This is a genomic window from Allobosea sp. RIT-PG3_2 (assembly GCF_057321085.1).
Genome location: NZ_JBXWCA010000009.1, coordinates 1 through 115343, shown reverse-complemented (window position 1 = coordinate 115343; position 115343 = coordinate 1). Strand labels below are relative to the sequence as shown.

At 64.2% G+C, this 115343-nt stretch carries 89 protein-coding genes and 6 pseudogenes (1 of these 95 running past the window's edge); 63 read left to right on the top strand and 32 right to left on the bottom strand.

What is annotated here, in order from left to right:
* A protein-coding gene (locus tag AC2FAN_RS22135) for a thermonuclease family protein (protein WP_485176349.1) crosses the window boundary here: on the bottom strand, positions 1 to 693 show its 5' portion. Its footprint begins 15 nt before the window's first position; 693 of the gene's 708 nt are visible here — the first part of the coding sequence; it begins with the start codon at positions 691 to 693; its stop codon lies beyond the left edge, outside the window.
* A gap of 216 nt (positions 694 to 909) precedes the next feature.
* On the opposite strand from AC2FAN_RS22135, the gene AC2FAN_RS22130 reads away from it, so the two are divergent.
* Complete coding sequence (locus AC2FAN_RS22130; RefSeq protein ID WP_265054491.1) at positions 910 to 2256, top strand: UDP-glucose dehydrogenase family protein; 1347 nt, start codon at positions 910 to 912, stop codon at positions 2254 to 2256.
* A 74-nt stretch (positions 2257 to 2330) separates the two neighbouring features.
* Positions 2331 to 3512: an endo-1,4-beta-xylanase gene (locus AC2FAN_RS22125; RefSeq protein WP_485176348.1), complete on the top strand. Its 1182-nt coding sequence runs from the start codon at positions 2331 to 2333 to the stop codon at positions 3510 to 3512.
* On the opposite strand, the gene AC2FAN_RS22120 is transcribed toward AC2FAN_RS22125, so the two are convergent.
* From AC2FAN_RS22120 to AC2FAN_RS22110, 3 genes are all read right to left on the bottom strand, one after another.
* The gene (locus AC2FAN_RS22120; protein WP_485176347.1) at positions 3487 to 4065 is read right to left on the bottom strand and encodes a hypothetical protein; all 579 of its coding nucleotides are present in this window, start codon (positions 4063 to 4065) and stop codon (positions 3487 to 3489) included. The genes AC2FAN_RS22125 and AC2FAN_RS22120 overlap by 26 nt on opposite strands.
* A gap of 15 nt (positions 4066 to 4080) precedes the next feature.
* A complete protein-coding gene (locus AC2FAN_RS22115; RefSeq protein WP_485176346.1) occupies positions 4081 to 5523 on the bottom strand; it encodes an undecaprenyl-phosphate glucose phosphotransferase in 1443 nt (480 codons plus the stop codon).
* Between the two features lie 350 nt (positions 5524 to 5873).
* Positions 5874 to 7292 carry a mannose-1-phosphate guanylyltransferase/mannose-6-phosphate isomerase gene (locus AC2FAN_RS22110; protein ID WP_476807351.1) on the bottom strand — a complete coding sequence of 473 codons (1419 nt, stop codon included), beginning with the start codon at positions 7290 to 7292 and terminating at the stop codon, positions 5874 to 5876.
* Here AC2FAN_RS22110 and AC2FAN_RS22105 point away from each other — a divergent pair.
* On the top strand, positions 7207 to 7449 hold the full coding sequence (locus AC2FAN_RS22105; RefSeq protein ID WP_485176431.1) for a hypothetical protein: 243 nt from the start codon (positions 7207 to 7209) through the stop codon (positions 7447 to 7449). The genes AC2FAN_RS22110 and AC2FAN_RS22105 overlap by 86 nt on opposite strands.
* Before the next feature lie 224 nt (positions 7450 to 7673).
* Here AC2FAN_RS22105 and AC2FAN_RS22100 read toward each other — a convergent pair whose 3' ends face one another.
* Complete coding sequence (locus AC2FAN_RS22100; protein ID WP_485176345.1) at positions 7674 to 8015, bottom strand: hypothetical protein; 342 nt, start codon at positions 8013 to 8015, stop codon at positions 7674 to 7676.
* 38 nt (positions 8016 to 8053) lie between these two features.
* On the opposite strand from AC2FAN_RS22100, the gene AC2FAN_RS22095 reads away from it, so the two are divergent.
* Positions 8054 to 9475, top strand: coding sequence for a phosphomannomutase (locus AC2FAN_RS22095; protein WP_485176344.1), 1422 nt, complete (start codon positions 8054 to 8056; stop codon positions 9473 to 9475).
* Positions 9476 to 9618: 143 nt separating this feature from the next.
* On the opposite strand, the gene AC2FAN_RS22090 is transcribed toward AC2FAN_RS22095, so the two are convergent.
* Positions 9619 to 10815 carry a porin gene (locus AC2FAN_RS22090; RefSeq protein WP_485176343.1) on the bottom strand — a complete coding sequence of 399 codons (1197 nt, stop codon included), beginning with the start codon at positions 10813 to 10815 and terminating at the stop codon, positions 9619 to 9621.
* Between AC2FAN_RS22090 and AC2FAN_RS22085 the strand changes: the two genes are divergently transcribed.
* From AC2FAN_RS22085 to AC2FAN_RS22050, 8 genes are all read left to right on the top strand, one after another.
* Complete coding sequence (locus AC2FAN_RS22085; RefSeq protein ID WP_485176342.1) at positions 10796 to 10993, top strand: hypothetical protein; 198 nt, start codon at positions 10796 to 10798, stop codon at positions 10991 to 10993. The two genes, AC2FAN_RS22090 and AC2FAN_RS22085, sit on opposite strands and share 20 nt — an antisense overlap.
* Before the next feature lie 412 nt (positions 10994 to 11405).
* Positions 11406 to 11774, top strand: coding sequence for a hypothetical protein (locus AC2FAN_RS22080; protein ID WP_265054499.1), 369 nt, complete (start codon positions 11406 to 11408; stop codon positions 11772 to 11774).
* A 105-nt stretch (positions 11775 to 11879) separates the two neighbouring features.
* On the top strand, positions 11880 to 14114 hold the full coding sequence (locus tag AC2FAN_RS22075) for a hypothetical protein (RefSeq protein ID WP_485176341.1): 2235 nt from the start codon (positions 11880 to 11882) through the stop codon (positions 14112 to 14114).
* Positions 14115 to 14568: 454 nt separating this feature from the next.
* A complete protein-coding gene (locus AC2FAN_RS22070) occupies positions 14569 to 15129 on the top strand; it encodes an RNA polymerase sigma factor (RefSeq protein ID WP_485176340.1) in 561 nt (186 codons plus the stop codon).
* A 137-nt stretch (positions 15130 to 15266) separates the two neighbouring features.
* Positions 15267 to 16271 carry a FecR family protein gene (locus tag AC2FAN_RS22065; RefSeq protein ID WP_485176339.1) on the top strand — a complete coding sequence of 335 codons (1005 nt, stop codon included), beginning with the start codon at positions 15267 to 15269 and terminating at the stop codon, positions 16269 to 16271.
* A gap of 119 nt (positions 16272 to 16390) precedes the next feature.
* Positions 16391 to 18859: a TonB-dependent siderophore receptor gene (locus tag AC2FAN_RS22060; RefSeq protein WP_485176338.1), complete on the top strand. Its 2469-nt coding sequence runs from the start codon at positions 16391 to 16393 to the stop codon at positions 18857 to 18859.
* A gap of 65 nt (positions 18860 to 18924) precedes the next feature.
* A complete protein-coding gene (locus AC2FAN_RS22055; RefSeq protein WP_485176337.1) occupies positions 18925 to 20163 on the top strand; it encodes a DUF418 domain-containing protein in 1239 nt (412 codons plus the stop codon).
* A 58-nt stretch (positions 20164 to 20221) separates the two neighbouring features.
* On the top strand, positions 20222 to 20917 hold the full coding sequence (locus AC2FAN_RS22050) for a sigma-70 family RNA polymerase sigma factor (protein ID WP_485176336.1): 696 nt from the start codon (positions 20222 to 20224) through the stop codon (positions 20915 to 20917).
* Here AC2FAN_RS22050 and AC2FAN_RS22045 read toward each other — a convergent pair.
* From AC2FAN_RS22045 to AC2FAN_RS22030, 4 genes are read right to left on the bottom strand one after another with little or no spacing between them, the layout of a single operon-like run.
* Entirely contained in the window at positions 20812 to 21546 is a 735-nt protein-coding gene (locus AC2FAN_RS22045) for a 4'-phosphopantetheinyl transferase family protein (RefSeq protein WP_485176335.1), read from the bottom strand. The genes AC2FAN_RS22050 and AC2FAN_RS22045 overlap by 106 nt on opposite strands.
* Positions 21547 to 21598: 52 nt before the next feature.
* On the bottom strand, positions 21599 to 22780 hold the full coding sequence (locus AC2FAN_RS22040) for a PLP-dependent transferase (RefSeq protein ID WP_485176334.1): 1182 nt from the start codon (positions 22778 to 22780) through the stop codon (positions 21599 to 21601).
* Complete coding sequence (locus AC2FAN_RS22035) at positions 22777 to 24228, bottom strand: MATE family efflux transporter (RefSeq protein ID WP_485176333.1); 1452 nt, start codon at positions 24226 to 24228, stop codon at positions 22777 to 22779. Before AC2FAN_RS22035 ends, AC2FAN_RS22040 begins: the two co-directional genes overlap by 4 nt.
* Positions 24225 to 25352 carry a GNAT family N-acetyltransferase gene (locus AC2FAN_RS22030; RefSeq protein ID WP_485176332.1) on the bottom strand — a complete coding sequence of 376 codons (1128 nt, stop codon included), beginning with the start codon at positions 25350 to 25352 and terminating at the stop codon, positions 24225 to 24227. Before AC2FAN_RS22030 ends, AC2FAN_RS22035 begins: the two co-directional genes overlap by 4 nt.
* Before the next feature lie 182 nt (positions 25353 to 25534).
* Between AC2FAN_RS22030 and AC2FAN_RS22025 the strand changes: the two genes are divergently transcribed.
* The 6 genes from AC2FAN_RS22025 to AC2FAN_RS22000 all read left to right on the top strand — a co-directional run bounded on the left by AC2FAN_RS22025 (position 25535) and on the right by AC2FAN_RS22000 (position 34891).
* The gene (locus tag AC2FAN_RS22025) at positions 25535 to 25738 is read left to right on the top strand and encodes an MbtH family protein (protein WP_485176331.1); all 204 of its coding nucleotides are present in this window, start codon (positions 25535 to 25537) and stop codon (positions 25736 to 25738) included.
* Positions 25725 to 29714, top strand: coding sequence for a non-ribosomal peptide synthetase (locus AC2FAN_RS22020; RefSeq protein WP_485176330.1), 3990 nt, complete (start codon positions 25725 to 25727; stop codon positions 29712 to 29714). Before AC2FAN_RS22025 ends, AC2FAN_RS22020 begins: the two co-directional genes overlap by 14 nt.
* Positions 29715 to 29778: 64 nt before the next feature.
* Positions 29779 to 31098 carry a lysine N(6)-hydroxylase/L-ornithine N(5)-oxygenase family protein gene (locus tag AC2FAN_RS22015; RefSeq protein ID WP_485176329.1) on the top strand — a complete coding sequence of 440 codons (1320 nt, stop codon included), beginning with the start codon at positions 29779 to 29781 and terminating at the stop codon, positions 31096 to 31098.
* A complete protein-coding gene (locus AC2FAN_RS22010) occupies positions 31091 to 31999 on the top strand; it encodes an ABC transporter substrate-binding protein (protein WP_485176328.1) in 909 nt (302 codons plus the stop codon). Before AC2FAN_RS22015 ends, AC2FAN_RS22010 begins: the two co-directional genes overlap by 8 nt.
* Positions 31992 to 34001, top strand: coding sequence for a Fe(3+)-hydroxamate ABC transporter permease FhuB (gene fhuB / locus AC2FAN_RS22005; RefSeq protein WP_485176327.1), 2010 nt, complete (start codon positions 31992 to 31994; stop codon positions 33999 to 34001). The genes AC2FAN_RS22010 and fhuB overlap by 8 nt, the downstream gene beginning before the upstream one ends.
* Positions 33998 to 34891: an alpha/beta hydrolase gene (locus AC2FAN_RS22000; RefSeq protein WP_485176326.1), complete on the top strand. Its 894-nt coding sequence runs from the start codon at positions 33998 to 34000 to the stop codon at positions 34889 to 34891. Before fhuB ends, AC2FAN_RS22000 begins: the two co-directional genes overlap by 4 nt.
* Positions 34892 to 35187: 296 nt before the next feature.
* Here the strand turns inward: AC2FAN_RS22000 and AC2FAN_RS21995 are convergent, their stop codons facing one another.
* Positions 35188 to 35934 carry an SDR family NAD(P)-dependent oxidoreductase gene (locus AC2FAN_RS21995; protein WP_485176325.1) on the bottom strand — a complete coding sequence of 249 codons (747 nt, stop codon included), beginning with the start codon at positions 35932 to 35934 and terminating at the stop codon, positions 35188 to 35190.
* A gap of 158 nt (positions 35935 to 36092) precedes the next feature.
* On the opposite strand from AC2FAN_RS21995, the gene AC2FAN_RS21990 reads away from it, so the two are divergent.
* The 5 genes from AC2FAN_RS21990 to AC2FAN_RS21970 all read left to right on the top strand — a co-directional run bounded on the left by AC2FAN_RS21990 (position 36093) and on the right by AC2FAN_RS21970 (position 41069).
* A complete protein-coding gene (locus tag AC2FAN_RS21990) occupies positions 36093 to 36821 on the top strand; it encodes a FadR/GntR family transcriptional regulator (RefSeq protein ID WP_485176324.1) in 729 nt (242 codons plus the stop codon).
* Positions 36822 to 36983: 162 nt separating this feature from the next.
* Complete coding sequence (locus AC2FAN_RS21985) at positions 36984 to 38549, top strand: ABC transporter substrate-binding protein (RefSeq protein ID WP_485176323.1); 1566 nt, start codon at positions 36984 to 36986, stop codon at positions 38547 to 38549.
* A gap of 11 nt (positions 38550 to 38560) precedes the next feature.
* A complete protein-coding gene (locus AC2FAN_RS21980; RefSeq protein WP_485176322.1) occupies positions 38561 to 39514 on the top strand; it encodes an ABC transporter permease in 954 nt (317 codons plus the stop codon).
* Complete coding sequence (locus tag AC2FAN_RS21975; RefSeq protein WP_485176321.1) at positions 39514 to 40392, top strand: ABC transporter permease; 879 nt, start codon at positions 39514 to 39516, stop codon at positions 40390 to 40392. Before AC2FAN_RS21980 ends, AC2FAN_RS21975 begins: the two co-directional genes overlap by 1 nt.
* A 26-nt stretch (positions 40393 to 40418) precedes the next feature.
* Entirely contained in the window at positions 40419 to 41069 is a 651-nt protein-coding gene (locus AC2FAN_RS21970; RefSeq protein WP_485176320.1) for a bifunctional 4-hydroxy-2-oxoglutarate aldolase/2-dehydro-3-deoxy-phosphogluconate aldolase, read from the top strand.
* Positions 41070 to 41217: 148 nt separating this feature from the next.
* Here AC2FAN_RS21970 and AC2FAN_RS21965 read toward each other — a convergent pair.
* Together AC2FAN_RS21965 and AC2FAN_RS21960 are read right to left on the bottom strand one after the other, a co-directional pair.
* Positions 41218 to 41436 (bottom strand): annotated as a pseudogene (locus tag AC2FAN_RS21965) (integrase core domain-containing protein); the annotation flags it as partial.
* 253 nt (positions 41437 to 41689) lie between these two features.
* Positions 41690 to 42456, bottom strand: a protein-coding gene (locus tag AC2FAN_RS21960) for an IS5 family transposase (RefSeq protein WP_485176318.1) whose coding sequence is annotated in 2 segments (ribosomal slippage) — positions 41690 to 42144 and positions 42144 to 42456 — 768 coding nt in all. Because the reading frame shifts where the segments join, the coding sequence is not laid out codon by codon here.
* A gap of 22 nt (positions 42457 to 42478) precedes the next feature.
* Here AC2FAN_RS21960 and AC2FAN_RS21955 point away from each other — a divergent pair.
* Positions 42479 to 42847, top strand: a complete 369-nt coding sequence (locus AC2FAN_RS21955) for a DUF1254 domain-containing protein (protein ID WP_485176317.1) — start codon at positions 42479 to 42481, stop codon at positions 42845 to 42847.
* A 15-nt stretch (positions 42848 to 42862) separates the two neighbouring features.
* Here AC2FAN_RS21955 and AC2FAN_RS21950 read toward each other — a convergent pair whose 3' ends face one another.
* Entirely contained in the window at positions 42863 to 43423 is a 561-nt protein-coding gene (locus AC2FAN_RS21950) for a hypothetical protein (protein WP_485176316.1), read from the bottom strand.
* On the bottom strand, positions 43420 to 43821 hold the full coding sequence (locus AC2FAN_RS21945) for a Rap1a/Tai family immunity protein (protein ID WP_485176315.1): 402 nt from the start codon (positions 43819 to 43821) through the stop codon (positions 43420 to 43422). Before AC2FAN_RS21945 ends, AC2FAN_RS21950 begins: the two co-directional genes overlap by 4 nt.
* A gap of 616 nt (positions 43822 to 44437) precedes the next feature.
* Between AC2FAN_RS21945 and AC2FAN_RS21940 the strand changes: the two genes are divergently transcribed.
* From AC2FAN_RS21940 to AC2FAN_RS21925, 4 genes are all read left to right on the top strand, one after another.
* A complete protein-coding gene (locus AC2FAN_RS21940; RefSeq protein ID WP_485176314.1) occupies positions 44438 to 44848 on the top strand; it encodes a universal stress protein in 411 nt (136 codons plus the stop codon).
* Positions 44849 to 45531: 683 nt separating this feature from the next.
* On the top strand, positions 45532 to 45741 hold the full coding sequence (locus AC2FAN_RS21935; protein ID WP_038358045.1) for a cold-shock protein: 210 nt from the start codon (positions 45532 to 45534) through the stop codon (positions 45739 to 45741).
* A gap of 117 nt (positions 45742 to 45858) precedes the next feature.
* Complete coding sequence (locus AC2FAN_RS21930) at positions 45859 to 46092, top strand: hypothetical protein (protein WP_485176313.1); 234 nt, start codon at positions 45859 to 45861, stop codon at positions 46090 to 46092.
* A 479-nt stretch (positions 46093 to 46571) separates the two neighbouring features.
* Positions 46572 to 46766: an ATP dependent DNA ligase gene (locus tag AC2FAN_RS21925; RefSeq protein ID WP_485176312.1), complete on the top strand. Its 195-nt coding sequence runs from the start codon at positions 46572 to 46574 to the stop codon at positions 46764 to 46766.
* 642 nt (positions 46767 to 47408) lie between these two features.
* Here the strand turns inward: AC2FAN_RS21925 and AC2FAN_RS21920 are convergent.
* Positions 47409 to 47864: pseudogene (locus AC2FAN_RS21920) on the bottom strand (site-specific integrase); the annotation flags it as partial.
* A gap of 253 nt (positions 47865 to 48117) precedes the next feature.
* Between AC2FAN_RS21920 and AC2FAN_RS21915 the strand changes: the two are divergent.
* The 6 genes from AC2FAN_RS21915 to AC2FAN_RS21890 all read left to right on the top strand — a co-directional run bounded on the left by AC2FAN_RS21915 (position 48118) and on the right by AC2FAN_RS21890 (position 56957).
* Positions 48118 to 49098 carry a substrate-binding domain-containing protein gene (locus AC2FAN_RS21915; RefSeq protein ID WP_485176311.1) on the top strand — a complete coding sequence of 327 codons (981 nt, stop codon included), beginning with the start codon at positions 48118 to 48120 and terminating at the stop codon, positions 49096 to 49098.
* Between the two features lie 1171 nt (positions 49099 to 50269).
* Positions 50270 to 50809, top strand: a complete 540-nt coding sequence (locus AC2FAN_RS21910; RefSeq protein WP_485176310.1) for a hypothetical protein — start codon at positions 50270 to 50272, stop codon at positions 50807 to 50809.
* Positions 50810 to 52427: 1618 nt separating this feature from the next.
* Positions 52428 to 54182 (top strand): adenylate cyclase, encoded by a 1755-nt coding sequence (locus AC2FAN_RS21905; RefSeq protein ID WP_485176309.1) that lies wholly within the window; start codon positions 52428 to 52430, stop codon positions 54180 to 54182.
* A 248-nt stretch (positions 54183 to 54430) separates the two neighbouring features.
* Positions 54431 to 54787 carry an HdeA/HdeB family chaperone gene (locus AC2FAN_RS21900; protein ID WP_265054503.1) on the top strand — a complete coding sequence of 119 codons (357 nt, stop codon included), beginning with the start codon at positions 54431 to 54433 and terminating at the stop codon, positions 54785 to 54787.
* Positions 54788 to 55261: 474 nt separating this feature from the next.
* On the top strand, positions 55262 to 55960 hold the full coding sequence (locus tag AC2FAN_RS21895; protein ID WP_485176308.1) for a recombinase family protein: 699 nt from the start codon (positions 55262 to 55264) through the stop codon (positions 55958 to 55960).
* A gap of 718 nt (positions 55961 to 56678) precedes the next feature.
* Positions 56679 to 56957: a hypothetical protein gene (locus AC2FAN_RS21890; protein ID WP_265054505.1), complete on the top strand. Its 279-nt coding sequence runs from the start codon at positions 56679 to 56681 to the stop codon at positions 56955 to 56957.
* 251 nt (positions 56958 to 57208) lie between these two features.
* Here the strand turns inward: AC2FAN_RS21890 and AC2FAN_RS21885 are convergent, their stop codons facing one another.
* Positions 57209 to 58189: a hypothetical protein gene (locus AC2FAN_RS21885; RefSeq protein WP_476807873.1), complete on the bottom strand. Its 981-nt coding sequence runs from the start codon at positions 58187 to 58189 to the stop codon at positions 57209 to 57211.
* Between the two features lie 299 nt (positions 58190 to 58488).
* On the opposite strand from AC2FAN_RS21885, the pseudogene AC2FAN_RS21880 reads away from it, so the two are divergent.
* The 3 genes and pseudogenes from AC2FAN_RS21880 to AC2FAN_RS21870 form a co-directional block, all read left to right on the top strand.
* A pseudogene (locus AC2FAN_RS21880) lies at positions 58489 to 58976 on the top strand (transposase); the annotation flags it as partial.
* A 77-nt stretch (positions 58977 to 59053) separates the two neighbouring features.
* Positions 59054 to 59464, top strand: coding sequence for a M15 family metallopeptidase (locus AC2FAN_RS21875; protein WP_485176429.1), 411 nt, complete (start codon positions 59054 to 59056; stop codon positions 59462 to 59464).
* Positions 59465 to 59608: 144 nt separating this feature from the next.
* Positions 59609 to 60037: pseudogene (locus AC2FAN_RS21870) on the top strand (IS5 family transposase); the annotation flags it as partial.
* Between the two features lie 15 nt (positions 60038 to 60052).
* On the opposite strand, the gene AC2FAN_RS21865 reads toward AC2FAN_RS21870, so the two are convergent.
* The 6 genes from AC2FAN_RS21865 to AC2FAN_RS21840 all read right to left on the bottom strand — a co-directional run bounded on the left by AC2FAN_RS21865 (position 60053) and on the right by AC2FAN_RS21840 (position 67420).
* Positions 60053 to 61144: an ABC transporter ATP-binding protein gene (locus AC2FAN_RS21865; protein WP_485176307.1), complete on the bottom strand. Its 1092-nt coding sequence runs from the start codon at positions 61142 to 61144 to the stop codon at positions 60053 to 60055.
* A complete protein-coding gene (locus AC2FAN_RS21860; RefSeq protein ID WP_485176306.1) occupies positions 61141 to 63081 on the bottom strand; it encodes a glycoside hydrolase family 127 protein in 1941 nt (646 codons plus the stop codon). The genes AC2FAN_RS21865 and AC2FAN_RS21860 overlap by 4 nt, the downstream gene beginning before the upstream one ends.
* 35 nt (positions 63082 to 63116) lie before the next feature.
* A complete protein-coding gene (locus AC2FAN_RS21855) occupies positions 63117 to 63980 on the bottom strand; it encodes a carbohydrate ABC transporter permease (protein ID WP_265054509.1) in 864 nt (287 codons plus the stop codon).
* The gene (locus AC2FAN_RS21850; protein ID WP_485176305.1) at positions 63980 to 64903 is read right to left on the bottom strand and encodes a carbohydrate ABC transporter permease; all 924 of its coding nucleotides are present in this window, start codon (positions 64901 to 64903) and stop codon (positions 63980 to 63982) included. The genes AC2FAN_RS21855 and AC2FAN_RS21850 overlap by 1 nt, the downstream gene beginning before the upstream one ends.
* A 204-nt stretch (positions 64904 to 65107) precedes the next feature.
* Positions 65108 to 66352 carry an ABC transporter substrate-binding protein gene (locus AC2FAN_RS21845; protein WP_485176304.1) on the bottom strand — a complete coding sequence of 415 codons (1245 nt, stop codon included), beginning with the start codon at positions 66350 to 66352 and terminating at the stop codon, positions 65108 to 65110.
* A 60-nt stretch (positions 66353 to 66412) separates the two neighbouring features.
* Positions 66413 to 67420 (bottom strand): LacI family DNA-binding transcriptional regulator, encoded by a 1008-nt coding sequence (locus AC2FAN_RS21840; RefSeq protein ID WP_265054511.1) that lies wholly within the window; start codon positions 67418 to 67420, stop codon positions 66413 to 66415.
* 168 nt (positions 67421 to 67588) lie between these two features.
* Here AC2FAN_RS21840 and AC2FAN_RS21835 point away from each other — a divergent pair, with 168 nt between their 5' ends.
* Both AC2FAN_RS21835 and AC2FAN_RS21830 read left to right on the top strand, forming a co-directional pair.
* Positions 67589 to 68515 carry a Gfo/Idh/MocA family protein gene (locus AC2FAN_RS21835; RefSeq protein WP_485176303.1) on the top strand — a complete coding sequence of 309 codons (927 nt, stop codon included), beginning with the start codon at positions 67589 to 67591 and terminating at the stop codon, positions 68513 to 68515.
* A 17-nt stretch (positions 68516 to 68532) separates the two neighbouring features.
* Positions 68533 to 69603 carry an aldose epimerase family protein gene (locus tag AC2FAN_RS21830; RefSeq protein ID WP_485176428.1) on the top strand — a complete coding sequence of 357 codons (1071 nt, stop codon included), beginning with the start codon at positions 68533 to 68535 and terminating at the stop codon, positions 69601 to 69603.
* A 262-nt stretch (positions 69604 to 69865) separates the two neighbouring features.
* On the opposite strand, the gene AC2FAN_RS21825 is transcribed toward AC2FAN_RS21830, so the two are convergent.
* The gene (locus tag AC2FAN_RS21825) at positions 69866 to 70723 is read right to left on the bottom strand and encodes a MurR/RpiR family transcriptional regulator (RefSeq protein ID WP_485176301.1); all 858 of its coding nucleotides are present in this window, start codon (positions 70721 to 70723) and stop codon (positions 69866 to 69868) included.
* 156 nt (positions 70724 to 70879) lie between these two features.
* Between AC2FAN_RS21825 and AC2FAN_RS21820 the strand changes: the two genes are divergently transcribed.
* The 16 genes from AC2FAN_RS21820 to terL all read left to right on the top strand — a co-directional run bounded on the left by AC2FAN_RS21820 (position 70880) and on the right by terL (position 88061).
* Entirely contained in the window at positions 70880 to 72169 is a 1290-nt protein-coding gene (locus tag AC2FAN_RS21820; RefSeq protein WP_485176300.1) for an ABC transporter substrate-binding protein, read from the top strand.
* A gap of 72 nt (positions 72170 to 72241) precedes the next feature.
* Positions 72242 to 73162, top strand: a complete 921-nt coding sequence (locus AC2FAN_RS21815; protein WP_485176299.1) for a branched-chain amino acid ABC transporter permease — start codon at positions 72242 to 72244, stop codon at positions 73160 to 73162.
* Positions 73163 to 73166: 4 nt separating this feature from the next.
* Positions 73167 to 74195, top strand: coding sequence for a branched-chain amino acid ABC transporter permease (locus tag AC2FAN_RS21810; RefSeq protein WP_485176298.1), 1029 nt, complete (start codon positions 73167 to 73169; stop codon positions 74193 to 74195).
* Entirely contained in the window at positions 74195 to 74944 is a 750-nt protein-coding gene (locus AC2FAN_RS21805; protein ID WP_485176296.1) for an ABC transporter ATP-binding protein, read from the top strand. The genes AC2FAN_RS21810 and AC2FAN_RS21805 overlap by 1 nt, the downstream gene beginning before the upstream one ends.
* Entirely contained in the window at positions 74937 to 75632 is a 696-nt protein-coding gene (locus tag AC2FAN_RS21800) for an ABC transporter ATP-binding protein (RefSeq protein WP_485176295.1), read from the top strand. The genes AC2FAN_RS21805 and AC2FAN_RS21800 overlap by 8 nt, the downstream gene beginning before the upstream one ends.
* 2 nt (positions 75633 to 75634) lie before the next feature.
* On the top strand, positions 75635 to 76258 hold the full coding sequence (locus AC2FAN_RS21795) for an ATP-binding cassette domain-containing protein (protein ID WP_485176294.1): 624 nt from the start codon (positions 75635 to 75637) through the stop codon (positions 76256 to 76258).
* Complete coding sequence (locus AC2FAN_RS21790) at positions 76255 to 77280, top strand: Gfo/Idh/MocA family protein (RefSeq protein WP_485176292.1); 1026 nt, start codon at positions 76255 to 76257, stop codon at positions 77278 to 77280. The genes AC2FAN_RS21795 and AC2FAN_RS21790 overlap by 4 nt, the downstream gene beginning before the upstream one ends.
* Positions 77277 to 78098 carry an SDR family NAD(P)-dependent oxidoreductase gene (locus AC2FAN_RS21785; protein WP_485176290.1) on the top strand — a complete coding sequence of 274 codons (822 nt, stop codon included), beginning with the start codon at positions 77277 to 77279 and terminating at the stop codon, positions 78096 to 78098. The genes AC2FAN_RS21790 and AC2FAN_RS21785 overlap by 4 nt, the downstream gene beginning before the upstream one ends.
* A complete protein-coding gene (gene araD / locus AC2FAN_RS21780) occupies positions 78095 to 79819 on the top strand; it encodes an L-arabinonate dehydratase (protein ID WP_485176288.1) in 1725 nt (574 codons plus the stop codon). Before AC2FAN_RS21785 ends, araD begins: the two co-directional genes overlap by 4 nt.
* A 17-nt stretch (positions 79820 to 79836) precedes the next feature.
* Positions 79837 to 81276, top strand: coding sequence for an NAD-dependent succinate-semialdehyde dehydrogenase (locus AC2FAN_RS21775; protein ID WP_485176287.1), 1440 nt, complete (start codon positions 79837 to 79839; stop codon positions 81274 to 81276).
* Between the two features lie 362 nt (positions 81277 to 81638).
* Positions 81639 to 81968 (top strand): DUF3489 domain-containing protein, encoded by a 330-nt coding sequence (locus AC2FAN_RS21770; protein WP_485176286.1) that lies wholly within the window; start codon positions 81639 to 81641, stop codon positions 81966 to 81968.
* A 20-nt stretch (positions 81969 to 81988) separates the two neighbouring features.
* Complete coding sequence (locus tag AC2FAN_RS21765) at positions 81989 to 82429, top strand: DUF2924 domain-containing protein (protein ID WP_485176285.1); 441 nt, start codon at positions 81989 to 81991, stop codon at positions 82427 to 82429.
* The gene (locus AC2FAN_RS21760) at positions 82426 to 83916 is read left to right on the top strand and encodes a recombinase family protein (protein WP_485176284.1); all 1491 of its coding nucleotides are present in this window, start codon (positions 82426 to 82428) and stop codon (positions 83914 to 83916) included. Before AC2FAN_RS21765 ends, AC2FAN_RS21760 begins: the two co-directional genes overlap by 4 nt.
* 710 nt (positions 83917 to 84626) lie before the next feature.
* Positions 84627 to 86117, top strand: coding sequence for a site-specific DNA-methyltransferase (locus AC2FAN_RS21755; protein ID WP_485176282.1), 1491 nt, complete (start codon positions 84627 to 84629; stop codon positions 86115 to 86117).
* An 11-nt stretch (positions 86118 to 86128) separates the two neighbouring features.
* Positions 86129 to 86584, top strand: a complete 456-nt coding sequence (locus tag AC2FAN_RS21750; RefSeq protein ID WP_485176281.1) for a DUF5681 domain-containing protein — start codon at positions 86129 to 86131, stop codon at positions 86582 to 86584.
* Entirely contained in the window at positions 86577 to 88061 is a 1485-nt protein-coding gene (gene terL / locus AC2FAN_RS21745; RefSeq protein WP_485176280.1) for a phage terminase large subunit, read from the top strand. Before AC2FAN_RS21750 ends, terL begins: the two co-directional genes overlap by 8 nt.
* Before the next feature lie 265 nt (positions 88062 to 88326).
* Here the strand turns inward: terL and AC2FAN_RS21740 are convergent, their stop codons facing one another.
* From AC2FAN_RS21740 to AC2FAN_RS21720, 5 genes and pseudogenes are all read right to left on the bottom strand, one after another.
* Complete coding sequence (locus AC2FAN_RS21740; protein WP_485176279.1) at positions 88327 to 89526, bottom strand: hypothetical protein; 1200 nt, start codon at positions 89524 to 89526, stop codon at positions 88327 to 88329.
* A 277-nt stretch (positions 89527 to 89803) separates the two neighbouring features.
* The gene (locus tag AC2FAN_RS21735; protein WP_485176278.1) at positions 89804 to 91024 is read right to left on the bottom strand and encodes an alpha/beta hydrolase family protein; all 1221 of its coding nucleotides are present in this window, start codon (positions 91022 to 91024) and stop codon (positions 89804 to 89806) included.
* A gap of 432 nt (positions 91025 to 91456) precedes the next feature.
* Positions 91457 to 92161 (bottom strand): annotated as a pseudogene (locus tag AC2FAN_RS21730) (IS6 family transposase).
* A gap of 141 nt (positions 92162 to 92302) precedes the next feature.
* A complete protein-coding gene (locus AC2FAN_RS21725; RefSeq protein ID WP_485176277.1) occupies positions 92303 to 92953 on the bottom strand; it encodes a response regulator in 651 nt (216 codons plus the stop codon).
* The gene (locus tag AC2FAN_RS21720; RefSeq protein WP_485176276.1) at positions 92946 to 94268 is read right to left on the bottom strand and encodes a sensor histidine kinase; all 1323 of its coding nucleotides are present in this window, start codon (positions 94266 to 94268) and stop codon (positions 92946 to 92948) included. Before AC2FAN_RS21720 ends, AC2FAN_RS21725 begins: the two co-directional genes overlap by 8 nt.
* Positions 94269 to 94886: 618 nt before the next feature.
* Here AC2FAN_RS21720 and AC2FAN_RS21715 point away from each other — a divergent pair.
* From AC2FAN_RS21715 to AC2FAN_RS21695, 5 genes are all read left to right on the top strand, one after another.
* The gene (locus AC2FAN_RS21715) at positions 94887 to 103721 is read left to right on the top strand and encodes a peroxidase family protein (RefSeq protein ID WP_485176275.1); all 8835 of its coding nucleotides are present in this window, start codon (positions 94887 to 94889) and stop codon (positions 103719 to 103721) included.
* An 82-nt stretch (positions 103722 to 103803) separates the two neighbouring features.
* On the top strand, positions 103804 to 105615 hold the full coding sequence (locus AC2FAN_RS21710) for a type I secretion system permease/ATPase (protein ID WP_485176274.1): 1812 nt from the start codon (positions 103804 to 103806) through the stop codon (positions 105613 to 105615).
* A complete protein-coding gene (locus tag AC2FAN_RS21705; RefSeq protein ID WP_485176273.1) occupies positions 105612 to 108374 on the top strand; it encodes a calcium-binding protein in 2763 nt (920 codons plus the stop codon). Before AC2FAN_RS21710 ends, AC2FAN_RS21705 begins: the two co-directional genes overlap by 4 nt.
* 50 nt (positions 108375 to 108424) lie before the next feature.
* Positions 108425 to 109774, top strand: coding sequence for an HlyD family type I secretion periplasmic adaptor subunit (locus AC2FAN_RS21700; RefSeq protein WP_485176272.1), 1350 nt, complete (start codon positions 108425 to 108427; stop codon positions 109772 to 109774).
* 37 nt (positions 109775 to 109811) lie between these two features.
* Positions 109812 to 110276 carry a response regulator gene (locus AC2FAN_RS21695; protein ID WP_485176271.1) on the top strand — a complete coding sequence of 155 codons (465 nt, stop codon included), beginning with the start codon at positions 109812 to 109814 and terminating at the stop codon, positions 110274 to 110276.
* On the opposite strand, the gene AC2FAN_RS21690 is transcribed toward AC2FAN_RS21695, so the two are convergent.
* Positions 110202 to 110558: a hypothetical protein gene (locus AC2FAN_RS21690; protein WP_485176270.1), complete on the bottom strand. Its 357-nt coding sequence runs from the start codon at positions 110556 to 110558 to the stop codon at positions 110202 to 110204. The genes AC2FAN_RS21695 and AC2FAN_RS21690 overlap by 75 nt on opposite strands.
* 579 nt (positions 110559 to 111137) lie before the next feature.
* Between AC2FAN_RS21690 and AC2FAN_RS21685 the strand changes: the two genes are divergently transcribed.
* Positions 111138 to 111596, top strand: a complete 459-nt coding sequence (locus AC2FAN_RS21685; RefSeq protein ID WP_485176269.1) for an ATP dependent DNA ligase — start codon at positions 111138 to 111140, stop codon at positions 111594 to 111596.
* Between the two features lie 741 nt (positions 111597 to 112337).
* On the opposite strand, the gene AC2FAN_RS21680 is transcribed toward AC2FAN_RS21685, so the two are convergent.
* Positions 112338 to 112586: a hypothetical protein gene (locus AC2FAN_RS21680; protein WP_485176268.1), complete on the bottom strand. Its 249-nt coding sequence runs from the start codon at positions 112584 to 112586 to the stop codon at positions 112338 to 112340.
* Between the two features lie 188 nt (positions 112587 to 112774).
* Here AC2FAN_RS21680 and AC2FAN_RS21675 point away from each other — a divergent pair, with 188 nt between their 5' ends.
* Complete coding sequence (locus AC2FAN_RS21675) at positions 112775 to 113809, top strand: AraC family transcriptional regulator (protein WP_485176267.1); 1035 nt, start codon at positions 112775 to 112777, stop codon at positions 113807 to 113809.
* Positions 113810 to 114275: 466 nt separating this feature from the next.
* Here the strand turns inward: AC2FAN_RS21675 and AC2FAN_RS21670 are convergent.
* Positions 114276 to 114431, bottom strand: a pseudogene (locus tag AC2FAN_RS21670) (IS6 family transposase); the annotation flags it as partial.
* Positions 114432 to 114848: 417 nt separating this feature from the next.
* Here AC2FAN_RS21670 and AC2FAN_RS21665 point away from each other — a divergent pair.
* A complete protein-coding gene (locus tag AC2FAN_RS21665) occupies positions 114849 to 115256 on the top strand; it encodes a hypothetical protein (protein WP_485176266.1) in 408 nt (135 codons plus the stop codon).
* The last annotated feature ends 87 nt before the right edge of the window (positions 115257 to 115343 follow it).

Below are 115343 nucleotides of genomic sequence, written 5' to 3'. Positions count from 1 at the left end.
CGTCCATCCACCCCGCCAGAGGCCGGCGCGCTTGGCTTGGGCTTCTCTGAGCTCGTCCGCGAAGCTTGCTTCGCCATCCGGCAATGGCCGCGCCCAGCCCTGCAGAACCAGCAAATGCGCGATGTCGCCTCCCGGCGCGCCGGCACTCGCCTCGATACGGCAATCGGCGGCGATGGTTCCGTCCGCGAGGGCGCGGCGGGGTTGGCAGAACAAGCTGCGCCCGGCGACCAGATTGTGCAGCGCGGCACGAGCCTGCAATCCGCAGGACCAGCGCGTCTCCCCGTCCAGGCAGACATCGCCAGCACGAGGACCGTCGATGCGCGCGAAGCGGATGACCTCCTCCTTGAATCTGAAGCTCGTGCCGTCAACCGAACGCAATGGGGCGGCGACCTCGATGATAGGCAGGTCGCTCAGGTCGTCAGGGTGCTTGCGCCGCGTGACCTCGACGGCCGCGGCTTCCATGCGGGCCGCGAGCTTTTCCTGCAAGGGCGGCGATCCCAAGGATTCGGGCATCCCCGGCGCCACGGCAGCGCCCGCTTGCGGATCGGTGAGCCTGCTCGGCTCTCGTGTCGGAATCAGCATGAGGGCTGCGCACGCAACGACGGCTCCGACGGTCAGAAACAAGGAAGGCAGCGCGCCGCCCGCTCGTCTGAAGCGCTTGCGCAGGCGGAACACGAATACAGGTGTCTTCACATCGAATTCCCGTCTCGCGCCTCTACGGGCCGTTGCGTCACGCTATCGCCAAGCATCTCCGGCAATGTCGTGCGCAAGTGCGAAGAAACGTCAACCGGCGCGACATGCCCGGGCGCAAATTTGCGCCCGCTCGCGCGACAGACGGTTCATGCTCGCACTTGCGTCAAAGGCAGGCTATTATTCGCAGTCGCAAGATGTTTCCTTCTGGAGTTGACGATGAAGATCGTGATGGTCGGATCGGGTTATGTCGGACTGGTGTCCGGAGCCTGTTTCGCTGATTTCGGCCACGAGGTGGTCTGCGTCGACAAGCAGGAAAGCAAGATCGCGGCGTTGAAGAGCGGTGATATCCCGATCTTCGAACCCGGCCTCGCCGATCTCGTTCGCAGCAATGCCGCCGCCGGACGGCTGTCCTTCACGACCGACCTTGCCGGCCCGGTCGGCAGCGCCGATGCGGTTTTCATCGCGGTCGGCACCCCCTCTCGCCGCGGCGATGGCTTCGCCGACCTGTCCTATGTCTACGCGGCCTCCCGCGAGATCGCGCAGGCGCTCGGCAGCTATACCGTGATCGTCACCAAATCGACCGTGCCCGTCGGCACCGGCGACGAGGTCGAGCGAATCGTGCGCGAGCTCCGGCCGGATGCCGAGTTCGCGGTGGTGTCCAATCCGGAATTCCTGCGCGAAGGTGCGGCGATCGAGGATTTCAAGCGGCCCGACCGCATCGTCATCGGCACCGAGGACGAGCGCGCCCGCACCGTGATGGCCGACATCTACCGGCCGCTCTACCTCAACAGCGCGCCGATACTGAACACCAGCCGCCGCACCGCGGAGCTGACGAAATACGCCGCCAACGCCTTCCTGGCGACCAAGGTCACCTTCATCAACGAGATGGCGGATCTCTGCGAACAGGTCGGCGCCAACGTCCAGGACGTGGCGCGCGGCATGGGCCTCGACAACCGGATCGGCTCCAAGTTCCTCCATGCCGGGCCGGGCTATGGCGGCTCCTGCTTCCCGAAGGATACGCTGGCTCTGATCAAGACCGCGCAGGACTACGGCACGCCCTCGCGCATCGTCGAGGCGGTGGCGGCCGTGAACGACCAGCGCAAGCGCGCCATGGGCCGCAAGGTCGTCACCGCCTGCGGCGGCTCGGTGCGGGGCAAGACGGTCGCGGTCCTCGGCCTGACCTTCAAGCCGAACACCGACGACATGCGCGACTCGCCCGCAATCTCCATCATCACGGCGCTGCAGGACGGCGGAGCGACGATCCGCGCCTTCGATCCGGAAGGCATGGAGCCGGCCAAGGCCGTCCTGCCGGGCGGCGTCACCTATTGCGGCAACGCCTATGAATGCGTCGAAGGCGCCGACGCGACGGTCATCGTCACCGAATGGAATATTTTCCGTGCGCTCGATCTCGATCGGGTCAGGACGCTGATGAAGACCCCCGTGCTGGTCGATCTCCGAAACATCTATCGCGGCGAACAAGTCCGCGAAAAGGGTTTCGTCTATGCCGACATCGGGCGCGGCGTGCTGGAAGCCACCTCCATCGACAATGAAGACGCGGCCTGAGGCCTGTATCCGGGGGCGAGGTCATGGTCTCATTTCCTCTCCCCGGCTCGGGGAGATCCACTACGGCTGGGCCATTGCTGACGCGGCGTGCTGCCTGCGCCGGCTTGCTGGCGGCCGCCAGCCCCCTCAAGGCCGCCGCGGCGGAGGGCGACAGCCTCGCACAGATCGCCGCGCGCAAGGGCATCCGCTTCGGCTCGATGGTGAATGCCAAGCATCTCGATGACGCCGCGCTGAAGGCCTTGATCGCGCGCGAATGCGTGATCGTCGTGCCCGAGAACGAGATGAAGTGGCGCTTCGTGCAGCCTACCAAGGGGCATCTCGATTTCGGCCCGGCGGATGCGATCGTCGATTTCGCCGCCGGCAACGGCATGGCGCTGCGTGGCCATACGGCCGCCTGGCACAATGCGGTTCCCAAATGGGCAGCCGAGGAGATGACTGCCTCCGGCCGCTTCGCACCGGCGCTCGCCTATCTCGAAGCGGCGATGACACGCTATCGCGGCCGAATCCTGGAATGGGATGTCGTCAACGAGGCCATCGACCCCCGCAGCGGACGGGCCGATGGCCTGCGCGATTCTGTGCTCCTGCGCGCCGGCGGGCCGGGCTTCACCGCCGATTGCTTCAGGGCAGCGCACGCGGCGGACGGAACGGCGCAGCTTTTCTACAACGACTTCGGCATCGAGTATCACTGGCCCGATATCCTCGCGCGCCGCACGAGCCTCCTCAAGCTGCTAGAAGGCTTGAAGAAGGAAGGCGCCCCGATCCATGGCCTGGGCATTCAGGCGCATCTCAAGGTCGGAAACCGCTTCGTCGAATCGAGCTGGCGCTCCTTCCTGAAGGAGGTCGCGGCGCTGGGGCTGCGCCTCTCGATCACCGAGCTCGACGTCGACGATACCCGTCTCCCGAGCGATCCCAGCAAGCGCGACTCCGCCGTATCCGATCATCTCCGGCAGTTTCTCGACGTCACGCTCGACGAGGGGCCGACAGCGCCGACCGCCCAGTCGGACGTCGCGCCTGGCTGCGCCACCACGACGACCGAAACCGGCTGTTGCAGACACCTCCGGAGCACCTGCCCAAGGCTCTCCGGCCAGCCGTCTCTCGCGGTCAGGCTCGTTCCAAAAGCCACGACGGTGAAATCCCCGGCGCTTGCGAGCTGGATCGGCAGGGCGCAAAGCACGGCGATCGGCAAGGCCAGTCGAGCGAAAATGAAACGCGCTCCCGGCATGCGAGACGTTATTTCGTCTGCGCGATCGGCTTGATCGGCTTCAGCTCGCCGTTCAGGGGGAGCAGCATCGAGCGGCCCAGAGCCCCAGGCGCTCCACCCTTCGCAGGCGAAGAGCTGATCTGCTGGCGCAAGTTCGCAGAGCGAACGGCGTCATCCAGCTCGGCCTGAAAATCCTCCCGCGACTTGTAGTACTTGTCGAATTCCCGAAGGAAGGCGACGTCGGCATAGGACTTGGCCGTCTTCTCGATCAGCCGTGCGGCAAAGGGCTGGGTTTTGTCGCAGAGCCTTGCAGCGAGCGCCATGCCGCCGCCAGCTGCCTGACGCTGCTCGAGATTGCCCGTGCGGACGAGCCGCAGGATCTGCGGCATCGCCGCCTTGCTGGAAGCGACGATGACGCTCACCCGGTAGCGCATGCCCGGGCCGCCGCGCGGATAATCCCGCAGCAGCGAACCCTGCTCGAACATGAAGCTCTCCACGAGAGTCCGCGTCTTCTCGAACGATGCGATGGAACAATCGGCGCGCGCCTGGCTGGCCGCGGCAATGGCCGCAGCGCAAATCAGGACAGAAAGCAGATGGCGCACGGACATATGTTGCTCGAAAGCTCAGTAGGTCTGCTTCACATTGAGCAACGTCGCGAATGTGCGAGCGATGATGCGGATATCGAGCCAGATGCTCGCATTCTCGACATACCACAGATCCAGCCTGACGCGTTCCGCCATGCTCTCGGTCGTCGGCGTTTCGCCGCGGCTGCCGTTGATCTGCGCCCAGCCCGTCAATCCCGGCTTGACATGCTGCCGATAAGGATAGTCGCCGATCAGCTTCTCATAGTGCTCGTCGTGGGCGAGCGCATGCGGGCGCGGGCCGACGATCGACATCTCGCCGCGCAGCACATTCCAGAGCTGCGGCAATTCATCGATGCTCAGCTTGCGTATCCAGCGGCCGACCTTCGTCACCCTGTCGTCTCGACGCGATGCCTGACGAATGGCCTGCCCATCCTCCATGACGCGCATGCTGCGGAACTTCAGGATCTTGAACGGGCGGTTGTTGAAGCCGTTGCGGGTCTGCCTGAACAGGACGGGGCCGGGGCTGTCGAGATGTATGATCAGAGCCGTCAAAGCCAGCATGGGCGAGATCAGCAGCAAGGTCGTACCGGCGACGCTGATATCCAGCGCGCGCTTGGCGAAGCGCTCCGCCGCGCTCATCGGCGCCCGATGCACTTCAAGCGCAACGATATCAGTGCCCCAGCGCTGCACGGGGCGCGCCAGCAAGTCGCTCAGCTTCACGTCCAGCATCAGCTTGATCGGGAGCGGGAGGATTCGCAGCTCCTCGACGAGGCTGTGCGCGACCATGAAACGCTCGCGATCGAGCGCAACGACGATCTCCTCGATCTGTGAACCTCTCAGCCTGGCGATGATATCGCCGAGGGCCGCGGAGAAAGCGGCATCGCCCGATCCGCAGCCGAAAGGCAGATTGAAGCGGGCTGCGATCGATAATCCGTAAGGTGCGAGCTTCTGGACGAGCTTTGCATGCTCGACGCCTCGTTCATCGCCGATGATTGCAATTCGCCGCGTCGCGAACTTTCCCTTGTCGAGCGCGCGCCTCATGAAACCGTGCCAGAAGACGCGCAATCCGCAGACGAGCAGAAGTCCCAGGACCATGAACGATATGCTCGCGCCGCGCGAAATCATCTGGCCGGCCTTCAGCGCAAAGCCGACGGACGTCAGAAAAGCGGTCACCACGAGCCAGATGGCGATGACGTTGGATAACTGCCGGAGCGGCCGGAGCAGCTCGATAGGCCGGTAAAGCCCCCTGAGCTGGACGAGCATGACGAAAAGGACGGCGAACAGCGACCCGAGTGCAAACGTATCGACCGGGCCGGCAGCGCCCTCGCCCTTGTAGACCTCATAGGCAACGGCGCTGAACAGGCTTCCCGCGATGATCGCGGCGAGATCGCCTAGCAGGACGATATGACCGGCGAGGTCGTATCGGAACCAGTTACTCTGCACGCGGCGCAAACTGCCCGCGGCGATTGGTTCGATAGACATCAGTCGGCCCCAGCCTTCGAAATATCCCGGCACACGCGATGTGCCGGTAAAATACGTATTCCAAGCACGATGCTCAGCTTCGCTAAAATTTGAGACACTTCATTAACACTACCCGCCAACCTCGCAATATCCGCGCCATGTGATGTTTTGGCTTCCGCTACGGCGGAGACTGCATTTCTTTGAAGGTAAATGCTGCGTCGCTGCGGCAGGTATCCGAAAAAGCCGGTTTGACGATCGATTCACCGGATTTTGCACTGCAAAATGAAGTGGTTTCCGAAGGGGCATGCTCAGGAGGAATACGTCCGCGCGACCGGCGCATTCCCCTGCGTCATGACGCCGCGGAGGACGGCTCAACCACGTGCATAGATGTCCTCGATCCGGACGATATCGTCCTCACCGGTATAGCTGCCGACCTGCACCTCGATGAGATCCAGATCGATGCGACCGGGATTGGCGAGCCTGTGGACGCATCCGATCGGCAGATAGATCGATTCGTTCTCGTGAACGATGCGCACCTGGCTGTCGACCGTCACCTCGGCACTGCCGCGCACGACCACCCAGTGCTCCGAACGGTGAAAATGCTTCTGGAGGCTGAGCTTGCCGCCGGGCTTCACCCGGATGCGCTTCACCTGGAAGCGATCGCCGATATCGATGCGCTGATACCATCCCCAGGGGCGGTAGCCCCGCAGATGCTCGCTCGCCTCGCGGATGCCGTCCTTTTTCATCTGCTCGACCAGCGTCTTGACCTTGCCCGCCTGCGCCTTGTCGGCGACCAGCACCGCATCGCGCGTGGCGATCACCACCATATCCTTCAGCCCGATCGTGGTGAGCAGCATGTCGTCGCTGCGCAGCAGCGATCCTTCGGTTTCCATCGCCACGACCGGCCCTTGCGCGATGTTGCCCCGCTCGTCCTTGACCATCACATCGTGCAGGGCATCCCAACTGCCAATGTCGGACCAGTCGAACCGGGCGGCCAGAACACCGGCATTCGCCGTCTTTTCCATGACCGCGTAGTCGATCGAGATCTTGCGGACGGTGCCGAAGGCGGCCGCATCCAAGCGCAGGAAATCAAGGTCGCGCTGCGCCGCATCGACGGCGGCCCGCGCGCCCTCGATCACCTCCGGCGCGAAACGGGCGAGCTCTTCGAGCATCAGCGCCGCAGGGAAGACGAAGTTGCCGCTGTTCCAGAGCAGCCCGGCTTCCACATATTCGCGCGCCTTCGCGGCATCGGGCTTCTCGACGAAGCGCTTGAGCCGCCATGCATTGGAAGCCGGCAACGGATCGGCCGGCTCGATATAGCCATAGGCGGTGGACGGCGACGTCGGCACGATACCCAACGTCATGATCAGCCCCGTCGCGGACAATTGTCCCGCCACGGCGCAATCGGCACGGAAGCCCTCGGCATCGACGACGACGTGATCGGCCGCGAGCACGAGCGCCAATGCGTCGGGATCGCGGCGCTGCGCGAGCAGTGCACCCACCGCGACCGCAGCGGCCGAATCCCGCCTCTCGGGCTCCAGCACGATCTCGCCTTGAACGCCGACGGCTTGCATCTGCTCCGCCGCCACGAAGCGAAACTCATGATTGGTCACGACGATCGGTGCCGAGAATCCCTCGGAGCGGACGCGCAGCAATGTGGCCTGGAAGGTGGAGAGGCCGTCATCGAGAAGCGAGATGAACTGCTTGGGCATCGTGTCGCGCGAAAGGGGCCAGAGCCGCGTGCCCGATCCTCCAGCGATGATGATGGGGCAGATCTGCGATGACGGCATTTCACGCTTCTCCAGCGGCACGGGGAATGTCGACAAAGCATTAGGCCCGCAGATTGCCCAGCACAAACCATGCCGTACTGCCGGCACAGGATTTGCTCATGGTTATTACGATCAGCTGACGGTCCGGCCGGAGGAGGAAGCCGGTCAAAAGGCGTAGTGACGACGCTTGTGGCTTCTTCACTCATGCACAAGGTGACGCACGTTTACCCAGTGTCAGAATTCCTCGCGGCGACAGGCCCATTTGAGGAGACGGCCAGCATGGTGGCAAGCATTGCCGTCAAGTCGGGGGTCGTCGGCTGCGCCCACCTGCGAATCGCGGGACACTGTAGCTTCCACGAGACTTAACGGCTAAGCGGAACCGGGGGTGGGATCATGCGTCAGCTAGCAGTCGCGCTTGCGCTCCTTGCCGGAACCGGCGAGGTCGCGGCGGAGCCGGCCTTGGCTTTCATGCACGGCACCTGGCGCGATGGGCAGCACGTCCTGCTGATCGATACGGATCGCATGCAGGCAAACACCGATCCGGCAAAACCGTTTCAGCGCGACGCGCTGACCTTTCGCAATCTCGCCGGCCGAATGGTCGTGTTCGATATCGGCTCTCGCCGGTATATAGGTTTGTTCGAGGGCAATGAAATGCAGCTCAGCGGCGGCGAGCTCGAAGGCGTCGTCAAGCTGCGGCGCGTCATGGGACCCCGATTGAAAGGCCCTTTTTAACAGATCGACCATCACATCCAGTGAGAGACGGTCACCGGGACGAGGTACGCATGTCTTCCCTGAAATTCGGCACTTCCGGCCTGCGCGGCCTCGTCAGCGAACTGGTCGGACTGCCGGCTTACAGCCATGTCCGCGCCTTCTGCGCCATGCTGCGCGACGATGATGCGGCAGGTCCCGCCGGCGAGGTGCTGATCGGGCAGGATCTGCGCTCGTCGAGCCCTCTCATCGCCGCCCAATGCGCGCAGGCGGTTGCCGATGGCGGCCTCGTTCCAGTCGATTGCGGCGCCTTGCCGACGCCGGCTCTGGCTCTGGCCGCGATGAAGCGCGGCGCGCCCGCCATCATGGTGACTGGCAGCCACATTCCCGACGACCGCAACGGGCTGAAATTCTATCGGGCACAAGGCGAGATCGACAAGACCGACGAGGCGCGCATCCTGGCCTGGCATGCCAAGCTTGCTCTGACAGCCGCTCCCGATGTCTCGATCGAGCCCGCGCGGAGCGAGGCCATCGCCGACTACCGCGCGCGCTATGTCAGCTTCTTCGGCAGCGATGCCCTCGCCGGCCTGAGTGTCGGCGTCTATCAGCATTCCTCGGTCGGGCGCGACGTGATCTGCGATGTGCTCACCGCGCTCGGCGCGGCACCCGTCGCGCTCGGCCGCAGCGATCGCTTCATTCCCGTCGACACCGAGGCGCTGCGGCCGGAGGATGAGGAGCTGGCGCGGCAATGGGCCCTGCAAAACCGGCTCGACGCGATCGTCTCGACCGACGGAGACGCCGACCGGCCGCTCGTCGCCGATGAGGCCGGCCGCTTTCTGCGTGGCGATCTCGTCGGGGCGCTCACTGCGAAATTCCTGGACGCAGACGCAATCGTGACTCCGGTCACCTCGAATTCCGCCCTCGACCGGCCCGGCCTGTTCGAAAAGGTGCTGCGGACCCGCGTGGGTTCCCCCTATGTCATCGCCGGCATGGAAGAGGCGAAGGTTGACGGCGCACGGGCCGTGGTCGGTTTCGAGGCCAATGGTGGCGTGCTGCTCGGCTCCGACATCAGACGCAACGGCCGGTTGCTGGCCGCCCTGCCGACGCGCGACGCGATGCTGCCCATCCTCGCGACGCTCGCCACGGTCAGGTCATCAGGCAAGAAACTGAGCGCTATCGCCGCCGAAGCGAATTTCGCGGTGGCCCTGTCGAACAGGCTTCAGGAGGTTCCGCAGGACAAGACTGCGGCCCTGATCGCCAGGCTGGATGCGGAGGATTCCGGCTTCCGTGATGCCGCCTTCGGGATGCGCGGCGGCGTCGCCGCGCGCGATCGGCGCGACGGCTTGCGCCTGACGCTCGCGGACGGCTCGACAGTGCACTTCCGCGCCTCGGGCAACGCGCCCGAACTGCGCGTCTATGTCGAGGCGGCCGCGCAGGCGAGTGCCGAAGAACTGCTGGCCGAAAGCCTGGCCTTCGCCGCGCAGCAGACGCGCTGAACGGGATTCCCGGGACGAGAGCAGCGCAAATCCCGCTGCGTGGCCAGGTCGCGCCTCGATCGACGGCCGGGACCGCAGAAGTGCTTGCCCGCAGCCCGGGCTTGGCTTGCCCGGACTGATTCCAGCGGATTGCAGCCAGCGGATCAGAAAACCCGTTCGATGAAGAGCTGCGCCGAGCTTTGCCTGCCGGAAAGCCCTGCGGCGAGCGCCAGCCCTGTGATGTCTATCCGTTGCCAGGCAACCGACCCCTCGAGGCCGAGGCGCAGGCCTTTCACCGGTTTCCAGATGACGTTGGCCGCCAGCCGGTCGATCCGCACCTGGCCGGTTGCATCGCCGACACGCGGCAATGTCAGCATGTACCGGCTGATATAGGCATTGCTCGACCATTCATCGGTCCACTCCCAGCCGAGCGAGACGACGCCGGACCAGCCGCGCGAGGTCTGATCCCCCGACAGGAATGGAAGGGCCGTGCGCCGGTCGAGCTGAGAGCCGATATAGGGCGCCGCGTTGACCGCTCCGGCGATCTGGCCGGAGAGCGTGAATGACTTGTCCAGCAAATCGCCTTCCCAGGTCGCGCCGATGATCGCAGCGCGGCCGGAGAGGCTCGCAGCACCAATGCGCGGAACCTCGCGCAAGGCCACGGCACCGTGCACTGTCAGCTCATCGCCCTCATAGACGAGACGAGCCACGCCATCGGGCACACGGCGCCCCGCGCTCGCCTGCGGAATGCGCTGGTCGGCGGCGACATCCTCGGCGGACAAGGAGAGACTGATCGTGTCCGTGAGCGGCCGCTCGTAACCGATGAGCGCGACGGTGCGGCTGGGAATTCGCGCGATGAAGGCGAATTCGTCGCCGGCCCAGAAATCGAAGCGCGAGCTTGCCAGCCCGGCGCTGAACGCTCCCAGCGTGACGCTCGCCTCACCGATGGTGATGTCGTTGCCACCTTCGCTGTTCGTGTCGAACGAGAATTCGAAAGCGGCCGCCAGATACTGGCCGTTCGCGAGCGACTGGCCGCTCTCGATCCGGAACGTCGTGCTCAATGGAAAGCTCGTCGCGTTCTGCGGCACCAGCCCTGTCGCGCGCGCCGAGGCATTCGCCCGATAGTCATCGCGTTGCAGCCCCGCATTCACCGTGCCGGAGATGGCGATGCAACTGCCCAGGCCGGGCGAGACGAAGCCGGAGGGCGGGCGATCCTCCTCGTCCTCCTCCTCCGCGTCGTCTTCCTCGTCGTCGTCATCATCCGCAGCCTGCGCATCCGCGGCTTTGAGAGAGACGGCCGGAGGCTTCGGAAAGACCGGGGCGAGGTCGGGAGCTTCGATCTTGCAGCTTCGCAGCAGCATCGGAGGTCTGCTGGCGGCCCGTGCCTCTCCGGCAAACGTTCCAAAGCAGATCAAGATGCACAATCCCGCCGAACACGAGGCCGGGGCCCATAGGTCCCTGGTGCCCGGCTTGGCAATCATGCGCATCTGGCTCGAGCACCGGACCCGCTTGCTGGCGGCACTTGGTTTCAATCTCTGATCGCTTCCAGGGCTCGGGCTGTTTTGGATCTTCCGCCAAAGGATGGAATGGCGCGACAGGCCTTTCTCAACGACAGGGCAACCATGCTCTGCTCCCCGCGATTGACACCAATGTTGCTGTACACCTTGATCTCAAAACACGCCGAAGGCGACAATAGACTTGCCCGCATCCTCCATAGGGCATCGATCAGAACGAACAGTATTTTTCGATTTGGACGTAGTGCCCCGCGTCGGAGCGCATCCGTGACCGGCGACTTCGGCAAGGATGATGATGGCTGCGACGCGGCAGTGTTTCCAACGGCGTGGTGCCGACTTGCCCCTCCGCCCGGCCCGCCGCTGTTTTCCGTTTTTGGACACGTGGGAGATGACAGATGCAGAGAGGCAAAAGACTGGCCGGCCTGGGAGCTCTCCTTATGGCCCTGCCGTTGCTGAGCAGTGCGGCGCAAGCAATCGATCGGCTGGAGGGAGCCTGGGCGACGAGCGCAGCGAGCTGCGACGAGGCCTTCGTCAAGCGCAAGGGCAAGCTCGCGCTCAAGCGTTCGGCTGAAGGCTGGAGTGCCTTTATCGTGCGCGGGAACCGCATTGATGGCGCGAATGCCACCTGCCGGGTGGTGTCCGCCAAGCAGAATGGCGACGTGACGACCGCACTCCTCAGCTGCGCGGACAAGATCATCTTCGACACCATGAAGGTCTCGCTCCGCTTCAAGGACGACGGCACCTTTGTGCGCTTCGATCCCGAGTTCCCGGAGGTGGAAACCAGCTATCACCGCTGCGACCGCTGACAGCGTTCGCTCGACCCAAGGACTAATGGCTAAAGGAGAACGCGGATGCGGAACGCTTTCAGGTTGCATCTCCGGAACACGGTCGCTCTTCTGTCGATCACGTGCATGCTCGTGCCGCCGGCAACGCCGGTTCTGGCCCAGGCCGGGCAGCCCGCGGCCTCACAGACTGCCGGCGCGGCACAGGCCGGGATCGCCTGGCCCCGCGTCATCGACGATGCAACGCGCAGCATCACCGTCTATCAGCCGCAGATCGAGCGCTGGCAGGACGATATGCTGGAGGCCCGTGCCGCCGTCGCGGTCGACAAGCCCGGCACCGACGCGCAGACGCTCGGCGTCGTCTGGCTCAAGGCACATACGGCGATCGATCGTGAGAACGACCTCGTGACGCTCGACAATATCGAGGTCGTGAAGGCGAGTTTTCCTTCCGATCCGGCCAATGCCGATGCCTATGCCGCCGCGCTGCGGCAGCATGCGGGCGGCGGATTGCGCACAATTTCGTTGTCGCGGCTGCAGGCGAGCCTGCAGGTCGCCGAGGCCGAGACGGCGACCAAGGCCCTGCCCGTCAGGAACGACCCGCCGAAGATCATCTTCAGCGAAACGCCCGCAATGCTCGTCCTGGTCGACGGCAAGCCGCAACTGCGCCAGGTCACAGGCAGCAAGCTGCTGCGCATCATCAATACCCCGGCCTTGATGCTCTTCGATGAGGGCAGCGCCACTTACTACCTGCGTGCGCTCAGGAAGTGGTGGTCGGCCAAGGCGCCCGATGGAAGCTGGGCCGTTGCGGCAAGCCCGCCGGCAACCCTGGCCGCCGCTCTGAAGGCTGCCGGCCCTCGCGCCAACCTGATGGACGAGGCCCCGCCCGAGATCGCGGATGCCATTGCGAGCGGCAGCTTGCCAAAGCTGGACGTCAGCCTCGAGCCCGCCGAACTGATTCAGGCGACCGGCCAGCCCGAATATGCGCCGATCCCCGATACGCAGCTGCTCTACGTCAAGAACACGGCTAGCCAGATCATCGTCGATGTCGGCAACCAGGATCATTACGTCCTGATTTCAGGTCGCTGGTTCCGCTCTCCGTCGCTGGAGAAGGGCCCCTGGAATTTCGTGGCGAGCGACAAGCTGCCGGCCGATTTCGCCAAGATCCCGGAGAGCCACCCCAAGGGTGACGTGCTCGCCTCGGTCAGCGGGACGGCGCAGGCGCAGGAATCGCTGATCGACAACCAGATTCCGCAGACGGCCACCGTCGACCGCCGCAAGGCCAAGCCGACGGTGCAATATGACGGCAAGCCGCAGCTGAAGCCGATCCCCGGCACGAGCCTCGAATATGTCGTCAATGCCTCGGTTCCGGTTATCAAGGTCGCCAGCGCCTATTACGCGATCGAGAACGGCGTCTGGTTTTCCGCCGCGAGCTTGACCGGCCCGTGGCGGCCCGCCGCCGAGGTGCCGCCGGCGATCTACACCATCCCGCCGGAATCCCCCTTGCACTACGTCACCTACGCCAAGGTCTATCGCGCCACCGCGGATACGATCTATGTCGGCTACACGCCGGGCTATTACGGCACGGTCGCCGCCCCGGGCGGCGTCGTGGTCTACGGCACCGGGTATTATTATCCCGCCTGGGTGGGGGATTACTGGTACCCGGCGCCTCTGACCTATGGTTACGGCGCAGCTTTCGCCTGGGGAGCCGCCACCGGCTTCGCGATCGGCGCCATCACAGGCGCGGCCTGGAGCGGCGGCGCCTGGGGCTGGGGCGGATGGGACTGGCACGGCGGCGGCAACGTCGTGATCAACAACTTCAACAATGCGAACATCTACAACCGCTGGGGCAACAACACGGTTCGCACGCACATCGACAACCGCATCGGCAACCGCGTCGATGCCGGGATCGGAAACCGGATCGACAACAGGGTTGGCGATCGCCTCGAGAATCGCGCGGGCGACAGGCTGGAGAACCGGACCGGCAACCGGTTGGAGAACCGCGCGGGCGATGACCGCGCCCGCAACGCCGCCAACAACATCCGCCAGAACCACCCGCGCGCGAACGACCTCTATGCCGGGCGCAACGGGGAGGTCATGCGGCGCGGCCCGCAGAGCTGGCAGCAGCATGAGAACGGACGCTGGGCCAATGCGGGCGGGGGGGATTTCCGCAACTTCGACCGCGAACAGGCCGCACGCTTCAGCGGAGAGCGGATGGAAGGCTTCCGCGGAGGAGGTGGCTTCGGCGGTGGCGGTTTCCATGGCGGCGGCGGTTTCGGCGGTGGTGGTTTCCATGGGGGCGGAGGTTTCGGCGGCGGGGGAGGCTTCCGCGGCGGTGGCTTCCATGGCGGGGGTTTTCGCCGTTAGCCGGGCTGCCCAGGAACCCGGCAGGACAGGCGCGATCTTCACAGCCGACGGAACGCAAGCTCGAATGATGGCGCGTTCCGTATTCGCGCTCCTGCCTCGCTGGTCGGCACTCCGATCGAGCGGCGGCAGGATCCGAAGCAATCCCTCCTGCCGGTCCTGAACGGCCGGCGGGAGGATCAGCCGCGTCCCGAGGTTCTCGCTTGTCTCGAATTCTTCCGGCATACGCCGGCGGAGATGGAAGATGCGGGCAGGATCTACGACGCTCGGGCCATCTCAATAGCTCACAAGCCTGAGGCCACTCTCACTTTTGAATATCTATAAATCATTGTGTTTGCACAGGAATTTTCCGCGTGCTACGAGCTTTGGCATTCTGGCTCCCAAGCGTTGATGGCTGCTTGCCGAGCTCCCGATATCCGGCGGACCGGCGTCCGTCTTGAGACGTATGCGGGCCGCTATGACATTCGTCGCAACGCCAAGTCTCGGACCAGCCGACAGCACTGCTGCGACCGATCTCGATGCCGTCTTCCGGCTCTATCATCGCGAGCTCAACCGTTTCGCCTATCGCAAGCTGGGTGATCGCGAAGCTGCGGCCGACATCGTGCAGGAGGCGTTCCTGCGCTATCTCGCGGCCGATTTCGAGGGCAAGGACAGGCAGGCTCCGACCAGCCCCCGCTTCTTCCTCTGGCGCATCGTCGGCAACCTGGCGATCGACCTGGCGCGGCGGAACCGCCGGCGCGGCGCCCATGCCTCGCTCGACGACGTGGCGGCACATCTGGTCGACCCGTACCCGACGCCCGAGCGCCGCCTGGAGTCCCGGCAGGATTTCCTGATCGTCAAGCGCGCGCTCGACGCCTTGCCCGGCAATTGCCGGGCGGCGCTGCTGCTCAACCGGGTCGAAGGCCTGAGCCATGCCGAGATCGCGGCCCGATTGGGCGTCTCGGCCAGCATGGTCTCGAAATACATCATGTCGGGCCTGCGCCATTGCCTGGTGCAGTTGGCGCAGGCACGCGCCTGACGCGCGGACGATAGCGGTTTCGCCTCCACCGATCCGTCGCACAGGAAAAATTTTCGATCGCCGGCTTCGATTCCGGTATCGTTGCGAGCGACATCGTCGTCTTCATATGCGAGAGCATGGCTCCACGCGACGACGCAATGACATCGAAATCCGAAACCAGCCCACCGATCGAAGCCGAGGAGACCGCGCTCGACCCGTTGACGGAGCGGGCGCTGGAATGGCTGGTGCATCTGCATTCCGGCACCGAAACCGAGCAGGATTGGGCCGACTACCAGAGCTGGAAAGCCGCCAATATCGGGCAGAGGCAGGCGACAGAACGAGCGGAGCAGCTCTGGGAGGGGCTCGGCCGCGCCTTGGCACGGCGCCCTGCCTCCAAACTGAGGCGAGCAGCATGGCTGTCGATCATGCTGCTGACGATCGGCATCGCGGGTTTCGCCACCGGCCTGTTCGGTACACCCGATAACTATTTCCCCGATGAGCGCACCGCGGTCGGCGAGCGCCGCAGCCTTTCCTTGCCGGACGGATCGCGGCTCGAACTCGATTCAGCCACCAGCCTCGACATTGACTTCACCGACAGGCGACGGCGCATCCTGCTGCACACCGGGCGGATCTTCGTCGCCGTCTCGCCGGATCGTAACCGTCCCTTCGAGGTCGCGTCCGGCGGCGGCACGATCCGAGCGCTCGGCACGGCGTTCTCCGTGGACAAGGAAAGCGACACGGTCGACGTCGTGGTCACCGAGCATGCGGTGCGCGTCGCCTTTCCGAATGAAGCCACCGGGCCGAGCGTCGAGGTCCAGGCCGGCAACCAGGTCAGCTATGCGCAGGGAACCGGGCTCGGGCAACCGCAGCCGGCCGAACTCCGCAGCCGGACCGCCTGGCGGCGCGGCCTGTTCCTGTTCGAGAGCCGGCCGCTCGGGTCGGTCGTCGCCGAGCTGGAGCGCTATCGCCGCGGCCGGATAATCGTCGCGGACGATGCCCTGAAAAACCTGCCCGTTACCGGCATCTTCGAGACCGGAGACACCGACGCCTTGCTTGACGCGGTGGCGGCGGCTCTGCCGGTCCAGGTTCACAAGCTACCGTGGCTGACCGTGATCAGGCGTGATTCCGGCCGTTCCCTGGAGCCGTTCCAACCTCGCCGCTAAAAATTTGCCGCATCGCAACATAGGCGCTGTCGAATCCCCGACCTGCATCGTCTTGCTGAAAGAGGCCGCGCTTTGCGCGCCTTCGGCAATGACGTTTCGGGCAGGGGACAACGACGGCGATGAGGTTCAGGACGGACAAGACCGGGAGCACCGGCGGGGCGAGAAAAGATGGGCGCAATCACCGCGGCAATCGGCTGTTGGGGACGACGGCGCTGCTGTTGCTGTCGCTCGCCGGCCCTGCCCTCGGGCAAAGCGATCCGGCCGCCGCGACCAGCCGCGGCGCGGTCCTGGCCTTCGCGATACCGCCTGGCCCGCTCGGCACGGCCCTGACCGACTGGGCGGAAACGTCGCGGCTGCGCCTGCTGGTCTCCAGCGAGGCCGTCCGCAATATCACGACCAACGGGGTCAGCGGCAATATGGCGCCGGAACAGGCCCTTGCCCGCCTGCTGTCGGGAACCCGGCTGAGCTACCGCTTCACCAACGCTTCGACCGTCGCCATCCTGCGCCCGGGCGATGAGGCCTACACGGCCGCACCGGACGGCGCCATCTCGCTCGATGCGATCGTGGTCGAGGGCAACGGCGACGGCACGGTCGGCTATGTCGCGACGCGCAGCAGCACCGGCACCAAGACCAACACGCCGCTGATCGAAACGCCGCGGTCGATCTCGGTGGTGACGCGCAAGGAGCTCGACGACCGCGGCGTGCAGAGCGTGCCGGAAGCGGTGCGCTACACCGCGGGCGTGACCACCGGCGCCTTCGGCTACGATCCACGCTTCGACCAGATCTATATCCGCGGCTTCGCGACCACGACGCTCGGCGACTACCGCGACGGGCTGCGCCAGATTGCCGGCAGCTACGCCACCTTCCAGAGCGAGCCCTACACCCTCGACCGCATCGACATCATCAAGGGGCCGGCCTCCGTGCTCTACGGACAGGGCACGGCCGGCGGCCTGATCGACCGCCAGTCGAAGCTGCCGACCGCGCAGGCGCATCGCGAGGTCACGGCCCAGATCGGCACCTATGGGCGCCTGCAGGGAGCTTTCGACATCGGCGGCCCCGTCGATCCTGAAAAGACCTTCCTCTACCGCATCGTCGGGTTGGGTCGGACCGGCCAGACCAATTACGACATCGACGACAAGCGCGCCCTGATCGCGCCCTCCTTCACCTGGCAGCCGACGGACCGCACCTCGCTGACCGTCTACGGCCTCGCCCAGAAAGACGAGACCGACGCCAATGTCGCGATGATCAACCGCAACGGCCACACCACCAAGCTGCGCGCCAGCGATCCGAACTACGACTACCAGAAACAGAAGCAATTCCAGGTCGGCTACAAGTTCGCGCATCGCTTCAACGACATCCTGACCTTCCGCCAGAACCTGCGCTTCGGCGTCGCCGATCTCGAGGGTCGTTATCTCACCGGCGGCGTCACCGGCGGCGGCTTCGCCAACGCGACCTCGAACATCTACCGGCGCGGCGCGGCCTCGGTCAGCGAGCGTCTCAACACCTTCCAGGTCGACAACCAGGCCCAGGCCGATTTCGACACCGGCCCGCTGAAGCACACGCTGCTGCTCGGGCTCGACTACGCCACCATGAACTCGCGCTTCGGCACGAGCGTGGCGAACCCGGCCTTCGCACTGGACGTGCTCAACCCCAATTACGGGCTGCGCGGCGCGACGCCGCCGATCAGCACGCGGACCGGCACCAATCTCGACCAGCTCGGCCTCTATGCGCAGGACCAGATCAAGTTCGGCAACTGGCGCCTGTCGCTGAGCGGCAGGCAGGACTGGACCGAGCGGACCCAGACCAATCTCATGAACGACCGCGTCACCGGCAAGCGCAAGGACGACGCCTTCACCTACAGTGCCGGCCTGCTCTATCTCTTCGACAACGGGCTTGCGCCCTATGTCAGCTACGCGACCTCCTTCCAGCCGACCAGCAATCTCGACCGCAACGGCGTGGTGCTCGAGCCGGCGGAGGGCGAGCAGATCGAGGCCGGCATCAAGTACCAGCCGGCGGATGGGCGCCTGTCACTGACGCTTTCGGCCTATCAGCTCGTCGAGAAGAACGCCGCGAAATACGCCGGCTACAACGCCGCGACCGGGCTGTTCTACTACGAGGCGATCGGCCGGATCCGCACCCGCGGCATCGAGGTCGAGGGCCGGGCACGGCTGACCGATGAACTCGAGGCCATCGCCTCCTACACCTTCTCCGACGCCGAGATTACCCGCTCCAACACCTTGGCCGAAATCGGCAAGGATCCAGCGGTGACGCCACGCCATGCCGCCTCGCTTTGGCTGAACTATACCGTGCAGTCCGGCGCGCTGGCCGGCTTCGGGGGCGGCGTCGGCGTACGCTATGTCGGGGAGACCTGGGGCAACAACACCAACACCGTCCGCAACGACGCCTATACGCTGCTCGACGCGGCCCTGCGCTACGACCTCGGCAAGCTCAGCCCGCGGCTTGCCGGCGTCAGTGTCGCCGTCAACGCCACCAACCTGACCAACAAGCAGGCCGAGATCTGCAATGCCGGCACCTGCTATCTCGGCCAGGGCCGAACAGTGCTCGGAACGCTCAAATACCAGTGGTGACGCTTCGCGCCCGGCCGCACGCGACGCGGCCGGGCGCTCTTCTTCACATGTCCGGAGGCAAGAGCATGACGGCGGAGACGACAGGACACCCGATACGGCAAACCGGCACGGAGAGCCGGCGCGACCCCGCGATCGACGCGCTCCGGGGCCTCGCCCTGATGGGCATCCTGATCGTCAACCTGCCCTTCTTCGCCATGCCCTACGGCTTCGCCGGAAGCTGGTGGAAACAGGCCGACGCCTTCCATCTGGGCACCGCGACCGCCTTCCTGATCCAGGCGTTGTTCGAGAACAAGTTCATCCTGATCTTCGCCTTCCTGTTCGGGATGGGCGCGGCCGGCCAGATCACCGGCTCGGGCCGGCGCAGATTCATGCTGCGCATGCTCGTCCTGGCGTTGCTCGGCCTGATCGACGCCGTCCTGGTCTTCGAGGCCGACATCCTGCTTCCCTATGCGCTGATCGGGCTCCTGCTGATGCCCGTGCAGAATTGGTCGACGCGCGCGATCCTCGGCCTCGCCGCCCTGCTCTGGGCCATCTCCGTTATCAACCATGGCCTCTACGGGATTTATCTGGCGAGCGTGCCGCCGAACCCGGGCCTTTCGCAGGAGGCACGGATCGCGCTGTTCCGCGACGGCGACCTGATGAGTATCGCCGGCCAGCGCCTGCGCGACTGGCTGAGTTTCTCGCGCATGAGCTTGATCCTGCTGATGCCTTTGACGGCGAGCGCCTTCTGCCTCGGCATCGCCGCCTTCAGGAGCCGGATGCTGTCCGCCGCCGCGCATCGCGCCGTGCTCCGCGACGCGGCGCGCCTGCTGCTCTGGCCGGCGCTGATCGGCAATGCCGTCTACGGCGCACTGTGCCTGGCGCCGGCGGACTGGGCCAGCGGCTACACCTTCCTCGTCGCCCTCGTGCTGCGGCCGGTCTTCGCGCCGCTGCTCAGCCTGGTGATCCTTGCCAATCTGCTGGCGCTGTTCGGGAAGGCACGTGCGGGTGGCTGGCGCGACCTCTTCGCCGCAGGCGGGCGGATGTCGCTCTCGCTCTACCTGCTGCAGGGCGTCGTCAGCAGCCTGCTGTTCTTCGGCTACGGTTTCGGGCTGTTCGCGACGCTAGGCTTGCCGGCCGTCTTCCTGCTCTCGCTCGTGCTTTTTGGCATCCTCGCCTTGCTCGCCGTCGCCTGGAGCAACCGCTTCGGCAGCGGGCCCCTCGAAATCCTGCTCGCCCGGTTCCTTACCGCAACGGCACGGCCGCGGCGCGACGAATCCGCCGCCAGCAGCACCGGCCAGGAGGCAGGGCCGATGCCCGGCTAGCGGTCGCGACGGGCCTGCCGGTGCCCGTGACCTGTCCGGCCAGATGCGGAGAAGGACGATGTCGACGGAGCAAACAGGCGCGGCCGCGAATGAGCTGCTGCGCACGATGATCTGCCACCGGACCACGCTGGTCTCGGTCGCCAGGCGGATCCTGCAAAGCCGGGAGCTGGCTGAAGACGTGGTGCAGGATGCGGCGTTGAAGGCCTGCCAGATGGACGGCGAACTGCGGCTCGACTGTCCCTTGCGCTTTTCCTGCAGCGTGGTGCGCAATCTCGCCATCGACCGCGCACGCCGCTGCGCCCTCGAACAGCGCCATGCCGCACCGCTGCCTCAGGCCGAGGAGGCGGCAGCGGCATTCGACGATCCGCTGCGCACGCTGGAGGGTCGGGAACTGCTGGCCAAGGTGATGCTGGCTCTGCAGGAGCTGCCGGAGCGCACGCGCCTGGCCTTCGCGCTGCACCGCTTCCACGATGTTCCGCAGAAGACGATCGCGGCATCGCTCGGCGTCTCGACCACGCTTGTGAATTTCATGGTCAGGCGGGCGCAAGAGCATTGCCGGATGCGCCTCGATGACGCGACGCCACCCCGCGCCGTCACACCGGCGCCGCATCCGGCCGCCGGCATGTACCCACTACGGCTGAAGCGGGCTCAGCCGGGCGAGGGCCAGCCCTCATCGAAACGCTCCGGCACCACACCGGCGGCGCTGCACGCCGCCAGCCGATTTCCCTCCGGCAATGCCCACAGCCTGATCTGAAGGCCGGCCGGAACGGAAGGAGCGGACGGCGCGACCCTCGAGACCCGCGCCGTCCGCTCATCGGGCGCGATCGCGATCTCGAAGTCGCGCGGCGGCAGTGGGAAGCCGGCGCCCAGCATCTTCAGCACCGCCTCTTTGGCGGTCCAATAGATTTGGAGGCGCTGTTCCGGCCGCGCATTGGTGCGGACGTCCAGTTCTTCCCGCGGCGTCAGGATTTCGGCGAGGGCAGTCAGCTCCTGCGGCAGCGGCTCGACATCGATGCCGCAATCGCTGGACGCCACCATCATCGCGGCGTAGGCGCCGCCATGGCTGAGATTGTGCGACAGGCCGAGCCCGGCGAAGGGTGCGGCAAGCGCGGGCTTGCCGGCCGCACCCGCCACGAAGCGCCAGGCCGCAGGAGCGATCCCGGGGCAGATCGCGGACAGGGCCCGGCGGCGCAGCGCCCAGGCGACGAGGCGGCGGCGACGCTCGACCGGGCAGGCGAAGCGCGCGAGCCGCTCGCGCTCGCTGCGATCCAGCAAGGCCTCGCATTCGGCCGTTGCGACCTGGTCGACCCGGACGAGCCAGATCCGCCCCTCGCAAAGCTGCGGCCGCTCATCCATCTCGGTGAGGCTGGAGGGCGCCGCCAAGAAATTGCTCGGATTTTTCGCATAGAGCATGCTCTGGATCACGAGAACCGATCTAGCGCCGCGCTTGCAGGAGCGCCTGCTCCAGATCGGCCCAGAGCGCCTCGACATCCTCGATCCCGACATTGAGCCGGACCAGGCGCGGGCTGATGCCGAACCGGACGAAGCAATTGGCCTTCTGCAATTGCAAGGGCGCGAGTGCCGGCACAACCAGGCTCTCCGGTCCGCCCCAGCTCACGCCGAGGCGGATGAGCCGCAGCGCGTCGACGAAGGCGGGAACGTCGATCGCCTCGGAGACCTCGAAGGAGAACAGCCCGCCATAGCCCGACAGCGTCGCCTTGCCGGGATGCTCCGAAAAGGCCGGATGGCGGACCCGCTCGACATCGGCATGGGCCGCGAGCCGCTCGGCAATGGCGAGCCCGCCCGCCATGTGCCGGGGCATGCGCAGCGGCAGGCTGCGCAGCCCGCGCAGCAGCAGCCAGGCCTCGAAGGGCGAGAGCTTGGCGCCGAGATAGGCATAGGTCTGCGCATTGATCCGCGCGATGTGCTCGGCGGAACCGACGACGACGCCGGCCACGGTGTCGCTGTGGCCGCCGAGATATTTCGAGGCCGCATGGATTACCAGATCGATGCCGTGGGCGATCGGCTTCTGAAACAACGGCGTCGCCCAGGAATTGTCGATTGCCGTGACGACGCCATGGGCGCGCGCCAAAGCGGCGAGCGCGGCGATGTCCTGCAGTTCGAAGGTCAGGGACGCCGGGCTCTCGAGATAGAGCAGCTTGGCACCCGGCAGGGCCGCCTCGACCGCCGCAGGATCGCCGCCGTCGACATAGTCGACGGTGACGCCGAAGCGCGAGAGCAGGAGCTCGAACAGGCGATAGGCGTCGCTGTAGACGTTGCGGATGGTGACGATGCGGTCTCCGGCCGAGACGAAGGCGAGCACGGTCGCGCTGATCGCGCCCATGCCGCTGGAGAAGGCCCGGCCGGCCTCGGCCCCCTCCAGCGCCGCGACCAGGCGCTCGAACTCCATCACCGTCGGATTGTCGCCCCGGGAATAGATCAGCTGGCGCGAGCGGCCGGCATAGACCTCGGCCATCTCGGCATAGCTGGCGAAGGTGAAGAGCGAGGTCTGGACGATCGGCGGCACCGCCGAGGCGAAGGGGTAGTCTTCGCCGCCACCGAGCAGGGAGGCGGCCTCGATGAGGTGGCTCTGGGCGGGATCGACGGGCTTGTTCATGCGGCACCTCGCGCGGCTTCGCCGGCAGCCAGAGCGGCCGGAAGCGTTGGGACGGATCGGGACAGGTCGGCTTGCCGCCGCAGGGCGGCGAACTGCCACGCCAGCAGCAGCGCCGCGAGCAGCGCGGCGAGGCCGCTGGCGATGGCGGGGCTCGCCATCACGCCCGCGAGCCCCCAGCGCGGCGGCAGCAGGGCGAGCAGCGGCAGCAGCAGATAGCCCTGCGGCGCCAGGCCGACACAGGCCGCGAGCCGCGCCTTGCCCTGTGACTGCAGCAGCACCAGCAGCACATAGGTCAGGCCGGCAAAGGCGAAGCCGAGATGGAACAGGACCAGTGCCTGTATCCCGATCCGGCGCGCTGGCCCTGCCTCTGTGAACAGGCCGGCGACCGGCGCCGCGGCCAGAAGCATGACCACGGCGTAGGCCAGGCTGAAACCGAGCGCGATACGCAGCATGAAGGCCGCCGCATCGAGCATGCGTTGCGGCTTGCCGGCGCCCCAGGCATGGCTCAGCACCGCCTGCGCGCCGAGGCAGAAGCCGATGACCGGCAGGCTGCCGAGGGTGACGATGCGAAACGCGATGCCGATGCCGGCCACGGCCTCGTCTCCGCCATGCAGGCTCGCCGCGCGATAGATCAGGGCGACGGCAACCGCCGAGAACGCGCTGCTCAAGGTCGCGGGAACGCCGACGGCGAGCACCGGCCGCAAGATTTCCAGCCTCGGCCGGAGAGACGGTGCGCGTACCGGCACCACGCCCCAGCCGCGGCTGAAATAGATGGCATAGGCGGCGAGCGCCGCGAGCTGCGACAGGATGGTGGCCAAGGCCGCTCCGGCGATCCCGAGCTCCAGCCAGAAGATCAGCAGTGGATCGAGCAGGATGTTGAGCGTGAAGCCGCCAAGCAGCGTCCACATGCTGAAACGGCTGTTGCCCTCGGCGATGGCGATGAAATCACAGCCGATCTGCAACAACAGCAGCACGCAGCCGAAACCGAGCAGGCCGAGATAGGCCTCCGCCAGCGGCATCATCGCCGGGCCGGCGCCGAAGAAAGCAAGGATAGGCACCCTGCCGAGGAGAAGGACGAGGCTGCAGCCGAGGCCTAGCAGGACGGCGCAGCCGAGCACCGCGCTCGCGACGCGCCCGGCGCCGGCTTCGTCTCCGGCCCCGAGCAAGCGGCCGATCGTGGCGGCGGCACCGACGCCGAGCCCGTGTCCGAGCGCGGCGACCAGCGCGAAGATCGGGATCGCCACGCTGATCGCGGCCAAAGCTTCCGCACCGAGCAGGCCGACGAAGCCGGCATTGACGACGTGGTGCAGCGCATTGATCGACAGCCCCACGACCGAGGGCAGCGCCACCCGGAGGATCAGCCGCTTCAGATCGGGGTCGGCGAGGTCGAGCGGGCGGGCGAAGCGCCGCAGCGCCCGCGGCTCCGCCTCGGCGCATCCGCCGCTCACGCGGAGACGGCCTTGAGCGCCGGCGCGGTCGTCGCCTGCGACTGGGGTATCTCGGCTTCGGCAGCCGGTTGCCAGAGCCGGTCGCCGAAGAAGCGCTCGCGCAGCAGCATCACCAGCAGGGCGCGCTTATGCGCGAAATCGACATGCTTGACCTTGGCGAAGCCGGAGCGATCGAGATTGCGGATTTGCTGGGCATGGCTCGCCTTGGGCTCGCCGACGATGCGCTGCGTGCGCGGATCGTCGAGAAACATGAAATGCATCAGCGAAGGCAGCCAGGCGGTCAGCCAGGCCTTGCCGCGGAAGGCGTCCTCGCCGACGAGGACATGCCACCCGCGATCATAGTCCTGCGCCTCGTAATGCGGCCCGAGCCGGTTCTCCTTGGCCCAATACAGCTCGAAATAGCCGAAGGGGCTCTCGTCGAAGCAGCCGATCAGCGGCAGCGCATGCGGATCGGCCAGGCGCTCGTCGAGATAGGCGCAGTGACTGGCGAGATCGCCTGTCTCCTCCCAGATCTCCGCGACGCGCGGATCGTTCATCCAGCGGTTGAACACCTCCAAATGCCGGTCCGGCGCGGCGACGTGGAAGGAGACGGTGCGGCCGAGCCAGGGGATGAAGCGGGCATAGACGAGCCCCTCGGGCTTCGGGGCGCGCAGCGGATGCCTGATGCCGCCCTCCAGAACGAGGCGCTGCGGATAGGCGCCCTTGTCCGGCTGCGCCAGCCAGAGCCGCGGCTGCTGCCAGAGCAGATCCGGCGAGACCACAAGGCCCTGCGCCTCCCTGACCGCAAGACCGGAGGCGACGAGTCTGCGACCGAGAGACGAAGCCGGTTCCGGCTCCAGAACGATGCGCGAGACCTGCGGATCCCAGCCCAACAGGGCCTCGCAGGCCGCTGCAACGATATCGGCGGGGTCGACGCCCTCGCCGAATTGCCGAGTGTCCAGCAGCAGCGTGGCCTGATCGCGCCGGCTGTGCGGCAGATCGGCGATCACGGTCTCGCCCCGTCTGACGCTCAGCCCCTTCTCGTCCGACTGGATCAGCAGGGGTTCTGCGCCGGCACAGAGGGACCGGAATACGGGTTGCTCGGATGCGCCCTGCCCTGTCGGGACGCCGTGCGGCCGGATCATGCCTTGCTCCTGTTCCTGGCGGGCCGGCCGGTCGTTACCGGCGGGCCCTCACTCGACAGACGGGCGGGAGCGGCCGGGATTTAGTCCCCTCCGGCGGAGGCGCCGAAAGAATCATCTCGCGGTCGCACTAAATTTGCTGCGCCGCCGTCCGTCTCAAAGCTGGAACCGGATCGGAGGCGGCGATGACTCAGGACGACGACAGCCACGAGGTCGTGATCGACCGGCAGGGGCGTCATTCGCTCTGGCCATCGGGTCGCGCCATTCCGGCCGGCTGGACGGCCACGGGCTTTTGCGGCGCGCGCCAGGCCTGCCTGGACCGTGTCGGCGCGATCTGGCTGGACCAGCGGCCGCTTTCGCTGCGGGAGGCCGGTCATGAGCGTCGCTGAGTCCCATGGCGGCCCGCAGCCGCTCGGGCACCCGCTGACCCCGGCGCAGCGCCGCATCTGGTCGATGGCGCAGATCGGCAACGACCGTATGGCCGGGCGACCGGTGCTCGACCTTGCGCTCACCGGCCCGCTCGATGCGGGCGCGCTGCGCGAGGCGCTCGCCCGCCTGGTGCGACGCCACCCCGCCTTGCGCATGCGCTTTCGGCAGTTCGCCGGTGGGCGCATCGAGCAGAGCCCGGACGAAACGGCGAACATCCCCTTCTCCCTGTCCGATCTCAGCAAGCTGGCGCCCGACGCCCGCGACGCCAAACTGGAGCGGCTGCTCGCCGAGGACACGCCCTTCAATCTCGATATCGACCTGCCGTCGCGAGCCCGGCTGGTGAGCCTCTCCGCTACGGCGCATCGGCTCATCTTGCGCCTGCATCCGATCATCTGCGATGCGGCATCGCTATCGGTGCTGGCGCGCGATCTCGGGAACGCCTATCGCGCCGTCGTCGCCGGCGAGGCGGACCGGCCGGTCGACGCCTCCGGCCTTTTGCTGCCCTGGCTCCAGCCGCAGACCGATCAGACCGAAGCCTTCGCCTTCTGGCACGGCCTGCTCGCCGAAGAGCACGGCAATGCCGGCCTGCCGACCGTCTTTCGCCAGGACCCGGTGCCGAGCGGCGAACGCGGCGAAATCACGCTCGCCTTCGACGCGGCTGAGAGCCGCAGGGCCACCGAGGCGGCGGAAGCGCTCGGGCAGCCGCTATCCATCGTGCTGCTTGCGGCCTTCAACGTCCTGCTCGGCCGCTATGGCGGGCAGTATCATGTGAAATTCGGCAGCGTGCTCGACCGGCGCGGCGACGGGCGGGAGGGCCTCGTCGGGCGGATCGAGGATGTGCTGCCGGTGAGGACGCTGCTCTCGACCGGGCTTTCGTTCCGGGCGGCGGTGGCGCGGGTCGCTGCCGCGCGGGACGCGGCACAGGCGCACCACCTGCCCTTCGAGCAGCTCGCCCAGGAATTCTGGCAGAACAACGAGGAGAACGGCAGCGGCTTCCTCCAGGCCATCCACGCCCATCGCCTCGCGCCTCCCGGCACGGCGACGCTCCCCGGCGGGTTGAGCATCGCCTGCGTCGATCGGCCTGATTCGCGCATGGACGCCAATCTGGTGCTGACCACGACGCAAACCGCCGATGGCGGCCTCGCGGCGACCCTCAACTTCGCCGGGGATCTCTATGACAAACGCCTCATCGCCCGTGCGCTCGGCCATTACAGGCGCATCGTGCAGGCGATCGGCTCCGATCCGGACGTGCTGCTGCGGGACATCGCGCTGGTCGGCCCCGAAGAGCTGACCAGGCTGTCGACGCCCTATGACGACGAGGAGGCGGACGACCCGCGCCCGGTCCACGCCCTGATCGCCGATCATGGCCGCGACCGGCCGCAGGCACCGGCGATCTTCTTCGGCGAGCAGCTCTGGAGCCATGGCGAGCTCGATCGCTTCGTCAATCGCCTCGCCCACCGCCTCATCGCGGCCGGCGCCGGCCGCGAGACCTGCATCGCTGTCGCGGTGCGGCGCTCTCCGGAAGCGATCGGCGCCATCCTGGCCGTGCTCAAGGCCGGAGCGGCGTTCATCCCGATCGAGCCCGACCATCCGGCCAGCCGCAACGACCACATCTTCCGCGATGCCGGCGTCTCGATCGTCGTCACCACGAGCGCCCTGCGCGGGAAGATCCCCGCCGGCCTCGACGCCAGCGTGATCGAGCTAGACCGGATCGACCTCGCCGACGGCCCCGACCACGATCCGGGCGTCGAGATCGCCGACGGCCAGCTCGCCTATGTGATCTACACCTCCGGTTCGACCGGCCTGCCAAAGGGCGTCGCCGTCGAGCACGGGCCGCTGACCCGGCACTGCCAGACCACCGCGCGCGTCTACGAGATGAGCGCGGACTCGCGCGAGCTGCCGTTCCTGCCCTTTTCCTCGGATGGCGGGCACGAGCGCTGGATCGTGCCGCTGATGGTCGGCGGCAGCATCGTCTTGCCGGACAAGCCGCTCTGGACCCCGGAGGAGACCTTCGCGGCGATGCGGCGCCATGGCGTCAACAATGCCAGCTTCCCGACGACCTATGTCCAGCAGCTCGCCGAATGGGCCGACATGACCGGCGATCCGCCGCCGATGCGGCTCTACTCCTTCGGCGGCGAGGGCATGGCGCAGGCGACCTTCGAGCTGTTCTCGCGCTCGCTGAAGTCGGAATGGCTGATCAACGGTTACGGGCCGACCGAGACGATCATGACCCCGATGGTGTGGAAGGTGCGCTCCGGCACCGGCTTCGAGGGCATGTACGCCCCGATCGGCCGGGCCGTGGGCCGGCGGCGGATCTATGTGCTCGATCCCGACCTCAACCCGGTGCCGATCGGCGTCACCGGCGAGCTCTTTCTCGGCGGCGACGGCGTGGCGCGCGGCTATGTCGGGCGCAGCGCCGCCACGGCCGAACGCTTCGTGCCCGATCCGTTCGATCCGGCGGGCGGGCGGCTCTATCGATCCGGCGACCTGGCGCGCTGGCGCGAGGACGGAACCGTCGAGTTCGTCGGCCGCGTCGACCATCAGATCAAGCTGCGCGGCTTCCGGATCGAGCCCGGCGAGATCGAGGCGACGCTGCGCACCTTGCCGGGCGTCAGCGAATGCGCGGTGCTGCTACGCCATGACAACGGCCAGGCCGCGCTCGTCGGCTACGCCGTCCCGGCGCCAGGAACCCGGCTCGACGGCGCGGAACTGCGCCGGGCGATCGGCCGGCAATTGCCGGACTCAATGGTGCCGGCGGCGATCGTCGTGCTCGACAGGATGCCGCTCAACGCCAACAGCAAGCTCGACCGCGCAGCCCTGCCGGCTCCGGCGCTGGCGCCCGTCGAGATCGTGCCGCCCGAAAGCGAGCTGGAGGCGGGGCTCTGCGCGATCTGGCAGGAGGTGCTCGGCCTGCCGGCCATCGGCGTCACCCAGAACTTCTTCGAGATCGGCGGCAACTCGATGGCGGCGCTGCGCATCCTCGGGCGCATCAAGCAGCTGAAGCCCGATGCGAGCGTGGTTATCGCCGATCTCTTCAACAACCAGACCGTCCGCAGCCTGGCGGCGGCGCTGGCAGCCGGCCGGCACGCGGGCGGCGGCCAAGTTATCCATCTGCGCGGCGGCGGCACGCGGCCGATGCTCTACTGCTTCCCCGGCCTGCTGGTCAGCACGCGCGAATACATCAAGCTGATCGACCATCTCGGCCCGGACCAACCGGCGACCGGCTTCATCTGCTACTCGCTTGCCGAAGACAAGAAGCGGGAGCCGTCCGTCACCGAGATCACGGCGCGCTATGCCGAGCTCATCCGCAGCCGCAGCAAGGGCGAGCCCTGCTTCTTCCTGGGCTGGTCCTGGGGCGGGCTCCTCGCCTACGAGGCCGCGCGCATGCTCAAGGACGAGATCGACCTGCGCCTGATCGGCATGATCGACGTCTGCGACATGGACACCGACTTCGCCATCGGCGCCGTGCCGCGCTTCACCCCCGGCGAGCGCGATGCGCTGGACCAGCGCGTCCAGGCGTGGCTGGAGCGCACGCCGATGCGGGCGTTATGGCACGACCTGCTGGGGTCCATGGATGCGCAAGCCTATGACCAGTTCCTGCGCTTCGTCGGCAACAGCGAGGATGGATTGCCCAGCGACGGGCCGGATATCGGCAGCCGTGAGCACACCTTCTGGGTGCTGATCGACAATGCGCTGATCTTCCGCCAGCACCGGATGCTGCCGCATGACTGCCCGATCCAGCCCTGGGCCGCGGCGGATTCGCTCAATCGCGGCCTCAACCTGATCGATTGGCGCCACCTGTCGCGCCAGGCGGCGCCGGCCGAGATCATCGAGGGCACGACCCATCTCCACATCATCGGCGCGCCGGCTTTCCACAACCGCTTCGCCCGCAAGCTGGACGAGGCCTATGGCCGCCTGCGCCAGGCGGCCGAGTAGCCGGCCGCCGACACGCATTTTCTGAACCCAATCGGATGGAGCCAGGAATCACATGAGTGCACCGATGAGTGACGGGATTCTCGACCTTGCCGGCGTCGGCGTCGGCCCGTTCAACCTCAGCCTCGCCGCCCAGCTCGACTCGGTCCAGGAGATCGAGGCGCGCTTCTACGAGCAGCGCCCCGCGTTTTCCTGGCATCCCGGCATGATGCTGCCCGGCGCCGAACTGCAGACCTCGTTCCTCAAGGACCTGGTCACCGCCACCAACCCGACCAGCCCCTGGTCGTTCCTGTCCTATCTGGTCGCGCATAAGCGCTTCTACAGCTTCATGAATGCCGAATTCGACGCGATCCCGCGGCAGGAATTCGCCAACTACCTCGCCTGGGCCGCGGGCGGGCTGGACAATCTCGCCTTCGGCACGCCGGTGCGCGAGCTCGATTTCGAGCGCGACGCCTTTGTGCTGCGTTTCGACCAGGGTGTGCGCCGGGCCCGCAATGTCGCGCTCGGGATCGGTCTCACGCCCCATGTTCCCGCCTGGGCCGGGCCGGCGCTAGGCGAGACCTGCTTCCATGCCAGCGAGGCGATGAGGCGGCTGCCCTCGCTCGCGGCCCGGCGCGTCGTCGTGGTCGGCGGCGGCCAGAGCGGCGCGGAAATCTTCCTCGATCTGCTGTCACGCCGCCAGCCGGGAGAGGAGTTGAGTTGGATCAGCCGGCGCGCCAATTTCGAGCCGCTCGACGCCACGCCCTTCGCCAACGAGCTGTTCACGCCCGACTATGTCGCGAATTTCCGCGAGATCGGCGAAGAGCGCCGGCACGCCTCCCTGACGCGGCAGAAGCTCGCCGGCGACGGCGCCTCGCCCTCGACACTGCTCGCGATCTACCGCCGGCTCTATGCCTTGCGCCATCTCGAGCGGAGCCCGACGCAGACGGCCTTGCTGCCTCATCGCGAGGTGATCCAGATGGACCGTCAGAAGCAGGAATACCGGCTGATCATGCGCAACGGTTTCGATGGCGGCATCGAGATCGTGCATGCCGACGCCGTGGTGCTGGCGACAGGCTATGCATTCCAAATACCGGAATTGCTGGCGCCCCTGCGTGAACGCATCGCCTGCGACCGCAAGGGCAATTTCCAACTCGCCCATGATTTCAGCCTGGGCTGGAACGGGCCGCGTCAGAACCGCATCTTCGCCCTCAATGCCGGCAAGCACAGCCACGGCATCGCCGAGCCGCAACTCAGCCTGATGGCCTGGCGCAGCGCCGTCATCGTCAACGCGCTGCTCGGCCGGGCGCATTTCGATCTCGATCTGCCCGAGCCCGTCGTCACCTGGGCGAGCATGGGCGGCCCGCGGCAGAAGGCCGCTGGCGCCTCTCTGGCCGGCGATGCCTGAAACCCTGCATCGACTGATCGACAGGCGCACGCTCGTCGGCGGCCTGCTTGCGACCATGGCCGCGCCGGCTGCTGCGGCCGAGACCGCAAGCACCGGGCCGTTGCGGCGCATCGCGGCACTCGACTACGGCCTGGCCGAGACGCTGATCGCGCTCGGCCAGCCGCCGCTGGCGCTGGTCGGTGCTCAGGACTGGAGCAAATGGGTCGTCGAGCCGCCTCTGCCCGCAGGCGTCGTCAATCTCGGCTCCAGCCGCGAACCCAATCTGGAGTTGCTGCAGCAGCTCCAGCCCGACGCCATCCTGGCGACGCCCTATCTCGCTGGAATCGCGCATCGTCTGCAGCAGATCGCTCCGGTCCTGACCTTTCCGATCTATGTGCCGGAAGGCCGCCCGCTCGCCCTGGCCGAGGCCGCTGCGCGACGCCTGGCTGCGCTGACGGGCCGGGACGCCGGCTTCGAGACACTGGCCGGCGAGGTCGAAGCTACCTTCGCGGCGGCCCGGCAGCGCCTGCGCGGCAAGGAGGATCGGCCGGTCTATCTGGTCAATTTCATGGATGGCCGGCATGTCCGGATCTACGGTAGAAAAAGCCTCTTCCAGGACGTTCTCGACCGGATCGGGCTGCGCAACGTCTGGCAAGGACAGACCAATTTCTGGGGGTTTAGCACGGTCGGCATCGAGGCGCTCGAACAGGCCGGCGAGGCCAGCCTGATCTATCTCGATCCGGTGCCGCCCGGTGTACTGGACGCTTTGGCGAAGAATCCGCTCTGGACCAACCTTTCCTTCGTCAAGGCCGGGCGGGTGCACGGCCTCGCTCCGGTGCTGATGTTCGGCGCCCTGCCCTCGGCCATGCGCTTTGCTCGCCTCGTCAGCGAGGCATTGGGCGGAGAGAAAGCCGATGGCTGACGTGACCATGACTCTCGCGAAGGCTGAACGGCTGAGGCCCTGGATGTTGGCCGGCGGGCTCGCGGCCGCTGCCGCCGCGCTCTCCCTGCTCGCCTTGTCAGAGCGCCTGCCGGCATCGCTCTGGCCGCGCGCCGCGCTCGCGCCCGATCCAGCCGATATGCGGCAGATGCTGGTGCATCACAGCCTGCTGCCGCGGCTCGTGGTCAGCATCCTGTGCGGCGCGGCGCTCGCGCTGGCCGGGACGGTGTTCCAGCAGGTGCTGCGCAACCCGCTCGCCTCGCCCGCCACGCTCGGCGTCTCCGCCGGGGCGAAGCTGGCGCTGGCGCTGGCGACGCTCTGGGCGCCCGGCCTGCTCGCCTTCGGGCGCGAATGGATCGCGCTCGGCGGCGGGGCGGCTGCGATCGGAATCGTCTTCGCGCTGGCCTGGCGCAAGGGCCTCGCCCCGCTCGCCGTGGTGCTGGCGGGCCTGATCCTCGGCCTCTATTGCGGCGCCGTCGCCGCGGCGCTGGTGCTGTTCAAGGAACATTATCTCACCGGCCTGTTCATCTGGGGCAGCGGCTCGCTCAGCCAGCAAGGCTGGGAGACCGCGCTCACGCTGGCGGCGCAGCTTCTCGTCGTTGCGGCGCTCGTGGGGCTGATGCTGCGTCCGCTGACTCTGCTCTCGCTGGAGGAGGCGGGCGCGCAGAGCCTCGGCCTCTCGCTGCATGGCGCCCGGCTCGCGGCCCTGTCGCTGGCCGTGGCGCTGACGGCTTTCGTGGTGAGCGCCGTCGGCGTGATCGGCTTCATCGGCCTGGTGGCACCGGCGCTGGCCCGGCTTGCCGGGGCACGGCGCCTGCGCGACCAACTCCTCTGGGCACCGGCCCTCGGCGCCGGCCTGCTCTGGCTCACCGACCAGCTCGTGCAGCGCAGTGGCGGGGTGTCCGGCGGCCTGCTGCCGACCGGCGCGGTCACCGCGCTGTTCGGCTCGCCGCTGCTATTGTGGCTGCTGCCGCGCCTGCGCATGACGCCGCCACCGCCACGCAGCGATGGCGGCGACGCTGGTGTCCATCGCCTGCGCCGCCCCGGCATCGCCCTGGCAGTGATCGTGCTTGTTCTTGCGCTCGCACTCGGCGGCTCGCTTCTGCTGGGGCGCACGCCTGAGGGCGACTGGGCGTTGGCCGGGGCGGACGAGCTGGCGGGCCTCATGCCCTGGCGGGCGCCGCGCGCCGTGGCGGCGCTCGCGGCCGGGGCGATGCTGGCCGTGGCCGGCGGAATCCTGCAAAGGCTGACGCGCAACCCGATGGCGAGCCCCGAGGTGCTCGGCGTCAGCGCCGGCGCGGCGCTCGGCCTGATCGTCGCCCTGTTCTCCGTCACCGCCGCCGGTCGCGAGCTGCAGCTCGCCGCGGCTTGCCTCGGCGCCTTCGCGGTGCTGGGCCTGATCGTGCTGCTCGGCCGGCGTACCGGCTTCACGCCCGAGCGGGTCCTGCTCGCCGGCATCGCGCTCGGCGCGCTCTTCGATGCGCTGGTCGGCGCGCTGATCGCCAGCGGCGACCCGCGCGGCATGCTGCTGCTGACCTGGATGACCGGCTCGACCTATCAGGTAGACGCCGCCCAGGCCGCCTGGTGCGCCGCCTGTGCACTGACCCTACTGGCCACTGCACCGCTCTGTGCCCGCTGGCTCGAGCTGATGCCGCTCGGCGATGCGACCGGCCAGGCGCTCGGCCTCGACCTGCGACGCACGCGCCTGATTCTGCTGAGCCTGAGCGCGGCACTCACGGCGGCGGCGACGCTGATCGTCGGGCCGCTCACCTTCGTCGGCCTGATGGCGCCGCATCTCGCCGCACGGCTCGGCCTGCAGCGCGCCTTGCCGCAGCTCGCCGGGGCGGCGCTGCTCGGCGGGCTGATCATGGTGAGCGCCGACTGGCTGGGGCGGATGATCGCCTTTCCCTGGCAGATGCCGGCCGGCCTGATCGCCACCCTGATCGGCGGGCCTGCTTTGATGTGGCTGCTTGCCAGGCGATGACCACCCGACAGCTGACGACCATGCCCGACACGCCCGCGCCGCTCCCGGAAACCGTGCAGTTCGACCTCGCCCCGCATGCCGGGGGCGAGCCCTATCGGATCTTCCTGCACATCCCGCCCCAGCCTGCGCCCGAGCGCGGCTGGCCGGTGCTCTATCTGCTGGACGCCAATGCGGTGATCGGCACCGCCGTCGAGGCGCTGCGCGTCCAGAGCGCCTACACGGCTGCGACCGGCATCGCCGGCGCAGCCATCGTCGGCATCGGCTACCCCACGCCCAAGGCCTACGACAGCGTGCGCCGCTCCTGGGACATGGGGCCGCCGCCCGGTCGTACCTATCCGCCCCATACGCAGAACGGGCCGGATGTCCGCACCGGGGGCGCCGACATCTTCCTCGCCTTCATCGAGGACGAGTTGAAGCCGGCGATCGCCGCCCGGCTGCAGGTCGACGGCGCGCGCCAGTCCATCTTCGGCCATTCTTTCGGCGGCCTGTTCGTGCTCCACGCCCTGTTCAACCGGCCGCAGGCCTTCGCGAACTGGATAGCGATCAGCCCGGCGATCTGGTGGGAAGATTCGGTGGTCCTGCGAAGCGCCGAGCGCTTCATGCAGGAGCGCGATCCCGGGCTGCAAACTCGGGTCCTGCTGGCAGCCGGCGAGTTCGAGCAGAATCCGGCGCCGTTCCAGACGAACCACGCGGACCGCGTCAAGCGGATCAGGCGCTATGGCGAAAGCCGAGTGAACGACAACGCCCGCGCGACGGCCGAGAAGCTTGCCTGCCTGCCGGGGCTCACGGCCGAATTCGTCACCTTCGAGGGTGAGACCCATATGTCGGTGTTACCCGTGGCGATCAATCGGGCTATCCGCTTCGCGCTGGGGCCGCGATCTCGCGCATGAAACGGGCGAAGCCGCGCGCAATCGACATAGTCATTGCGCGATCACCGCGCGCGCCTCAATTCGCATCCACCGGGAACGAATTCCGGAGAACCGCGCTGCCCGGCCGATCCGAGTGCCGGGAGACGCCACAAGCAAGCCTCTATCGCATCACGCCTGGGCTTAAGCTGAGGAAGACCGTCCGGAGCGGCACCTGCAGCCCTCGGGACCACAGATACCTCCACAGCCGAGAAGGGAGACGAAAGCCAGTCGCATGAACCGATGCCGACAATGGCCCCGCCCCGTCCGTCATCGGCGCGTCAACCAGTGACACGCATCGACATGCCGCCGTCGACGGTGAGGTACTCGCCCGTGATGAACTCGTTCTGGATCATCTGCATGGCGGCTTCGGCAACGTCGTCGACCGAGCCTTCGCGGCGCAGCGGGATCCGCTTATCCAGATTATGCGCCTTGGCTTCCGGCGTCATCGCAGCATGGAAGCGCGTGCGGATGATACCCGGCGTCAGTAGATTGACCCGAATGTTCTCATGGCCATGGTCGAAGGCCAGAGCCTTCGCCAGCGGGATCAGGGCGCCCTTCACCGTTTGATAGGCTACCGTCCCAGGGCAACCGCGCAGGCCGGCGACGGATGAGATCAACAGAATCGCCCCGCCCTCTTTCGCCAAATGCGCATGCGCGGCGCGGAACAAGTGAAACACGGGATGGACGTGGATGGCGAAGGCATTCATCCAGACCTCGTCCGTGACGTCGACGATCTTTCCCGGGGCCGGGCCGCCGGCTGAATGGACGAGAACATGGAGCGCGCCGAATTGCGCCGCCGTCGCGGCGACCAGCGATCCGCAGACCGTCGCATCGGCAACATCGCCGAGTTCGATGGCGACGCGCCCACGCCCGTATCGCTCGCACAATGCAGCCGCCTCGGCGGTTTCTGTCCGGCCGTTCAACACGACATTCGCCCCGGCTGAAAGCAGGTGCTCGGCGATTCCGAGGCCAATGCCCCTCGTGCCTCCCGTAACCAGCGCGACTTTTCCCGAGACGTCATACATCTTGTTTTCCTCGCCCTATGTGCGACGGCCTTGCGGACCGAACGTCTGAAAGCTTGTATTTCTCATACCATATGAGAGTTATTGTCAACGGAGAGAGCCCGTGCCAATGCTGGCTCGGACGCTTCGACTGGAGAGCGCAACCGAGGGCACACACTCATATGGACACCTCGACGCGTCCCCGCGCGACACCGAGCCGCAGCTTGCATCACCGGGTCGCGGACGAACTTGGCCTGGCCATCGTGCGTGGCGACTACAGGGTCGGCGAGGCTCTGCCACCAGAGGCGCAGCTTTGCGAGCTTCTCGGCATCAGCCGCACGGCGATGCGGGAGGCCCTTCGATCACTGATTGCGAAGGGGCTGCTCGTTTCCAGTCCAAAGCGCGGCACCCGAATCCGCGACCCCCGGAATTGGAGTCACCTCGACCCCGACATCCTGCGCTGGCGCGTCGAAGTCACCGATACCGACACCTATCTCAAGAAGATGTTCGAGCTGCGACGCGCGACGGAGCCGGCGGCGGCGGCGCTGGCGGCGATCGCCGCGACCGACGAGGACCGTGCGCAACTCCAAGCGGATTTCCAGGCGATGGTGGACGCGGGAAGCGACAATGGTCGTTGGGTAGAAGCTGATCTCTCCTTCCACCGTTCGATTTATTTCGCCACTCACAACGAGTTTTTCTGGCCTATCGGGCAACTCTTCAGCTTTGGCTTGCGACAAATGTTCGAGATCGCAGCGAAGGGCGACCATCGGCCCCGTGCCATCATCGAGCACGGCGATGTGCTCAGAGCCATCCTCGAACGCAAGCCGACGCTCGCCCATGCGGCAGCCATGACGTTGATCGGCAACGCCACCTCAGACGTCGATCTCATCCGCGGCCACGAGAACCACTAGAGGCTGAAGCCGAGCAAACGCTCAGCGTTGACAATCGCGCCAACTCAAATCAGTAATATGGTATGAGAATATGACGGCCAACGAGGCGCACCCGGCGCTTCGGTGAGTGGCGAGTTCATACCATTCGCGGACGCTCAACGATCCGCTGCTGAGGAGGGAACGATGTCGACATCTGGCGAACGCAATGCCCGCAGCCTGACCCGCCGCAAGCTCCTTGCCGCATCAGCGGTGGTAGCCGGCGCCAATGCATTCCGGCTACCCGGGGCGGCGGCTCAGCCGGCCGCCAAGATCGAATATGGCGAGCCCGGCGCCTTCTCGACGTTTAACCCGTGGGCCCAGGTCTTCACCCAGTTTTCGACGTCGAACCAGATTTTCTCGCGCCTGGCTTACAAGGACGCCAAGGGGCAGCTCGTCGCGGATCTGGCCGAATCCTGGATCGTCGCGCCCGACAGTACTTCGATCACGTTCAAGCTGCGCCCCAATGTCGTCTGGCACGACGGAAAGCCGCTCGCCGCCCAGGACTTCGTCGACATGTTCGGCTACCTGTCCAGTCCGGCGCTCGCGGGTGACCAGGGCGTGCAGAAGGTGAAGGCCGTCTTTGCGCCGGTGAAGGCGATCACCGCGCCGGACGCGTCGACGGTCGTGGTCACGTTCTCCAGCCCGGTACCCTATGGGCTCGACTTGCTGAACTACTTCTACGCGGTTCGTCTGGAAAATCCCGACGACACGACCTTCATGCGCTCGCTCCCGATCGGCACCGGCCCGTTCCGCATGACCGAGCATGTCGCGGGCCGCTACGCCACCTTCGTAGCCAATCCCAAATATCACCTGCCGGACGCGCCCAAGGTCGGGACCTTCCGATTCAACCTCTATGCGCAGGGATCCAGCGTCCTCAACAACGTGATCTCCGGGCAGGTCCAGGGCGTGCTGAGCAGCAACGATGCCGACCTGGATTCGGTCAAGGCCGACAAGAATTTTCGGATCGAGCAGGTTCCGAACAGCATCTGGTTGTTGATGGTCAACGTCTCCAAGCCGCCCTTCGACAAGCTCGCGGTGCGGCAAGCCCTGTCCTATTCGATGAACCGGCAGGCATTCGCTGAAGCCGCGCATTTCGGGTTCGAGAAACCTGTTTCGAGCCCGTTCTACGATCCTGTCGCCACAGGCTATGTGTCCGAGCTCGTCGACGCGTACCGCTTCGACCTCGCGAAGGCCAAGAAGCTTCTCGACGAAGCCGGCATCTCGAAACTGACGATCAACTACCCTAGCCCCTCCGCCAATCCCAATCTCGCGACCTACGCCGAAATCTGGCAGGCCGACCTCGCGAAGATCGGCGTGACGCTCAGGATTCAGAAGGTCGACGACGGGCGTTGGCGCGATCTTGGCGCCGGCAAGGACAAGAGCTGCGACGTCGTACCTTGGGTGGTGGGTCGCTGCCTGATGGACAGTGCCATCTTCTTCGGCGCCAACAGCCTCTATCGCGGCGTCAATCAGCGCTTCGGCTACGTCAATCCCACCATCGAGACCCTGCTGAAGGAAGGTGCGGTCGAACTCGACCCGGTCAAGCGGAAGACGATCTACCAGGAGCTGAATCGCATCACCGTCGAGGATTGCGCCAATATCTCGATCATGACGTCGTCGCACAAATTCGTCTGGTCGCAGAAAGTCAGCGGGCCGACGACCGATCTCGTCGCCAACCTCGCCATGAGCAACGCCACGCTCAAGGCATAGCCGGCGCCGTCATGCTGAACTATTGCCTTTCGCGGCTAGGCCAGCTCGTCCTGATGCTGCTTCTGGCGTCGCTGGTCATCTTCGCGGTCATCCAGAATGCTCCGGGCGACCCGGCACTCATCCGGCTCGGCACCGAGGCGACGCCGGAACAGGTCGATCTGGAGCGCGTCCGGCTCGGCCTGGATCGAAGTTTGCCCGCGCGCTACCTGATCTGGCTGGGCGATGCCGCCCGGCTGGATTTCGGCAAATCGTTCTCGACGGGCCTTCCCGTCTCCGAGACGATCGCCGATGCCTTTGTCCAGACGCTGAAGTTGGCGAGCCTGGCGACCTTGATCGGGCTCGGCTTCGGTTTGGCGCTCGGCATCGCCGCCGCGCTCAATCGCGGCGGCTGGATCGACCAGGCCATCGCGACATTGACGGCACTGGCGTTCTCTCTCCCCAGCTTCGCACTGGGCACGCTTCTGATCATCGTGTTTGCGGTGACGTTCCGTTGGCTCCCACCATCCGGCCTCGGCAATGCGGACAACACGCCGCTCGAAACGCTGCGATTCCTGATCCTTCCGGCCGCGACCCTGGCGACTCCGTTCGTCATTGTCCTGGCGCGCTATGTACGCACCGCGCTGATCGAGGCGCTTCAGCAGGACTATGTGACGACGGCGCGCGCAAAAGGGCTTTCACGCACCAAGATCGTCCTGACTCATGCGCTGCGAAATGCGCTGATCCCGACCGTCACGATCGCCGGCTTGCAGATCGGCAACCTGCTCGCGGGCGCCACCGTCACCGAGACCGTGTTTTCCTATCCAGGCCTTGGCCGCCTGATCATCGAGGCCGTAACCAGCCTGGACTATCCGCTTGTACAAGGGGCCCTGCTCTTCACGGCGACAGTCTTTCTGCTTTGCACCTGCCTGGTCGACATCGCCTATGGCGCCATCGACCCCCGCATCCGCACGGCCGGAGGGCGCTGATGTCTGCGCAAGCCGCACGCAATGAATTGCGCCCTGCTCCCGTTGCCGGGAAGCGCTCAGCACGCCTCGACTGGCGCGTCCTGGTGGGCGGAATCGGCATCTGCATGATCGTTCTGCTGGCAGTCCTCGCACCACAGATCGCGCCTTACGATCCAAACGCTCAGCATCTCTCCGCGAGGCTGCGGCCACCGTCCTTGCAGTATCCGCTCGGGACCGATCATCTCGGCAGGGACATTCTGAGCCGCCTCCTCTACGGCTTGCGGCCTTCGCTGCTGTCAGGTCTCGCAGCCGTCACGCTGGCGGGGATCCTGGGCACCGCAGTCGGTGTGATCGCCGGCTATTGCCGCGGCGTCGTAGATGCGCTCGTCGGGCGCATCCTGGACCTGCTCATCGCCTGGCCGGCGATCTTCATTGCTCTGGCCCTCGTTCTTCTCGTGGGGCCGGGTCCGACCGGAATCGTCATTGCCATCGCCCTGAGCGAGCTGCCCGTATTTGCGCGGGTCGCCAGAGCGGTCACGCTGGCGAACACCGGGCTGCTCCATGTCGAGGCCGCTGTCTCGATCGGAGCATCGACGCCCCGCATCATCATCCGCCACATCCTGCCCTTTGCGATCCTCCCGCTGATCGTCCAGTTCGCGATCGCCGCCCCTCAGGCGGTGATTGCCGAGGCCTCCCTCAGCTTCCTCGGGCTCGGCACGCAGCCGCCGGATCCTTCGCTGGGCGCAATGGTCAGCAATGCGCTGCTTTACCTTTCCCGCTCCGTCTATGGCGCGCTCTTTCCAATCGCCACGATCGCCATCCTGATTCTGTGCCTGACCCTGCTCGCCGATGGCCTGCAAGAAACGCTCGATCCAAAGAGCCGCATGCGGCGCTCATAAATTCCTGTCCCAGAGAGGCCTTGCCAATGTCGAATTATCCGTTTCGCGACCTTGCCTCCGGCAAGGCTCCCCTGATCCCCGTCATCCACGTCGAGAACGCGGACCATGCCGAGCCGCTCCTCGAGGCACTGGTCGAAGCCGGAATCGGCCTGGTGGAGGTCACGCTGCGCACACAGGCCGCGATCGAGGTCATCCGCCGCATGGCACGGCTCGGTAGCCCGGCGATCATCGGCGCCGGAACGATTACAAAGCCCGAGCAGTTCGCGGCGGCCGTCGATGCGGGGGCACGTTTCGGCGTCGGACCCGCATTCAGCCCCGCTCTTTTCGAGGCGGCGCGGAAGACCGGGCTTCCTTTCATTCCTGGCATTGGCACCGCCAGCGAAGCGCTTTGGGTGCGCGAGGCCGGATTTTACGAGCTCAAGATGTTTCCAGCCGAATTCGTTGGTGGCACCGGCTGGCTGAAGCACATCGAGCCGATCTATCCAGATCTGGTTTTCTGTCCAACGGCCGGCATTAACGCCGACAACGCGCAAGATTTCCTCTCGCTTCGAAATGTCTTCGCCGTCGGCGGCGGGTTTCTCGCTCCCCGCGACCGAATCGATGCGGGCGATTGGAACAGCGTGACCAACCTATCACGCGCAGCCCTGGCGAAGCTCCAACTCAAGTCTGTCGGATAGTCTCGCCCATCGCCCAAGCATGAAGATCGACACCAAAGGAAGTCCTGACCTGAGACCCTTTTCTCCTCCGACCTAAGAGAGAGTCCTAGGTTTGATTGATCCGAGACCATTTGCTGGACCGCCGGAGGTTGGAGTTTCCGGCCTTCAATCACGACGGTGAGCTGGGCGCTCCGCCGGGATTTTGCAGCAGGATCGGGGGCTTGTTGCCGATGGCCCCGTGCGGCCGATCCTCGTTGTAGTATCTGAGCCAAGCCTCCATCTTTTCGGCCGCATCCGCAAGCGTCAGGAACCAATGCGTGTTCAGGCATTCGCTGCGGAAGCGGCCGTTGAACGCCTCGATGAAGGCATTCTGCGTGGGCTTGCCGGGGGCGATATAGTGCCACTCGACGCGGGTCAGGTCTATGTGAACCGACGCCATTTCGAGCGACTAGACGAATCGCGGCAAGCTTGGCGACGAGCGCTTAACGTCGCGTTGTCCGATGACGAACTTGAGGAGATTAGCGAGCGGCCGCTGCGCAGCAGCACCCAGGACTGCAGCCGGGTCAAAGAGCGCGCTGTTGGCATTGTATATCTCATCTTGATCCTCGGTTTGCTGGCATTCTCGCTGCATCAGTTTCAGACTAGGCCGTCGACTCATTACCGCGTAGCCAGATCCTGACGCATGCGAGCTTGAGGCTTGCGAGGAAGTTCTCCGCGAGCTTGTCGTAGCGTGTGGCGACGCGGCGGAACTGTTTGATCTTGTTGAAGAAGCGCTCGATCAGGTTCCTGTCCCTGTAGAGGTGCCGGCTGAAGCAGATCGGGTCCTTCCGGTTGCTCTTGGGCGGGATGTTGGCCCAGGCTCCGCGTTCACCGACGAAGGCGCGCAAGGCGTTGGCGTCGTAGCCCTTGTCGGCCATCAGCATCGCGCCGGGAGCGAGATGGCCGATCAGGTCGGCGGCGCTGGCGATGTCGCTGGCTTGTCCCGCCGTCAGCTTGAGCTGGATCGGGCGCCCTTGCGCATCGACGAGGGCATGGATTTTGGTGGTGAGCCCGCCTCGCGAGCGACCGAGACAACGATCTCGCCCCCCCTTTTTCCGGTCGCACCCTGTTGATGGACCCGCACGACCGAGGTGTCGATCATCTGGACGTCGCCGTCGTAAGCCTTTGTGATCGCGTCCATCAGCCGATCCCAGACGCCAGCTTTGCGCCAGCGGTTGAAGCGATTGTAGATCGTCGTCGGTGGGCCGTAGCGAGCCGGCACATCCGCCCAGGGCGCACCCGACCGAAGCACCCAGAAGATGCCGTTCAGAACCCGGCGGTCATCGACACGGGGCACGCCGCGCGGCTTGTTGGGAAGATGCGGCTCGATCGCAGTCCATTCGAAATCGCTGAGTTCGTAGCGGCCCATCGCCAAGCTCCTCTTTCAGAGCTTGAATCACGAAATCGCCGCCGCTGGAATCGGCCGGACGCGCTTATGGGTTTACGGCCTAGCCTCGATTGATGTCCAGCCCATCATCCGCATGAACCGGGCCACCCTTTACTCGGTCGTGGTCGTGGATCTCGATGCCGGGCCCGTCACCATCACGCTGCCCGATCCCGGCAAGCGCTTCCTGGCCATGCAGATCGTGGACGAGGACCAATATTCCCGAGCTGCCGTCTACGCTCCCGCGAAGCGGACCTACACCCGCAAGGAAATCGGCACGCGGTACATGATCGTTGGGGTCCGCACGCTGGTCGATCCGAACGATCCCGCGATTGCTGGGCCGAGGCCTCGCCCGCCGCCATTCGGCCGGCGATGATGGCACTCGTCTCGGTCATTTGTCGTCGAGCCGGTCGAGCGTCCGCAATGCCGCAATCATTAGAAACTTGCGGAGTACGTTTGCCGAAAGCTCGGATTTCAGGTCGACCCGTTTGGCGAACGCGGCAAGATCAGTGTCCTGATTGAACGTAAACGCCAGACTGATGAATACGGCTGCCTCTGCCGAACGCGCATTGTTCGCTTGAGCCTGCTGAAGCAAAGTTATCTTTTGGAGGCATTCGGAAAACGTTTCCTTGAGTTGATACCGCGCCCATTCCTTGGTCGAGACCAGACGGGTTATTCGATTGATATCAGACGTTTTGGATTCCGCAGTTACCCATGCATCCTCGGCGGGCGTGTTGGTCGGCACGACGTCGAGGATTTCGCGACAATAGGCCTCGACCAGTCGCGACAGCTCCACCCGGTTTACGGGGCTAAAAGGCTGCTTAAAGGCAAACCCGAATAGGTTGCCTTGCGCCGAACCGGGCGCAGTCTCCTGCGAATAAGCCGCTGTCGTTGCTGCGGTCGCCAGAGCGGCGAACATCAGGCCGGCAAGGATGGTCGGACGGCTCGTCATGGGGCGGCCTTGCACGGCCACGCGCTGCGCAGTGCCTCTGTCGCCAGTATGGCAAAGGGCTCATGCTGTCTGGCGGGCTGCTGGTCGATATACGCCACGACGACGCGAGCTACTTCGGCGCTATAGACGCCATCGAGCTTGCAACTCTTTGGATCGACGAAGGCAATCCCGGCAACGAAGCCGCCGCAATATCCTTCGTTGAAAGTAGCTAGCGGACCTCTTTGACTGGCGTTTCTAAACGCACGGCAGCGGGACAGCAATTTATTTGCCGACAGCCCTTGGGCGGAGCCCGTCTCAACGCTCAATGCCGTGATGAGAACAACCATAGACAACCAAAACATCGCCCCACCCCCACAATCGCCTCTCGCATATGTCGCCGGGACATATTTATTTTTCATGCTGCGAGACGGCGCTCCGCGTTCAGCCGGGTCAGCAGCGCGTCGCATATTATGTCAGGCCGGCGTACAAGATGTCGCACGGGTCATCGACAGGACACATGGGGCGTTTACGCCTTGAAATCATTGCCTTTTATTAGGTTGCGAGTGTCCCGCGATAGGGCACATGAAGCATGTCGAAGGTCGCGGAACGCTTCAGCAACTCGCGTGCAAGATGGAGGATCGCGCCGGTCGCCGATCCATAGTCCGGCTCGTCCTGCTGCCGATTTCGTGGACCCCTCGGACTCGAAATGAAGGCCCGCGAGCACAGGCCCGTGAGCGGAAGAAGGCGGACGCCTAGCTGTCTCAATCCTCGGCGCCCAATTCTTCAAGCTCCCCATTCTGCCTGAGCCTCGCAAGTTCGGCTTCGACTTGCTCACAAGGCGCGTCGAATTATGCAATGTTGCCGTCGAAAATAATACCGGCGACCAACTTGGCCGCGAGCCGGACTCTCACAAAAGCTACGGCATCGAGCAGATACAGCACCAGGAAGGACTGGCAGTATCAGGACCATCAGGCCGACGGCCTTTCCGATCAATGTCATCCAGGATGCCGGCGCAATTCCTACGGGAGAGGGCAAATGTACAAACACATTCTGATCGCCACAGACGACTCCGAACTTGCTCGCAAGGGTCTTGAACATGGCTTGGCGCTCGCCAGGCCGCTCAGGGCGAAAGTCACCGTTCTGACCGTTTCGGCGCCCCTGCGTCCGGAGTTGGCACCTGCAGCCCGTCAGCAGATTGATGAGTTCATCAAGGATCGCATTACTTCCATAGAGCAACGCGCGTCCGAACACGGCGTCACGGTAGATCTGGAACACGAGATCGATGTATCTCCAGCCGCGGCAATCGTCCGATTGGCCAAGCTCAAGGGCTGTGACCTCATCGTGATGTCCTCTCATGGCCGGCGAGGCATACAGAAAGTCGTGCTCGGGAGCCAGACGTCCGAGGTGCTGGCAAGTACAACTATCCCTGCACTGGTGATCAGGTAGTCGATCCTCCAGCAGAGCTCGCTCGTAAAACGAGCTGCCGCGGAATGTCTGCGCCAGCTGAGGCGAGCCCACATGCCCCGACGAGCTGATGGTGGTGTTAGCGCTTCCGACCCTGCCCCTTGCCTCTCGCCGTCCGGTGACAGCCGGCTCGCCTCCGCGACCGGGCGCCCCTGGGATAACAGCACGTCGACCTGCCGCAATTTCGCGACGATCTCTTCGGGCTTGTGCTTCTTCTGCGGCATAACGGGCATCATCCAAAGGCTCAAAAGCCTACTTCAGGGAGGGCCACTTTTCAGGGGGCAGACCACATCCCCTTGCCGCTCCGCAATCATTTGAGACCAGCGCTCAGCCGCGCCGCTGCTTTCTCTGACCTTAGCTTGAAACAGGCGGCATGTGAAAAGACATAAAGACAATCGGGAGCAGCCGTGGTCTTTTCGTCCGAAAACACTGGCGGACCGCATAACTAAAATGGCCACCGAAAAAAGAAAAACCGGGTGTAAAAAAATAAAATTTGGATTCTCCGGCAACCTGAACTAAGTATACACTCATCGAGATTGCTTGGATGGCCGTTGTTATTTTCGCGCTTTGGCGCGGCTCTGATGAACTCCCCCTTTCGAAATCGTTCTGAACTCACCGGACATTCTGTCGGTGAGCGACAGGTCTTGCCAAAAGGAGGGTTTTTCATGACCACCGGCACAGTGAAATGGTTCAATTCCACCAAGGGTTTCGGCTTCATTCAGCCCGATGACGGCAGCCAGGATGTGTTCGTGCACATCTCCGCCGTCGAACGCGCTGGAATGCGGGACCTGCAGGAAGGCCAGAAGCTTGGATACGAAGTCGCTCGCGACAACCGGTCCGGCAAGATGGCTGCGGAACAGCTCCAGACTGCGTGATTAGGCAATCGTCGCCGTTGACCACGGATGTACTGGCACCTGCGACTATAGCCACTCGAAAGGCCGGCCCTTGCTCGGCCTTTTTGCTTTTCAATCTAGATGCGAATGGAAATCGTAATGTTCGAACTTTCAAAGCAGCGCTTAACTGCCGACAACCAATTTTCGAAGATCCAAACGCGCTCGCTCTCTCACGCAAGGATTATCTCCGAGACGGAGAAGCTGATCCAGCACCGCGAGGACAACATGCTCAAGCTGCGCGGGCTTCGTCTGGCGAAAGAAGCCAATGTCAAACAGGCTGGCATTGCAGCCCAGATCAACACGAAGTCGCGGCGCCGTCCGGGCTTCAAATAGCCATAGAGCCGGGCTCTGTAAGTCTTGGCGGTATGTGGCAGCCCATTCAGCTTCCGTCAGGATCGGGCTCAATCCGTTCGGCTCATTGATCGTGATGTATGCTCCGTTTGTCGCATCATTGCTCATCGGTAGCGAGCGGTCGCTGACGGTGTAGCGAATGCGGTCGTCACCGTCCCGCTCTTCAAGCGGCACATCCTGGAGGGTGTGATCCGCACGAGCGATAGCAAGGTCAGGATCACCAGCCTCCTTCTGGATCGCGAAACGACCGCAATCATCTGGACCGGCAGCTACGAGGCCGATCTGAACTCCAACAGCGCCTTCGAACTCCAGACGCGCCTCGCGTCCAGGATCGCTGAGGCAGTAAGCACCCGCTTACGACCCACAGCAACGGCGCATTAGTCGGACTGCGGGACTTCTCACCGTTTCGTCGTATCGTCTGCAACTTTAGCCACGCCACCGCGACCGCGCTGCGCAAGCAGATGCAAGATCTTGTCACCCCGAAGCCCGCTGTCAGCATGAAGGGCAGTCGACAGGCCTATCGCTGGCTCACGCCGGCTCTGGTCGCAGAGGTTGAGTTTCGGGCTTGGACGGATGACAGCAAGCTGCGCCACGCGTCGTACAAGGGGCTGCGAGATGATGCCGATGCCGCTGAGGTCTTCGAAATAAAGCGCTGAAGCTCCTAGCTGGGAGGCCGCTGGCCAGCCCATGTCCATAGCGTCAACGGCCTGTTTAGCGGACAGTGCTTTTCGACCAAGATCCGGCCGCCGCTGCGATATGCTGAACTTCATGTCGGCTTCGATGCGCGTGGCTTTGAAAATAAGGAGCGCGCTCTCCGGTATCCGATCGAGCGGACATTCTATGTCGGCGTCGGCCTCAATCTGAATGAGGTTCTCTTCGGAGAAGGGAACCTGCCAAATTTTTCCAAGCACAAGGACACATTGCCAGCCCGGGTAGCTCAGAAGGCGTTTGAGTACATCCAGGTGCCCTACACCGCCACTTACGGCGGGAAACGCTTGTCGACCATTCACAGGTGACGGCAAGAGGTGACGTTGCCACCTCGGACCTCATCCGCATTGTCCCTGTCTAGACGGAAAATCCCTCATCACGTCTCGGGCAGGTCGGTCGTTTGAAGCTTGTCGACAAGCTTCCCAGGAGCGAGAGCGCGGTTTCGTTTCCCATCGCAGGCACTCGGCGCTGCTCCACAAATGCCCGCTTTCGGACGTGCCGCCGAAGTCTGCTCGCCACCCGAGTTTGCCGTTGGCCGAACGGCGGAACGGGCACGGCGGGAGCCCGCCGTGCCAAAGCTCATAGGTCCGTTGCTCCGAAAGGAGAAGCGCGTCGTCGACCTCGATACCGAGGTAGCGCACGGTGCTTTCCAGTTTCGTGTGGCCTAGAAGAAGCTGGCAGGCGCGTAGATTGCCCGTGCGCTTATAGATCAGCGGCCCAGATGTGCTTTGGCTTCAGAGGCGGCTTCGGTCCGATGATGCGACCGAGGTTCCACGCATTACGAGGCTGTTGGTTCTGCGCCTGGATATCCATGGCAGATCCCCTTCTTGGGACGCTGTAATGTGATCGCCCTGCCGGCTACGGCTCGGAAAAGCCGGTCGTCTTCACGTGAACCTCGCATTCTAAGCCAGGCAGTAAGCGCTTCGCGGGCTGCGTCCGTCAGTTCGAATGGTACCGGCCGCCCCGTCTTCTGCTGAACGATCGCGGTTCCGAGGCGAACAGTGCCTCCGAGGACGACATCGGCGACACATCGCAAGATTGAACATGGCGAGATTGCGGGTTCGCCCCTCATGCTGAAGTCGGGTTCGCAACCGCAACCTTCGTTCGCCGGAGACTGTGCGTCCCGTAGAGCGCTGAATCCAATCCGGTCAGCGCTACCCAGCTGTCCAGAAGGCGGCCGTACTGGCGCGTTAAGCGGACCTACGCGGATCGGCTAATGAAGCCGAATGGGCAGGTCGCGCGATGGCAGCAATCGACCCAAGTCGGCTTGGCGCGGTGCGCCGAAGCGGAAATCTGGACATGACCATTGTCTCACTGACATTGAGCCTGCCACCGGCGGGTTCTCGCGAAATATCCACCAAGAAGATTCGTCATACTGCGTCTCGCGGTTTACGAGTTCGAGCGGTCGACAGACGAGACAACGCACCGGGCGCAAAAGTAGATTTGCAACCCCGGCCCTTGCGCCGCTCAATTCCCGGCAGCAGCATCCGACGAAGGAGGACATCCATGACACGAAATCGCACCGCCTTCATCGCTGCCAGCGTGCTGCTCTGTGCCCAGCCGGCCTTCGCTGAGGTCAATGTCATCAGCTCGGGCGGCTTTACCGCCGCCTATAAAGAGCTGGTACCGGCCTGCGAGTCGAAGATCGGCCATAAGGTTGTCAGCGCTTATGGCGCCTCGATGGGCGCGGCGCCGGATGCCATTCCCAACCGCCTCGCACGCGGGGAGCCGGCCGACGTGATCATCCTGGCGGGCGATGCGTTCGACAACCTGGTCAAGGATGGCAAGGGCAAGGCCGGCACGCGCACAGACCTTGCGCGATCGGCGATCGGCCTTTCGGTCAAAGCGGGGGCGCCCAAGCCCGATATTTCGTCGGTCAAGGCGCTGAAGAAGACGCTGATGGAGGCCAAGTCGATCGCCTATTCGGCAAGCGCCAGCGGCACCTATCTTGCCGAGGAGCTTTTCCCGAAGCTCGATCCAAGCGGCCATGTAATGGCCAAGTCGAAGAAGATCTTTAGTGAGCGTGTCGGTACCGTCGTGACGCGCGGCGACGCCGAGCTCGGTTTCCAGCAGGTCAGCGAACTCATTCCGATCGAGGGATTGGATTTCGTGGGCCCCCTGCCTGAGGAGGTCCAACGCGTGACTGTATTCTCTGCAGGTCTCGCGGCTGGTGCAAAGGAGCCCGAAGCCGCGAAGGCGCTCATCGCCTGTCTCGGCGGCGTGGATGCGGCGGAGACGATTCGAAAGACCGGGCTCGATCCGATTTCGGCGAAGAGGTAACCGGCTTACCCATCGAGGTCTCCGACCTCTGCAGGAGCTCAAGTAAGTCTCCATCGCAGATTCAACCTGCGAGTGGGGTCCTTTCGACCACGAAGCGCCATTTCCTGAAATTGGCGCTCTTCCGTCAAGCGGACGTTCCAGCGCGCGGCGGCGCCATGATACGCCGTGCCGCAGATCGCGGAATGTTCAGTTTTTATGACGCGGCATTAGCCGCCGACGAGTCGATCAGATATTAGTCTGCTCACGCAAGAGCTGGGCCATCGACCGTGATCGCGAGCCAAGCATCTCGCTACCGACCCGTTCCAGTCTGCCCCTTTCCGACAGGCCTCTTCCAGCCCCGTTCGCACCTCGGCTGCAATCCGGCTTGTTAATCTAGCACTACTTTGGCAGATTTTTAGGAACGAGCCGGCGTCGGCAATGAGGACATCGCACACGCCCATATTCTCTGCCTGGCGAGGCGATAATTAGTATTTTGACGCGATGGAGACACCTGAAAAGCGGGCCGGTGTAACCCGGCTCTTGCTCCGCTGGCCCCACCGCCGCGCGGAGCTTCTACGGGCGGCCAAGCGGCCCGCTTTTGCGAGCCTCTGCGAGAGCTACGCGCTCGCTTGGGAAGCGGCGCTGCACTGGGCCAAGATTCCGGGAAACCGGGCCGCTGAGATAGCCGAGGAGTACCGGCTGATCCTTGTTAAGCTTGAGCAGGATATCGCCTTGCTCTGCTCGACTGCGCAGCGAACGGTCAAATGAATACCCGCTCCGTATCTCGTAAACGGGGAGCTCATCAGCGTCTTCCCGAAGCCCCCTGTAGGAGCCGTGCCGCAGCTTGCCGTCGTCGGTCCACGCGCAAAAACTCGATTTCCGCCACCAGAGCCGGCGTGAGCCAGCGATAGGCCTGTCGTCTGCCCTTCAGGCTGACCGCGGGTTTTCAGATAACGAGTTCGTCCATCTGCTTGCGGAGCGCGGTCGCGCCGTCGTGGCTGAAGCCGATACCGACGCTTCCGACATAGACCGGTGGTGCCCCCTGGCTCACCGCAAGAAGCAGCCGGCCGACCCCGCCTTCATAAGCACGCGTAAGAGAGCGGGACGATGGGTGAGAGGCTGAGCATCATCAGCACGAAGTGTGAACTGACGGACGGGCTGCGCGTTGTCCGGTTAAAGAGGCCGAGAACAAATGGCCGACAAGCTGACAGCACCGTGGACCGATGAGCAGGTTGCCGCACTCAACCTGTTTCAGCTCGAAACTCGGGTGGCCCCCTTATGCGGCGGTGACCGAACCGACGACGCGCATCGGGCTTATCAAGCTGAGCATGGCGGTAACCTCGGGCAGCTTGTCGCGACCAAAGACGGGTTGGTCTGCCCCGTGTGCGGATATCGGCTGCAATGGGCGCACGGTTCCTGGCTTCCCCCGCCGCCTTCGAGCCCCGCAATGCCGAGCGAGGGGCAGATCATTGAGCCCGACGATTACGGAGAATATCTGCGCAGGGAGCGCACGCACAGTCGCTATGGTTACATGCAATGGCAGCTCGCCAAGGCCGCGAACAAGCGCGCCGACCAGGCTGAAGCCCGCGCCCTAGCCGCCGAAGCCGCGCTCGCTGCGGAACGGGAACGGGTCGAGCGAGCTATTCGCGATTGCCCGTCACTCGATGAGAACGGCTATATCTGCGAGAAGGCCGTGGCCATCGCAGCAATCCGCTCTCACGAGCCCCCATGATCCGCGACACGCCCAAGCGAGATCGGCACGCCTTCAAGCAAAGATGGGGCGACGTGCAGCGGCAGTGCGCCAGTTGCGGATATTGGCTCATCGCCCGAAAGCGGACGCTCAAAATTTGAGACGACAGTCTGCGCAAACTGACCACTCGTATCCACCGGGATCAGACCCCGTGCAACGGAGATCGCGAGACACAGTAGCCTTGGCTCACTATTGTTCGGCTTAGCGTACGATTTTGAACAGCTCTCTGAGCCCTACGTTCCGTGACAGGATAAGTGTCAATCGATCGTAGAGAAGCTCCTCGCCTGAAGACCGCGTCCATCCGGGCATCCCCCCGGCAGAGAGAATCTTTGATCGTGGCGGGTCGAGCGTGGCGACGCGCCAATGGACACGATCGCGGGTCATTGTCCGCCACTTCCCCCTTGAGCACATTTGCGCCGCTCACTGGTCGGGCCGTCCCTTCATCCCCGTTTCGAGAACCGTGATTAGGCTCTGGAGGAGAGCGATCGCGCCCGAAATCGGCCTGAACTAGCTCGTGGTCGAATTGTCGACGAAGAAGGTCGGATCGGATTGGCGGGCCAACGGCTCTCGGCACGGCGGTCAGGACGAGGATGCGCTTACCGCTGAGCTGGGTCGGGCATGATATCGACCAAGGACTGCTATAAGCATGAAAATTCATCAAGTGCGGGCTTCTGGCTGATTCTAAAGGGTTTCTCGGCGAAAAAATCGCCGTTTATGGACTACAGCAAGATCAGGGGCATTTCGCCTTTTGCCTACCCGTGGGGAACCGATCATCGATCGAAGTTTCTCTTTGTTGATCTTGCAAATTGGCACCGTGTTTCGGAGATGGGGTCAGCCATCGACTAATGGTCCTTAAGGTCAATATCCGCGCCCAAGCGATAGGGTCAGAGTTTCGGTGCTCATTCCTCGCCCGACACGGAAGCCGAACGTGGAAATTCTCTGGTCAGATAAACCTCGCCTTCAATGGGCAGCAACGATGCTGGTCATTGCTGTCGGACTGGCAGTCTTCGCCTTCCTTGGCTGGCGGCGAGACTCTAACTAGTAGCCGGCGACGAAGGCTGAGCAGATATTCAAACATCCTGACGGCGAGAGCGTGGCAAAGAAAAGCCTGACGATCTGCATCGGCAGGCCTATGTCGCAATCGCTATACTCCAGTTTGTGCGCTCCAAAAGCCGGCAGGCCTGCACGGCATTCCAAGGGCCGCCGCCCGTCGTTGCGATGTTTCGTTCATTCAAGGCTTTTTCGATCTTTCTGCGTGTCGAGGCCAAGGTCGGAGCGTTCCTGCCGGAGGGCCGAGACGGGGCAGGCGCAGCGAATTTGCCTTCGGGCATTGCGTTGCACTTTCATCTACGGAGGCACGAGATGTCCGTGCCGTCTGCCATGCGGGCGAAGCCGACTGACCCACCCCGATATCCGACGTCACCGACGTGTGCGATGCCCCTGGTAAGGCTGGCGGCATCGGGAAGCCTCGAGTGCGAATGGGAGCCGGCAGCAATTCTGCATGTACGCTTCACATCACTTTGCGTAGGCTCGGAATGAAGTCGCGTCGCTAAAAGCGGGTTCAAGTATGACGAGAGTGTTGTTGAGGCTAGGGTGAGTCGTGACGCAAACGTCTGATACTGGGCAGAAGGTGCTACAACCCGATGCGGTGCGAGCACAGCTCTCTCGTGTTCTGGCGAGTCCTGATTTCGAGGTCCCCGAGCGCCTACGGGACTTTCTGCGTTTCGTCGTCGAAGAGTTATTGGCTGGCCGTGGCGAACGGATAAAGGCCTACACCATCGCGACGCACGTATTTGGCCGTGGGCAAGATTTCGATATACTCAATGATCCCGTCGTGCGCATCGAGGCCAGTCGACTACGCCGAGCCTTGGAGCGCTATTATTTATTATCCGGGCGTATTGACCCCATCTGCATCGACATTCCCAAGGGCGCATACATCCCGAACATCACGGTGCGGCATCCAATCACACCACCACAAGAGTTGTTGGGACTGCATCCGAAAGTTGCGAACTCAGAAAACCCTCCTCGAAACCCCCGAAACTGGCTGCGGAAATTGGGCGTGCCGGTGGCGGCGGTTATTAGCATCTTGTTGGTAATCGCCCTAAGCGGCCTGGTCACAGACCCGACCAACTCATCACAATTGGCAACCAGTCCCACCGTTGCGCTCGTCGTTTCACCTTTCGAGAATCTGTCGGGAGCCGAAGGGTCGATCTACGCTGCCGGTATATCTGATGAACTGCTCAATCAACTCGTACGGTTTCGGGAACTAAGATTGTTTGGCCGTGACGCGGGGAGGCAGTCTCGGCACGAGATTCCCGCTGAGCAGCCGTTGGAGGTCCAGTACCTGCTCGAGGGCGGGGTTCGTGTCGCGGGACAACGACTTCGAGTGTCTAGCAGACTGTTGGATGGCCGGACGAAGGAAATTGTCTGGAGCGCCGTTTACGACCGAGACTTGGGCGGAACTCAAAATATCGACGTCGAGTCTGACATCGCAGCGAAGGTAGCGGCGGCTGTAGCCCAGCCTTATGGAGCGATATTTGCCCCGATCTCGGGCGATGCATCGGCGAGAATTCCGGCAGGTGCCAAGCCGCATTTGTGTGTCTTGCAGTTCTATCGCTACCGAAACGAGCCCTCACGGGAAGAGCATCGGCTAGTTCGGGACTGCCTTAAAGAGACGGTAACGCGAAATCCGGACTATTCGACGGGTTGGGCGATGCTGGCCTATCTCTTCCTCGACGAGGATCGGCTTGGGTTCAATTCTCAGGAGGCGGCGCCGGCGGCGAAAATACGAGCTCGTGAGGCGGCCCAGCGTGCCGTGCGCCTCGATCCGAATAATGTTCGTGCCCTTCAGGCGCTTATGGCCGTTCTGTTCTTTAGCAGGGAGCCCGACGCCGCTCTGCAAATTGGCGAACAGGCCCTTGTGCTGAATCCAAATGACACGGAAATTTTGGCAGAATTTGGAAGCCGATTGGCACAAGCTGGCGACAGAAGGCGCGGCGTCGCGATGATTGAAGAGGCGGTCGACAGAAATCCCAATCAAACAAAATATTACATCGCGATACTGGCGCAAAATTATTACCTTATTGGCGACAATACGCGTGCTTTGTACTGGCTCCGCCGCGCTAATATGCAGCGGTTTGCGAATTATCATTTTGTTGCTGCGCTCATATTTGCGCGTGCTCATTTGCAGCAGGAGACAAATGCGAGTGTTCACGAGTTCATGAGGATGCGACCTCGCTTCATCGAAAACATTGAAGCTGAAATCGCCACGAGAAACTATAACGCTCAAGATCGGCTCACTCTGATCGAAGGCGCAAGGCAGGCGGGATTTCCCGTCAGCGCCGCGATCAATTGATCGAAGGCGCAAGCGTACGACGGATGCCCCCGTAGAGGTCGTCGGGTTCAAGCGTCGTGTCGGGCATCCCTTCAAGCTCGGAATGGCCAGGCTACGTCAAAGTCGCCACCCTTCACCGCCATCAATCGTAACAAACGGACCACCGATGGTAGCCACCGGCGATACTGGCCCTAAGGTCAGTAGACAATGGGTTCTTGTCGAAGTCCGTATTGCCTTCTCTCGATCTTCGGACAATGAAGGAAAGAACTATGCGTACCCTGATTTTAGCGACCACAGCCCTCATCGGCTGCTTCATATCGAGTGCCAACGCCCAGGTGGAACTGAAGACCTACGCCGACGCAAACGGCTACATTGACGTACAGAAACTGACATGCGCTCAACTGGCCGGTACTTTTCAAGAAGATGCAAGCCTTTTGATGACGTGGTATAGCGGCTGGTACAACGGCCTTGGCAAGAAGCACTTTATCAACGTCCCTCGCGCCAAGGAAGCCGAGCACGAAATCATCGTTTATTGCAAAGATAACCCGAAAATTACGGTAATCAAGGCGATTGGCTTAGTGTTCGACAAGATGCGCAAGGATCGAGGCATCGTAATCGCCAAATGACGAGGCGTTAACTCGATCTACTCGGCAACTGCATGCAACAAACGCTTGCCGGGGGCACTAAAGAGGCCCTGAACTGGACGCCTCTAGGAAGCCTTTCGATCCCCGCGGAGACTCGCGACGAGGTGCGCCTCTGCCTAGCGCAGACCGGGAGTGACCTGGAGGAGTTGCTGAGAGCCTTCCAGGGCCCCGGATGTTTTGGGCCAAGTATCTGAAAGCCCTTAGTCTCCGCGAGGGCCGCGGCTTCCCCCCGTGAGTGGCCCTGCCTATCAGAGTGGCGATACCCAGCCGAGAAGCGGGTCGAAGAAGGCTGTTGAAGATCGCCGCCGCGGAGAGTGGGCGGGCTCGAACCCGCGACCTCCAGCTTAGCGGGCAAGCGCTTATCCAAATGAGCTATCACTATATTGCCCCTTGCGGGACTGTCCGGTCGCAGTCAGGGCTAGAGTAAGTCTCAGGGTCTTCCTGGAGGCCTCCACTATGCCAACGCAGTACGTTCTCTACCGCCGCGTCTCTACCGAGGAGCAGGGCAAGAGCTGCCTGGGCCTGGAGGCGCAGGACCGGGACATCCGACTGTACCTTGAAACCTACAGCCCTACGCCCTGGGAAGTGCTGCGGAAGTTCACCGAGGTCGAGAGCAGCGCCAACGGTGACCGCCCAGAGTTGGCCAAGGCTATAGAGTTAACCCGGAAGACCAGGGCCACACTCCTGGTGTCGAAGCTGGACCGCCTGTCGCGCCGGGTGTCTTTGATCGCTTCGCTGATGGAGGACAAGCTGGTCCCCTTTCGGGTCGCTTCGATGCCCCACGCCGACGCTTTGCAGCTTTGCATCTATGCGGCCCTGGCCGAACAGGAGCGGCAGTTCATCACCCTCCGCACCAACGTGGTCTTACAGAAGGCCAACGGCTGTGGCGTCAAGCTAGGTAGCCTCCGGGACGCCACCATGAAGCGAAACGAAAGCGTGAAGGCCCAGGCCAAGGAACGGGCCGAGGCATGGCGAGGCGTCGTGGAGCCGCTCCGTGGAGCCGGCAAGAGCATCAGGGAGATTGCCGAGGCACTGAACGCCGCCGGCATCAAGACTGCTCGCGGCGGAACATGGCACCCGACGACCGTCCAGCGGGTTGTGGATCGCCTTAGGAGGCAGGCGGGGCGGCGCTCAGCTCCTCTTCGTTGCGGATGACGAGGCGAGGCATGCGGGCGCAACGATGCGCTCGATCATACGTCTCCCTCATGCCGGCGCATGAAGCGGCGCCAGCGTTCATATTCCTCGGGCGTGAAGCGGGCCTTCTAGCTCAAGCTAGAGCGACTTGACCTTCGCAATTGCGGCCTCCCGCGTCCACTCCCGCCCGTGATCACTGCTGGTCTGGGGTAGGTCGAAGACGCTGATACCCCAGGTCCAAGGCGCGCAGCGTTCCGGGGCGTTCGCGTGTCGTCGACAATCACGGCGATCCGCTCGCCCTCGTCGTCAATGACATGCTGGTACGCCTCACCGTCCGGATACGCCCCACCGAGATCGCCGCCGCGTCGAAGTCTTGCCGTCGTGCCTCAGACGGCTCGGGAATGGCCAGACTCGCGGAGATCACGGTCCCGGCCTGTGGACGTCGGCCGCAAACGCCGCTCATGGACGCCCCGAGCGGAGTGCGTTCGGCCGCGAGCGCATCACCGCGCTCATAAGCGGCTCCAGCACATCCGGGGACCGGACTTTCTGCAAACACGACAAAATCGCTTTAACTACAATTCCGCATCAGAGGTATAAATCGTAGATCGCTGACAGAAGTGCATTTGACGCAGTTCGCTATCGTGCCCATTATTCCCTTCGGGAATGCCCGTAGATTTTCCTTGCCTTCTCCTGTCTATACATTCGTCGCCTATGTCTTCCGTGGTCCAGGGAGAGTTTGATGTCGGCTGAAGAACGCGGGCTCGCGCGGTTCATGATTAGGTTCCCCGAGTTCCGGTACCGGTTCGCGCAAATGCAGGACGGACGTTTTCGCGGCATCTGCGAGGAGTACGAGCTTGTCTCAGAGGTGATAACCAAGTGGTCCCAGGCTGACCACTGCGCCATGTTTAGCCTCAATGATTACTGCCTGCTCGCGGCCTCGATCGAGAAGGATGCCATGACAATGGCTAAGGCTGATGTCGCGCGAGCGGCGGTCATAGAAAAGCCGCAAGCACTTTAGTCTATTCACAACTTGTGGACGAACCCGGGAGGCAGGCGTAACCTCGCCCGGCCGTTGAGAAGCGGTCGAAAGCCACCGGCCAGCGCCAGCCGCCCAGCCCGGTGGCGTCTCGCTGCCGGCGCCGTCCGCCTCGCCGACGTTCGGTGATATTCCGATATTCGGACGACCGCTTTTCCAGGCGGTGCGCAAATGAGCGCTTTCGCCCCGCTGCAGACGATGAAGCCCAAATTGTGGGACGCCCGTCGCTCCGCCTAATGCACCGTTGCTGCGGGTCGTAAGCGGGAGCTTACTGCCTCAGTGATCCTGGACGCGAGGCGCGTCTCGAGTTCGAAGGCGCTGTTGGAGTTCAGATCGGCCTCATAGCTGCCGGACCAGACGATTGCGGTCGTTTCACCATCCAGAAGGAGGCTGGTGATCCTGACCTTGCTATCGCTCGTGCGGACCACACCCTCCAGGATGTGCCGCTTGCCCGATGACCGATCGCTCCGGACAGCCGAGAGGGACGGAACCAAAGCAGACAAATCCTCGCTGCGAAATACTGTCAACTCACCACGCGGAGCAAGCTGTGAGAGCAGCTCGTCGGTAAGCTGTGCTGCAAAAGCCTCGGTTTCGGCCGTCCCGGTCAGACTGACGAAAGGCTTCACGACAACCGCTGATCGCAGGAGGCTCGCTTGTTGCGTCGGGGCCGATCGCTTTGCCATCACCATTGTGGCCACCAATGGGATGATCGCGAGCGCCGCAGTGACACCGACTAGCCAATTTCGCCACAGCCACCCGCTCGTTCGCGGGCGGGGTGGCTCGTCAGGCGGAAGTGCGGGGGGTGAAAGCGGCTCGGGCGCCTCCTGATCGTCCAGCCTCCAGCGGAAGCTGGGCACATAGCCCCCTTTTGGAATATCGATCACGAGCGGGTCGGTACTGCCTTCAAGCAGGTAATACCGCTCCAACCCACGCCTGAGCCGCCCCGCCTCGATGCGAACGACGGGATCGCTCATAACGTCGAAATCTGCACTCCGGCCGAAGACTTCGACTGCGATCCCATACGCCTTGATGCGGTCACCGTGGCCCGAGAGCTTTTCTTCGACCACATAGGACAAAAACCGGCGCACCCGCTCGGGCGCATCAAAGTCGCCACCTCCTAAAATGCGACGCAGTTGGGCGCGGACATCCTCTTGGGACATCACTGGAACGGCGTGGGATACCCAGACGCCGTTGGAACTCGTCGACTGGGTCACGGTCGATTGCTCCGGCCACTCAAACGCTTACGTCTACCGTGATCGGATGAAACGAACGACGCAACCGCAAATCTCAGAATCACGGAAGAACGTGTCCCCAAGGCCAGTTGCCGGAGAGTGCCTCAAGGCGCAAAATTGGCCTTCGAAACGAAGTACGGGACCGTTCCAAAGCGGCGCCCTTACCTGGCGAGATCCGCACCATGACCCGGATCCAGGAGCGCGGGCGCGCCCGTCTGAATGGCCTGCTGCCGGTTTCGTGGACACCGAGATTGGGTGTTTCATGAAGCTGGAGGTGGCGTATGAGGCGAAGACAGTTTGGGCGTGAGTTCAAGATCGAGGCGGTGCGACTGATCAAGGATCGCGGGGTTAGTGTGGCGCAGGCGTCTCGGGATTTGGATGTCCATGAGAACCAGCTGCGCAAATGGGTGAAGCTCTTCTCGGCCGATCCTGCGCAGGCCTTTCCCGGCCACGGTCAAATGAAGCCGGAGCAGCTTGAGATCGAGAAGCTGCGGCGAGAGGTGGCCAAGCTCAAGGCGGAGCGCGACATCCTAAAAAAGGCCGCAGCCTACTTCGCGAAGGACGTGACATGAGGTTCACGTTCATTGCGAAGCACCGGGGGATCTGGCCGGTGGCATGGCTTTGCGAAGCGCTGGATGTGTCGCGCTCGGGCTTCCATGCCTGGCTCAACCGATCGCCGAGCCGGCGTGCACGCGACGACGAGGAGATTGGCAACAGGGTCCGGGCAAGCTTCCTTGGTTCGGATCGGACCTATGGTGCCAGGCGTGTCAACCAGGCACTCCAAGCGCTGATGGTGTCTACGCCAGAATCCCGATCCGCGACGAGTTCGGCCGCGACCAGATTCCGATGTTTCGCTCGTGGAACCCGGACCCGGTGGGAAATCACGACGCCAACCTGCGTGCGCTCGACCCGATCCTCGCCAAGATCGTTAGAAGGGCGCAAGCCGGCCTTCCGAACCTGCGCTTTGTCATTGGCTCGGGCCGGCGTGACCAAGATCAACAAGGTCAGGCCGTGGCATGGGGATGGTCGAGGACAAAAAGCTCTTCGCATCGCTCCGGACGGGCTGTGGATCTCTGGCCGCTCGACCGGGAGGGGCGTGTCGTCTTCGATTCGACGCTTCAGAGCCAGATCGCTGCGGCCATGAGAAAGGCCGCCTCGGACACTGGGGTCCGGCTTCGCTGGGGCGGTCACTTTGGTCGCTACAAGGACAATGACCGGTCGCATTTTGAACTGGCGGCGAGGCGTCATCGCAGATGACGGCAACTGACGCGACCTGTCAGGACGCACACAGCCGACTAGAGGCACGGTTTCCAATGACCTAGGCCGTAAACCCATAAGCGCGTCCGGCCGATTCCAGCGGCGGCGATTTCGTGATTCAAGCTCTGAAAGAGGAGCTTGGCGATGGGCCGCTACGAACTCAGCGATTTCGAATGGACTGCGATCGAGCCGCATCTTCCCAACAAGCCGCGCGGCGTGCCCCGTGTCGATGACCGCCGGGTTCTGAACGGCATCTTCTGGGTGCTTCGGTCGGGTGCGCCCTGGGCGGATGTGCCGGCTCGCTACGGCCCACCGACGACGATCTACAATCGCTTCAACCGCTGGCGCAAAGCTGGCGTCTGGGATCGGCTGATGGACGCGATCACAAAGGCTTACGACGGCGACGTCCAGATGATCGACACCTCGGTCGTGCGGGTCCATCAACAGGGTGCGACCGGAAAAAGGGGGGGCGAGATCGTTGTCTCGGTCGCTCGCGAGGCGGGCTCACCACCAAAATCCATGCCCTCGTCGATGCGCAAGGGCGCCATCCAGCTCAAGCTGACCGCGGGGCAAGCTAGCGTGCCCCGCTCACCTCGCTTCTCCCGACATCGAGAAGATCTTCAGCGCCTGCTGGTGGCAGTTCAGCCATAGGCCTTCGCCCGGCTTGGCATCCTGCCCGTTGCGCTGCTCGATGGTGACAAGGTCTCCGTTAGCGAGCTTGCAATGCACGTATCGCGTGCTGCCGAGATATTCGGCGAATTCGACCTGAGCCGGCAGCGAATTATCCTGCCTGTCCGTGATCGACCAATGCTCGGGCCGGATTCCGAGCTTGATCGCTTCTTGCGGCGCGGCGGGCATGGGGCGGTTGAGCTCGATCTCCGTTCCCGCGATGTTGACCCGGTTCGCCGTCAGGCAGGTTCCGTCGATGATGTTCATGCGCGGCGAGCCTATGAAGCCGGCGACGAAGAGGTTAGCGGGGTTCTCGTAGACCTCCCGGGGCGAGCCGACCTGCTCGATCCTGCCGTCGCGCAGCACTACGATGCGGTCGGCCAGCGTCATCGCCTCGGTCTGATCGTGGGTGACATAGATCATCGTATTGCCGAGCTCGCGATGGAGCCGCGCGATCTCGACACGCATGCTGACGCGAAGCTCGGCATCGAGATTGCTCAGGGGTTCGTCGAACAGGAAGACCAGCGGCTTGCGTACGATCGCACGCCCGATCGCGACGCGCTGCCTCTGACCGCCCGAGAGCTGGCCGGGCCGGCGGTGCAGCAATGGTCCGATCTTGAGGATATCGGCCGCCGCCTCGACCTGCCGCCGGATCTCCGCCGCCGGCGTTCGGGCGATCTCCAGGCCGAAAGCGAGGTTCTCGCGCACGCTCATATGCGGGTAGAGCGCATAGGATTGGAAGACCATGGCGATGCCGCGCTTGGCAGGGTCGAGATCGGTGACGTCCCGGCCGGCAATCAGGATGTCGCCGTCCGTTACCTCCTCCAGCCCGGCAATCATGCGCAGTAGGGTCGACTTGCCGCAGCCGGACGGGCCGACGAAGACGACGAACTCGCCGCCTTCGACCTTGAGGTCGAGGTCATGGATGACGTCGACCGAACCGAAGCTCTTGCGCACGCCCTTGAGTTCGATGGTGGCTTTTTCCTGTGCCGGGTTGTGCTGCGCGCTCATCGGCCGCCCCTGATCCAGACCAGCATCTCGCCGGGTTCGCGATTATCCCAGAGGTGATAGGGCACGAGGCGCGCCGTCGTCGCGGCATATTCCGGCGGATGAGGATCGTAGAGCCGGCCGTCCCGTCGCGGCCACTGCTCGCGCCGCACCGGGAGATCGATCGCCATCGCCCCGCCGAGATTCGGCATCGGAACCGTCCTGGCGCCGGAGAGATCCGCCGGCGCGATCAGGGCGTTGAGGTCAGCGGCATTGTCGACCTCTTCGACGCAATAGATCAGCGGCCCGCGCGCGATCGCGACACGGCCGAGATCGGCCTTCACCGCCGGGTGGGCATGGAGCGCGCGCACAGGCATCGGCAGGTCGAGCGCGAGGCTGTCGCCATCCTTCCATTCGCGGGCGAGATGCACATAGCCGTCGCCGTTCTCCACCATCGGCACCGCCTCGCCGTTCAGCGTGACGGCGGCCTGGCCGCACCAGCCCGGCATTCGCAGCGACAGGGTGAAGCGCGCCGGCCGATCCAGCCCGATTCTGATCGCGACCCGCCCGTCAACCGGATAGTTCGTTTCCTGCGTCAGCGTTACGGCCGTCGCGCCGACGCTGAGCCGGGCCGTGCTGGCGCCGTAGAGATGCACGGCGATGCCGTCCGCCGAGACGCCGTACATATAGCTGCCGATCGCCGTCACGGTGCGGGCGATGTTCGGCGGGCAGCACGGGCAGCGATGCCAGGTCCAGCGGTGATGGCCGCCGCGGCTCTCCAGCGGATTGTCGTAGAAGAAACGCGAGCCGTCGATCGAGAGGCCGGACAGGGCGCCGTTGTAGAGGGCCTGCTCCATGATGTCGGCATAGCGCCGGTCCGGCCCGCGCCCGAGCATGCGGCTCGCCCACATCATCAGTGCCACCGCCGCGCAAGTCTCGGCATAGGCGCTCTCATTGGGCAGGTCGTAATAGTCGGTGAAGCCCTCATTGCTGGCTGCCGGCCCGATGCCTCCGGTGACATACATCTGCTTGGAGGTCAGATCCGCCCAGAGCCCCTTCAGCGCGTCCGTCAGGCTGTCGTCGCCGAACTCGGTCGCGACATCGGCCATGCCGGAATAGAGGTACATCGCCCGCACTGCATGGCCGACGACCTTGTCCTGCTCGCGCACCGGCAAATGCGACTGGTTGTAGAGATAGGTCTTGTGGCGCCACTGCGTCGGATCGACGCCACGCTCGGCAGCCTCGATGTCGAAATAATGCGGCTGCTGCCCGCGCTGCTGGACGAAGTAGCGCGCGAGGTCGAGATAGCGCTGTTCGCCGGTGGCGCGGCCGAGCCGGATCAGAGCCAGTTCGATCTCCTCATGGCCGCAATAGCCGGGCTTCTGGCCGGGCCTGGGGCCGAAGGTTGCGTCGATATGGTCTGCATAACGGCACATCACGTCGAGCAGCTTGCGCTTGCCGGTGGCGTGGAAATAGGCCACCGCCGCCTCCATCAGATGCCCGGCGCAATAGAGCTCGTGGCAGTCGCGCAGATTGGTCCAGCGCTGGCCCGGCTGCATCCGGACGAACCAGGAGTTCATGTAGCCGTCCGGCTGCTGGAGCCCCGCGAACATCTCGATGATCGCGTCCATCTTCGCTTCGAGATCGGCATTGGGCTTGCGATAGAGTGCATAGGCCGCGGTCTCGATCACCTTGGCGACGTCCGAATCCCAGAACATCTGGACATTCACTGTGTCGGGCGTGCCGTCCGCACGCATGTGCCAGGGCATATTCACCGGCGGCACCGGCCGGGCCGGGTCGATCTGCTCGAACATGCCGGCCGCGACGCAGCGCTCGTAGAGGATCATCGCCGTCCTGTCGGCGACGGCGTCGATACGCTCGCCCCAGAAGCCGCGCATCTCGACATCGGGCACGGCGGGGGGCCGGAAGCCGCTGGCCCTGAGCTGATCATGGGAAGTCATGGCGTCACCGCTTCTGTTGATGTCGTCGGAGAGGTTCACTTGACGGCGCCCGCGGTGAGCCCGCGGATGTAGTAGCGCTGCAGTAGCAGGAAGAGGGCGAGGCACGGCGCCATCATCAGCATCACGCCGGACTGCACCGCGCCCCAGTCGATGGTGCCGAACTGGCCGGAGCGGACCGCGGCCATCATCACCGGCAGGGTGTATTTCTTCTGGTCCGTCAGCAGGATCAGCGCCGCCAGGAACTCGTTCCACGAGGCCAGGAAGGCGAAGATCGCGACCGTTGCGACCCCGGGCAGAACCAGCGGCAGCATCACCCGGCGCAGCATCAGGAAGACCGAGGCGCCGTCGACACGCGCCGCGTCCTCGATCTCCTTCGGCACGGCGTCGAAGGCGTTGCGCATCATGAAGATCGAGAAGGGCAGATGCAGCGTCACATAGATCAACACGATGCCGGGCAGCGTGTTCTGCAGGCCGAGCTTGGTCAGGATCAGGAAGAGCGGCGTCAGGATCGACTGGAACGGGATCATCACCGTCGAGATGATCAGCACAAACAGCACGTTCTTCAGCGGGAACTTGAAGCGCGAGAAGCCGTAGCCCGCCAGCAGGCTGATGATCACGGTGACGGCCACGGTCGCGGCCGCGACGGTCAGGCTGTTGCCGGCATAGGTCCAGATGCCGACGCCGTATTTCGCCAGGTTCTCGTAGCTCTGGGTGCTGAAGCCCTCGACCGGCCAGGGTGGCAATGGCGGCCGCGCGGCCTCGGCCGAGGGCTTGAACGAGACCAGCGCGCTCCAGGCGATCGGCGCGACGAACAGCAGCGAGATGAAGAGGCCGATCGCGTGGTAGCGCGTGGCGGCGAACAGCCTGCGGCGGGCCGTGGCGGCCTTGCGTTCGGACATCACGCACCCTCCGGCGTGCGCAACAGGCGCAGTTGCACGACACTGATCGTCACCAGGATCGCCAGCAGCACCATCGACATCGCCGCGCCATAGCCGAGGCGGAAGGAGACGAAGGACTGACTGAAGATCCAGTAGACGGCGGTGACAGTGCTGTTCTGCGGCCCGCCATCGGCGATGATGTAGAACTGGTCGAAGGCCAGCACCGACCCGGCCACCGAAAGGATCAGTGCCAGGGCGATGGTTCGCCTCATCAGGGGAAGGGTGATGCGCCGGAAGCGCTGCCAGGACGAGGCGCCGTCGATCCGCGCCGCTTCCTGCACTTCCGTGGAGATGCCCTGCAGGCCGGTGAGCAGGATGATCATGTTGAAGCCGGCCGTCTTCCAGACGACCATGACGATGATCGACCAGAACGTGGTGTCGAACGATGCGAGCAGGTTGACCGGCTTCTCCGTCAGCCCGAGCCGGTAGGCCAGCGGCGAGAACAGGCCGACATCGACATTCATCAGCCAGGCCCAGAGCAGGCTGGCCGAGCCGAAGCCGACGACTACAGGCAGGAAGATCGCCGTGCGGTAGACCTTGATCATCGGCCGCGCCTTCTCGGCGAAAAGCGCCAGCGGGAAGGCAACCGCGAAGATCGCGATGGTGACGATCACCGTGTAATAGGCGGTGAAGCCCATCGCATTCCAGAAGCGCTGGTCGTTCATTAGGTTGAGGTAGTTGGTGAGGCCGATGAAGCGCGGCCGGCCGAGCAGCGGCCAGTTGTGCAGCGACATCCAGAACGCCATTCCGAGCGGGACCAGGAAGAACACGATCACCAGCAGCACCGCCGGCGCCACGAACAGCAGCCCGGCCAGCTGCTGTCGGCGCAGGCGCGTGCCGCGTCGCCCATTGGATCTTTGCTTGGCGGGATTTGACTGGGTCATGTCATATGAGCCGGCGAGGTTTGGGGGCTGGTCGCAGTCACCACGCCGTCATCCCGGACAAAGCGGAGCGGAGATCCGGGATCCATGCTGAACCCGTTTCGCGCGCGTTCCGGCATTGGATCCCGGGTCAAGGCCCGGGATGACGGCGTGTTTCCGAGTGAAATCAGCGTGGTCGGAACGACCGCGGTGAACGATGGGCGAGGATCACTTCCCCGACTGGTCGATGATCGACTGCATCGTCTTCTCGGCCTTGACGAGCGAGCCCTCGACATCCTTTCCGAAGAAGACCTCGTTGAGCATCTGCTTCCACGGGCCAGTGCTGCTGTTGATGATGTCGTTGTAGACCGGCGAGGACGGCGTCCGGCCGATCTTCATCGCCTCGGTCGCGGTCAGATAGCGCTGGTCGAGCGACTTCACCGCCTCCGCCGCGACATCCGCACGCGTCGGCAGGCTGCCGAGCTTGGCCAGCAGGGTCTGGCCTTCCAGCGAATAGACGAAGCTCAGGAACTCCTTCACCGCCGGCATGTTCTTGCGTCCTGCGGTGACGACGAAATTGTCGCCGCCCGCGAAGGAGGCCTTGCCGCCGGTCTTGCCGGGCAGGAAGGTCACACCGAACTCGACATTCGGATAGTTCTTGACCAGGTTGCCGATCGCGAAGGCGCCGATCGGCGACATGCCGATGCGATCCGTGGCGAAGCCGCCGAAGAAATTGGGGCCGGCATCGGTGCGCGCGCTCTCAGGCACATAGCCCTTGGCGACGAGGCCTCGATAGAGCGCCACCGCATCGCGCATCTGCGGCGTGTTCAGCGTCGCCTTCCTGGCGCCGTCCGCGAGGATCTCGCCGCCCGAAGCCCAGACCAGCGGCATGAAGGTGAAGGCGTTGCAGCCGCCGCAGGCGCCGGAGAAGTAGAAACCACGGATGTCGCCGCCGATGGCGTTGACCTTGCCGGCATATTCCTCGATCTCGGCCCAGTTGGTCGGGCCCTTCTCGGGGTCGAGCCCGGCCTGCTTGAACAGCTTCTTGTTCCAGAGCATCACGGAGGCATCGGCCGACATCGGCGTGCCGAAGATGCGGCCCTCATAGCTGCCGGCTCCAAGGTGAGCCTTCGAGAGCTGGTCGAAGAAGGGAAAGCCCTTGACCAGATCGGTCAGGTCCTCGAGCTGGCCCGAGGCGGCGAAGGCCGGCGTATAGACCAGATCCAGCGAGAGCAGGTCCGGCGCCGAGCCGCCGGCAGCCGAGATCGCGTATTTCTGCACCATCTCGGTATTGGGCACGATCTGCAGCTCGATCTGTGTCTTGTGCGCGGCGTTGAACGCCTTCACCAGCGAGGGCATGAAGGCCTCGCTGCTGGAGCGCGACCACATCGTCAGCTTCTGCTGTGCAACGGCTGCGCCGGCCGATGCCTGCACGGCAACGAGGGCGAGCAAGGCTGCCTTGAATCCCTTCATCTGCGTTTCCTCCGGTTGTGGCCTTGGTTTTTGTGGCCGTTCTTGTTGCGTATGATCTCGCTAAGACGAGCGTACGATCAGGCTGCAGGGCAGCTTCCAGACTCCCGTTTCGACCGCTTCGCCATTGACCAGGCGCACCAGCGCCAGCCCGGCCTGTCGGCCCAGTTCCTTCAGGTTCATGTCGACCGTCGTCAGTGGCGGGCGCGTTTCCTTGGCGACGATCTCCCAATTGTCGAAGCCGACCACGGAGACGTCGCCAGGCACGCTCACCCCGCGCTCGCGCAGCGCGTCCACCACGCCCCGTGCGATCTGGTCATTGCCGCAGAAAATGCCGTCCGGCTTGTCGGCGCCGGACCACAGAGCCTCGACTGCCTGATGGCCCCAGTGCTCGGACCAGGAGCCGAACAGGACCTTCGCCTCGGTCGCTGCCCCGGCCTCGGCGAGCGCCTGCGTGCAGGCGCGAGCCCGTTCATGCACGACATCGAATTCGCACGGGCCGGTGACATGGACGATGTGCCGCCGCCCTTGCGCCAGAAGATGGCGCACTGCCGCCCCCGCACCCTGGCGGTCATCCGGGACCAGCGTGACGCCATCGCTCGGGCCGGCAGTCAGCGCATAGACGACGGGCACGGACAGATGGGTGAGATCCACCGGCAGCGGCTTGTCGATGCGCTTCCCGGTTGCGATGATGCCGTCGACCTGTTTGTCGAGCATGGCATCGACATGGATTCTGGCGAGGTCGGGATTGTCCCCGATGGCGCACAGAAAAACCGACACACCGTGGTCGATCAGCCCCTCCGAGATCCCGGCCATCAGCGGTAGCGTGAAGCGCCCATAGGTGTCGTTCGTCAGCAAGCCGACGCTGAAGCTGCGCTTGCGTGTCAGGCTTCGCGCGAGGGAGTTCGGCCGAAAGCCGAGTTCCCTCGCGACCCGCTTGATGCGGTCGCGCGTCTCGAGCGAAACGCGCCCCGTGTCGTTGAGCGCCTTCGAGGCCGTGGCGGTGCTGACGCGCGCGGCCTGCGCCACGTCGTAGATCGTAACCCGCTCGCCCGACACCGCGCTTGACACGCCCCACCTCGATTTGAGAAACCGGTTTCTCAGACGGTTATCAGAGAATAATAATATGAGAAACCGATTTCTCAATCTCTCATGCGGATTTTCTGGCCTTCGTCGGCGCCTTGGGCTTGCGCCCCTTTGGTTCCGTGCCAAAAGGCCTTGGCGAGCTGGGCCGAGCGCATGAAGCCAATCCGTCTCGCCTTGGTTGGGCTCGGCAAGATCGCACGCGACCAGCACCTGCCGGCGATCGCGGCCACGCCTGGAATCGAACTCGTCGCTGTGGCCAGCCGCAATACGCGTCTGGACGGCGTCGATTGCGTCGGGACGGTCGAGGAGCTGCTGGCCGATATCCCCGATGTCGATGCCGTTGTACTATGCACGCCGCCCATGCCCCGCCGCGACCAGGCGCGGGCGGCGCTCGCTGCCGGAAAGCATGTCCTGCTGGAGAAGCCACCCGGCGCTGGCGTGAGTGAGCTCGCCCCCTTGATGGCTCTGGCGGAGAAGCGGGGCCGAACGCTCTTCGCCGCCTGGCATTCGCGCTTTGCTCCGGCGGTTGAGCCGGCGCGTGACTTTCTGGCGCGGCATCGGGCCCGGCGTGTCACGATCCTCTGGAAGGAGGATGCGCGCGTCTGGCATCCGGGGCAGGACTGGATCTTCGAACCTGGCGGCCTCGGCGTGTTCGATCCAGGCATCAATGCGTTCTCGATCCTGACGGCGATCCTGCCTGAGCCGATCTTCGTGGTCGGCGCTAAACTGGATTTTCCGGCCAACCGGGAAGCGCCCATCGCGGCCCAGCTCGAACTCGCGACCGCTTCCGGTCTGCCGATCCATGCGGAGTTCGATTTTCGCCGGAGCGGCGAGCAGATCTGGTCGATCGCGATCGAGACCGATGCGGGGAGCCTCGTGCTGAGCGCGGGAGGAGCCCGGCTGAACCATGATGGCCAGGTTCTCGTCGACGAGCCGGAGCGGGAATATCGCGGCGTCTATCGCCGCTTCGTCGAGCTGGTCCGCTCCAGCGCCAGCGACGTCGACACCGCGCCCCTGGCGCTGGTGGCCGACGCGTTCATGCTCGGCCAGCGATCCTTCGTCGATGATTTCACATGGTGAGAACGGGGTTGTCCGAGATGTCAGAGCCGGTTTCGCGCGATGTCTTCGGGGTCCTGCCCGACGGGCGCGCGGTCGAGCGCATCACGCTTCGCGGCGAGGCCGGTTTCGCGGTCTCGATCATCACTTGGGGCGGCGCCGTGCAGGCTCTCTGGGCGCCGGACCGCAACGGGCAATGTGACGACGTGGTCCTCGGTCACGACGCGCTGGAGCCCTATCTGGCGCGGCGGGATTTCTTCGGAGCGACGGTCGGGCGTAATGCCAACCGCATCGCCGGCGCGGCCTTCACGCTCGACGGCGTCCGGCATGGACTCGACGCCAATGACGGCAGGAACACCCTGCATGGCGGCGCGGATGGTTTCGACCGGGCGCTATGGAGCGTCGAGAACATCAATCGCGACCCGGTGCCGTCGCTCACGCTCGGCCATACGAGCCCGGATGGAGAGGGAGGTTTTCCGGGAGCGCTGACGGCGCGGGTCCATTTGCGGCTTACGGGGCCGCAGGAACTGACGATCGCGTTCGAGGCGACGACCGATCGCCCGACCATCGTCAGCCTGACGCATCACGGCTATTTCAACCTCGGCGGCGCGGTGGCCGGCGGCGACATCCTGGATCACGAACTGACGCTGTTCGCCGATCGCTATCTGCCGGTCGATGCCGGTCTGATCCCGCTCGGCGCACCAGCCGGCGTCATCGACACGCCGTTCGACTTCCGCGCGCCGCGGGCGATCGGCGCCGCCATCCGCACCGACGACGAACAATTGCGGCGCGCGCACGGATACGACCATTGCTTCGTCCTTGGCGACGAGGTCGCCGTCGCGCCGCGGCTCGCCGCTCGCGTCGTCCATCCGGACTCCGGCCGCGCCCTCGATCTCATCACCGACCAGCCTGGCCTACAGTTCTACTCCGGCAACTTTCTCGATGGCAGTTCGGGCGGGAAAGCGGGACGCCTCTATCGCCAGTCCGACGCCTTCTGCCTTGAACCACAGGCCTGGCCAGACGCACCCAACCGGCCGGACTATCCGTCTACGAGATTGGATCCCGGCAAAACCTATCGCCACAGCACGACATTCCGCTTCCATACTGTCTAGGTTTGGCACCAACTGCGCCATTGCCGAACTGGGCCATTTGCCGACATTGAGGGTCTGCTCGGAAGCTGACCTCCGAATCGCAATTGCTTCAGGACCGCATTCGTCGAGAGCGGACGCTTAGCTGGAGGGATCGGCGCGTCCGGTATCCCACCAAACCCGCTCATTTTCCGTGGCAAGGCAGCCTCGAGGCAGCGAGCTTGAGCGCTTGATCGATTTGCTCACTGAGCTCTCGGGCGCCCTACGGTTAGCCATCGTCGTCGCTTCATCCCGTTCCAAGGCCAGTAATCAAAGTCTGGACCAACGCGATCGCTCCCGAAATCGGCCTGAACTGGCTGGTGGTCGAATTGTCGACGAGAAAGGTCAGTTCGGCGTGGCGCGCCAACGGGCTCTCGGGCACGTCCGTCAGGACGAGGATGCGCTTACCGCTGAGATGTGTGTCGAGCGTGATATCGACCACCGACTGCGTATAGGGCGTGAACGCGATCGCCACGAGAAGATCGCTCGACCGCATGGTGGCGATCTGCTCGGCGGCCATGCCGCTGCCGAAATCGAGCAGGCTGCACTGCCGCTCGCAGCGCGTCAGCCCGTAGGCCAGATAGGTCGCGATAGGCCGCGATCTGCGCAGGCCCGCAATGTAGACATGCTCGGCCTGCCGCAGCATTTGCGTCCCCTTGTCGAGCGCCTCCGGCGAAACGCTCCGACGCAGGTCCTCGAGCGAAGCGATCAGCGCATCCACGCAGCCATTCAGCAGGGCGCCGTAGTCGTTCGCCCGCTGCGGGGCGGCCTGGCGTGCAAAGACCTCCTCGCGTGCGCGAGGGGCGCCTTCGATCAGGCGTAGCCGGAAGACCCGCTGCATCTCGGAGAAGCCGCGATAGCCGAATTCCTTGGCGAAGCGGATCAGCGTGGATGGCTGGACCTCGAGGTCGCCGGCGATGCCGACCACCGTGTTCAGGGCGAAGTCGCTGGGCTTTTCCAGCGCCGACCGCGCGATGCGCTGCAGATGCGGGCTCAGCTGGTCGAAGCGGTTGCGAAGACGCTGGCGAAGGGCCTCGAAGGTCTCCTGCGTGGCATCGCTCGTAGAAGCGGTTGCCGTCGGCTTATTGAATGAATTTTCGTTCATTCATTCTCCTACCTCACTCTAGAGACCGGGAAAAGCGTTGAATTTGCACGGCCCGTTGACATGACAGAAAAAATATTCATGCTCTGTGAAAATTAGTTCTGACTTTCGATCAGACAAGAGACGGGCACGAGCCCGTCCGTTTCGGGGAGGATATCGATGTCGAAGATTCAGGTTTCGCGACGTGGTCTGTTGGGTGCTGCCGGCGCTGCGTCCGCGGTCTCGCTGTTCGCCGGTCCGTGGAAGCATAATCGCGTCTGGGCGCAAGGCGCGGCCAAGCCGATCCGGATCGGCATCACGGCCGATGCCAGCGGCATGTATGCCAACTCCGGCGCCAGCGACAAGCGCGGCATGATGATGGCGATCGCCGAGGCCAATGAGCGCGGCGGCGTGCTCGGCCGCAAGGTCGAGTTCGTCCATATCGACACCGAGACGACCGCCGCCACCGGAAGTCGCGTCGCCGAGCGGATGATCAGCCGCGAGCAATGCGGCTTCCTCGTCGGGGCAGTCCATTCCGGCGTCGCCAACGCGATCAGCCAGGTCGCCCAGAAATACGGCGTGATCTACATCAACACGAACTCGTCCTCACCGACCGAGGCGGGTCAGAACTGCCACCGCGTCAAATTCGTCTTCGATGGCAACGGCACCAATTTCGCCAAGGCCGCGGTCAAGAGCGCGATCGAGCGTTTCGGGCCGGACTGGATGCTCCTGACCAACGATTATGTCTGGGGCCACGACACCGCCGCGGCGACCAAGGCCCTGCTGAAGGAATATGGCGGCAAGGTCATGGACGAGGTGCTGATCCCCCAGGGCACGCGTGACTTCACCTCTGCCCTGCTGAAGGTGCAGCAGCGCAAGCCCGGCGTCGTGTCCGCTGCGATCGGCGGCGACGACCAGAAGGCGATGCGCCAGCAGGTGGTACAGCTTAAGATGGGCGACAAGCCGGCCTGGATCAACAGTCAGCAGGACTGGGATGATGTCTACGGCCTGCCGATCGAGAACCTCTTCGGCGTTTTCGGCACGACCTGGTACTACCGCCTCGATCTCCCGGGCGTGGCCGACTTCGTCAAGCGCTACCAGACGATGTATCCCGAGACGGCCATGCGCTCGCCCGGCAACGTCTTCTACAACGGCTACATGTCGATCCGGGAACTCCTCGGAGCCATCGAGCGTGCCGGCACGACCAACAACATCGCCGTGATCAAGGCGCTGGAAGGTCACAAGATTTCGGCCCGCGACCGCATGCAGCATTTCGATGCGACGATCGACGCCCAGACGCATCAGGTCCAGCAGACGATCTACCTAGCCACGGCCAACAAGGCGCCGAACGAGAAGGACGACATCTTCGACGTCCTGAGTCAGGCCAAGGCGGAGGATGTCCGCGACACGGATTCCGCCAAGCTCTGCAAGCTCGAATCCTACGAGCAGACGCCAACCTTCGACGCCTGATCCGTCCTGCCATTCGCGGCCGTCGCCCGACGGTCGCGAATGACGGCATCGCTGCATCCGGACGGAACACGCATGATCGATCTTCTGCCCCACATCATCAACGGCCTGACATTGGGCCTGCTCTTCGCTCTGATCGCGCTAGGCTTCACCCTGATCGTCGGCGTGATGGAGGTGATCAATCTCGCCCATGGCTCGCTGTTTGCGATCGGCGCCTATTTCGCTCTGACGGTGATCGGCGGCGGCTGGTTCGCGGGAACGCCCTTCGGCTCCTGGTGGCTGAGCCTGCCGCTTGGTCTCCGCTATGTGCTCGCGCTGGCGATCGGGCCGGCCCTGGCGGGGCTCGCCGGCATGCTGATCGAACTGTGCCTGCGCCCGACCTATGGCAAGCCGCCGCTCTACGGCCTGCTGCTGACCTTCGGCGCCGCGCTCGTCATCGAGGAACTGATCCGGCTGGTCTGGGGCACGGGCGAGCAGAATCTGGCGCTGCCGCAGGCGATCAATGGCGCCTTTCTGCTGAACGACATGATCTTCTCGACCTACCGCTTCTTCGCCGCCGGCTTCAGCATCGCCGCGATCCTGGCCGTCTGGCTTTTCCTCGAACGCACCTCGGCCGGCGCCGTGATCAAGGCGGGTGCGCATGACAGCGAAATGGTCCGTGCGCTCGGCTACGATCTCGCCAGGCTGAGGCTGCTCGTCTTCGGCTTCGGCGCCGCGCTGGCCGGGCTTGCCGGGGTGGTGATGGTGCCGATCTGGGGCCTGCGCCCGCATGTCGGCGTCGATATCGTCATCCCCGCCTTCCTCATCATCGTCATCGGCGGCGTCGGCAGCTTCTGGGGCGCTGTCATCGCGGCGCTTCTGGTCGGCCTCGCCATGGGCATCACCGGCGCCTATGCGGCCGCCTGGGCGACGATGTCGATGTACCTGCTCCTCATCGCCGTCCTCGGGTTCCGCAGCCGCGGCCTCCTCGGTCGCAAGAGCGCGCTGGAGAACTGACCCCATGATCTCGCTCTCGGACATTCCTGCGCGCCCGTCGGCCTGGATCACGCTGCCGATGATCGTCCTCGCTATACTGCTGCTGGCGACGCCATGGCTGCTGCCTGCCGTTGGGCTTTATCAGTATCTCGGCATCGAGATCGCGATCTGGGTCGCCTTCGCGCTCGGGTTCAACCTGCTGTTCGGCTATACCGGCCTGCACTCCTTCGGCCACGGCGCCTATCTCGGCATCGGCGCCTATGCCTTCGGACTGTTTCAGCAACATGTTGCCGCCAGCCTCTGGGGCGGCCTGCTGGCAGCCGTGCTGGCGGCGGGCATCGCCGGCGCGCTGGTCGGGGCGTTCCTGTCGCATCGCCGCGGCATCTACTACGCGCTGCTGACGATCGGCTTCGGCCAGATCTTCTGGTTCCTCGCCATGAAGCTGCATCGCGTCACCGGCGGCGAGGACGGCCTGCTCGGCATTCCGCGCCCGCCGCTGACGCTGGGACCCTGGCAGGTCGCCCTGACCGACAATCGCGCGCTGTTCTATTTCGCCGCGGCACTGCTGATGATCGTTGTCGTGCTGTGCTGGCGCCTGGCGAATTCGCCCTTCGGCCGCGTGCTGCAGGCCATCCGCCAGAACGAGACCCGCGCCCGCTTCGTCGGCTACGAGGTCTGGCGCTTCAAATGGGCCGTCTTCACGCTCTCGGCGATGCTGGCGGGCCTCGCCGGCAGCCTGCTCGCGATGGCCCAGCAGAGCGCCTATCCCGACGTGATGAGCCTGCACCAATCCGGGCTCGTCGTGATGATGGTGCTGGTCGGCGGCGGCCTCGTCAGCTTCTGGGGTCCGGTGCTGGGCGTCTTGTTCTACTTCGTCGCCCGCGACGTGCTCGGCGGCCTCACCGAGACCTGGCTGCTCTGGTACGGCCTGATCTTCATGGCGATGGTGATGCTGCGGCCCGAAGGGCTGGCGGGCATGCTCCACGGCCTCTCGCGGCGCAGACCGCCGCTCCAGCCGGCCGCAGCACCGGCCCCCGCGACGGAGGCCGTATGATGGCTCTCTTCGAAGCCCGCAACATCCACAAGCGCTTCGGTTGGCGCGTCGTGCTGGAGAACATCTCGCTGTCCTTCGAGGCCGGCCAGGTCAGCGGCATCATGGGCCCCAACGGCGCCGGCAAGTCGACCTGCTTCCATGTGCTCACCGGCCAGCACAAGCCCGACCGAGGCGAGGTTAAGTTCGACGGCCAGCGCATCTCGGGCCTGCCGCCGCAGCGCATCGCCCGGATGGGCGTCTCGCGCTCCTTCCAGTTGATGAACCTGTTCGACGACACGGTCGTCATCGAGAACGTCATGCTGGCGCTGCCCGCCTTCAGGGCGCGCCGTCTGCACGCGATGGCGGCCGTCTTCTCGGACCGCGCCCTGATCGACCAGGCGCGGGCTGTGCTCGACCAGGTCGGACTTGCGGGACGCGCCTGGGATGCAGCCGCCTCGCTCAGCTATGGAGACCGCCGCGCACTGGAGATCGCGGTGGCGCTCGCCGCCGAGCCGCGCATCCTCTTCCTCGACGAGCCGACATCGGGGCTCGGCGTCGAGGCGACGCGCCGTCTCGCCCAGCTCGTGAAGCGGCTGCGCGATCGCTACACGATCGTGATGATCGAGCACGACATGCGCTTCCTATTCGAGCTCGCCGACAGGATTTCGGTGATCCACTGGGGCCAGGTCATCGCCGAGGGAACCCCGGAGCATCTTGGCGACAACAAATGGGTGCGGCGCTCGACACTTGCGGAGGCGACCCATGCTTGAGATCCGCGACATCGAAACCTTCTATGGCGAGACGCAGGCGCTGTTTGGCACCTCGCTGAGGGTTGGCGAGGGCGAGATCGTCTCGCTGCTCGGCGCCAACGGCGCCGGCAAGACCACGACGATCCGCTCGATCCTGGGCCTGACGCCGCCGCGTCGCGGCCAGATCCGCTTCGACGGACAGGACATCACCAGGCGCCCGACCCATCGCATTTCAGCCATGGGCATCGGCTGGGTGCCCGATGACCGCCGCATCTTCCCGACGCTGACCGTCGCGCGCAACCTGCAGATCGGCATGCGCAAGACTCGTTTCCGGTCCTGGCAGGTCGGCGAGATGTTCTCGATCTTCTCGGCGCTCGAACATCTGATGCCGCGCGAATGCGAGAACCTCTCCGGCGGCGAGATGCAGATGGTCGCGATCTCACGGGCGCTGCTGGGCTCGCCCGGGCTCGTCCTGCTCGACGAGCCGAGCCAGGGGCTCGCGCCCAAGATCGTCCAGGACGTGCTGGCGACGGTGCGGCGCCTCAAGGCCGAGGGTATCTCCGTTCTGATCGTCGAGCAGAACGCACTCGCCGCGCTCGAGGTCTCGGACCGCGCCTATGTCATGGACCGCGGCCGCATCGTCCATGAGGGGGCCGCCCGCGACCTGCTCGACGACAGATCCCAGCGCCAGCGCCTGATCGGAATGTGACCATGAGCGCGATGCTTGACGTCAGCAATCTCTCGAAGACCTACACACGCGGCCGACTCGATCGCACGCCAACTTTCCGGCTCGACGCGGATTTCCGCATCGAGGAGCCGGCGATCGTCGGCATGATGGGCCCCAATGGCTCCGGCAAGACCACCCTGTTCGAGCTGATCACCGGCTCGAACAGCCCGACGGAGGGCACCGTCGCGGTCTGCGGCCGCAACATTCACCGCGTCCGTACCGACGAGCGCGATCGCCTCGCCATCCACTACCACCAGTCCTACCAGGTGCGGCATTTCCGGTCGCTGCGCCCCAACGCCCTGATGGAGCGCGCCGGCAGCGAATACCCGCTGGTCCATCTCTTCGACGAACCGCAGTTCAACACGCAGGACGGCTATATCGGCTTCATGCTGGATTTCTTCCGGCGGCTGCGTTCGGAGGGACGGCTGGTCTTCCTCTGCGTCCACCCCAATGAGCGCTTCCATCTCGAGATCCTCGAGGAGATCTGCGAGCGCTTCATCTTCGTCAACAAGGGCGTCGTCACGCCGCTGCCGGATTATGCCGGCCTGCTCGCCCATGAACCGGCCCGCGCCTATCTCGGCAATCTCCTGACGGAGCGGGCCGCGTGACCGGCTCCGGCAACCCCTCGGATGCGGCACCGCTGCGCGTCGCGCTGGTCGGCGCGGGGCTGATCAGCCTCTACCATCTTCGCGCCTGGGTGGCTGCCGGTGCCGAGATCGTCGCCATCTGCGACATCGACCGGGCGAAGGCGCAGGCCCGCGCCAAGGAATTCGGCATCGGCCGCGTCTATGACGACCCCGCCGATCTGTTCCGCGATGGCGGCTTCGAGGCGGTGGACATCGCAGCCTCGCTCGCAGCCCACGACCCGGTCGCCCGGATGGCCGCCGATCATGGCGTCCACATCATGCTGCAGAAGCCGATGGTGGAGACGGTGGCGCAAGCCGAGGCCCTGATAGCCCATGTCGGCGAGCGGGTCCGCTTCATGGTGCATGAAAACTACCGCTTCCGGCCGCATTACATGACCGTGCGGCGCTGGCTGGCGGAGGACCGGATCGGGCAGCCGCGCCATGCCGCGATCGTCTGCCGGGGCTCGGGCCTGTGCCCGCGCCCGGACGCCGAGCCCTTCCTGCTCGAACGCCAGCCATATCTCCGGACGTTTCGGCGCAACCTCGTCTTCGAGACGATGATCCACCATCTCGACGTGCTGCGCTGCCTGCTCGGGCCGCTGCGCGTCGTCGCCGCCAGGCTGAACCGGCTGGCGGAAGGCCTGCCCGGCGAGGACACCGCCGCGATCCTGCTGGAAGGCGAGAACGGGTTGATCGCGACCGCCGATGGCTGCATCTGCGCGCCCGGCTATGCGCCGCTGCATGGCGACCGGCTCGAGATCGTCGGCACCCGCGCCACGGTGGTGATGGACTACGACCGCGTCTTCCTCGTCGGCGCGGAGGCGCAGGCCGAGCGCGTCGACCTGCTCGGCCGCTATCAGGACTGTTTCGATGCCGCGATGGCCGCCTTCGTTACCGGTCTGCGCGACGGCACGCCCTTCGAGACCGACCGCCTCGACAATCTGGAAACCCTTCGGCTGATGGAATCCGTCTATCAGGCCGCCGCCCTGGAGCCTGCCGCATGAACCGGCCCGAAGGACACCTGACGCCGCAGATCGACCTCGATGCGATCGACCGGCTCTTCGACATCCGGGGGCTGCGCGTCTTCCTGCCGGGCGGCTATGGCGCGCTCGGCGAGGCGATCGCACTGGCGATGACGCGGCACGGCGCCCATGTCGCCATCGCCGGCCCCAGCGCCGCCAAGGCCGAGGCACTGGCGCACCGGCTGCGCGCGCCAGGCGTCGAGAGCCATGGTTTCGAGCTCGATGCGCGCTCGCCCGCCGCGATCGCGGCAGTCATCGATCGCGCAGCCGAGGCGATGGGCGGCATCGACGTGCTGGTCAACTGCGTCGGCATCCAACGCGAGCAGCGGCTGATGGATGTCGACGAGGCGACCTTCGACGACGTCTACGAGATCAACCTGAAATCGGCGATGTTCCTGGGCCAGGCGGTGGCGCGCCACCAGATCGCGCAGGGAACCGGCGGCCGCCAGATCCACCTGCTTTCGGTGCGCTCGCAACTGGCGCTGCGCAACCGCGGCTATTCCGCCTACTGCGCCACCAAGGGCGGTCTCGTCATGCTGGTCAAGCAGCATGCGATGGAGCTTGCCGAGCACAACATCACCGTCAACGGCGTCGCGCCGACCTTCATCCAGTCCGAGCGCATCCGCCATCATCTCGAGCGCGAGGGCTTCCGCGACTTCATCCTCGACCGCAATCCGCTCGGGAGGATCGGCGATCCCGTCGAGGTCGTCGGGCAGGTCATCACCTTCGCGGCGCCGGCCGGCAGCTACATGACCGGCCAGATCGTCTATATCGACGGCGGCGTGACGGCGAGCCAATGACGAAGCCGCCGCTTCGCAGCGCCCGCTGGTTCGACACCGACGACCTCCGCGGCTTCGGCCATCGCTCGCGCCTGATGCAGATGGGCTATGGCGTCGAGGACTGGAACGGCCGCCCCGTCATCGCGATCATCAACACCTGGTCCGACATCAACCCGTGTCACGCGCATTTCCGCCAGCGTGTCGAGGACGTGAAGCGCGGCGTGCTGCAGGCCGGCGGCTTCCCGCTGGAGCTGCCGGCGATCTCGCTGTCGGAGAACTTCGTCAAGCCGACGACGATGCTCTACCGCAACTTCCTGGCGATGGAGGCCGAAGAGCTGCTGCGCTCCCACCCCGTCGACGGCGCCGTGCTGATGGGCGGCTGCGACAAGACCACGCCCGGCCTGATCCTGGGCGCGATCAGCGCCGACATTCCGGCAATCTTCCTGCCTGCGGGGCCAATGCTGCGCGGCAATCTGCGCGGCGAGGTGCTGGGCTCCGGCTCCGATGCCTGGAAGTTTTGGGACGATCGCCGCGCCGGCAAGATCGACGCCCAGGAATGGCAGGCGGTGGAGGCCGGTATCGCCCGCTCCTACGGCCATTGCATGACGATGGGCACCGCCAGCACCATGACCGCCATCGCCGAGGCGATGGGGCTGACGCTCTCGGGCGCCACCTCGATCCCGGCTGCCGATTCCAGCCATATCCGCATGGCGACCGAGACCGGCCGGCGCGTCGTGGCGATGGTGGAAGAGGACCTACGACCCGCAGTCGTGCTCTCGCGCGCCTCCTTCGAGAACGCCATCGCGGTCGCCATGGCAATGGGCTGCTCGACCAACGCCATCATCCACCTCATTGCAATGGCGCGCCGGGCCGGCCAGGACATCGGCCTCGCCGATTTCGAAGCGGCGAGCCGGATCGTCCCCGTGCTGGCAAACATCCGCCCCTCCGGCGAGCGCTATCTGATGGAGGATTTCTACTATGCTGGCGGGTTGCGCGGCCTGATGAGCCGGCTCGCGCAGCACCTCTCTCTCGACGCGGCGACGGTGGAGGGGCGCTCGCTGGGCGCCGCGATCGAGGGCGCGCAGATCTGGAACGACGACGTCATCCGGCCGCTGGACAGGCCGGTATCGACGGAGCCGGCGCTGGCGGTGCTCTACGGCAATATCGCGCCGCTTGGCTGCGTGATGAAGCCATCGGCGGCCGAGCCGCATCTGCTCGACCATACTGGCCCGGCGCTAGTCTTCGACAGCTATGCGCAGATGAAGGCTGAGATCGATGATCCCGATCTGCCCGTCACCGCCGATACCATCCTTCTGATGCGCGGCGCCGGTCCGCAGGGCGGGCCGGGCATGCCGGAATGGGGCATGCTGCCGATTCCGAAAAAGCTCCTCAAGCAGGGCGTGCGCGACATGCTGCGCATCTCCGATGCCCGCATGTCCGGCACCAGCTACGGCGCCTGCATCCTGCATGTCGCGCCAGAGGCCCATATCGGCGGGCCGCTCGCGCTCGTCCGCAGCGGCGATCTCATTCGCGTCGACGTCGCGGCCCGCAGCATAAACCTGTGGGTCGACGAGGCGGAGCTGGAGTGTCGACGCGCCGCGCTGCGGCTGCCCGCGCCCCGCTTCGAGCGCGGCTACGGCTGGATGTTCTCCCGCCATATCGGCCAGGCCCATGAGGGCTGCGACTTCGATTTCCTCGAAACCTCATTCGGTGCGCCGGTCGGCGAGCCGGACATCCTGTGACCGTGCTGGAGATACCCATGTCCAACCTTGCGCCAAAACTCCTGATCGGGGGCGAGTTCCGGCCGGCCACGTCGCTGCCGCCGCTGTCCGTCTGCAATCCCTGCACGGAGGAGTTGCTCTGGACGGCGCCTCGCGCCGGCGCAGCCGAGGTCGAGGAGGCGCTGCATCATGCGCGCGCCGCGCTCAAGACCTGGTCGAAGGTGCATGGCTGGGAGCGGGCCAAGGTGCTGCGCGGCATCGCCCGGGCGATGGAGTCGCGCAAGGGTGCTCTGGCGAGCGCGCTGTCGCATGAGATCGGCCGGCCGATCGCCCAGTCTGAGGGTGAGGTGCTGATCGCGATCGAGCAGTTCGACTGGTTTGCCGGCGAGGCCGAGCGCCTTTTCGGCGAGACCATTCCCTCGCGCCAGGGCGGCCGCCTGGCGACGGCGCTGGAGCCTGTCGGCATCGTCGCCGCCTTCACCGCCTGGAACTTCCCAATCAACCTGTTGGCGCGCAAGATCGCGCCCGCGCTCGCGGCCGGTTGCCCGATCATCTGCCGCCCGTCGGAGCAGACGCCGCTGACCTCAACCCTGATCGCCGAGGCCTGCGTCGAAGGCGGCGCGCCGGCCGGGACCGTCCAGATGCTCTTCGGCCCGGCCGAGACGATCACGCCTCTCCTGATGGCAGCCGAGGAGGTGCGCAAAATCTCGCTCACCGGCTCGACGCGCGTCGGCCAGATGCTGCTCGCCGAAGCGGCCAAGACCGTGAAGCGCTGCTCGATGGAACTCGGCGGCCATGCCCCCGTCGTGATCTGCGAGGATGCCGACGTCGACAGCGCCGCGACCCTCTGCGCCCAGTTCAAGTTCCGCAATGCCGGCCAGGTCTGCATCGCTCCGAACCGCTTCTATGTGCATGAGAGCCTGGCCGAACGCTTCGCCAGGGGCATGGTCAAGGCCGCCGAGGCACTCGTGCTGGGCGACAGTCAGGACCAGGCGAGCTCGATGGGTCCGTTGACGCTCGCCAGCCAGCGCGACCGCGTCGAGACCCTGTCGAACGAAACCGAGGCCTCGGGCGCGCGGCGCCTCACCGGCGGGCGACGTCCGGCCAGCCGCAACAAGGGCTTCTTCTTCGAGCCGACCGTCTTCGCCGACGTGCCGGACGACGCCCGCATCATGCGCAACGAGCCTTTCGGGCCGCTGGCACCGATCGCCACCTTCCGCCACTTCGACGACGCGATCGCGCGGGCTAACTCGACCCCTTACGGCCTTGCCGCCTATGGCTTCACCGGCAGCCAGCGCTATGCCGAGGCGCTGAGCTCAGGCCTCAGCGCCGGCATGGTCGGCATCAACACCTTCATGATCGCCCATGCCGAGGCGCCGTTCGGCGGCATCAACCATTCCGGCATGGGCCGCGAGGGCGGCCGCCAGGCAATCCACGATTATCTCAACGTCAAGCTGACGCATTTCATGGCGATGTGAGCTGGCCTCGACCGGGAAATGTCGGCGAAGCGACCAAATCCCGCGGCAGCGCGTGTCGCCAGATTTTGGACTGCTTGAAAGAGGACGTTGCGAGAGGCTGTCAGCGACCCACCCAACTGCGGAAGCCCGTCGCCAACTAAGCCGCCCGGAAGCGGACGTGCCAGACTTCTACGGCTTGGCCTGGCAACCAAATCGCTTTCTGCGCCACGCGACATTCGACTGGACTTCGTTCGCACGGCACGCATTGGTGTCGAAGGCGCGGAGATACGCGTCGATCTTCTAAGCTAACCCTGCCGGCGTCGCGCCGAGGCGGGGTCGCGGTGGTGCGGGGATGGCCCCGCTGCAACCGCGAGGAGATCGCCATGACACGCCGAAGCCGCAAGGCCGACACCACTCCTGCGATCGACACATCGTCCGCTTCTGAGAGCGAAGCCATCTCAGCGGTGGTCTACGGATCGCCTTTGCCGCCCCGTCCCGGCAGTAAGCTCGGCATTGTCTTGGGCCTGCTGCAGGCCGCCGAGGGGGTGAGTCTCGCCAAGCTCGCAGCCGTGACGGACTGGCAGCCACACACGACGCGCGCCGCCCTGACCGGCCTGCGAAAGCGCGGCTACGTCATCTCGCATGAGAATGTCGGCGCTGCCGATGGAGCGGAGTGCTCGGTCTACCGCATCACCGCGGGCCAGGCACAATGAGCAGGGCCCCACGCGATAACATGGCCCAGCCCTCGGCGTCGGGCCTGGCCGACGAGGTGGCCGCTCTGGCGAGCCTCGGCTTCGATGAGCTGCGGGCCCGCTTTCGCCGGCTGTATCGCACGGCCGCTCCGGCCGGCCTGTCGCGCGATCTGATCGCGCGGCTGGTCGCCCATCGGCTGCAGGAGCAGCAGCTCGGCAAGCTTGATGATGAACTGGCGCGACACCTGGCGAAGCTGGCGCGGGGCCAGGAAACCCGACGACGCATCAAGACCGGCTCAGTCCTGGTCCGCGAGCACGACGGCGTCAACCATGAGGTCGTGATCGTGCCCGGCGGCTTCCTCTGGAATGGCGAGACACATCGCAGTCTCTCGACACTGGCCAAGCGGATCACAAGGACCACCTGGAACGGACCGCGCTTCTTCGGATTGCGGCAGCGGCAGGCCGCGAGGGCCACCCCATGATCCGCGAGCCGGCAACAAGGCCGCAGCGCTGCGCGATCTACACGCGCAAGTCGACCGAGCATAATCTCGATCTCGCCTTTAACTCGCTCGATGCCCAAAGAGAGGCCTGCGAGGCCTATATCAAGAGCCAGGCCCATGAAGGCTGGAGCCTCATCGGTGATCGCTATGACGATGGCGGCTTGTCTGGCGCATCCTTGCAGCGCCCTGCCCTGCAGCAGCTGCTCGATGCGGTCCGCGCAAGGCGCATCGACATCATCGTCGTCTACAAGGTCGATCGCCTGACGCGCTCACTCGCTGACTTCGCCAAGCTGGTCGAGCTCTTCGATGAGCACGGCGTCTCCTTCGTCTCGGTCACCCAGTCCTTCAACACGACAACAAGCATGGGCAGGCTGACGCTCAACGTCCTGCTCTCCTTCGCCCAGTTCGAACGCGAGGTCATCGGCGAGCGCGTTCGCGACAAGATCGCGGCGTCCAAGACCAAAGGGCTTTGGGTCGGCGGCCCGGTCCCGCTGGGCTATCGCAGTGAGAAGAAGCAACTCGTCATGGTCGAGCAGGAGGCTACGCTGGTGCGTCGCATCTTCCAGCTTTATCTCGATCTCGGCTCGGTCGGAGCGGTGGCCGAGACCCTGGGTCGTGAGGGCATCGTCACCAGACTGGGTCATCGCTTCCGTGTCGGCATGCTCGCCCATCTGCTCAAGAACCGCTTCTATCTCGGCGAGATCGTCTGGCACGGCGTCTCACATCGTGGTGCCCATGTACCGATTGTCACGGTCGAGATCTTCGACGCCGTTCAACGGCACCTCGCTGCGGCCGCCATCGAGCGCAAGGGACGATCGGCGAACTCAGCCTTTACGCTTGCGGGTCTGCTGCATGACGATGCGGGCAACCGGATGAGCCCGAGCCATGCCCGCAAGAACGGGGCGCGGTATCGCTACTATGTCTCGCAGGCGCTGATCCAGCATCGCAAGGCTCAAGCCGGATCCATTGCCCGGATCTCGGCTCCCGAGATCGAAGCCGCTGTGTTGGCCGCAACTCCCAATCCTGCTCAGATCGCGCGCGTCAACCTGCACCGAGATTGTCTGATCATCGCGCTCCAGTCTCCCGATGATGCAGGCGAGGCCAGCACGACAAAGATTCCCTTCGCCTGGCAGCCTCAGGGTCGGCGCAAGGGCGTCGCGCATGAGCCCACGCAGAAGCCCCGGCTCGATCATGATTCCGCGGAGGCGATCCTGACCATGATTGCCCAGGCGAGACGCTGGATGGCGCAGCTGATCGATGGCTCGATGGCCTCGACCGATGCGATCGCGATCCGCGAAGGTGTGGGCGAACGCAATATCCGCAAGCTGCTGCCGCTGACTTGTCTCTCGCCGAATATCATCCGCGCCATTGCCGATGGCACTGCCCCGGCCAATCTCACCATCAGCAGACTGACCTCAGCTCTGCCTCACGACTGGGCGAGCCAGGAGCACCGCATCCTCGTTCACTGAGCACCGCGATCAGCTATCGATTTGAGCCCGCCTCCAAGGCGGGTTTTTTCTCGTCCAGCGAATCTGTCGAACCAGTCTCGCCAAAAGCTGCTGCGAACCGGTCTCAGCCAAAATCCCGCGGAACACAAAACCGGCCTGCCCAGACCGAGCCTCAGAAACCGGCCCGATAGCATGGGTTCTGGAGCTTGGATGGCGCGGCGAGACCGCCTCGGCCTGCTAACCCCCCACACCGTCGCAGTAACTGCTCACCCGTCCAAATCCGGCGTTTGGACAATATGCGTGGCTGACGACGCAGTGTCGGGCGAACCGGTCTGGGCCAATAGCGCCAGATCGTGGAGCAATCCGGGGAATTCCCGGGCTTAGGCCGGCGCCTGCGGCCTTCTCGGCCAAGGCTCGGCCTTCTAGCTGCTGTGAGGGAAGTCTGCAGGGAAAACCCGTTCTGCGAGGGGAAGCTTCCATAGGCCGCCCAAGCGGTGTGGCTCGCTAGCCAAGGACACTGTCTTTGTCAAAAAAGGGATTTGAATCAGAGGCTTGAGCGAAGCCAGAGAGTGGTGTAGAGGTGATTCGGTCTAGCGGCAATTTCCCATTTCTTCGGGAGCAATCGCAGGACAGCCCTCGGCCCATGTTGGGCCGGACCACCGCGGATCGCGGTGACGTTGCCAGGATTCCCCCGGCGCGCGGGCTGACCTCTTGCTTCGAAGGATACTGCAATGAGCGCGCCGCTCTTCTCCAAGGTTGCCGCCTCCCCCCAGGACCCCGATGCCGTGCCCGTGCCGAAGCGGCGCGCGATCAAGGCCGCCCTCCCCCCGGGCCAGGCGACCGACGCCCTCTATCGCGATCTGCAGCTCACGGTCGAGCATGTCCCCATCGCAAGCCTCAGGGCCTACAAGCGCGCCTTGCGCCGCCACACGGAGGAGCACGTCGCGCAGCTGCTGGCTTCGATCAGGGCCTTTGGCCTGGTGCAGCCGATCCTGATCGATCGGGACGGCGAGATCGTCGGCGGCCAGGGCCTGCTCGATGCGGCGCGCAAGGCCGGTTACCTGACCGTCCCGGTCATCCGCCTCGGGCACCTCGACGAGGTGCAGCAGCGCACCCTGCGCATCGCCCTGAACGGCCTGGCCGAGAAGTCCGCGTGGGACAGGGAGCTGCTGGCGCTCGAGTTCGGGGAACTGCTCGAGATCGAGCACACGCTCGACCTGAACTTCGGGCTGGAGATCACGGGCTTTGGCTTTCCCGAGATTGATCAGCTGATCGAGAGCGCGGCGACGGCCAGCGGCGAGGCGGCTGATGACGTCCTGCCGGACGAGGCGACCGGCGCCCCGGTCAGCCAGCCCGGCGATCTCTGGCTCCTCGGTGAGCACCGCCTGATCTGCGGCGATGCTCGTAACAGGGCCGTCTATGCCACTCTGCTCGACGGTGAACGCGCCGCGATGGGCATCCACGATGCGCCCTATGACGTCCCGATCTCGGGTCATGTCGCCAAGCCCGGCAAGCACCGCGAGTTCATGATGGGCTCCGGCGAGCTGGGGGCCAACTTCCTCCCGTTCCTCACCGCCTTCCTGACCGCGAGCACGGCCTTCCTCGTGCCGGGCGGTTATCAGTACTGCTTCATGGACTGGCGCCACATCGCCGAGATGCTCGCAGCCGGGCACGGGGCTGGCCTGGAGTTGAAAAACCTTTGCGTCTGGAACAAGGGCTCGGGCGCGATGGGCTCGCTCTACCGCTCCCAGCACGAACTCGTCTTCGTGTTCAAGGACCCGGGCGAGCCCGGCACGAACAACGTGCAGCTCGGCAAGTTCGGGCGGAACCGCACCAATGTCTGGGACTACCCCGGTGCAGCGGGCTTGCGCAAAGAGCTCAAGTTGCATCCGACGCCGAAGAATGTCGCGATGATCGCCGATGCCGTGCGCGACGTCACGCAGCGCAACGAGATCGTGCTCGACGCCTTCTCCGGTTCCGGCACGACGATCATCGCCTGCGCCAAGGTCGGGCGCCGTGCCCACGCGGTCGAACTCGATCCGCACTATGTCGATGTCGGCGTTCGCCGCTGGGAGACCTGGTCTGGCGGTTGCGCTCGCCACGCCGCCACCGGCCTGAGCTTCGCCGAGATGGCCGACCTCCGTCTGCGTCAGGCCGCGGACACGACCTCCGAAGCCCAGCCGACCTTCAAGGTGCGGCAGCGGTCGCGGCAAGTTGCGTGAGGTGACGTGCCATGACCCGCAAGACCCCGAAGAATCCCGCGACCGACTATGAGGTCGGTCGCGGCAAACCCCCGAAAGCCTCCCGCTTCAAGCCGGGGCAGTCCGGCAATCCCGGTGGACGCAAGAAAGGCAGCCGCAACTTCAAGACGATGTTCCTCGAAGTGCTCGAGGCCGACACAGAAATCACGGAGAAGGGCCGTGCGCGGACAGTGCCTGCGATCCAGGCTCTCATTCTCAGCCAGGTTCAGGAAGGCTTGCGCGGGAAGCTGCGCGCCATCGATAGCATATTCGCTCGTTATGAGCGCTACGCTGACGTCGATGCCGAACAGGTCGAGGAGCTGCCGGAAGAGGATCGGGCCCTGCTGCAGCATGTCCTCGCCGGGTACGCGGGCCAGAAGACGCCGCTTGCCACGAAATCCCTGACCCCGCCGCAGCAGGCCGAGGATGAGGAGCATGATCATGAGTGATCGCGCTCGTCTCCTGCGGGCCTTTCTGCGCGAAGACCTGTCGACCTTCAGCCAGAAGGTCTTCGGCACGCTTGAGCCCGGTACACGCTACTTGCACAACTGGCACATCGATCACCTGTGCTGGCAGCTGATGCGGGTCGCACGCGGCGAGGTTCGCCGCCTCATCATCAATGTCCCGCCGCGGTCGATGAAGTCGATCACCGTCTCGGTCGGCTTCCCCGCCTGGGTGATGGGCCAGGACCCCACCAAGCGGATCATCTGCGTGTCCTATGCCGATGATCTCGCGCGCAAGCTCTCGGTCGACACGCGCACGGTGCTCGACAGCCCCTGGTACCGGGCGCTGTTTCCCAGGCTTCAGCTGGCGTCCAAACGCCCGCGCAACATGGAGTTGATCACGACGGAGCAGGGCTATCGCTTTGCCGCGGGCATCAATGGCTCGATCCTCGGCCGCGGGGCGGATCTCATTATCGTCGACGATCCGATCAAGGCGACCGATGCGATGTCGGAGAAGGAGCGGCGGCGGGTCAATGAGGCCTTCGACAACACCCTGCAGACCCGCCTGAATGACAAGCAGACCGGCGCGATCGTGATCATCATGCAGCGCCTGCACGAGGACGATCTCGTCGGGCATGTCATTGGCCGGGAAGACTGGGAGGTCGTCTCGATCCCGGCCATCGAGACCGATGCCAGGACCTACCAGCTCAGCCACAGGCCGGGGCATGTTTATGCGCGGCCCGCGGGCGAGGTCCTTCACGAAGCGCGTGAACCCCTCAGTGTTCTCGAGCAGATGCGGCGCGCACAGGGGTCGCTCACCTTTTCCGCCCAGTATCAGCAGGCTCCGATCCCGCCCGAGGGGAACATCGTCAAACGCGAGTGGCTGCGCTCCTACAGCAAGCCGCCGCAATCCTTCGACTTCATCGTGGCCAGCTGGGATACCGCCTCGACCTTGTCGGAGAGCTCGGATTACTCCGTTGGCACGGTCTGGGGCGCAAAGGGTCTCGACTTCTATCTGCTTGATCTGGTGCGCCAGCGTCTGGAAGTGCCGGAGTTGAAGCGGGAGATCCTCCGCCTCTCCAAGGCCTGGAAGGCCGATCAGACGATCATCGAGAATACCGACATCGGCCGAGCGATCACGCAGGATCTGCGACGGTTTGGCGAATGGCACGCCATCCTGCGCAAGCCGCGCTACGACAAGCAGACGCGCTTTATCATGCAGTCGGCACGCTTCGAGTCAGGTCAGGTCCATGTCCCGCAGGAGGCGCCGTGGCTGGCCACGTGGCTCAACGAGCTCCTGGCTTTCCCGAATGGGCGCCACGACGACCAGGTCGACTCCACCAGCCAGGCGCTGAGCTATCTCACCGGCCGTACCCACCCGCCCCACGCCGCTCAGACCCCGCGTGAGCGCCCTCAGCACATCCGCCGTCCTGCTGGGTTTTCGCGGCCGGCCGGCTTCCAGAGAGGAGGCGTCGAAGAGTAGCGCGGTTGCCTCGATGGGCGAGGAACCAAGAGCCCCTCGAGCGCCATATGATCTCCCGAGCGACGCTGAGACTCTTTTGAGCCGAGGTCGCGCAACAGTGGCAAATTGCGACGGCCGCCGCGTAAGTCGGCTTTGCTCAGGGCAAAATCCTGGCTCGGCGACATTTCCGTGACAATGCTGGTGCGCCCAATCCATTGCTTGCGCTGCTGACGATGCAGCGGCGCCCGTCGAGGTCGGGAAGGATCGTATATGACATGCAGCCGGCTCAGCCCCCCGGGACCAGAGCGCGCACCGCCCTGCCGATCGCTGCGCCGTCGCCCGCTCGCAATCCCGCAGGATCGACAAAGAGAATATTATTAGAGGCCCAGCGTTCGCTGAGATGAATCGGCTTGGCTAGCCGCTGGAGTTCGGACGATACGGTCAAGGCGTCCAGGCCGCCGCAGGTGGTGCCGAATGATAGCTTCAGCCCGGGATAATGGCGCCCGGTGACGACCTCGCAGCTCACATGCTGCGACCCTGCCAGCGCCTCCGAGACCGCGGTCAGCTCGCGAATCATAGCCTCGGTTTCGCTGGCGAGGTCGCGTGTCTCGAAAAGCTCCAATGCTGTGAGCAATCCTACGATCGATTCCTTGTCGACCTTGAATCCGCGGCCAATACCGTGGTGGGGCGGACGACGCCGCAGTTCGTCGGGTATCAGGCCTTCCGCGGGAGACCAGGTGGCCGGCGAGATGTCCATGTCCAACTGCTGAATCAGTGCCGAAGCGACGAGGTCGCGGCGACCGCACAGCAGGCCGGTGCCCTGCGGACCACGAAGCGCCTTGCCGCCGCTGATGGCCACGAGCGCGGCGCCCTCATCAATGAAACGGCGGAGATTCTCCTTCGGAGGCAACTGTGCAGCGGCGTCGACGATCACCGGCAAGCCATGCTGAGCGGCCGTCCTGCAGACCATGGCCAGAGACGCCTGTCCCGGCGGCCCCGCCGTGAAGGCGACGGCGACCGTGCGAGACGTGATCGCGCTTTCGATTTCCCAGGCTTCGAGACCCCTCACCCCCGAGCCGATCGCGATATCGTTGAAGCCGACATCGACGATGCGGGCACCTGCGGCACGTATGGCGTGGTCATAGGCGTTGCGGTGCGCGCGGAACATGATGACTTCGTTGGGTTCGTCATCGATCGCGGGTAATCGCTCCATGATGCGGACGTCGAATCGCGCGAGGCAGGCGGCGGTGGCGAGCGTGAGCGCCGCAGCGGCCCCCCCGGTGACGATGCCGGCCTCCGCTCCGGTATGACGCGCGATGATCGCGCTGGCCCGTGTCTGCAATTCCGTCATGTCGACGAAATGGCCGGCCGCCTCGCGCATGGCGTCGAGCACGGCGGGTGCCATAAGGCTCCCACCCAGTCGCGTCAGCAGACCCGCTCCGTTGATTCGCGTGGCGACGCCGAGACGTTCATAGATATCGGTCACAGTCCGCCTCCGGGGATGACGTCGGTATTCGGCCGCAAAAGCCTGGACAGGAAGGCGCGCGTGCGCTCCTGGCGCGGAACGCGCAGCAATGCGATCGGATGACTTGGCCACCGTCCTTGCCGGGCGGGCCTGCGCCGCGTGGCCCCCTTTGCGCTGGCGCGGCCCGGCGGGTGTCCCGTGGCCCAGCGCTGGCTAGCGGCTGTACGGGTTCGCTGCCGGGCCCCGCCGGTGACGCCTCGCATTGTCTGTCGCGGTGACGATAGTCCGACGAGCCCATCTATTTAGAGAGAGCGTCGAACCACGCTTTCCATTGTGGCGCAGCGCTGGCGAAGGTGCCCCGATGTGTCGTCGGGCCCGTGGAGATGGCCTCGACCTTGTCGTTTCCACTGCCCACCGCGCGTTGGTAGTGCATCGGCAGCTTCGCAAGGCCGGTGCTGACGACCTCATCCGCCTCGCCATAGTAGTTGCGCAACGGCGTCTTGAAGACCCAGTGATATGCGTTCGTGCTTGCCACGAGGCGGCCATAGATCGAGTTGGCAAAGAACAGCGGATCAAAATACTCGGCCCGAACGAGCTTGTGCAGGTCCCCGGGGATTTCAGCCGGGTCAAGCGGCTCCCGTTCGTAGGCCTTGCGCGCAAGCTCATAGGCCTCGTCGGTAATCACCGAGCGAGCCAGTCCCGGCACGCCGTAGTAGTTCTCGAACGAGAACGCCGTCAGGATGAAGAGTATGCCGAGCCAAGGTGCGTCGATCTTTCGTGGGAACTGTAATGCGCCCCTCATCATGGCAACGCCATCTGCCGGAGCGCTTGCCGTGGCGGCCGCGACAACCGGTACTCCCAAACCCTCAAGCTTTTCGAGAAAGGCCATGGTCACGAAGCCACCCTCAGACCAACCGGTCAGAAACAGCTTGTTGGTCTCGATCTTCATCTGATTTAGCACGGCTCGGCTCGCGGCCAGCATATCGACGCAGGCCTGCTGCTGGCTGCCCTTCACCAGATATCCCTCGGGCTGCTTTGAGTTGCCCATGCCAAAGTAGTCCGTCCCAATGACGACGTATCCCTGACCGGCGAACTGGGCGATCATCAGTTGGGTTTCTTCTGACTGCTCGGGAACGGTAGGCACCTGATGTTTTAGGTACACAGTCCCGTGCTGGTACGAGATCACAGGAAAGGACGTACCCGAAATGTCGGGGATCGCCAGCAGGCCAGTGGCCACAATCGGTTTGTTGTCGCGTTCCGGGATCACGGAAGGATAGGTCACACGGTAAAGGCGCACAGCGTTGGTGGCCGGGCTGTAGGTGACCGGAATGCCAGCGAACGTCGGCGTATCGACCTTGAGGATGTGGTTTAGGCGGTCGACGTTCCACCGGTCGATGAGCTGATACTGCACCCCCGATGTCACAGGAACCAGTTGACTTTCCTGCGCCGTCGAAGCCATCGGGGCAGCAACCGATCCGCACAGTAATGCAACCGCAAGCAACCGAACGAGGGTCAACATTGTCTGCTCCCTTGGCCATGCCAGACTTAGTTTATCTCACAGGCTGAAGGCCTGCCATGGGTGTCTCGCGCCGGAGATGCAGATGGAATCCACGACGGCGGAGAACCGGGTGGGCGCCAGCACCCCGCCGTCGCTTCCGACGAAACCGCAATGCATTGCGGTCTCGGCGCCGTGAGAAAGCGCCCGTAGCGACCTCACTCCCTACACTTTGCACGGGACTGCCTCCGCTCAACAATTCAATTCTTGACGGGGCGGAACTCCGCTGAGGCTACCCCGTTGTGGCAGCGCAGCCGTTTCCTGTCCAAGCGCCGGCGGCCTTGGTTCTCGGCCATGATGACCATTGAAGGGAGCCGGCATCACCGCATCTGTCGGCTCGGCGTTGTCACGTTAACCGCCGGCGGGCGCAGAGGGCGGTTTGGCCAGTTGACGGGCTCAGGCCGTGACACCGGCCACGGCTTTCCAGTGTGCCATGGCATCCAGACGATGCAGGTGGGTGGCGAGAGCGGAGCGACTGCAGCGGGGCGGAACAAACAGATTGCGGCAGCGGAGAGGATCGCCACGAACCTCTGCAGGCCTCCCGAAGATCGAAAGCCCTGCATCGCCCACGCGCGTCGTCGCAAAGGCAGGTGCGAGTTCTCGGCCCGGTTGTTGAGGCCCTTGTGCGAGCGATGTTCGATCACCGGCATGATCTGGCGGCGAGCCGCGCCATAGGAACCGAGCTTGTCGGTGATCATGCGCCGGGGCGGACAGCCCTGCTTCTTGAGAAGGCGCCTGAGCAAGCGCCGCGCTGCCTTGGTGTCGCGCCGCGTCTGGACGATCTCGTCGAGGACATAGCCGTCCTGATCGACCGCCCGCCACAGCCAGTATTTCTGGCCTCTGATGGTGACGACCACCTGGTCGAGATGCCAGATATCGCGGCGGCTCGGCGCCTTGTGCCTGAGGCGGCGGGCATAATCCCGCCCGTACTTCAACGCCCAGCGCCGTATCACCTCATAGGAGACGGCGATGCCGCGCTCCAGCAGCATCTCCCTCCACGAGGCGAAGGCTCAGGGGAAAGCAAAAATAGAACCACACCGCATCGGCGATGATCGCGGGCGGAAAAAGATGACGCTTGTAGCTGACGCAGGACAGGCTCATGCCCGCCCATCTACACCCTCGCCGCCACTTCGCAGTTAACGTGACAACGCCCAGCAGATCGACTGAAGGTCGGCCGCGACCGGTTTTAGATGCCCGGACGTGGTCAAGTGGATTACCGGCTGCTATCGATCGCGAAATAAATCATTCCTCTAATAGATATTTATTTGCAGCTAGAGTTGCCTCTACTCTATTTTTGATACCAATCTTTGAAAATATATTTGAGACGTGGAATTTCACCGTGGGCACGGTGACGCCAGTAGCATCGGCGATGGCACGATTGCTGAAGCCTTGAGACAAGAGCCTCAACGTGCGGCGTTCTTTGATAGTGAGAGCCGTAATTTTCGTTGCGATAGCACCCTCGTCGAGCCGGGTTCGCATGGAGTTCAGGAGCCGCGCCGCTATGTTCGGTGGAACATAAGACGCGCCCTGAGCCACTGATCGAATGATTGCAATCAATTCTGACCCCGGCACCCCCTTTAAGGCATAGGCAGACGCGCCGGCGTCAAGTGCCTGCAATACCACATCTTCGTCTTCCGAGATTGTCAGCATCACAACGCGAATCTCAGGCCAGCTAGCATGAATGCTGCGGGCGGCCGCGATCCCGCCACCGGGCATAGAAACATCAACCAATGCGACGTCGGGCCTCGTCCTCTCCGCAAGCTCGATGGCCTCAGCTAGCGAGGCTCCTTCTCCCAAAATTTGGAGGTCTTGGCTGCCCGCCAGGGTCTGAATAACACCGGTTCGGAAGATGGCGTGGTCATCGATCACGATAACGGAAATCTTTTCAGCCAACGCGCAGTCCTCCGCTTAGATCTATCGCCATTTCGAGCGAGATCCCCCCAGTTGCCCGAGTTTTCATTGTCAACGTGCCGCCGAGGCTCTCAATTCGCTCTCGTAAGCCGTGCAAACCTAACCCCCCTTCTGAAAGCCCACGCTCGTCCGATGGACTGTTGTTGCCTTCGTCGGAGACCGCCACATGGAGACGTGTCTCCTCCATCCAGCTATCAACACGTTGTCCCGCACTGTTCCCGTGGCGGTACGCATTGTTAAGACCCTCCTGGACAAAGCGGAAGGCGCATATCTTAACAGCCTGAGATAATGGATCGATTTTTCCTGACATCGACAAGGCAACCACGGCCGAGGTTCGGGCCTCGTGAGCACTTACGACCCGCTCTAGAATGCTGTTGAATGACTGGTCTGCAATGTCGGGGAGCAACAGACCACGCGCGATACTTCTGAGATCCCGTAACGCTTCGCTGAGCGCAGAACGCAGTTGGTCGAACTGGATCTTACGCGCGGATGAGGTACGAGCCCTATGAGCAGCGTCGATCCTTAGTAGCGAAAAGCTCACCAGTTGCGCGGGACCGTCATGTAGATCTGCACCTATGTTGCGCATGAACTGCTCGTTGATCTCAGTCACCCGTGCTGAGGCACGCTGGGAGCGCTCCATGAGATTGCGGTTAAGTCGCGCCAGTTCTTCAATTTCCTCGATGTGTCTCTTCAGGTCTGAGCTCTGTGTTTCAATCATCCGGCTGCCGTGGCGGACGATGCCGAAAAGTCCCACCATAATCACGAGCGTGCTGATCGCCACAACCGCCCAGGCGCTCATGCGCAGCCGCATTAGGTCCTCGCGTAGAGGCGCGGTATTTTCGTGAATCTCGGCGACGCCAATGATTCTGCCGGAACCATCCTCGCGGATTGGATTGTAGATCTCAAGGTAACGTATGCCGATCCCGCGCACGGTATGCTCGCGAGCGTTAAGATCTGCGTATTCGGACGTGACTTCTCCTGCGAGCGCCGAGGATAAACCTACCGGCGCCTTAAAATACTGACCAATGATCATCGGACTGTTGGAGTACGCGATCGTTCCGTCCGGCGTCCAGATCTCGAGATAGGGGAAGCGGTGCCCGAAAGCTTCGTCGGCGTATAGCCGGTCAAGCTTGGCGATCGCGGCGTCGGAAAGCTTGTTCGATGTTCGCAATTCCTGGATGAGCGGGCTCACAAGGCTTTGCACGAGCAGCGCTGTCGCCGCGGCGCGGCTCTTGAGAGCCCCACGGGAGACGATATCCGACACGAGAACGCCTGCAATGGTCATGGCGGCCAACATCAGACAGCCGCCGGTTACTATAAAGCGCCTGGACAGCGTTCCCGGGCTCCACCGGGGGGAAGACCGGCCCAGGCCAACCTTTCCCTTGGCGTACATTGGAGCTTCGCAATCTGGCTCGGGCATTCTCTACTGCGAAAAGGAGTGAGGTGACGCTGCTGTTTCCAAGCCATGTCCAAGCACTTTAATCAAATTTCACCTAGCTAACAACACGCTTCGGTTATCGCCGCCGGAGGAGCAAGCCGTTTGTTCGCTACGATTTATAATGACGTTTCGACTGACACGGGAATCGCGGCTGTTCATTGGGGTGAACTCGTCTTTCATCCTGCGGCATCTTGTATATTTTCTCTTGAAACTAAACTTAAGGATAGTTCTAAGGCTAAACCAACGTATAGATAGGATACAGTCAGAATATTGGGCCGGCGCCTCAAATATTGAAGACCAAAGTCGCTTGCAACTTTGCGGTAATTTGGCAATGATGCTGTTTAACGAATTATTAATTTTCGGTTCGTCGAGCAGTTCAAGCAGAGAAGATTGGTCGCTTCACTAGCGAACCCATCGTCAGCGTTCGACGTGCCGTAGAGCAGACATAAACTGTGCGCGAACGTGGAGCAGGGAACCATGGTTAAGCTTGTCAAACACGATCTCGAATTCATCTTGAAGCAGATCGAAATCGCCGAGGCTCACGCCGCGGGCGGTGACCTCGCAGCTCTAGTGGCCGGCTATAACGGCAATGACGGCCTCACCCAGGCCCATCTCCTTCCCTACGGCCTGCGCACCGTCGATGGCAGCTACAATAACCTGCTGCCCGGCCGCGAGAACTGGGGCGCGTCGGACCAGAGCTTCCCGGGCCTGTTCGACCCGACCTACATGAACGACGGCGATGGCGATCGCTACGATTTCAATCCGTCGCCCGTCGCGGAGACTTGGTTCAGCAACAACAACTACGCCAACGCGGGCCCCGGTTCGGGCTCCGTGACGGGCCCCGGCAGCGGCACGGTGATCGACGCCGATCCCCGCATCATCTCGAACCTGATCGTCGACCAGACGCTCAACAACCCGGCCGCGATCGCCGCCGCACTGACGCATGCCGGCCTTTCCGGCCAGCCGCTGATGACCGCGCTCGTCGAGATCGCCAACGCCCATATTGTGCTCAAGGCCGTCCCAGCGCCCGGAGTGGGCGAGGAACCATCGGCTGCTTATGCATTGGCCAAGGCGGCGCTCGACGCAGCGCTCCTCGAACATGGCGTCGAGATGGACGGCAATACCGTCTATCTGCCCAACGTCTCGCCTGACGAGGGTCTGTCCTCGCCGTTCAACGGCTGGATGACCATCTTCGGCCAGTTCTTCGACCACGGCCTCGATCTCGTCGCCAAGGGTGGCAACGGCACCGTCTATGTCCCGCTGGCGCCAGATGATCCGCTCTACAGCACGGCTCCGGGCGCCCAGAACTACATTCCGCTGACCCGCGTCAGCGTGAATCCAGGCGCCGACGGTGTCCTAGGAACTGCCGACGATGGCGCCGGCCCGAAAAACCTCACCACACCCTGGGTCGACCAGAACCAGACCTATGCCTCGACCGCGTCGAAGCAGGTCTTCATGCGTGAATATGTTCCAGGGCCGGACGGCAAGCCGATCGCGAGCGGCCTGCTGCTGGAAGGCAGCAATGGCGGTCTCGCCACCTGGGCCGACATCAAGGCTCAGGCGCGCAACGTCCTGGGCATCGAACTGACAGACCTCAACGTCGGCAACATTCCGCTCATCGCGGCCGACGAGTACGGCAATTTCATTCCCGGCCAGAACGGATATCCGCAACTCGTCGTCGGCATGGGGCCGGACGGCCAGCTCGGCACCGCCGATGACATACTGCGCGAGGGGAATCTGGCCGCCCCCGTCAGCGCGCAGGGCGTCGTGCTGACCGGCCACGCCTTCCTCGACGACATCGCGCATGCGGCCGTTCCGATTGTCTCAATGGCCGGAGTGCTCCAGGCCGATACCGACTCGCTGCTGGGCTATGCCAATGCCGACGGCACGCCCGGCCCCCAAGGTATGCGCGGGCCGAGCGCCTATGACAACGAACTGCTCGATCGGCACTTCATCGCCGGCGACGGCCGCGCCAACGAGAACATCGCCCTGACGGCCGTCCACCAGGTCTTCCATTCCGAGCATAACCGCGTCGTCGAGATGACGAAGCAGATCGCGCTCGACTCCGGCGACCTTGCCTTCCTCAACGAGTGGCTGCTGGTCGACGTGACCGCGATCCCGACGACGGCGGGCGCCATCGCGGCGCTGGTCTGGGACGGCGAGCGCCTGTTCCAGGCCGGCCGCTTTACCAACGAGATGGAGTACCAGCACCTCGTCTTCGAGGAATTCGGCCGCATGATGCAGCCGGACATCGATGTGTTCGTGTTCGAGCCCTCGGCCGACATCAACCCGAGCATCGCCGCCGAATTCGCCCATGTGGTCTATCGCTTCGGCCACTCGATGCTGCGGCAGGACATCGCCGTCATCGAAATGGATGCCAACGGCAACCCTGTTCAGAACGACATCAGCCTGTTCGACGGCTTCCTCAACCCGGTCATGTATGACTCGCTCGGCTCGGCCGAGGAGGCGTCCGGCGCCATCATCCGGGGCATGAGCCGCCAGACCGGCAGCGAGATCGATGAGTTCGTCACCGACGTGCTGCGCAACCAGCTGCTCGGCATCCCGCTTGACCTGGCGACCATCAACATCGCCCGCGGCCGCGATGTCGGCACCCCGCCCCTCAATGCGGCCCGCGAGAAATTCTTCACGGAAACGGGCGACACGCTGCTCAAGCCTTATGAAAGCTGGGCCGATTTCGCGCTGAACATGAAGAACCCGGCGTCGATCATCAACTTCATCGCGGCCTATGGCACGCATGCGTCGGTGGCCAACAGCCAGGCCAATCCGAAGACGGTCGAGCAGTTGCGCGATGCCGCGACAAAGCTTGTTCTCGGCGACAATACGCTGACGGGCCAGGCGAAGATCGACTTCGACAACGACCGGCTCGATTTCCTCAACGCGACCGGCGCCTATGCGGGCGGCACGCTCGGCGGCCTGAACACCGTCGACTTCTGGATGGGCGGCCTCGCCGAGAAGAAGATGGCGTTTGGCGGCATGCTGGGCTCGACCTTCAGCTTCGTCTTCCAGATGACGATGGAAAACCTGCAGGACGCCGACCGGTTCTACTATCTCTCGCGGACCCAGGGCCTGAACCTGCTCAACGAGCTTGAGAACAACACCTTCGCCGAACTCGTGATGCGCAATACCGACCTCGGCGACGAGGAACAGACCGCGCTGCCCGGCAATCTCTTCTCAGCCTTCCAGATGCCGACGCTCGAGATGGACATCAGCAAGCAGCTCGGTGCCGATCCGGTTTCGGACGATCCGTTCCTGGGCGGCTTTTCCAAGCTCGTCCAGCGTGTCGACGCCAATAATGACGGCATCGCGGAATCCATCCGCGTCAACAGCAACGAGCACTTCACCATCGGCGGCACCGAGAACGACGACATCATCGTGTCCGGCGGCGGCGACGACGCGATCTGGGGGAGGGGCGGCAACGACCGCATCGAGGCCGGCTACGGCGTAGACAAGGTCTTCGGCGGCGAGGGCGACGACATCATCACCAATGCCGGCACCGACATCGGCGAGGCCGACTTCCTGCACGGCAACGAGGGCAACGACGTCATCCACGGCGGCTCGGGCCTGTCGCTGCTGTTCGGTAATGACGGCAACGACTTCATCATCACCGGCCCCGACGGCAAGGAAGCCTTTGGCGGCACCGGCGACGATTTCATTCTCGGCGGCACCGGCGGCGATTTCCTCCTCGGCAACGAGGGCGACGACTGGCTCGAAGGCGGTCAGCGCTTCGACACGCTGGCTGGCGAGAACTCGGAGCTCTTCTTCAACTCCTCGATCATCGGGCATGACGTGCTTAACGGCGGCAGCGGCGACGGCGACTACGACGCCGAATCCGGTGACGACATCATGTTCCAGAACAACGAGGGCATCCAGCGCAGCAATGGCATGGCTGGCTTCGACTGGGGCATACACAAGGGCGATGCCCATGCCGCCGTCTCCGATCTCGGCATCCCGCTCTTCGCGACCCAGGAAGCCTTCATCCTGCGCGACCGCTTCGACCTCGTCGAAGGTCTCTCGGGCTGGATCTACGGCGATACGCTGACGGGCCGAAGCGAGGCGGTAAACTCCCGCGCCGAGGCCACCGGAACCGCCGCGGTACCCGGGCCCGACTCTGCTTTGGACACCTACTCCAACGCACTGCTGGAGAAGAACGTCGATCTGATCACGGGGCTGCGCGCACTCGTCGCCCACATCACCCGTACGACACAGACCGGCATGAACGGCGTCAGCGAACAGGTGGTGATGGATACCGCCGACGCCTCCGACATCATCCTCGGCGGCGGCGGCAGCGACAGGATCAAGGGCCTTGCCGGTAACGATGTCATCGACGGCGACATGTGGCTGAACGTCCGCATTCTGGTGACGCCTGTCGCCGGCCAGACCTGGGCTGCTTTCAGCGTCGACAGCCTGACGGAACTGGCGCCGCGCATGCTCTCGGGCGAGATCAACCCCGGACAGCTCGCGATCGTCCGCGAAATCATCAACGGTCATGTCGCCGGCGACGTCGATACAGCGGTCTACACGGACGCCCGAGCCAACTACACCTTCGGCCTGAACTCGGACGACAGTCTGTTCGTCGAGCACACCGGTTTCGTCCAGCCCGCGGGCGACGACGATCTGCCGGAAACCGAAGAGGAAGCGCTGGCCAATCCGCGCTCGGACGGCAAGGATACCGTTCGCGGCATCGAGAAGCTCGATTTCACCGATTTCGACCTTAACGTCATCGAAGGCACCTCTGCCGGCGAGACGCTCAACGGCACGGCCGGCGACGATCTGATATCGGGCAAGGATGGCAACGACATCCTCAACGGTCTGGGCGGCAACGACATCCTGCTCGGGGGCGACGGCTCCGATATACTCAACGGCGGTGACGGCGACGACATTTTGATCGGCGGCCCGAATGGCCCGGCGACGTCAACCACACGCGCCGACAGTTTCGGATCCACGTCCTACGCAAACAACAACGGCATCGGCGCGAGCTTCACCGGCAATTGGATGGAGGGCGGCGGCGAGACCGACAACACTCCCAACAACGGCGACATTCGCATAACCGGTGGGCGCCTTGCTTTCCTCGGCGAGAACGGCGGAAGCATCGATGGCGGAGAGAGCATCCAGCGTTCGTTCAGCCTGGCCGGGGCCACCTCTGCCACATTGACGTTCGACTATCAGGCCGATGATCTCGATGGTGGCGAAAACCTCATTGTCGCGGCGTTCAACGGCAGCACCTGGGACAACCTGGGAACTCTCGGTGGAGATACCAGCTCAAGCTTCTCCGCTGCGCTGAGCCTCTCGCACACCGCGATACGGTTCACCGCCGCAGGCAGCTACGAAACGGGCGAAAACTTCTTCATCGACAACCTGGTGATCACGGCCACGACGGCCGAAACCCTCAACGGCGGCCTCGGCAACGACACCTACATCATCACTCTCGGCGACGGCAACGACATCATCAACGAAGGCGTGAGCGCAACCAGCGGCGGCACCGCTGACCGCATTGTCATCCGCTCGACGGCGATCGATCCGCTGACCCTTCTGCCGATTCTGACGGGGCTCAATGCGTTCGACAATGGCGGCGATAACAATGACGGAGATCTCGTGATCGGGATCGACGGCCAGCAGATCACGGTCGTCAATCATTTCGACGCCGACGGCGCGACACAGCGTCTTCAGCAGGGCGTTGAACTGATCAACTTCTCGGACGCGACCTTCGCCGGTTACGAGCTCGGCGAGGACGACTACATCATCAGCAAGCTCGATGACGATCGCCAGGATGGAGGCGCCAGTCTCGAAGTCTCGACCGACAATAATTTCATGGTCGGCGAGAACGGCGTGGGCGACGAGATGACCGGGGGTGCGGGCAACGACCTGATCTTCGGGGGTACCGGCGACAACAATCTCGTCGGCGGCGCCGGCGACGACCTTCTTGTCGGCGGCTCCGGCACTGGCGATGACGACATTCTCGACGGTGGCACGGGCGCCGACACCATGGTCGGCCTCGATGGCAACGACACCTATTTCGTCGATGACGACGCGGACGTCGTGGTCGAGGCGGCGGGCGCTGGCACCGACACGGTGCAGACGACCCTCGCTACCTATACGCTGGGCGCCAATGTCGAGAACCTCACTTACACCGGAGCGGGTGCCTTTATCGGCACAGGCAACGAACTTGCCAACCGTATCCAAGGCGGCGGCGGAGTGGATACGCTCACCGGCTTCGGCGGCGACGACACCTATGTCGTGACTGCAGGCGACATCATTGTCGAAGCGGCCGGTGGCGGTACGGATACGGTGCTTTCCTCAGCGACCTACACGCTTGGCGCTGAACTGGAAAACCTGACGCTCACCGGCAATGCCGCCATCAACGGCACCGGCAACAACGTCGCCAACACGATCACCGGCAACGATGCCAGTAACCAACTCTTCGGCGGTGCCGGCAACGACATCCTCATCGGGAACGACGGCAATGATCTGCTGGATGGCGGAACCGGCGATGACACGCTCACCGGCGGCGACGACAACGACACGATCATCGGGGGCGAAGGCAACGACACGATCGATGTCGGCAGCGGGTTCAACCGTCTTATCTATAACGCGGCCAACTTCGGAGCCGATATCGTCACAAGCTTCGACTCGGTCGGCGGCACGGCCGCCACCCAGGACCTCATCGATCTCAGCGCGCTCGGCATAACCGCTGGAAACTTTGCGAACCGGGTGACAATACAGGACGTCGAAGACGGCACAGTCGATGACACCCTGATCACGGTTTACGACGCTGCTGGAATTGCCGGCGGGGTCGCGCTGGGCACGATTCACCTCGAGGAACTCGAGGCAACTGGTGCCAACGGCGTCACCGCGGCGGACTTCATCTTTGCCGCGGCGCCGCCGCCGACATTCGGCAGCCCGACGAACGGTGGCAACATCATTACGGGTAACGGGAGTGCCAACACGATCAACGGCCTCGGCGGCAACGACACGCTGAGCGGCGCTGGCGGTGACGACGTCATCAACGGCGGCGAGGGGGCAGACACTCTCAACGGCGGTGACGGCAACGACACGCTGAGTGGCGGCCCCGGTATTGCCGCCCTGAACAACGCCGACAATTTCGACAGCGCAAATCTGGGCAATTCCACCGGCACGACGGCGTGGGGTCCCGACTGGGCCGAGAGCGGCGATAGCGGTGGCGTGACCACCGGGCAGATCCGCATCGATGCCGGCAACAACAACGTGTTGCAGTTCATCGGGGGGAACGGCGGCGACTTCAACGGGGCGCAAATCCAGCGCAGCGTAGACCTCGCCGGCGCGACGGCGGCCACCCTTAGCTATTCGATTGTAGAAACCGGCCTGGACGCGGCCGATGACACGATCATTGTGTCCTTCTCCCGCGACGGTGTGACCTTTGTCCAGGTCGACTTGATCAACGACACGACCAATACGGTCGCCAATCGAACGATCGACCTGAGCTCGTTCGGCACCGGCCCCTTCACGGCCAATGCCGCGATCCGCTTCGTGGCCTCGAGCCTCGAAACCGGCGACAGCGTCAACATCGACAATCTCACGATCAATGCCACGGGTAGCTTCGGCATTGACACGATCAATGGTGATGCGGGCGACGACACGGTCATTTGGAACGCCAGCACGGCGGCTCCGACGGATGGTCGTGACCTGGTCAATGGCGGCACGGAAGGCGCTGTCGGCGACACCTTCGTGATCAACGGCAATGCCTCGGCGGAGACCTACACGATTTACACCCGCGCGGCCTTCCTTGGTCTTGCCGGCAATGCGGCGGTGCCCCTGGCGGCAGCGACCGAGATCATCGTCACCCGTAACGGCACGAATGCGGGCTCGATCATCGCCGAGCTTTCGGAGATTGAGGAGATCCGGATCAACGGGGCCGATCCGTCGGGGACCGGCGGCACGATCGCCGGCGACACCTTCGCGATCATCGGCGACTTCTCGACCACGAGCCTTCGCCTGAACACGATCACGATCGATGGCGATCCCGGTGACGACACGGTCGACATCTCGGCGCTGAGTTCGGCGCATCGGATCGTGTTCCGGTCGAATGGCGGCAACGACACGATCGTGGGGACGTTGCGTCCGCAGGATGTGATCGAGCTGCCCGACGGGGCGGTGCCGGAGGATTATACCAGCACGACCGACGCCAACGGCGTGACGACGATGAGCAACGGCACGCACAGCATTTGCTTCACAGCGCCCGACGGCCCGCCGCAGGTTGGCGATGACGATCATGGTCACGGCAATGATGATGATGATGACGACGAGGATGACGACGACGATCATCACAGCGGCAACGGCGATGACGATGACGACGACTGTGACTGCGACGATGACGATGAGACGGGAACGCCTGCTCCGTCGCCTTCGGGCAGCGGCAGCACCAAGGTCGGCACGGTGGGTGGCGACACGCTGCTCGGCGCGGCCGGTGCGGACAACCTGATCGGGCTTGCCGGCGACGATGTCCTGATCGGCGATGGCGGTGACGATGCGATCTCGTCGGGGGAGGGCGCGGACTTTGTTGACGGCGGCGCCGGACGCGATGCAATCCAGGCCGGAGCGGGCGACGACAGCGTCTTCGCCGGAGCGGATGCCGACCTGATCCATGGCGAGGCTGGGGCCGACCGGATCTTCGGCCAGGGCGGCAATGACATCATCTTCGCCGGTGCGGGCAACGACACCGCGGTGGGCGGGGCTGGCAACGACCAGTTCGTCGGCGAGGTGGATGACGGCAACGACGTCTATTTCGGTGACGAGATCGATGGCGGCAGCGGCATCGACACGCTCGACCTCTCGGCCATCACCGCCAACCTGGCGGTGGATCTCGGCAACGGCGTGCTGGGGCGTGGCAGCGCCGTCAGCAGCCAGAGCGGCACCGATACGCTGTGGAGCATCGAGAACGTCGCGACGGGCTCCGGCAACGACACGATAACGGCGAGCCGCGCGGTGAACGTGATCGACGGCGGTGCCGGCAACGACACCTTCCGCTTCCTCGATGCTGCCAGCGCCGAGGGCGACACCATCCTCGATTTCGAGCCCGGCGACCGGCTCGATCTCTCGGGCATGGACGCCAATGTAGGAGAGACGGGCAACCAGAGCTTCACGCTCGTTAGCGGCCCGGATTTCAATGCCGCGGCACAGCTGATGGTCTCGTACGAACAGCGGGAAGGCGTCGCCTACACGATCGTGAGCGGCAATGTCGGTGGCACGCTCGAAGAGGATTTCCGCATCGAGCTGAAGGGCAGCCACAACCTGAACGGCGGCCACTTCACACTCTGAGCGCGGAGCATGAGGGGCGGACCTCCGGGGCCGCCCCTCGTCCCCTTCTTCCCACAATCGTCATCGATAAGGGTGTGCCGCCATGGCCTCCTCTGCCCTCCTCACCCAGGCCCGCAAGCGCGACGGCGCCGTGCTGACACAGGATTTCCGCAAGGTCGCAACGTTTCTGTTCCTGATCTCCGGTCTGATCAACCTTCTTGCCCTGACCGGCTCGTTCTACATGATGCAGGTCTATGATCGGGCGCTGACCAGCGGCAGCGTGCAGACGCTGGTTGCCCTCTCGGTGCTGGCCATCGGTCTGTACCTGTTCCAGGGCGGCTTCGACATCATCCGCTCGCAGGTCCTTGTGCGGGTCGGCGCCAGGCTCGACAAGGACATCGCGCCGCTGGCCCATCGTGTCGCGATCGACATGCCGCGCTTCGGCTTCTCCAGCACCGAGGCTCTCGAACGGGGCCGCGACGTCGACACGGTGCGCGGCTTTCTCGGCAGCCAGGGGCCAGCCGCGCTGTTCGACCTGCCGTGGATCCCGCTCTATCTCGCCTTCGTCTATTTCCTGCATCCTTGGCTCGGGGCGCTGACCATGGCCGGCGCCGTCGTCCTGACCTTGCTGACCCTTGTGAGCGAGGTTCTAGCGCGCGGCTTGAGCAGCAGCTCGCGCCAGGCGGCGATCACCCGCAACGCCATCGCCGAGACCCATGCCCGCAACGCCGAGGTGGTACGCGCGATGGGCTTCTCCGGCCGTGCGGTTGCGCGCTTCGACCAGTCCAACCGCGAGCACCTGGCGCTGCAAACCCGCTCCAGCGACCTCGGCGGCACATTTGGTGCGATCTCGCGCGTGCTGCGCATGATCCTGCAATCGGCGATCCTGGGGCTTGGCGCGTTCCTAACGATCAAGGGAGAGCTCTCGGCCGGCGCCATCATCGCCGCCTCGGTCGCTTCCGCGCGGGCGCTGGCGCCGGTCGATCAGGCGATCGGCAACTGGAAGTCCTTCGTCGCCGCGCGCCTTGCCTTCGGGCGCCTGCGCGAGACGGTGGTTGCGCTGAGCAAGGCCGTCGAGCCGATGGAGCTGCCGGCACCGTGCCAGTATCTCAAGATCGATCGCATCACCGTCGCGGCGCCAGGCTCTGGCCAGGTTCTTCTGAGCGAGGTTAGCTTCGACGTGGCCGCCGGCAAGGCGGTCGGCATCATCGGCCCGAGCGGCGGCGGCAAGACCACACTGGTGCGGGCAATTACCGGCATCTGGCCCTGCCTGCGTGGCTCGCTCCGGCTCGACGGCGCCCATCTCGACCAATGGCCCGAGGGTGCGATCGGGCGCCATTTCGGCTACCTGCCGCAGGAGGTCAGCCTGCTCGATGCTTCTATCGGCGAGAACATCTCGCGGCTTGCGGTCAATCCAGACCCTGCCGCGATCGTCGCTGCGGCGACGGCTGCCGGCATCCACGAGATGATCGTCAAGCTGCCTGACGGCTACCAGACGCAGCTCGGCCCGCAAGGCACCGCGCTCTCGGCCGGCCAGCGCCAGCGCATCGGGCTTGCACGGGCCCTCTACGGCAATCCCTTCCTCGTGGTCATGGACGAGCCGAACTCCAATCTCGACAGCGAGGGCGAGGCCGCCCTCACCAAAGCGATCGAGGGCGTCAAGGCGCGGGGCGGCATCGCCATCATCGTGGCGCACCGGCCGAGCGCGCTCGTCGCCGTCGATCTCATTGGCGTGATCCAGGCCGGCAAGCTTGCCGGCTTCGGTCCCAAGGAGACGATCCTCAACCCCGTCCACAAGCAGCCTGTCGCTGGTGGCCAGCCTGTTCCTGGAGCGGACGACCCGGCCGAACCGCGCCTGCCCGCAGCGGAAGGGCTCGAGCTCGGCGCCGGCTTGCTCAGGAGGGCGACGGCATGATCGAGGTCAAGGCCCTTAGGCCCACTCAGCCCAGCAGCGCTTCCGCGGAGGAGACCTACCGGAAGACCCAAGACGAGCCCGCCGCGTCGCGTTGGCCTGCGGCTCTGACCGTGATCGTCCTGGCGGTCGCCGCCTATCTACGCTCGCTAGTCGGGGCAGAGGCCAATCCGCAGGACGAGCCGCAGCCGCAGGACGAGCCCGACGCAACCCGGCCACAGCTCGCCGAGGACAACGCGGAGAATGACGTCGATGAGACCGGTGCGCTGCCGGACAAGAAGGCCGAGCCCGACCCGGACGGTGTTCTCGGCTCTGGCGCGGCGAGCGGTCCGATCCCGGGATTGGCGGATTTCCTGGGCATCGATTCCCCACCGATCGACTACGAGCAGCTTCCCCTGCCGGCCTTCGTGCGGGCCGCCTTTGAGTTCGGGCTGGGCCGCGTCAGCAACGACAATAGCTTCGCGCTGGCTGCGCAGGTCGGCGGCTCGTCAGTGGGCCCAGGGCGATCGGAAGTGGGCCTAGCGGGATCGGAGAGTCTGAGCCGATCGGATGTCAGCGGCTTCCAGCTGACCTCGCCGATCGTCGTGGCGCCGTTCAAGCCGGTCGTCATCGTGCCCCCGCCACGCGAGGAAGAGCCCGGTGAGCCGGTGGAGCCGGAAGATCCGCGCCTGCGCAACCGGGCGCCGCGCTTGGCTAGCGCGGTTCAGCTCGGCGAGATCGGCCCGTGCCAGACCCTGATGCTGACGCTCGCGGGGTTACTGGTCGGGGCAACCGACGCGGATGGCGATACGCTGGGGATCCGCAACCTGCAGGTCTCCTCGGGCACGATCACGCTCGCCGAGGGCGGCTGGCAGTACAAGTCGCTGGCCGGCTATTTCGGGCCGGTCACCGTGAGCTATACCGTGACCGACGGCATCGCGGCCGTCGCCCAGACGGCGAGCTTCAACGTCGTCGAGGTTCTCGTCCTCGTCGGAACCGCCGGCGACGACGTGCTCACCGGCACGGACTGCAAGGATCTGATCCGGGGCGGCGACGGCAACGACATCATCGATGCGCGCGCTGGCTCCGATACCGTCCATGGCGGCACAGGCCACGACATCATCTTCGCCGGTGCCGGTGACGACATCGTCTATGGCGGCGCCGGCAACGATGTCATTCATGGGGGCGCGGGCAATGACCGGCTCTACGGCGAGGATGGCGACGACCGCCTGTTCGGCGAGGCCGGGGACGATCTGCTGGACGGCGGCAACGGCAATGACGAGCTCTCCGGAGGCGACGGCAACGACACACTCCATGGTGGGATCGGCAACGACGTGATCTCGGGCGGAGCGGGCGACGACACCGCCTTTGGCGGTGACGGCAGTGATCTGATCGATGGAGGCGATGGCAACGACGCCTTGTACGGCGGTGCCAGCAACGACACGATCTTCGGCGGCGCTGGCGATGACCTGATCTCGGGTGGCGACGGCGACGACATCATCGATGCCGGCGACGGCAACAACGAGGTCGACGGCGGTACAGGCAACAACATCATCACGACCGGCTTCGGCCACAACCGCATCATTGCGGCGGATGGCGACAACATCGTACTCGGCGGCGCCGGCACCGAGCTTGTCCAGCTCGGCTTCGGACGCAATGTCGCGCGCCTCGGCGGCGGCAACGACATCGTCGCTGCCGGCGCCGGCAATGACCGACTCTACGGCGAGGATGGCGACGACACGCTGGCCGGCGAGCAGGGCGACGATCTGCTTGATGGCGGCGCAGGCGACGATACCCTCCTTGGCGGTGCGGGCGACGACACGCTCCTCGGCCGCGACGGCGACGATATCATCGCGGCTGGCGATGGCGACGATACAGTCGATGGCGGCGAAGGTGACGATGTCGTCGATGCTGGCATTGGCGATGATGAGGTCGAGGGTGGCGATGGGGACGATGTCATCCATGCCGGCGATGGAGACGACCATGTCGAGGGCGGACAGGGCAACGATGTCGTCGAGGCCGGCGACGGCGACGACAAGGTCGAGGGCCAGGACGGCGACGATGTCCTTGATGGCGGGGCGGGCGCCGACTGCCTGATCGGGGCCGATGGCGACGACACGCTGCTGGGTCGCAGCGGCGTGGATGTGCTCAAAGGCGGCGCCGGCGACGATACGCTCGATGGTGGAGAAGGTTCCGACACCGTCATGGCCGGAGCCGGCGACGACGTCGTCATCGCTTCCCTCGATGCCGCCAATGACTGCGTCGACGGCGGCAGCGGGCACGACACACTCGATCTGTCCGACACGACATGCGGTGTCACGGTCGATCTCACCGAAGACAAGGCGGTCGGCATCGAGATCGGTGAGGACACCGTACTCGATTTCGAGGCGCTCATCGGCGGCGACGGCAACGATCGCTTCATCATCGGAAACACCAGCATGGCGCTCACCGGCGGCCAAGGCGATGACCGCTTCGAGTTCCACGTCCCCGAAGAGGCCCAGAACGACCTGATTCACCAGATCCTCGACCTTCACGAAGGCGACCGCATCGTCATCAAGCAATACGAGATTCATTCCGACGGGGCGGCTGGCGGCACCGAGATCGATCCCTTCAGCCAGACCTACACCGAGTCTGGCGAGGCCGGGCGACCGTTTCGCTTCCGCATCGAAAAGATCAACGATGAAGAGCGGACATATGTCGATGTCTTCACCACGCAGCAGGACGACAAGGATCTGTCGATCGAGATCTATGGCAGCCACAAATTGTATTATTATTCCTATTGAGCCGGTCGGGTCTTTGTCTGCTGTAGCGTTTTCCGAAGAGGGTTCGTGACATGAATGCCCAGAACTTCAATGCCAGGATCCTCGCCGATGCGGCCAAGCGCGCCGAGGCGGCCGAACGGTGCGCGCGCTTCGGCGTCGGCACGCATATCGTCGCCGGTTCGGCGCTCGCGCTGCTGCTCGTCGTCGGCTGCGGCGGCTGGGCGGCCTCTGCCCATCTCAACGGCGCTGTCGTCGGCCAGGGCATCGTCAAGGTCGACCAGAACCTCAAGGAGGTGCAGCATCGCGACGGCGGCATCATCCAGTCCATCGCGGTGCGGCAGGGCGACGCCGTCAGCGAGGGCCAGATCCTGTTCCGGCTGGACGACGTCCAGACCCGGTCCGAACTGTCGATCATCCGTTCACAGCTCGCCGAGCATCTCGCCCGCGGCGCCCGCCTGATCGCCGAGCGCGACGGCTTGGGCACAATTGCCTTCCCGCCGGCTCTCGCGCGCTTTTCGGAGGAGACCGCCGATATCGTCGAGGGCGAAACGCGCCTCTTCGAGGGCAACCGCACCAACCGCGAGAGCCGCAAGGAGCAGCTCGAGATCGGCATCGTTCAGTCGGGCGAGGAGGTCAAGGGACTGGCAGCGCGGCACGTCGCAAAGTCTGAGGAACTGCGGCTCGTCGAACTCGAGCGCGGCAAATATCTCGGCCTGTTCCAGAAGGGCTATATCGACGGCGTCAAGGTCTTCAACATCAACCGCGAATGGGCCCGCCTGCTCGGCGAACGCGGCGAGATTGATGCCGCGCTCGCGCGCGCAAAGCTGCGCATTAGCGAGACCCGCCTGCAGATCATCTCGATCGACGACACCGCCCGCACCGAGGCTCAGCGCGAACTGCGCCAGGTGGAGGCCAAGCTGTCGGAGCTGCAGGACCGCCGCATCGCGAATGAGGACCGGCTCTCGCGCACCGATATCCGCGCGCCCAGCGCCGGCACCGTCAACGAGATGACCATTTTTACTGTCGGCGGCGTCATCACCCCCGCTGCGCGCCTCGCCACCATCGTCCCCCAGGGCGCCAAGCTCACCATCGAGGTGAAGATTTCGCCGGCCGACATCGACCAGGTCAAGGCCGGCCAGCCCGCGCGGCTGCGCTTCTCCGCCTTTAACCGCAACACCACGCCCGAAATCCCCGGCAAGGTCATCCACGTCTCGCCGGCCACTACCAAGGACCCAGCCACCGGCGCAAGCTTCTACACCAGCGAAATCCAGATCGAAGGCGATCTCGCCATCCTCGGAGACCGCAAGCTCATGCCCGGAATGCCCGTCGAGGTCATGATCACGACCGAACAAAGAACCGCGCTCTCATTCCTCACAAAACCATTCACCGACCACGCGAGCAAGGTGTTCTTAGAGCGCTAGACATATTGCGCTTGGATCGAAACCGAGGGTGGTAAAGATGAAAAATTATTCGGTAGGACTTGTCGATCATCACCCCATTCATGCTTTGGGCGTACAGGAATTCTTGACTGGCAAAGATCGCTTTGACGTTGTCGCAGTCGGACATTCGACCAATGACATTTCGGTGATATGTGCTCGTTACCGCCCCGATTTTCTATTAACTGAAATTGATATGGGGGGTAACCCGTTTCAAGAAATACTTGATGTTGCGATGTCATTTCCATCCACAAAAATAATCGTCCTTACCGATGACGCGCAATATGAATCGATCGTCCGAGCCTTGGCCGGCAGGGTGCGCGGTTACGTGTTGAAAAGTAGAGCTAATGTAGATCTAATTAGGTCAATTGATTTAGCTAACTCTAACAACATTTACCTGTCGCCAGAAATTTCACAAGCCGTGATGGAGATAATCATTGGTAAGCATAAAGGAACAAGAATTAGATCGAAATTGCCGCATGATTGAGGCAGCCGACATTCGCGAGAAACGGCTGATCTCTAATGTCGCAGCGGTGTTTGCAGCGGCTGCGCCCGTCGCTGTGTTCACTGCCTCGCTGACGCCACGCTCCGTACTCGCTTCAGCGAGCATGCTGTCAAGTTTCGCGAGGGTATATGGCGAGAGCTTGAGCATGATATCGATGTCGGAATCCGTTATCAGGCCGATAATGATGTCACTCCTGCCGTCAGTAGAGGCGGCAATCAGCGCAATGCGGGTCACAAGGACGTCAATCACCTGCTTTTCAGTCATGGGCAGGCCTCAAGGTGGTGTGACCTTGGATAGGCGCTCATTCTGAGAGGGCCGTACGGATATCGTGCTCCAGCGCAGTGATGAGGTACTTGTCAAAATGAATTGTGGCGTCACCGCGCGGGTCGCTGCTCACTTCAATCCTCGTCGGCTTGACGACTGGGACTTCAACCGTAGGGTTGTCAGGCATGGCTCACACGGGCGATTGTTGGAATCTTTGTTCAGTTGTCGCAACGGGTTAGCATTTTCCCGGATGGAAGGGCGAAGTAGCATTTGTCCTCGTAATGCACGGGTGTCCCGTCATCGAGGGTGTAGGAAATTGTCGAGAGCCCCGGCTTGTTCTGCCAAACAATGACCGTGTAGGGGTTTCCTTCCTCATCCTGGCAGTCCTCTCGATACAGCTGCCTTTTGCTCGTCGACGAACGGCGGACGGAAACGTCTGGGGCTTGCAACGCGACCATTAGAGCACCTCACCACAACGTGCTGATGAGCGCTCAACGGACGGCCTTCGAGCGGGGTTCCGTTAGGGAACGAATCATTCCGCCACTCGTTTGCGACTCGGTTGGTTGGGCGGGTGATTCAATGTGCGAGCATCAGGTTCTAAGGGCCGATCTGGGCGGTGATACGATCAAGAGACCGTTCACCCGGCGGCGGCGCGGCGGCGACGGGCTCAAGAGCACGCGCCTCCAGGCCGAGCGTTTCGTGATTATCGGCTATGAGCCCTCGACAGCAGCGCTGGGCGGGATCGGCCGGCTGCTGCTTGCGGCCTGCCAGCGGAATCACTTGGTCTATGTAGGCAGCGTCGGCATCGGTTTCTGCCACGCCCGCGCGACAGCGCTTCGCACGCAGATGGACGAGCTCATCATCCCGAAGCCCGCGCTCTGCATGAAGGGGCGCCGACAGGCCTATCGCTGGATCACGCCCGCGCTGGTAGCAGAGGTGGAGTTTCAGGCCTGGACCGATGACGGAAAGCTGCAACAAGCGTCGTACAAGGGCCTGCGCGAGGATGCCGATGCTGCTGAGGTCTTCGCGATGCGCTGAAGCGGCGCGCGTAGCATGTTCCGGCGTATTCTGGGAGAGGTACCAGCCCGTCCGCTGTTCGGAGCGTGCCTTCGCCCAAACCGTCCTATCGCGCCTCGTCGATTTCGCATCTGCCGATCACATGCCGCGCGCCGTTGGGGCCGCGCACACGGAAATGCTCCTCGCCGTTACAGCTCGGCAAAAGCTGGACGATCTCGAAAGGGCCAAGGCAGAGCGCACCGGCAAAATTGCGCTGGAGATCGACAAAACCACCCAGTTAGTACTCCGCCCCCATTACGATTTTTTCCGCTCTGGCCTCAGACTTAGGTCAGGCACTCCGGCCCGGCGGCGCTTAAGCGAGCGGCCACGCCCTTCAGCATAGTGAGCGAATCCCATAGACCTTCACGACGTCCGCAATTGCAGCCATTTCGCGCTCTTTGTCGCTGTCCTACGTGCAACCATTCAGCGCAGCGCTGAGGTCGTCTTCGTTGCGGATAGGTTGCGTTCGGCACCGACGGCCAAAAACCTGCTGCGGTCATCGAAGTCTGGAAATGAATTCGATTTTCGGGGTTCAATTGATCGAAGGTGCGCTGGCCGCTTGCGAACATGTCTTGGGCGTGCGCTGAAGCCGCCAAACAGACAGAGAAGCGAGGTTGATCAGGATGCGCATGCGTTGCTCACAAGCACTAGCGTGCTCGGATATACAGTAGATGTCGAGCTGGGTGGACCTACGACGCCATATTCGACGTGCTACCGTTGATGTTAAGGCTCCTTTGTCGCGAAGCGTTTAGCGTCCGCTTCCAAAGAAGCCATGATTTCCCGGTATTCTGTAATCATCGTGCTGCTTATTGGTGCGTCCGACCTGATGCAATGTTCAAGCACAACGTTCGTCAATTCGTACGCCTCGCAGATATCGAGAAAAACTTCGCTTGCGGCCAGATCAAAATGGGCCCGCCAATCAGGAAACCGCATTTTCAGACGTGCGCGACCGCGCTCTTGGATCGGGGTCATGGTGTCGATTTCGGTATATGAGGGCGTTCCATTTGCTCCTCACCCTCGTCGATCATGGGCTTGGCGCGGTGATCCCCAGCTGTCCCTAAGGACATCTGAGATCCCCGCTAAATAGATTGGCGATGCGATCGCCGCTTGTTATTCTCGGCCAAGTTGTTGCTCGTCCCCGACATGAGCAATGGAGTTCGATGGCTTCGCCTCGCGACCTGAATGCGTTACCGACGACCCGAGCGGGCATCACGCGCCTCGCCGTCGCGCGCCTTGCCAGCGCCGGCGTGGCGGCTGCGCCGCTCCTGAAAGCCGTTGGCTTGAGCGAAGAGATGCTCGCCGATCATGATCAAAGAGTGCCTGCCAGGCGTCAGGTCGCCCTGTTGGAGCGGGCCGCGACGGCGTTGGGGGACGACCGGCTCGGCTTCAACCTTTCGCAGGAATTCGACCCGCGCGCTCTCGGCCTGCTGTTCTACGTGATGGCGTCGTCGCAGACGCTCGGCGAGGCACTGCAACGCATTGCCCGGTACAGTTCGATCACCAATGAAGCGCTGGTCTTCCGCGTTGCCGATGGAGGCGAGCTCTCCGTCAAGCTGAACTATGCCGGGCTCCCCCGCCATTCCGACAAGCACCAGGCCGAGTTCTGTATTTTTGGAGCAATCCGGCTCTGCCGCCTCCTGACGGGATCGAACCTCGTCCCGCAACGCGTCTCCTTCGCGCACCACCGATCGGGCGATACCGGTGCGATGTCACGGTTTGCCGGAACGCAAGTGGAGTTCGGCGCAGATATCGATGCTTTTGTTCTGCGGGCTGACACGCGTGAACGCGCACTCGTGAATGCCGATCCCTACCTTAATGAGCTCATGCTGACTGATTGCGAGGCAGCATTGTCGTCCCGGGCGAGCAATGCGAGCCCGCTTCGGGGCAGTGTCGAGAATGCGATCGCTCCGATGCTGCCGCACGGCAAAGTTCGCGCCGAAGTAATCGCCCGCCAGCTTGGCATGAGTGAACGGACGCTTGCGCGAAGGCTCGCCGAGGAGGGCCTGAGCTTCTCGCAAATCCTTCAGCAGTTACGGCGTGACCTGGCAGTGCGCTATCTCAACGATGGCGGTCACCATGTCTCCAAGATCGCCTGGCTATTGGGGTTCCATGAGGTCAGCGCGTTCTCGCACGCCTTCAAACAATGGACCGGGGTGGCGCCAAGCCAGATGCAGCATTTTGCGGGCCCTCAATAAAATCCCTTCAGTAGACATATCGCACGCAACTAAAGCCAAGCATTAGTTCGCCCAGCGAGAAGAGGACCCACATCGGTCGTCTCGCGAGCCCCCAGCAAATACAACCCCGACCGCAGTGGACCTGAATGAGCCGCCCAAGCGGTGCCGGCCAACAAACCTTTGGCTGAGATAACAAGCCTCGGGCGCCGCGCCACTCCACTTCTGATAGGTCTGATCCGAGATCGCGCCTAACCCGCCACCCGGGGCAATGAAGGCGACCTCCGATCGGAGCATCCCCGACTGCGACTGGCTTGCCGTCTCGGACGGAATTGTCACGGGAACCTCGACGAGCCGGAGTTCGTCCTGTGCAACGCGGTGCTTAAGCGGCACCTGTCGCGTTTTGCCATTGCTGCGACGCCGCGTCTCGGAAGAGACGCAGCGTCGCTCGGGAGATCGAGGTGAAGATATTGTGGACGGCGGCATGGACCCATCGCCGGATCGTCTCGTACGAGATGTCGAGGCCGCGCTCAGCCAGCAACTCCTCGACATCGCGGTAGCTCAAGGTGAACCGCAGGTAGAGCCACACGGCGTGCCTGATAATCTCAGGCGGGAACTGGTGACGGGCGTAGGAAATCGGCTGCATGCCCCCTACCCTAACCGGCCCGGCTCAAATCGCCCATTCCCGTGACAATGCCCTCCGAGCGCCGGCCCGGACAACAGTCTCTCTCTGTCGGGAAAATTGCCTTCAATGCCGGATCAAGACAAGTATCTGGGTGAAGGGCAAGCGCATGTGGGAGGCAAAGATGGGTCGGGGCGGCGAATGGCCATGGTGAAGTTCGCCGCACGGTACCGATGCCCCGAAGCTAGCGGTGTCAGGGCCGACCAACCAAGCCGGCTCTCGCCTCGAACCCTTCAAGTTGGGGAAACCCGCTTCCACCTCTTTGGGTCTTCGTGACCGGCTTGATGACGTAGAGTCAACAACTGCGCCCGAACCTGAAGACGTTCGAGGGACCCCAGTAGTCACGACGACCCGCTAACCACGAAATCCTTGGGGTAGAAGATGAGAAAGCCCGATATTGCCGCCCCTACACCGACATTGCTCTTGCGGCGGGCCGTATCTTGGTGGCTTACACAGGTGAAGCACGCGCTTCCGCCGACGATATTCTTCCTCTTCGGCTTCAATCTGATCCTATGGACCAAACGTCTAATCCTGCAGGAGCACGGCGTCGAGTTCAGTGGCTTCTTCACCGCGATATTTGCGGCGTTGCTGGTCGGAAAAGCCGTTTTGGTAACCGACAACCTGCCGTTTATGCGCCGTTTCGACGGTGCGCCCATGATCCAGCCCATCTTGTTCAAGAGCGCGATATACTGGGTGTGCGTACTGATCGTGCGACTGGCCGAAGAGGTCGTCCATTTCGTCGCTGCAGGGGGCGCAATCACCGCTTTCGGTGACTGGCCTGCCCCCTGAAAAGCGGCCCTCCCTGAAGTAGGCTTTTTGAGCCTTTGGAGGATGCCCGCGATGCCGCAGAAGAAGCACAAGCCTGAAGAGATCGTA

Bases quoted from the DNA above. Each gene is read 5' to 3' on its own strand.
- AC2FAN_RS22050 (WP_485176336.1), top strand. From the start codon at position 20,222: ATGTCGACGGAGCAAACAGGCGCGGCCGCGAATGAGCTGCTGCGCACG.
- AC2FAN_RS21860 (WP_485176306.1), bottom strand. From the start codon at position 63,081: ATGACTTCCCATGATCAGCTCAGGGCCAGCGGCTTCCGGCCCCCCGCC.
- AC2FAN_RS21910 (WP_485176310.1), top strand. From the start codon at position 50,270: ATGGCCGACAAGCTGACAGCACCGTGGACCGATGAGCAGGTTGCCGCA.
- fhuB (WP_485176327.1), top strand. From the start codon at position 31,992: ATGGCTGACGTGACCATGACTCTCGCGAAGGCTGAACGGCTGAGGCCC.
- AC2FAN_RS22065 (WP_485176339.1), top strand. From the start codon at position 15,267: ATGACATCGAAATCCGAAACCAGCCCACCGATCGAAGCCGAGGAGACC.
- AC2FAN_RS22070 (WP_485176340.1), top strand. From the start codon at position 14,569: ATGACATTCGTCGCAACGCCAAGTCTCGGACCAGCCGACAGCACTGCT.
- AC2FAN_RS21800 (WP_485176295.1), top strand. From the start codon at position 74,937: ATGCTTGAGATCCGCGACATCGAAACCTTCTATGGCGAGACGCAGGCG.
- AC2FAN_RS21850 (WP_485176305.1), bottom strand. From the start codon at position 64,903: ATGACCCAGTCAAATCCCGCCAAGCAAAGATCCAATGGGCGACGCGGC.
- AC2FAN_RS22030 (WP_485176332.1), bottom strand. From the start codon at position 25,352: ATGATCCGGCCGCACGGCGTCCCGACAGGGCAGGGCGCATCCGAGCAA.
- AC2FAN_RS21975 (WP_485176321.1), top strand. From the start codon at position 39,514: ATGTCTGCGCAAGCCGCACGCAATGAATTGCGCCCTGCTCCCGTTGCC.
- AC2FAN_RS21930 (WP_485176313.1), top strand. From the start codon at position 45,859: ATGTTCGAACTTTCAAAGCAGCGCTTAACTGCCGACAACCAATTTTCG.
- AC2FAN_RS22120 (WP_485176347.1), bottom strand. From the start codon at position 4,065: ATGTCCGTGCGCCATCTGCTTTCTGTCCTGATTTGCGCTGCGGCCATT.
- AC2FAN_RS21675 (WP_485176267.1), top strand. From the start codon at position 112,775: ATGGCTTCGCCTCGCGACCTGAATGCGTTACCGACGACCCGAGCGGGC.
- AC2FAN_RS21985 (WP_485176323.1), top strand. From the start codon at position 36,984: ATGTCGACATCTGGCGAACGCAATGCCCGCAGCCTGACCCGCCGCAAG.
- AC2FAN_RS22055 (WP_485176337.1), top strand. From the start codon at position 18,925: ATGACGGCGGAGACGACAGGACACCCGATACGGCAAACCGGCACGGAG.
- AC2FAN_RS21865 (WP_485176307.1), bottom strand. From the start codon at position 61,144: ATGAGCGCGCAGCACAACCCGGCACAGGAAAAAGCCACCATCGAACTC.
- AC2FAN_RS21825 (WP_485176301.1), bottom strand. From the start codon at position 70,723: ATGAACGAAAATTCATTCAATAAGCCGACGGCAACCGCTTCTACGAGC.
- AC2FAN_RS21815 (WP_485176299.1), top strand. From the start codon at position 72,242: ATGATCGATCTTCTGCCCCACATCATCAACGGCCTGACATTGGGCCTG.
- AC2FAN_RS21680 (WP_485176268.1), bottom strand. From the start codon at position 112,586: ATGACCCCGATCCAAGAGCGCGGTCGCGCACGTCTGAAAATGCGGTTT.
- AC2FAN_RS21950 (WP_485176316.1), bottom strand. From the start codon at position 43,423: ATGACGAGCCGTCCGACCATCCTTGCCGGCCTGATGTTCGCCGCTCTG.
- AC2FAN_RS22090 (WP_485176343.1), bottom strand. From the start codon at position 10,815: ATGCTGCTGCGAAGCTGCAAGATCGAAGCTCCCGACCTCGCCCCGGTC.
- AC2FAN_RS21765 (WP_485176285.1), top strand. From the start codon at position 81,989: ATGGCCCAGCCCTCGGCGTCGGGCCTGGCCGACGAGGTGGCCGCTCTG.
- terL (WP_485176280.1), top strand. From the start codon at position 86,577: ATGAGTGATCGCGCTCGTCTCCTGCGGGCCTTTCTGCGCGAAGACCTG.
- AC2FAN_RS21710 (WP_485176274.1), top strand. From the start codon at position 103,804: ATGGCCTCCTCTGCCCTCCTCACCCAGGCCCGCAAGCGCGACGGCGCC.
- AC2FAN_RS21695 (WP_485176271.1), top strand. From the start codon at position 109,812: ATGAAAAATTATTCGGTAGGACTTGTCGATCATCACCCCATTCATGCT.
- AC2FAN_RS22015 (WP_485176329.1), top strand. From the start codon at position 29,779: ATGAGTGACGGGATTCTCGACCTTGCCGGCGTCGGCGTCGGCCCGTTC.
- AC2FAN_RS22025 (WP_485176331.1), top strand. From the start codon at position 25,535: ATGACTCAGGACGACGACAGCCACGAGGTCGTGATCGACCGGCAGGGG.
- AC2FAN_RS21980 (WP_485176322.1), top strand. From the start codon at position 38,561: ATGCTGAACTATTGCCTTTCGCGGCTAGGCCAGCTCGTCCTGATGCTG.
- AC2FAN_RS21700 (WP_485176272.1), top strand. From the start codon at position 108,425: ATGAATGCCCAGAACTTCAATGCCAGGATCCTCGCCGATGCGGCCAAG.
- AC2FAN_RS22110 (WP_476807351.1), bottom strand. From the start codon at position 7,292: ATGCCGTCATCGCAGATCTGCCCCATCATCATCGCTGGAGGATCGGGC.
- AC2FAN_RS21935 (WP_038358045.1), top strand. From the start codon at position 45,532: ATGACCACCGGCACAGTGAAATGGTTCAATTCCACCAAGGGTTTCGGC.
- AC2FAN_RS21755 (WP_485176282.1), top strand. From the start codon at position 84,627: ATGAGCGCGCCGCTCTTCTCCAAGGTTGCCGCCTCCCCCCAGGACCCC.
- AC2FAN_RS22095 (WP_485176344.1), top strand. From the start codon at position 8,054: ATGTCTTCCCTGAAATTCGGCACTTCCGGCCTGCGCGGCCTCGTCAGC.
- AC2FAN_RS21855 (WP_265054509.1), bottom strand. From the start codon at position 63,980: ATGTCCGAACGCAAGGCCGCCACGGCCCGCCGCAGGCTGTTCGCCGCC.
- AC2FAN_RS21915 (WP_485176311.1), top strand. From the start codon at position 48,118: ATGACCATTGTCTCACTGACATTGAGCCTGCCACCGGCGGGTTCTCGC.
- AC2FAN_RS22080 (WP_265054499.1), top strand. From the start codon at position 11,406: ATGGCCCTGCCGTTGCTGAGCAGTGCGGCGCAAGCAATCGATCGGCTG.
- AC2FAN_RS21735 (WP_485176278.1), bottom strand. From the start codon at position 91,024: ATGTTGACCCTCGTTCGGTTGCTTGCGGTTGCATTACTGTGCGGATCG.
- AC2FAN_RS21690 (WP_485176270.1), bottom strand. From the start codon at position 110,558: ATGACTGAAAAGCAGGTGATTGACGTCCTTGTGACCCGCATTGCGCTG.
- AC2FAN_RS21810 (WP_485176298.1), top strand. From the start codon at position 73,167: ATGATCTCGCTCTCGGACATTCCTGCGCGCCCGTCGGCCTGGATCACG.
- AC2FAN_RS21895 (WP_485176308.1), top strand. From the start codon at position 55,262: ATGCCAACGCAGTACGTTCTCTACCGCCGCGTCTCTACCGAGGAGCAG.
- AC2FAN_RS22010 (WP_485176328.1), top strand. From the start codon at position 31,091: ATGCCTGAAACCCTGCATCGACTGATCGACAGGCGCACGCTCGTCGGC.
- AC2FAN_RS21705 (WP_485176273.1), top strand. From the start codon at position 105,612: ATGATCGAGGTCAAGGCCCTTAGGCCCACTCAGCCCAGCAGCGCTTCC.
- AC2FAN_RS21830 (WP_485176428.1), top strand. From the start codon at position 68,533: ATGTCAGAGCCGGTTTCGCGCGATGTCTTCGGGGTCCTGCCCGACGGG.
- AC2FAN_RS21775 (WP_485176287.1), top strand. From the start codon at position 79,837: ATGTCCAACCTTGCGCCAAAACTCCTGATCGGGGGCGAGTTCCGGCCG.
- AC2FAN_RS22020 (WP_485176330.1), top strand. From the start codon at position 25,725: ATGAGCGTCGCTGAGTCCCATGGCGGCCCGCAGCCGCTCGGGCACCCG.
- AC2FAN_RS21720 (WP_485176276.1), bottom strand. From the start codon at position 94,268: ATGTTGGCCGCCATGACCATTGCAGGCGTTCTCGTGTCGGATATCGTC.
- AC2FAN_RS21770 (WP_485176286.1), top strand. From the start codon at position 81,639: ATGACACGCCGAAGCCGCAAGGCCGACACCACTCCTGCGATCGACACA.
- AC2FAN_RS22075 (WP_485176341.1), top strand. From the start codon at position 11,880: ATGCTCGTGCCGCCGGCAACGCCGGTTCTGGCCCAGGCCGGGCAGCCC.
- AC2FAN_RS22060 (WP_485176338.1), top strand. From the start codon at position 16,391: ATGAGGTTCAGGACGGACAAGACCGGGAGCACCGGCGGGGCGAGAAAA.
- AC2FAN_RS21945 (WP_485176315.1), bottom strand. From the start codon at position 43,821: ATGAAAAATAAATATGTCCCGGCGACATATGCGAGAGGCGATTGTGGG.
- AC2FAN_RS21715 (WP_485176275.1), top strand. From the start codon at position 94,887: ATGGTTAAGCTTGTCAAACACGATCTCGAATTCATCTTGAAGCAGATC.
- AC2FAN_RS21940 (WP_485176314.1), top strand. From the start codon at position 44,438: ATGTACAAACACATTCTGATCGCCACAGACGACTCCGAACTTGCTCGC.
- AC2FAN_RS21890 (WP_265054505.1), top strand. From the start codon at position 56,679: ATGTCGGCTGAAGAACGCGGGCTCGCGCGGTTCATGATTAGGTTCCCC.
- AC2FAN_RS22115 (WP_485176346.1), bottom strand. From the start codon at position 5,523: ATGTCTATCGAACCAATCGCCGCGGGCAGTTTGCGCCGCGTGCAGAGT.
- AC2FAN_RS22100 (WP_485176345.1), bottom strand. From the start codon at position 8,015: ATGGTCGATCTGTTAAAAAGGGCCTTTCAATCGGGGTCCCATGACGCG.
- AC2FAN_RS21750 (WP_485176281.1), top strand. From the start codon at position 86,129: ATGACCCGCAAGACCCCGAAGAATCCCGCGACCGACTATGAGGTCGGT.
- araD (WP_485176288.1), top strand. From the start codon at position 78,095: ATGACGAAGCCGCCGCTTCGCAGCGCCCGCTGGTTCGACACCGACGAC.
- AC2FAN_RS22040 (WP_485176334.1), bottom strand. From the start codon at position 22,780: ATGAACAAGCCCGTCGATCCCGCCCAGAGCCACCTCATCGAGGCCGCC.
- AC2FAN_RS21925 (WP_485176312.1), top strand. From the start codon at position 46,572: ATGCAAGATCTTGTCACCCCGAAGCCCGCTGTCAGCATGAAGGGCAGT.
- AC2FAN_RS21900 (WP_265054503.1), top strand. From the start codon at position 54,431: ATGCGTACCCTGATTTTAGCGACCACAGCCCTCATCGGCTGCTTCATA.
- AC2FAN_RS21785 (WP_485176290.1), top strand. From the start codon at position 77,277: ATGAACCGGCCCGAAGGACACCTGACGCCGCAGATCGACCTCGATGCG.
- AC2FAN_RS22000 (WP_485176326.1), top strand. From the start codon at position 33,998: ATGACCACCCGACAGCTGACGACCATGCCCGACACGCCCGCGCCGCTC.
- AC2FAN_RS22130 (WP_265054491.1), top strand. From the start codon at position 910: ATGAAGATCGTGATGGTCGGATCGGGTTATGTCGGACTGGTGTCCGGA.
- AC2FAN_RS21875 (WP_485176429.1), top strand. From the start codon at position 59,054: ATGTTTCGCTCGTGGAACCCGGACCCGGTGGGAAATCACGACGCCAAC.
- AC2FAN_RS21970 (WP_485176320.1), top strand. From the start codon at position 40,419: ATGTCGAATTATCCGTTTCGCGACCTTGCCTCCGGCAAGGCTCCCCTG.
- AC2FAN_RS21665 (WP_485176266.1), top strand. From the start codon at position 114,849: ATGAGAAAGCCCGATATTGCCGCCCCTACACCGACATTGCTCTTGCGG.
- AC2FAN_RS21990 (WP_485176324.1), top strand. From the start codon at position 36,093: ATGGACACCTCGACGCGTCCCCGCGCGACACCGAGCCGCAGCTTGCAT.
- AC2FAN_RS21845 (WP_485176304.1), bottom strand. From the start codon at position 66,352: ATGAAGGGATTCAAGGCAGCCTTGCTCGCCCTCGTTGCCGTGCAGGCA.
- AC2FAN_RS21805 (WP_485176296.1), top strand. From the start codon at position 74,195: ATGGCTCTCTTCGAAGCCCGCAACATCCACAAGCGCTTCGGTTGGCGC.
- AC2FAN_RS21760 (WP_485176284.1), top strand. From the start codon at position 82,426: ATGATCCGCGAGCCGGCAACAAGGCCGCAGCGCTGCGCGATCTACACG.
- AC2FAN_RS21820 (WP_485176300.1), top strand. From the start codon at position 70,880: ATGTCGAAGATTCAGGTTTCGCGACGTGGTCTGTTGGGTGCTGCCGGC.
- AC2FAN_RS21685 (WP_485176269.1), top strand. From the start codon at position 111,138: ATGTGCGAGCATCAGGTTCTAAGGGCCGATCTGGGCGGTGATACGATC.
- AC2FAN_RS21795 (WP_485176294.1), top strand. From the start codon at position 75,635: ATGAGCGCGATGCTTGACGTCAGCAATCTCTCGAAGACCTACACACGC.
- AC2FAN_RS21995 (WP_485176325.1), bottom strand. From the start codon at position 35,934: ATGTATGACGTCTCGGGAAAAGTCGCGCTGGTTACGGGAGGCACGAGG.
- AC2FAN_RS21835 (WP_485176303.1), top strand. From the start codon at position 67,589: ATGAAGCCAATCCGTCTCGCCTTGGTTGGGCTCGGCAAGATCGCACGC.